The organism is Brucella intermedia LMG 3301, assembly GCF_000182645.1.
GTDB lineage: Bacteria > Pseudomonadota > Alphaproteobacteria > Rhizobiales > Rhizobiaceae > Brucella > Brucella intermedia.
The window spans coordinates 114,073-229,415 of record NZ_ACQA01000001.1; the positions used below are offsets into that span (position 1 = coordinate 114,073).

A 115,343-nucleotide genomic window follows, 5' to 3' on the forward strand; every position below is an offset into this window, starting at 1 on the left:
GCACAGCGCGTCACCCTCGTCCTTCGAGACGGTTCCCTTCGCAGGCTCAGGGCCCTCCTCAGGATGAGGGTAGACGCAACAGGTTCACGACGACGCAAAAATGAAAAAGCCCCGCATGTGCGGGGCTTTTGCTTTTCTTCATTATCAATCAATCCGGCAGTTTCCTCACCGCGCCCTTGGCGGCACTGGTTGCCATGGCGGCGTAAGCCTTCAGCGCGGTCGAGACCTTGCGCTTGCGTTCCTCTGCTGGCTTCCAGCCTGCTGCATCCTGCTCGGCGCGGCGCTGGCTAAGCGTCGCATCGTCCACAGCCAGATGAATCTTGCGGTTTGGAATGTCGATATCGATGATATCGCCTTCGCGCACCAGGCCGATCGTGCCGCCTTCGGCTGCTTCCGGCGAGACGTGACCGATCGAGAGACCCGAAGAGCCGCCCGAGAAGCGTCCGTCGGTGATCAGCGCGCATGCCTTGCCGAGGCCCTTCGACTTCAGATAGCTGGTCGGGTAGAGCATTTCCTGCATGCCGGGGCCGCCGCGCGGGCCTTCATACCGGATCAGCACAATGTCGCCCGGCTTGATCTTGCCGTTCAGAATGCCGAGCACTGCGGAATCCTGGCTTTCAAAGATGCGGGCAGGGCCGGAGAATTTCAGGATGGAATCATCCACGCCCGCAGTCTTCACGATGCAGCCGTCTTCGGCCAGATTGCCGTAAAGCACGGCCAGACCGCCATCCTGACTGAAAGCATGTTCCTTGGAGCGGATGACGCCCTTTTCGCGGTCTGTATCGACGCTGTCGAAACGGCGCTCCTGAGAGAAGGCAACCTGCGTCGGCACGCCGCCGGGTGCAGCCGAATAGAACTTGTGCACCATTTCGCTGTTGGTGCGGGTCACGTCCCAATGATCGAGCGCCTTGCCGACCGTTTCGCTGTGCACGGTCGGCAGATCGGTATTGATCAGGCCTGCCTTGTCCAGTTGGCCGAGAATGCCCATGATGCCGCCTGCGCGGTGCACATCTTCCATGTGAACCGTGTTGTTGGCTGGCGCGACCTTGCAGAGCACCGGCACGCGGCGCGACAGGCGGTCGATATCGGCCATGGTGAAATCGATTTCGGCTTCCTGCGCGGCGGCAAGCAGATGCAGGACCGTATTGGTCGAGCCGCCCATGGCGATGTCGAGCGTCATGGCGTTTTCAAAGGCCGGGAAGCTCGCAATCGAGCGTGGCAGCACGCTTTCGTCGTCCTGTTCGTAATAACGGCGGGCGAGGTCGACAATGAGATGACCGGCTTCCACGAAGAGGCGCTTGCGGTCGGCATGCGTTGCGAGCGTCGAGCCGTTGCCCGGCAGCGACAGGCCGAGCGCTTCGGTGAGGCAGTTCATCGAGTTCGCGGTGAACATGCCCGAGCACGAACCGCAGGTCGGGCAGGCGGAACGTTCAATCGTCTTGACCTGCTCGTCGGTGTAATGATCGTCGGCAGCGGCAACCATCGCATCCACGAGGTCGAGCTTCTTGACCTGATCGTCCCAGACGACCTTGCCTGCTTCCATCGGTCCGCCGGAAACGAACACAACCGGGATATTGAGGCGAAGGGCTGCCATCAGCATGCCGGGGGTGATCTTGTCGCAGTTGGAAATGCAGACCATCGCATCGGCGCAGTGCGCATTGACCATATATTCGACGGAGTCGGCGATGAGTTCGCGCGAGGGCAGCGAATAGAGCATGCCGTCATGGCCCATGGCGATGCCGTCATCCACCGCGATGGTGTTGAATTCCTTGGCGACGCCGCCAGCGCTTTCGATTTCACGCGCGACGAGCTGGCCGAGATCCTTCAGGTGCACGTGGCCGGGCACGAACTGGGTGAACGAGTTCACCACGGCAATAATCGGCTTGCCGAAATCCTCATCCTTCATGCCGGTGGCGCGCCATAGGCCGCGCGCGCCGGCCATGTTGCGACCGTGGGTGGTTGTACGCGAACGATAAGGAGGCATTTTCAAACCTTTTAGGAACTATTCCAATGTGTAACGTCGATATGACAGAACCGCTCCCGCCGAGCAAAGCGCAAATTGCCCCATATCGCCCATTTTGCCCCGGTGTACGGGGAGCAGCGGGACCGTTTGCGGGCTTGCGGACAACGGAAAGGGTTCCAGCGTGCGACAGCTTTCGCAGGCACAGACAAGCCAATCTAGCACGTTATTGTTATAAGGCAAAAGATTTTGCGCGCAAAACGTAAGGAAGTTGCTTTAAGGCATTTCCAGCGAAAGTGCGAAGCGGTTGCGCAGGATAAAGCCTGCAGTCAGGAAGTAGAGCATTTCCAATGGTTCAATTCAAACTGGAAATGCGCTGGCGCGTCAGCGCAAGGCTTCGGCCATGGCCTTGTCCAGCAGGGCATTCGCGGTTTTCATGCGCTGTTCGGCGGCAGGGCGAAATTCTTCCGGCAGGCGGTCGGGGTGGTTCCTCGCGGCAAAGCTGCGGCGGCGGCGCTGCAGTTCGGCGTGCTTCAGGCCCGGTTGAAGGTCAAGCTCGCGGCGAATGGCGTCCGCCGACTGGCTTTGCATGCGCGCGGCAATCTCCTGCCGTTCGTGCTCCGGATCGGGCGCCGCTTCCGGCGGGCTTCCAATGTCGAACAGGCTTTCCAGATCGTCCGGCTGGCGAGGGGAGGCCGGCAGGTCGGACAGGCTGGCGGAAAAAACGGCGGAGGCAAATCCGAATTGCGGGCCGCGAATGTCCTCCGCAGGGCCTTGATCAGCCTCTACTTCCTTCAGCACGGTTGCGAAATCGGGAAATGTCGGCTGCATCCTGCCTCGTCAGGCCATGTGAGAGGCAAGAGCGGAGGCGAGCGTGCGTGTCAGCACGGATGGCGGGATGGGCTTCTGGAAAACCGGCACTTCCGGATAGCGGTCCGCCAGGCGCGCGGGCAGCCCGCCGCCGGTATGGATGACCACGAAGACATCGCGGCTTTTCAGCCGGTCGAGCACGGCTTCCACATCGCCATCGGCGAGATTCACGTCCAGAATGGCAGCGTCGATTTCATTGCGGTTGATGATATCTATCGCCTGCCGCACGGTGCCGACCGGGCCGAGAACGGTTCCGTTCGCGTCCTCGACAGTCGCGGCAACGTCAAGGGCGACGAAAACCTCGTCTTCCACCACCAGCACCCGCCGATGTCCAAGATCGTTCATCACTTGTCTCGCTGCCTCCCTTTTCGAGGTAAGCCCATCACGCAACAAATGCGCGAGCGCAAGCAGAGGTTCCTTTCGCCGGCATGATAATTCGTTAATGGTGAATCAAACCTTTACCGGTTTCCCCGGCTGCCTCTGCCGCCCGCTGGCAGCTTTCAGGAGCGTCAGAAGGCGGTGAAGGTCAGTGTCGTCAGCGAGCGCACGATATTGGGAATGTCGAGAACATTGCTGGCGATGAACTTGCCGATATCCTGATCCTCGGCAATGTAGATCTTGGCCAGAAGGTCGAATTCGCCGCTGGTGGAATAAAGCTCGGAGACGATTTCGCGCTGAAAGAGCGTATCGGCAACTTCGTAGGTCTTGCCGGGGGTGCACTGCAGTTGCAGGAAAACGGGCTTCATGTCTCTACCTTTCGCGACGGGACTGCGTGAAGCGCATGATAGCGCATATGGCAGCACTGTTTGCAGGTTACAAACACGGACGGCCCGATGAAATCAAGAGCGAAAGCACGGCGGGGCAAGACGTCCGGGCTGGCGGCTCAATGCATGTCGGTTCACAAAACGTGTTAATTTACTGAATTGTAATTTTGATGAGAGGACGCAATAAGGATTCTTATTGAAACTGCAAATTGCACATCCGGTTTATATGAAGTTCGTACTCCCCGCCGTCCTTCTATTATTCTCACTCGCTTTTTTCACGGCCTGGCTGTCGGATCGCGGGCGTCGTTTTCTTGTGTCCTGCGGGGCGTGTTTCCTGTTGATCGGCCTTGCCATGCTGGTGCAGCTTGGCAATTTTCCCGCCGACGACCGGTTGAACACGGTGCTTTCGGCCGCATTCTATGTGGGCGGCACGCTGGTCGGCGGCTATGGCATTTTGCAGCGCAGCGGGCTGCGCCTGACCTCCGCCTTCTACATATTGAGCTTCGCGCTCATTGTCGGCGGCGTCTGGTATTTCTGCTATGTCGAGTCCAATCTTCTGGCACGGGTCTATGTGCTCAATCTCGGCATGGCGACGCTGATTCTTTCTTTTGCCTGGCGGGCGCGGCGCCTGTTCAAGGGGCCCCTGGTGGACAAGCTTCTGCTGGTCATGCTCGTTCTGGTGGCGCTGCAACTGGTGCCGCGCACGCTCCTGACCGCCCGTTCCCTGCTCGGCGAAGTCGACGGTGAGAATTTCGCGGCGACGGTCTTCTGGCAATGGACGGTGTTTTCCACGGCCATCGCCGCGGTTCTCACCGGCTTCGCCTTGCTGGCGGCGGCTGGGCATGACCGTATCGGCGAGCTTTCCCATGAACGTGACAGCGACCCGCTGACGGGCCTTCTCAACCGGCGCGGGCTGGAAATGCGCTACAACGCCCTTTCGCATACGAAAAGGGGCGCATCGGGCTGGGTTGCCGTCTGCGATATCGACTATTTCAAGGCTCTGAACGACGACTACGGCCATGCGGCCGGCGACGCCGTGCTGCAGGAATTTGCCGGAATCCTGCGCAAGCTCCTCGGCGAGCGGTCATTGATTGCCCGCACGGGCGGCGAGGAATTCGTTATCTGCCTTCATGATATGCAGGCCGATAACGTCCTGGAACTCATGGAGGGCGTGCGCCGGAACATCGAAACCCATCGTTTCCAGCGCCTGTCGGATGAAACCAGCGTCACATGCAGTATCGGCTGCGTCCGCCTTCAGGAGCAGGGCGACCTGTGGCAGGCGGTCGACAAGGCCGACAAGGTCCTCTATGCCGCCAAGAAGGACGGTCGCAACCGCACCTATGTGGAAGCGGCGGGGCTGAGCCGCGCACCATAACCCGCATTGGAGCATTTCCAGCAAAAGTGCGATGCGGTTTCGCGCAGGTCGGCTTTGCTGTTGGTCACCGGTAACTTTCCGGTGATAATCCAGACAGGGCAGCAAATCATGCTTATTATTGTGACCAACAATATTCGCGCGAGGAGTTCCCGAAAGTCCGATGAAATGCATGTCCCTTGTGTTGCCTGCGTCCGCCCTTGCCGGTTTCCTTTCCTTCGGCCTGGCGGTTTTCCCGTCCTTCGCCATGAATGCTTCCGAAAAGGCCCAGCTTGAAAAGCTCGACCCGGCGACCCGCCTCGAGCAGCGTTGCGACGTGGAAGCCATGGAGCGCATCACGCGGGAACAAGGCAAGTTTTCCGTCGACAAGGTTCTGGCCTATGCCTTTTCCGATCCTGTGACCAAGAAAAATTCCATCAAGGCCGATGGCGCGGCCTTCCGCAGCCGCGAGCACTGGTACAGGCTGTCCTTCGTCTGCAAGACGGATCAGGACCACATCAATATCGTGTCTTTCCGCTACGACATCGGCGATGAAGTGCCGCAGGATCAGTGGGACCGGCATTACCTCGTCCCATAGCGGGAGTTCCTATTCTTCCGCATCGTCCGAGCGGCAGGCCGAAAGCAGCGTCACCTCCTTGGCGGTGTGATCGGCTTCCAGATGGCTCAGCACGGCCTGACCGTCATTGTCGCTCCAGCGATAGCTGTCCTGCTCGTCGAGAGCGACATATTTCTTCAGGCTTTCATGCCATTGCATCGCGATCATCTTGCCCTCGGCGTCGAGGACCGCAAATCCGGGCGCGCTGCCCTTGCGGATATAGGTGACCGGCACGACGACCCCGCGCTCGCAGATGTAATCGACCCGCTCGATCGGATTCGCCTCCTCGGCCTTCAGGGAAAGAGACGACGCCAGCAGCAGTGCCGGGCCTGCGGCAATCACGAAAAGCGTGCCGATAGAGCGTTTGCCAAATGCCATGGTGAAAAATCCTCTGGTCAGCCAATCCATCCGGGAAGAATAACTCTTCGTCTGTACGGTTCAAGAGCGATCCGGCCGCCGAAGGGCCTGCAAATGAAAGCGAAAAAATATTCGCTGCCTGTCGAGATTTCGTGCAACCGAAACGGGTTTCGTCCGTTGTTAGCCTGCCGGTCGCGAGACTGGCCGAGGCCCGGATGAATACTTGCCCCCCGCAACCCCAGTCCGGGCCTCACCCTTTCGGGGCAGGGCGCATCCTGAACAGCGGCTTCTCACAACAAACAGATCGTTATTTCCAAAATTCTTGGGGTTGTTTTCAAGCAACTTGTTCACGTATATCACAAATCCGCCGATTGATGAAATATTATATTGAACGCGGTGATTTTCCATGACGATCAATATCATGCTTTCCTTTGCCGCTGTCGGTTTAATCCTTTTCTGTTTCAAATGGCGCAAGACGGGTACTGTTCTGATTGGCCTTGCGGTCATTTTTTATGGCGCGATTGCTTCAGGCCTGGCCCCGGATTACCTGATGAACCGCCTGCAATCGCCCTATACATCGCAATTGCAGAGGCCGCTTGAAGACAATACCGCCTTCATCATCTTCGGCACGGGAACGCAGGTCGTTGACGAGCGTGGCCAGAAAGCGGTCGAGCCGCTGGCCTTCTCCTATGCTCCGCTTCTGGCGGCAGCCGCCATGAACCGCCAGTGCGTCGACAAGGGGTTCAGCTGCAAGTTCATCGCCAGCGGCGCGGATGTGAGCGGCACCGGCGTTTCCGAGGCCACGGCGATCGCCGTGCAACTTGAAAAGGTCGGGATCGATCCGGCTTCCATCCTGCTGGACGAAAAGAGCCGCAACAGCTGGCAGAATTCCAAAAACACGGCTGCGATCCTGCGCGAGATCAGGCCGGCCAGGGTCGTACTGTTGCAGGCCGCGCCCATGTTGACCCGCGATCTTCTTTATCTGGCGCATTTCGGCGTGAAGCCCGAGCCGGTCGCCGCCGGTTTTCTGACGGGCTCCCATACCAACATGTCTTCAACCGCCCTTTATTTCCTGGTGACGGATGTGGCGCTTCACGAGGAAATCGGTCTCTGGCGCTACACGGTCTACAATTTCATGGGCTGGAACGAGCCGAGGCAGCCCGAGCTTGAACTGGCCACGAGCGGCACGCCGGCGCCTTCCGTCAAACCCGCATCGGCCCAATGAGTTAATGATGCTATCGCCCGCATGTTTCGACCTGCCGGTGAAAAAATTATCCTCGAAATCTCCTCAAAACTGCGCGGATTTTTCGAAGTCGTTTCAAATAACGACCGGCTTGTGGCATCCTGTCGTCAAAGAGCTCTGATACTGTCTTGACCAATGAAACATGGAGGCGGTCATGAAGATATCGAGATTTTCGCTCACTCTGGCGGCATTGGTGGCTGCGGCTTCGCTGGCCGGAACGGTTGGGTCAAGCTTCGCCGACCAGACACTTCTCAACGTGTCCTACGATCCGACGCGTGAACTCTACAAGGATTACAACGCCGCCTTTGCCGCCCACTGGAAGGCGGAAACCGGCGAAACCGTCACCATTCGCGCTTCCCATGGCGGGTCGGGCAAACAGGCGCGTTCGGTGATCGACGGCATCAAGGCCGACGTGGTGACGCTGGCGCTTGAAAGCGATATCGATGCCATTGCCCAGCTGTCGGGCAAGATCGACAAGGACTGGCGCAAGCGCCTGCCCAACAATTCCGCCCCCTATACGTCAACCATCGTCTTCCTCGTGCGCAAGGGCAATCCCAAGGGCATCAAGGACTGGGGCGATCTGGTGAAGGATGGCGTCGAGGTCATCACGCCGAACCCGAAGACCTCCGGTGGCGCGCGCTGGAACTATCTCGCCGCCTGGGCCTGGGCCCACAAGCAGTTTGGCGGCGACGAACAGAAGATCAGGGATTACATCGGCGAGCTGTTCCGCCATGTGCCCGTGCTCGACACCGGCGCGCGCGGCTCGACAACCACTTTCGTGCAGCGCCAGCTGGGCGACGTGCTGCTTGCCTGGGAAAACGAAGCCTATCTCTCGGTCGCGGAATTTGGCGAGGATGCATTCGACATCGTCGTGCCGCCGCAGTCCATTCTGGCCGAACCGCCGGTCGCGGTCGTGGACAAGAATGCCGAGGAGAACGGCACCACCAAGCTGGCGCAGGCCTATCTCGAATATCTCTATTCGCCGGAAGGCCAGGCGCTTGCCGCCAAGCATTTCTACCGTCCGTCGAAGCCCGAAATCATCCCGGCCGACAAGCAGCGCAAGTTTCCCGATTTGACGCTGGTAACGATCGATGATCCGATTTTCGGCGGGTGGGCCAAGGCGCAGCCCTATCATTTTGGCGATGGAGGAACGTTCGACCAGCTCTACAAGCCGGGAAAATAACCCGGAAACCGTGAGCAATCGGTAATATCAAATACTGAAGAGGGAACAAACCAGCGCATGACTTCGCTCCCTGCACGGGCCAGGGCAGGGTCGCACTTCAGAAAGCCGAGCGTCATTCCCGGTTTCGGGCTGACGTTCGGCTTCAGTGTTGCCTATCTGACCCTTCTCATTCTCATTCCGCTTGCGGCCTTGGTGCTGCGTTCCAGCGAAGTCGGGATTTCCGGCTTCTGGCGCCTTGTCACCGACGAGCGCACGTTGAAAGCGCTCGAAACGAGTTTCGGCACCGCTTTCATCGCGGCGCTGGTCAATGTGGTCTTCGGCGTCATCCTCGCCTGGGTTCTCGTGCGTTATCGCTTTCCCGGACGCCGCTTCGTCGATGCTATCGTCGATATTCCCTTCGCCCTTCCGACGGCCGTGGCCGGTATCGCGCTTGCCGCGATCTATGCGCCGAATGGCTGGGTCGGCAGCCTGCTGGCGCCGCTGGGCATTCGCGTCGCGTTCTCGCGGGGGGGCATCGTCATCGCGCTGATCTTCATCGGCCTGCCCTTCGTGGTGCGCACGGTGCAGCCGATCATGGAGGAAATCAGCCGTGAGGTGGAAGAAGCTGCGGCAACGCTTGGCGCTTCCCGGTTCCAGACAATCTGGCGGGTGCTGCTGCCAAGCCTGCAACCGGCCATCCTGACCGGCTTCGCGCTCGCCTTTGCGCGCGGCGTCGGCGAATATGGCTCGGTGATCTTCATTGCGGGCAATACGCCTTATGTTTCGGAAATCGCGCCGCTCCTGATCGTCATCAAGCTTGAGGAATATGATTATGCCGGAGCGACCGCGCTTGCCACGGTGATGCTGGCGCTTTCCTTTGCGATGCTGCTTTTCATCAATCTCATCCAGGCGTGGACACGGAGGAAATATGGTCATGGCGAATGAACCTGCTTCTTCCGCGCCCCGCGAAAGTCGGAGCGCCGTCACCGAAAGCCCGCTAACGCGCATTACGCTGATCGCTCTGGCGCTGGCTTTTCTGGCGCTCTTCCTCATCCTGCCGGTCATCGCGGTCTTCGTTGAAGCCTTCCGCAAGGGAGCGGGCGAATATCTGGCGGCGCTGGTCGAGCCGGATGCGTGGGCTGCGATAAGGCTGACACTCCTTGTTACAGCCATTGCCGTGCCGCTCAATCTGGTCTTCGGCATTGCGGCGGCGTGGGCGATCGCCAAGTTCGAATTCAAGGGCAAGGCGCTGCTGACGACGCTGATCGACCTGCCGTTTTCCGTGTCGCCGGTCATTTCAGGCCTTGTCTTCGTGCTGCTTTTCTCAAGCCACAGCCTGCTCGGGCCGTGGCTGTCGCGGCATGGCATCGAGATATTGTTCGCCGTTCCGGGCATTGTGCTGGCGACGGTGTTCGTCACATTTCCCTTCGTCGCGCGCGAACTGATCCCGTTGATGCAGGAACAGGGAACAGGCGACGAGGAGGCGGCGATTTCGCTCGGCGCCAATGGCTGGCAGACCTTCCGTTATGTGACGCTGCCCAATATCAAATGGGGGCTTCTCTACGGCGTGCTGCTGTGCAATGCCCGGGCTATGGGCGAGTTCGGCGCGGTTTCCGTCGTCTCTGGACATATTCGCGGTCTCACCAATACGATGCCGCTGCATGTGGAAATTCTCTACAACGAATATAACTTCGTCGGTGCGTTCGCGGTGGCGTCGCTGCTGGCTTTTCTGGCGTTGCTGACGCTTGCCATCAAGACGGCGCTCGAATTGCGCTATGGCGATGAACTGTCTGGCAGCGGAAACGGGCATTGAAATTAAATCGACGGTCGCCCGCATGGCGGCAGGGGAAAGGATTGGGAATGGAAGTTCGTGTTGCCGGAGTGCGTAAGGAGTTCGCTCGCTTCCCGGCGTTGCATAATGTCTCGCTGGATATTCGTTCCGGCGAGCTGATCGCTTTGCTGGGGCCTTCCGGTTCGGGCAAGACCACGCTTTTGCGCCTCATTGCCGGGCTGGAAACGCCGACCGAGGGGACGATCTTCTTCGGCGACGAGGACGCATCGCAGAAGAGCGTTCAGGAGCGCAATGTCGGTTTCGTCTTCCAGCATTATGCGCTGTTCCGCCATATGACGGTTGCGGACAATATCGGTTTTGGTCTGAAGGTGCGCCCGAGCGCGACGCGCCCGTCGAGCGACGCCATTCGCAGCCGCGCGCTGGAACTGCTCGATCTCGTCCAGTTGCAGGGGCTGGAGAAGCGCTATCCGGCGCAGCTTTCCGGCGGCCAGCGCCAGCGCGTCGCTCTGGCCCGCGCCATGGCGATCGAACCGAAAGTCCTGCTTCTCGACGAACCGTTTGGCGCGCTCGATGCGCTGGTGCGCAAGGAGTTGCGCCGCTGGCTGCGCGAGATCCACGACAAGACGGGCCACACCACCGTTTTCGTGACCCACGATCAGGACGAGGCGCTGGAACTTGCCGACCGCGTGGTGGTGATGAGCCAGGGCCGTATCGAGCAGGTAGGCACGCCGGACGAAGTCTACGACAATCCGAATTCGCCGGGGGTCTATGGCTTCATCGGAGAATCGAGCACGCTTCCCGTCCGGGTCGAAAAGGGTGAGGTCTGGCTGGTGGACCGCAATATCGGCCTGACCGTCGATGGCGTGGCCGACGGGGATGCGCAGCTCTTCTTCCGTCCGCACGATGTCGAACTGCTGGACGGTTGCGGCGGCTGCATCGCAGGCACGGTGGTGGCGAGCCGCCGTTCCGGCGGCAAGCGGCGCGTCGAACTGGAAGTCGGCGGCGCGCGCGAGCGGGTCGAGATCGAAATCCCGGCCGAACACCCGGCGGCGGAAAAAAGCCGCATCGCTTTCCGCCCACGTTACTGGAAGCTTTTTCCGGCATCCGAACCAGCTTCCTGATCGTCACTTTACGGTGAATGGCCGGCCTGTCGAAACACGAGGCCCGGCGGATGCGCGGTGATTCCCGCGCATCCGCCGGGCTTCCTCCCTATTGGCGGATGCGAGGTGCTGGGCGCCGAAATTTCCCGGCACCTTACCAGGGGTGGTATTATTTTTGTTTTCAATATGTTAGGGTTGCAGGAAACGGGGTGTTTCATAACGCAACATTAATAGGCGGAAAGAATTGTGCGTTGCGATTTAAACGGTTTGAATATCAGCACATTGCGCCGTCGCATTTTAGCCAAATGCAGCCGACATTCAGGGAACCGATCACGGATACTGCCGTTTCCCTGAAATGAAAATTCAGACTAATGTCAGTGTCCACCCGCCGCATATAACTCATTTCCTTCGGAAAGGCTGTTAAGGCAGATGCCGGAATTGTCTTCTTCGCTCTCCAAATCAACCTCTACCGAGAATAAATCGCCGATGCAGCAGCCTTCGATGGAGCCCAAATCCAGCGACCGCGATGCGTCGGGCCAGATTCCCCCCGAACAGCCGTCGCCCATCCGGGCCTTGTATAAAACCGAGGAAGAACTTGGCGCGCTTGCCGCTGCCGTGGCGCGGGGCGAAGACATTCCGCTGCCGGGCTATATTGCCTTCCCGTTCGATCAGCGCCTGTCGGAAAACGGCAAGCTGATCCTGCATGCCTATCGCGCCTCCGATGCCGCCTCGCGCGCGGGTGAAACCATCACCCCTGCCGCGCAATGGCTGCTCGACAACCACTACCAGATCGACAAGAACGTGCAGCAGGCACGCCGCGACCTGCCGCGCCGCTTCATCCGCCAGCTGCCGCTCTACAAGGCGCCGGTTGAAAAATACGAGGGCATGCCGCGCATCTTCGCGCTGGCCTGGCTCTATGTCGCGCATACGGACAGCAATTTCTCGCTGAAGACGCTGACGGCCATCGTCAAGGGTTTCCAGACCGTCGAGCCGCTCAAGATCGGTGAACTGTGGGCGCTGCCGTCTGCGGTGCGCTATTTCCTGATCGAGAATGCGCGACGTCTGGCGCTGCGCGTCGACCGCGCGCGCATCATGCGCAATCTCGCCAATACGGCTGCCGACCGCATCGTGGTCGCTGCCGACGGAGCCGAGCTGGATTCGGTCCTGGCGCAATATGCCGATGCCGCCCGCGACAGCACCTTCGCCACGCATCTCCTTTATCGCCTGCGTTCCTCCTCCACCGACACCACGGCAGCCGCTCACTGGCTGGAACGGATCCTGGAACAGGAAGGCAGCAACCCGGAAGACGCCATCGTCGAGGAACATGCCCGCCAGTCCACCGGCGGCGTCACGATGGGCAACGTCATCCGCAGCCTGAAATCCATCGATGACGTGGACTGGGAAACCTGGTTTGAAACCGTCAACGAGGTCGATGCGATCCTGCGCGACCACAGCGATTTCGAGCTTCTGGACTTCCGCTCCCGCAATGCCTACCGCGTGACCATCGAAAAGCTCGCCCGCTATTCGGACATGAGCGAAATCGACATCACATGGGCGGCGCTCAAGCTGGCGGAAGACGGCCACCGCGCCGAAAAGGCCGGTCATCCGGAAGCCGAGGGCAAGGGCGCCATCGCCTATTACCTGTCGGGCGAAGGCCGCACCGAGCTTGAAAGGGTCTGCGGTTACAAGGCGCCGTTCGGTGTCAGGGCGCTGCGTTTCTATCGCGGCCTTGGCCTCTGGGGCCTGTTCATTCCGACGGCGATCTTCACGATCCTGATTCTCACTCTCGTCAATTACTGCATGATCCGCGCCGGTCTTTCGACCGATCTGCGCACGCTGTTCACGCTGCTCGCGCTCTTCCCGGCGATGGACGCGTCCTATTCGCTGTTCAATGCGCTGGTGCCGTGGTTCGTGCAGCCGACGCGCCTCATCGGTTTTGAATATAAGGAAGGCTTGCCCGAAGAAGCGCGCACGCTGGTCGCGGTGCCGACCTTCATCACCTCGCGCGATTCCATCGACGAGCAGATTCGCAATCTCGAAGTGCATTATCTCACCAATCCGCGTGGCGAAATCTACTTCGCGCTGGTCAGCGACTGGACCGATGCGAAGCATGAGATCACGCCCGCGGATATGGAAATCTACGAATATGCGCGTGAGGAAATCGCCAAGCTCAATGAGCACTATACGGGCGACGACCAGCCGCGCTTTTTCCTTCTGCACCGCCGCCGCCTCTTCAACGAGAAGCAGAACTGCTGGATGGGCTGGGAGCGCAAGCGCGGCAAGCTGCATGAACTGAACCTGTTGCTGCGCGGCGATCAGGATACGAGCTTCTTCCCGCCGGACGAACGCCTGCCGAAGGAAATCAAATATGTGATGACGCTGGACGCCGATACGCGTCTTACGCCGGAATCCGTCACGCATCTGGCTGGCAAGCTCAGCCATCCGCTGAACCGCCCGATCATCGACGAAAAGACCGGCAAGGTCATTCGTGGCTACGGCATTCTCCAGCCGCGCGTCACGCCGTCGCTGACGACCGGCGACGAAGCATCGTTCCTGCAGCGCGTCTTCTCGGTCAATCGCGGCATCGATCCTTATGTCTTTGCCGTGTCCGACACCTATCAGGACCTGCTTGGCGAAGGCACCTTCACCGGCAAGGGCCTTTACGACATCGACGCCTTCGAGGCCGCGCTGAAGGGCCGTGTCCCCGAAAACACGCTTCTCAGCCACGACCTTCTGGAAGGCGGCTATGCCCGTGCCGCGCTGGTCAGCGATGTGGAGGTGGTCGAGGACTATCCGACCGGCTACAATGTCGACGTCTCGCGCCACCATCGCTGGGCACGCGGCGACTGGCAGCTTCTGCCATGGCTGTTCTCGACCAATGCCGGCGTCAGCGCCGTCACGCGCTGGAAGATGGTCGACAACCTGCGCCGCTCGCTCAACCCGATCCTGTGGCTGATTGCAGCCGTCGTCGGCTGGAGCGTGCTGCCGATCGGGCCTGCCGCCGTCTGGCAGGGGTTTCTCATCCTTTCCATGTTCGTGGCGCCGACCTTCGGGATCGTCACCAATCTCATCCCGCGCAACATGGATTATTCGCTGAAAGGCCATGCGCAGTCGGTGCTGACCGACATTGCGCTCGGCACGGCAGATGTGGCGCTGCGGACCACCTTCATTGCCCATTCGGCGTTCCTGATGGCGGACGCTATTGCGCGCACCGTCTATCGTCTGTTCGTTTCGCACCGCAACCTTCTGGAATGGCGCACGGCGGCGCAGGCGAGAACCTCTCCCGATACGCTGCTTTTCTATTTCCAGCTCATGTGGCCCGCCATGGCCATTGCGGGTCTGGCGATCTTCTTTCCCCTTGCCGCTGAAAGCCATGCTGCACTGATCGCCGCACCGTTCGCCGTCATCTGGTTTGCCTCGCCGCTGATCGCCTGGCTCGTCAGCCGTTCGGCCAAGCCGCAGGACACGCTGGAAGTGCTTTCTTCCGACAAGTCGGACCTGCGCCGCTATGCGCGCCGGACCTGGCGCTACTTCGCCGAGTTCACCAATGAGGAAAACCACCATCTGCCGCCGGACAATTTCCAGGAAGACCCGGCGCCCATCGTCGCGCAGCGCACGTCGCCGACCAATATCGGCGTCTATCTGCTGTCGGTCATCGCCGCGCGCGATTTCGGCTGGATCGGCTTCGGCGAAACGCTGGATCGCGTCGCCGCAACCGTCAATACGCTCGAAAAGATGGAGAAGTACCAGGGCCATCTCTACAACTGGTACGAGACCAACACGCTGACGCCGATGCGGCCCCTCTATGTGTCGGCGGTGGACAGCGGCAATCTCGCCGGCCATCTGGTTACGCTGTCGTCCGCGCTGGAAGAATGGGCGGAAGCACCCTCTGTCTACATGCAGGGCGACCTCGACGGCATTCTCGATGTCAACGACATCCTTGAAGAGTCCATCGCCAAAATCCCCGACGACCGCCGGATACTGCGTCCGCTGCGCCGCCGCCTGGAAGAGCGGATCGCCAATTTCCGCCGTGCCGTCCTGTCCATCAAGGACGAGCCGGAGACGGCATCCTTCCGCACCATCAACCTGTCGCTTTTCGCGACCGACATCGTTCGCCTGATGGATGAACTCGATGGCGAAATCGAAACCTCCGCAAGCGCGGAAGCGGTGGAATGGGCGCGCATTCTGGTCGATACCTGCAAGGCGCATACCGACGATTCCATCGGCGAGCATGACACGGACGCGCTGCGCGAGCGCCTGCGCGATCTGGCGACCCGCTCGCGCCAGCTTGCCTTCGACATGCAGTTCGGCTTCCTTGAGCGGAAGGAACGCCGCCTGCTTTCCATCGGTTTCCGCGTGCAGGAAAACGAGCTGGACGAAAGCTGCTACGATCTTCTCGCATCGGAAGCGCGTCTGGCGAGCCTGTTTGCCATCGCCAAGGGCGACGTGCCGGTCGAACACTGGTTCAAGCTTGGCCGTCTTCTGGTCCCGGTGGGCTGGAAGGGCGCTCTGCTGTCCTGGTCGGGCTCGATGTTCGAATATCTGATGCCGCCGCTGGTCATGTCGGAGCCGCTCGGTTCGCTGCTCGACCAGACCAACAAGCTCGTGGTGCAGCGCCAGATCGACTATGCGACCTCGCGCGGCCTGCCCTGGGGTATTTCGGAAGCGGCGTTCAATGCGCGCGACGCGCATATGAACTACCAGTATTCCAACTTCGGCGTGCCGAATCTCGGCCTGCAGCGCGGCCTGTCGCGCAACGCGGTCATCGCGCCTTATGCGAGCCTGCTCGCCGCGCAATACCAGCCTGCCGCCGCCGTCGCCAACCTCAAGCGTCTTGCCAAGCTTGGCGCGCTTGGACGCTACGGCTTCCACGATTCGGTGGACTTCACCCCGTCGCGTGTCCGCGAAGGCGAACTCTGCGCCGTCGTGAAGAACTACTATGCCCACCATCATGGCATGTCGATCATCGCGGTCAACAACGTGATCTTCGAAGGCCGGATGCGCGAGCGTTTCCACTCCGACCCCGTGATCGAGGCTGCCGAACTGCTGCTGCAGGAAAAGGCGCCGCGCGAAATCCCGATGATCTACGCCAAGACGGAAAACCCGATGCGCGTGGATTCCGGCGGTTTCGACGATGCGCCGATGCGGATCGTCGACAAGCCGTTCAAGGCTCCGCGCACCACGCATATGATGTCGAACGGACAATATGCGCTGATGGTGACGGCCAACGGCTCGGGCTACAGCCGCTGGCACAATTGGGACATCACCCGCTTCCACGCCGATGCGTCGGAAGACCTGCAAGGCACTTTCCTGTTCCTGCGCGACATGGAAAGCGGCTATTGGTGGTCGGCAACCGGCGAACCGGTCCGCAACCCGGATGAGGAAACCAAGACGGTCTTCACTGAGGACAAGGCGGAATTCTACAAGACCGCCGGTGATATCAAGACGGTCATGGAAGTCATCGTGTCGTCGGAATCCGATGGTGAGGGCCGCAGGCTCGACATCATCAACACCTCCGCCCGCGACCGCATGATCGAGGTCACCTCCTATGCGGAACTGGTGCTGACCGACAGCGACAGCGACGCCGCCCATCCTGCCTTTGCCAAGATGTTTGTGGAAACCGAAATCTCCGATAACGGTTCGACCATCTATGCCAAGCGCCGCAAGCGCGCGCCGTCCGATCCCGATATTCATGTCGCGCATTTTGTGACCGATCTTTCCGGCTCGATCCGCGAAACGGAAGTCGAAACCGACCGCCGCGCCTTTGTCGGACGTGGCCGTTCCTTGCGCGATGCGGCAGCCTTCGATGCCGGCGCCAAGTTCACCGGCAGCCAGGGTTGCGTGCTCGATCCGATTGCTTCGGTGCGCACGCGCGTCCGCGTTCCGGCGCACAAGAAGGTGAGCCTCGTGTTCTGGACCTTCGCAGGCGGCAGCCGCGATGCGGTGGAACACGCGGTGGCGACCCATCGTCACCCCGAAACCTTCGCCCGCGAATATTCGCTTTCCTGGACCTCGTCGCAGGTGCAGCTCTATCATATCGGCATCAAGCCCGCGGAAGCTGCGGATTACCAGAAGGTCGCCGCCTATCTGCTCTATCCCGAGCGGACGCTGCGCCAGCCGCCTGAAACCATCGCCAGCGGCCTCGGCAAGCAGTCGGACCTGTGGCCGATGTCGATTTCCGGCGACTATCCGATCTTCGCGCTGCGCATCGACAATGAAGCCGATCTCGACGTGTTGCGCGGTGTGCTGCGTGCGCAGGAATACTGGCGCTCGAAGGGCCTCACGGTCGATGTCGTGGCGGTCAATGAGCGCGCCTTCTCCTATGCGCAGGATACGCAGCGCGCCATCGACTGGATCGTCGAAGGATTCCGGGCGCGTGGTGGCGGCCAGCCGCACATCTTCGCGGTGCGCCGCGACCAGATGAGCGACGAAAGCTACAACACGCTGCTCGCTTCGGCGCGTATCGTCATGCACGCACAGAACGGCTCGCTGGCCGAACAGTTGCGCCGCAGCGAGGAAATCACCGTCGATCTCGCCGCGCGCGATGCCAAGACCGCGATTGGCGGACAGGCTTCGAGCCAGGGGCTCGGTGCCGCCGGTCTCGCGCCCATCGCCATCGAACGCGGGACGGAAGAACGCCGCCCGGCTGTCAAGCCAGCGGTGAACCGTCCTGCTCCGGCAGGCGACGACCTCCGCTTCTGGAACGGCTATGGCGGCTTTGCCGAGGATGGCTCTTATGTGGTGCGCATCAACAATCGCACAACCACGCCGCATCCGTGGATCAATGTGATCGCCAATCCGAATTTCGGTTTCCACGTCTCGGCGGAAGGTTCGGCCTTCACCTGGGCAGGCAACAGCCGCGATTACCAGCTCACCCCATGGGCGAACGATCCTGTCACCAACCGTCCGGGCGAGGCGATCTATATCCTCGACCGTGAAACGGGCCGCACCTTTGCGCCGACCGCAAGCGTGCTGCGCGACGAGGCGGTGACTTATGAAGCGCGTCATGGCCACGGTTATTCGAGCTTCGGGGCGCAGCATGGCGAACTGGCGCTTGACCTCACCCATATCGTGGATGCGGACAAGCCGGTGCGTCTCTCGCGCCTCACGATCACCAACAAGGGCCGCTCGAAGCGCAAGCTGCGCGTCTATGGTTATGTCGAATGGGTGCTGGGCAATGCCCGCGCCAAGAATGTGCCTTTCATCGTGCCGTCGCAGGACGAGGAACTGGGCGCGCTCTTTGCGGGCAATCCGTATCATCCTGACAAGTCGGGGCAGGTCGCCTTCTTTGCCGCGACCGAAAAGCCGCAATCCGTCACTGCCGACCGCAGCGAATTCATCGGCACCACCGGTTCGGTGGACAAGCCGGAGATCGTGCTGGCAGGCAAGGCGCTATCGGGCACCGTTGAAGCGGGCCGCGATCCATGTGCCGCGCTCGCCCTCGACATTGAAGTCGGGCCGGGTGAAGCCCGTGAAATCGTCTTCCTGCTCGGCAATGCCGCCGACCAGAAACAGGCAAAGGCGCTGATTACCGAGACGCGCAAGGTTTCGTTCAGCGATATGCTTGCTGCCGCGAGGCAGCAGTGGGAAGGCCTCTTCGACCGCGTTCAGGTCAAGACGCCGGACCCGGCTTTCGATCTTCTGGTCAATGGCTGGCTGCCCTATCAGGCAATCGCCTGCCGTATCTGGGCGCGCGCCGCCTTCTATCAGGCAAGCGGTGCGTTCGGCTTCCGCGATCAGTTGCAGGACACGCTGTCGCTGCTGCTCATCGATCCGACGCTTGCCCGTGCGCAGATCCTCAACGCCGCATCGCGCCAGTTCCCGGAAGGCGATGTCCAGCATTGGTGGCTGCCGGCAACGGGTGCGGGTGTCCGCACGCTCATCTCGGACGATGTCGTCTGGCTCGGCTATGGCACCTCGCTCTACGTCGAGACGACGGGCGACCGCGCCATCCTCGACGAAAAGCTGCCGTTCCTCGAAGGGCGCAAGCTGGAGGAGGGCGAACATGATGCCTTCTATCAGCCGGAAATCTCCGGGCAGACGGCCAGCCTCTACGAGCATTGCGCCCTGGCGCTCGACCTCGCCGTCGCGCGCACCGGGAAGCACGGCCTGCCGCTGATGCTCGGCGGCGACTGGAACGACGGCATGAATCTCGTCGGCGTGAAGGGCGAGGGCGAGAGCGTTTGGCTCGGCTGGTTCCTCGCCTATACGCTCGGCAAGTTCATTCCGATTGCCGAAGCACGCAAGGACGTGAAGCGCGTCGACATATGGAAGGCACATCTGGAAAGCCTGACGGCTGCGCTCGACCGCGACGGTTGGGACGGCGAATGGTATCGCCGCGGCTTCTTCGATAACGGCGCGCCGCTTGGCTCCAAGGACAGCGATGAATGCCAGATCGATGCCATCGCGCAATCGTGGAGTGTGCTGTCCGGCGTGGCCGATCCGAAACGCGCCGAACAGGCGATGGCTTCGCTCGAAAAATACCTGCTGGATGACGAAGGCGAATTGCTGCGTCTGTTCACGCCGCCTTTCGACAAGACCGTGCAGGAGCCGGGCTATATCAAGGGCTATCCGCCGGGTGTCCGCGAGAATGGCGGCCAGTACACCCATGGCGCGACCTGGGCGATCATGGCGCTTGCCCGCATGGGCAGAACGGCGGAAGCCTGGAAGCTCTTCTCGCTCATCAGCCCGGTCAACCATGGCCGCAATCCGGATATCTACCGCGTCGAGCCCTATGTGATCGCAGCCGACATCTATTCCGTCGAGCCGCGTCGCGGGCAGGGCGGCTGGACATGGTATACCGGCTCTGCCGGCTGGTTCTATCGCGTGGCAACCGAGGGTATCCTCGGCGTCACCAAACGCGGCGACCGCCTGCATCTCGATCCGGCCCTGCCGCCGGAATGGGATGGCTATGAAGCGGAACTCCGCTTCGGCGAAGCGCTCTGCCGCGTGAAGGTCGTAGCCGGTGGCAAGGACAAGGCGGTCAAGCTCAATGGTCGCAAGATCGGCAAGCCGGAAGAAGGCGTGCCGATCAAGCCGGACGGCGAACATGAAATCGTCGTAGAGCTTCCCAAACAGAAGTGAACCGATTAAAAAGGCGGGTGAAAACCCGCCTTTCTTTTTGCTGCAATTCCTCTGGGGCGGTTGCAGCACAAGTTCATGCAATGGAGGCCGTCATGGCCAAGACTGATATTGCGCGCCGCGTCTACAATCACGCATGGAAGCTCGATCCCATCGTCCGCAGCCTTCTGGACACGGACTTCTACAAGCTTCTGATGCTGCAGATGATCTGGGGCCTCTACCCCAAGGTGGATGCAACCTTCTCGCTCATCAACCGCACCACTTCCGTGCGCCTTGCCGATGAGATCGACGAGGGCGAATTGCGCGCACAGCTCGACCATGCCCGCACGCTGCGTTTCTCCAAGAAGGAAATGATCTGGCTGGCGGGTAACAGCTTCTATGGCCGCAAGCAGATTTTCCAGCCCGAATTCCTGAACTGGCTTCATGATTTCCAGTTGCCGGAATATGAGCTGCGTCGCAAGGACGGGCAGTACGAGCTGCATTTCCATGGCGCCTGGTCGCACACGACCATGTGGGAAATTCCCGCACTTGCCATCATCAACGAGCTGCGCTCGCGCGCGGCGATGAAAAACCTCGGTCCCTTCTCGCTCGACGTGCTTTATGCGCGCGCCAAGGCCAAGATGTGGAGCAAGGTCGAACGCCTGCGCCAGCTTCCGGGCCTGAAGATTTCCGACTTCGGCACGCGTCGCCGCCATTCCTTCCTGTGGCAGCGCTGGTGCGTCGAGGCGCTGAAGGAAGGCATCGGAGATGCCTTTACCGGCACCAGCAATGTGCTTCTGGCCATGGATACCGACCTCGAAGCACTGGGCACCAATGCACATGAATTGCCGATGGTGCTGGCGGCCCTTGCAAGGAATGACGATGAACTGCGTTCCGCGCCCTATCGCGTCCTGCAGGACTGGAACCGCTACTATGGCGGCAATCTACTGATCGTGCTGCCCGATGCTTTCGGCACGGCTGCCTTCCTGCGCAATGCGCCGGACTGGGTTGCCGACTGGACCGGCTTCCGCCCCGACAGCGCCCCGCCCATCGAAGGCGGCGAGCGCATCATCGAATGGTGGAAGTCACGCGGCAAGGACCCGCGCGAAAAGCTGCTGATCTTTTCCGACGCGCTTGATGTGGATACGATCGAGGAAACCTATCGTCACTTCGAGGGGCGCGTGCGCATGAGCTTCGGCTGGGGCACCAACCTCACCAATGATTTCGCGGGCTGCGCCCCGAAGGAAATCGAGGGGCTGAACGCCATCTCGCTCGTCTGCAAGGTGACGGATGCCAACGGCCATCCGGCGGTCAAGCTTTCCGATAATCCGCAAAAGGCGACGGGCGATCCCAAGGAAGTGGCGCGCTATCTCAAGTTCTTCGGAAATGAGGAACGGGTGGAGCAGCTCGTCCGCGTGTGACGAGCTGCAACGCGCTTAATCCTTTGTTTTGACGCGCATCTTATCCGAAAACCGTTTCACGCTTTTCGGGATGCGCTGCTATTCCATCAGCCGTGCGGTGCCGGAAACGCGGATGGAACCGCCGCGCTCATTGCCGATCTGGGCGCGCAGGTGCGACGGGCTGCCCATATCCTCGCCCTGAAAGACTTCGATCTCACCGCCATGCGGCCAGCCGCTGTCGCGCAGATAAGCGGCAAAGGCAGCGGTCGCGGCACCGGTGGCCGGGTCTTCATAAACGCCGCCCGATGCAAACGGGTTGCGGCTGTGGAAGCGTCTTGGCGTCTCGGAATAGATGAGCAGGATCGTCGTCCAGCCCTGCCGGTTCATCAGGGTGCGCCCGCGCGCCATGTCGTAATGCATCGAGGCGAGCCTCTCGCGGGAACGAAGCGGCAGCACGATATGGTCCGCACCGGCGTGGATCAGCGCGGGAGCAAGACCGGGCGCCAGATCGTCCCTTTCAAAGCTGAACAGCGCCAGCGCCTGCTCCACTTCCGCATCGTTGGCAGCGCGCTGGCGGGTTGGCGGCGATTGCAGGCTGGCGGCGAACAACTCGCCTTCCTTGCGGCCATCGACGCTGATATCGCCATTGTTGAGCTTGAGCGCGAAACGCCCGTCGCCCTCGCGCATGGCCAGCGCAGCGCCGAGCGCAATGGTGGCATGGCCGCAGAACGGAACTTCCATTTCCGGCGCAAAATAACGAACGCGCCAGCTGTCGCCTTCCGGCGCGGCAAAGGCGGTTTCGGAAAAGCCGACATCCTTGGCGATCTTCTGCATGTCTTGCGGGGAGGGCAGGTGATCGGCAATCAGCACTCCAGCGGGATTGCCGCCCTGGTTGCCTTGCGAAAAGGCTGCAATGCGCAACACGTCCATGGTTTCTCCTCGCCAGTCTGATTCGTGTCCCGCCCCTCCCCATAAAGAGCGTGAAATGTGGCTGGTCAAGCTGTCTGTCGGCTAGCGGAAACTATCAACAGCATGGGCCGCTCCATTTCCTCCGACAGCCCCGGCCATGCCTCGATCTGCTCCGCGGAGGGGCGCCATTCCTCCAGGCGATTGATGGCAAATCCTGTATCGATCAGGGCGTTGACCGTGGTGCTGAGACGACGGTGATATTTGATGACGCCTTCCGCCAGCCAGTCGGTCCGCCGCTCTCCCTCCACGGCATAATGATCGACAGGCCAGTGCTTCCCGCCATTCTGGTCTTCGATCCAGCCCGGCGCCAGCGGTGCCATGAAGATCGGATGCTCGATCGTGGATACGAAACGGCCTTCCGTCCGCAAAGCCGCATGGATCGTTTTCAAAAGACGCGGAAAATCGCGAATATAATGAAACGCCAGCGAACTATAGACGAGATCGAAGCTCGCTTCGGGAAGGTCCAGCTCTTCCATGTCCGCCTGAACATAACGGACAGCGTCATCCGGCGTGTCGCGGCGCGCGCGTTCGAGCATGTTTTCCGAAAGGTCGTAACCGATGACAGAGGCCGCGCCCTGTTCGCGGGCGAAGCGGGCGAACCAGCCGAAACCGCAACCGAGATCGGCGACATCGCGGCCTGTCAGGTCTGGCAGAAGGGAACGGACAAAGGGCCATTCCGGTGCGCCGTCCAGCCCGTGTACCGAGCGTGGCAACTGGCTGTAGGCTGTGAAGAAATCGTCGCGGTCATAAATGTTCTGGGCCATGGTCTATCGTTCGGTCAGTGCGAGTTTGGCCCCGAGCGCGACGAAGGCGGCTGCAAAGCTGCGGCGCATCCATGCAAGCACGGCGGGGCGTGAGATGATCTGGTTACGGACGGCAGCGGCAAAGACACCGTAGATCGCAAACACCACGAATGTCATGGCCATGAAGACGAGCGACAGTTCCACCATGCGCGCCACCGTTGCGCCCTGTTGCGTATTCACGAATTGCGGCAGGAAGGCAAAGAAGAATATCGACAGTTTGGGGTTGAGAAGGTTGACGAGGATCGCAGACCGGATGACTTCCCGGTCTGAACGCGGCGCGTCATCGGTCTCGATTTTCAACGTGCCGTGCTCCTTGAGCGTCATCCAGGCCATATAGAGCAGATAGGCGACGCCCGCATATTTGATGAGCTCGAAAGCCAGTGCGCTGGCATGGAGCAGGGCAGCAAGGCCGGTCACGGCAGCCAGCATGTGCGGCACGATGCCAAGCGTGCAGCCAAGCGCGGCAATGACCGATGCGCGTGCGCCACGGGACAGTCCTGCCGCAAGCGTTACCAGCACGCCGGTGCCCGGCGACGCAACTATGATGAAGGATGTCAGCAGAAATTCGATGCTCATGATGCGTCAGCTTTCCTTTGCGCATTGTCCGCGCAAAACCGCTTCGCACTTTTGCTGGAAATGCCCGTACCGGTAATGGCGAACTGGCAATGCTCGTGCGGGCATCATGTCACGGCTTTGCCGTGCGTCAATCCTTCATCTCATGCGCCCATGGCGGGTTTGCCCCTGCGCGGGCGACGGTTACGGCAGCAGCCCGCACCCCTAGCGCGACAGCGGAATGAATCTGGTCTTCGGTAAGGTCCGCGAGCGCATCCTTGTCGAGAAGGCCCTGATTGTGAAGGCTGGCGAGAATGCCCGCATTGACCGTATCGCCTGCGCCAACCGTGTCGACCACGTCCACTTTTACGCCGGGCACGCGCACGGTTGCCCGCGCGGTATAGGCATCGGCCCCATGCGCACCCTTGGTGATGACCACCAGTCTAGGCCCAAGCTTCAGCCATTCGGCGGCGATTTCGTCGTGGCTGCCCTTTTCGCCGAACCAGTCGAGGTCTTCGTCGGAAAGCTTGACGATATCGGCGAGCGCGATCATGCGCTTCATGCGGGCCAGATGCTTTTCGCGGTCAGTGATGAAGCTGGTGCGGATATTCGGATCAAGGAACATGACCCGCTTAGGCGCCTCGCGCGTCATCAGCGCCTCATAGACACTGCCGCACGGCTCGGAAAACAGGCTGATGCAGCCAAACAGCATGGCGTCGACGGCGTCGTCCACATAGGGCATGTCGCTCTCGGCCAGCATGCGGCCGGCCGTGTTCTCGTCGTAGAAGGCGTAGCGGGCCTGCCCATCCACCAGGCGCACGAAAGCCAGTGTCGTCGGACGATCCGAGATGGCGGCGAAGGAATAATCGACATTGGACCGCGCCAGCGTGTCGCGCAGTATCTCGCCGAAAAAATCCGACGAGATACCGGAGAAAAATCCGGTCGGAACATCGAGACGCCCAAGCGCAATGGCCGTATTGAAAACCGAACCGCCTGCAAAGGGCTGAAACGCGGTCTCGCCCGCTGCGGTTTCGCGGGGCAGCATGTCGATCAGGGATTCACCGCAGCAAAGGATCATCGGTCGTTTCTCTGGTTCTAAATCGATTGAATGGAGATAAACAAAAAGCGCGGAGAATTTCAATCTCCGCGCTTTTCATGGTGTCAGACGTGCTGGCCGCCATTGATATGGATTTCCGAGCCGGTCACATAGGATGAGGCTTCGGAGCAAAGGAAGTATATGGTTTCCGCCACTTCCGATGTCTTGCCGAGGCGGCGCATGGGAAGCTGTTCCACCAGCTTGTCCGTTCCCGGCGAAAGGATCGCCGTATCGATCTCGCCCGGTGCGATGGCATTGACGCGAATGCCATAGGGGCCGAAATCGGATGCCATCTCGCGGGTAAGCGCGGCGAGTGCGGCCTTGGATGTCGCATAGGCTGTGCCAGCGAAGGGGTGCACGCGGCTGCCAGCTATAGAGGTCACATTGACGACCGAGCCTTGCGCTGCTTCCAGTTCCTTGAACAGGCCGCGCGCCAGCATGATCGGCGCCATGAAGTTCACCTGAAACACGTCGCGCCAGACTGCCATTGGCGTTTCGATGGAATTCATGCGGCGTCCGCCTTCCGCCTTGGGCGAAATGCCGGCATTGTTGACCAGCGCATGAAGCTTGCTGCCATCGGCTTCGAGACGGCGGCGGATTTCGGCAATTGCCTTGCCGACATCCTCCTGATCGGCGAGGTCCACCTTGATGTGATCTTCCGGGCCGGCCGGCCACGGGCAATTGTCGGAAAAATCCTGTCGCGAGCAGGTGATGACGCGCCATCCGGCGCGCGAAAAGCGCTTCACTGTCGCGTGCCCGATACCACGGCTGGCGCCGGTCAGGACCAGCGTCTTGCGTTCGGCATCTGCCTTGGAAGTATCGGAACCGGCAACGTCTGTTTTGGTGACTGGGGACATGGAAACCTCGCTCTCCGATCTTGAATAGACCAAGCCGCTCAAGATTTCGAGGGGAATCGGAGCACATTCTGAGCTACTGCGCGGTTAACCAGTTCCCGGTGAGAGAAATTCATCGGGAACCGGGGCTCACGGCTTGCTCAGCGCGGAACGTATTGCTCCAGCTCCGGCAACAGGACGACGCTTTCCTGCTCGTTTGGATCGGTTCGCGCTATTATGGCTGTCGCGGGCTTGTCGCTGAGATTGGCGGGAAGATGCGGGACGCCTGCCGGAATGTAGAACATCTCCCCTTCGCGAACGATGACATGCTCCTCGAGCTTTTCGCCGAACCAGCAATGCGTTTCGCCGGAAAGTGCATAGATCGCCGTCTCGTGGGAAGCATGAAGATGGGCCTTGGCGCGGGCACCCGGCGGGATGGTCAGAAGATGCATGCAAATGCCTTCCGAACCGACAGTTTCGGCTGCAATTCCTTCAAAATATTCAAGGCCCTGTTTCCCGGAATAAGTGTTTCCGGGACGGACGATCCGGCAGACCGGTTTCGATGAACTATTCATTCTCTGCCTTCCTTCTAAAATGACTTTTGTTGCTAAGGTTTATTGCGAGTTCCCCATTATGATATCGAGCAGTGTCGTGGATTTTCCCGATTGTTGCGGTTGTCCGCCGCCGACATCGCCCGGGGGCAACGGACGGAAATCGTCATTGGCATTGGCCGGGTAAGCCACAGCACCGGGCTGCTGGACGGTGCCGCGCATCGTGGAATCCGGGGCAGGCGGCCAATAGCCGTCATCGCCATTACCCGCCATCGGCTGGCCGCTATAGGGATCCTGCGGCATCATGCCTGGATCGTAAGGCGCATTCGGGTCGATGCCGTCGCTGCCGCCGGGGACGATGTTCTGGATGTCGTAATGGCCGGGAAGCTCGGCGATCGGCACGCCCTTGTGCGCTTCCTTCATGAAGCTTTTCCAGGCCGCGACCGGCAAGGTCGCGCCGAACACGCGCTTCATGCCCTTGCCATCGTCATTGCCGAACCACACGCCGGTCGTGAGGTTGGCGGTATAGCCGACGAACCATGCATCGCGGAAATTCTGGCTGGTGCCGGTCTTGCCGGCGGCGGGCCAGCCGAAGGCGGCGCGCTTTGCCGTCCCGTCTTCGACGGTGCGCCGCAACATCGCGTTCATCATGCCGACATTACGCTCGTCAATGACGCGTGGGCCGACGCCATCTTCCTTCTGGTAGAGAACCTTGTCCTCGGAATCAGTCACTTTGGTTATGAAATAGACCGGCGCGCGATAGCCGCCATTGGCAAATGGCACATAAGCATCGGTCAGTTCCAGCAATGTCACTTCCGATGTGCCAAGCGCCAGCGAGGCGTTGGCCTCGAGTTTCGACTGAACGCCGAGCCGGTGCGCCGTGTCGATCACGGTCTGCGGACCGACTTCCATGACGAGCTGTGCGGCGACGGAGTTCAGCGAGTGGGAAAGTGCTGTGGCCAGCGTCACCTGCCCCATATATTTGCCGTTGTCATTGCTGGGGGTCCATTTGCCGATGCGGACCGGTGCGTCGTTGCGCACGGAGTCCGGTGTGCGGCCCTGTTCAAGCGCCGTCAGATAGACGAAGGGCTTGAAGGAGGAGGCGGGCTGGCGGCGGGCATCCGTTACACGGTCGAACTGGCTGGTGGCATAATCGACCCCGCCGACCATGGCGCGAACCGCGCCGGTGCTGTCGATGGAAACAAGCGCGCCCTGGCTCGCATTCATCTTTTTGCCGTTCTGGGAAATCTGGTCCTTGATAGCCTCTTCGCCTGCGCGCTGCAGGTTGAGATCGATCGTGGTGTGAACGGTAATGTCGTCCTTCGCCTCACCGATCAGTTCGGGCAGCGCGGCCACCACCTTGTCGGCGACATAGTTTTCCGAACCCTGCCAGTAGGAAGGCGCCCGTGTCGGCGGTTCGCTTTCGGCGATGGCCATCTGGCTGTCGTCGATCATGCCTTCCTCACGCATCGCGCCCAGCACCAGCTTGGCGCGCGCGGCGGCGGCTTCCGGATCGCGGGCAGGCGACAGGCGCGACGGAGCCTTCAGGAGACCGGCCAAGGTCGCCGCTTCCATCAGGTTCACCTCCTTGGCGGACTTGTTGAAATAACGCCGCGAGGCTGCATCGACGCCGAACGCGCCAGAACCGAGATAAACTCGGTTCAGATACATCTCCAGAATCTGGTCCTTGGTGTATTTGTGCTCCAGCCACAGGGCGAGCATGACTTCCTGCACCTTGCGTTCCAGCGTGCGGTCGGGCGAGAGAAACAGGTTCTTGGCAAGCTGCTGCGTGAGCGTCGAGCCGCCCTGAACGGCGCGACCAGAAACGACATTGGTTACAACCGCGCGGGCAAGGCCGATGGGGTCGATGCCGAAATGCGAATAGAAGCGGCGGTCCTCGATGGCGATGACCGCCTTCGGGATGAAAGGAGACATCTCCTGCAGGCTGACCGCCTCGCCGCCGGTCGTGCCGCGATTGGCGATCAGGTTGCCGTTGACGTCGACGATGCGCACATTGGGTGGACGGTCGGGAATGGCCCAGTCGGTCGTCGGCGGCATCTTGGCCGCGAAATAGACCAGCATGCCCGCAAAGGCGATGCCGCCCCACAGGCCGAGCACCAGGCACCAGTAGATCGAGCGGCGCACAAAGCCGAAGAAGCCGCGCGGCTTCTTCTTGCCGAGGCGCGACGCGCGCGGTTCCGGTCCATCCGATTGCCTGCGTCGGCGCTGCTGCGAGCGAGCCATGCGGTCCTCCTCGTCGACGCGAAAAACCTCATCGTCTTTTTTCTCTTCGCCACCGAAGGAAGGTTCGATGCGCCGGTTTTTGTCGTCACGCGATGCCATGTCAGTCTGGAGCCGCCCACCCGATTGCCGGTCCATGCCGTGATGCGGACCGGTCATTTTGAACAATGTCTGCGTGCTTTACGGGGTTTTGCGCCGCAAAAGCAAATAGGGCCTAATGCGGTGCAGGGTAAATGCGGCAGTTTAAAGGGACGTAAATCTTCAATACACAAAAAAAGGCCCCACCGGAGTGGGGCCTTTCACAATCACAAGCTGTCTTGAGCTTAGAACTTGTATGCGACGCCGAGGCGAACTTCGTTGGTCTTGAAGTCCTGATTGATGTTCAGGCCACCGAAGTCGATGTCCTTGTCACCGTAGTCGGTGTAGCGATATTCAAGGCGAACGATCAGGTTGTCGGTCGCGGCGTAATCCACGCCGGCACCTGCGGTCCAGCCGGTGAGCGTCTTGCTTTCAGAGAAGCTGCCGATACCGTCGATGCTGCCGCTGTTCTTGATGTTGCCGAAGGCCACACCACCAGCAAGGTAAGGCATGAAGCGATCAACCGCATAGCCGACGCGGGCGCGAACGGCACCGGACCAGCGAAGCTTGGTTTCGAAATCGCCAACTGCGAGGTCGCCGTCGAATACGTCGATATCCTTGGAGACGTCGTTATAGGTCACGTCACCGTCGATACCGAGAACAATGTTGTTGCCGAGGTCGAAATTATAACCGGCATAAACGCCACCGAGGAAACCATCCGGCTTGACATCGCCATAGCTGAACACATCGCCGTCGAAGTTCGACTTGCCCCAGCCATAGCCGATCTGGCCACCAATATAGGCGCCGGTCCAGGTGAAGGACGGAGCAACTACAACAGGAGCTGGTTCCTGTTCGATGACGGCGTCGGCAGCCTTTGCGCCCGTAGCGGCCACAAGGGCGACAGTCGATGCAAGAAGAAGGGCCTTGAGCTTCATGATAAACCTCCTGAAGGAAAGTCTCAGAACCAATATTTATCCCCAATATAAGCGATTGCTGTCAAAAGTCTGTAGCAAACGGGACACAGCAAGGGGAATGTCGCCCCCGCAGTACACGTTCCCGTGATCCGCTTGTGATGAGTCTCGACCGGAGACAGGCGCAATATGGCGCAGGCAGGCGCAAGTTCTTCGGGATGTGATTATGCCGCCATTCAGGTTATAGAGGGCAGGAAAACTTGCGGGGAACATGGAAATGCATGGCACGACGGGCGTAAGGGAGCGGGTCGACTGGGTCGATATTGCAAAGGGCATCTGCATTATCTTCGTGGTCATGATGCATTCGACGCTCGGCGTGGAGAAGGCCGCCGGTGCGCAAGGCTGGATGCACTATGTTGTGGCCTTCGCCAAGCCCTTCCGCATGCCGGATTTCTTCATGATTTCAGGCCTGTTCCTCGGTCTCGTCATTGACCGGCCCTGGCGGCGCTATCTCGACCGCAAGGTGGTGCACTTCCTCTATTTCTACATTCTTTGGCTGACGATCCAGTTCGCATTCAAGGCACCCGGCATCGCCAGCGAAGCCGGAATTTCGGGCGTGGTGAATGCCTATCTGATGGCTTTCATCGAGCCGTTCGGCACGCTCTGGTTCATCTATATCCTGCCCGTTTTCTTCATTGCGACGCGGCTGTTGAAGCGCGTTCCGGTGGGGGTGACCTTTACGGTGCTGGCATTGCTGGAAATCCTGCCGATCCACACCGGCTGGGTCATGGTGGACGAATTCTGCTCGCGGTTCGTCTATTTCTATGCGGGCTACGCCTTTGCTTCCGCCATTTTCCGGGTTGCAGACTGGCTGCGCCAGCGACCGCTCATCGGCATTGCCGGACTGCTCGTCTGGGGGCTCGTCGAATATATGCTCGTCTTCATGCCGGTGCCGGAAAGTCTCGTCGCGCTGATATCGCCGGCAGGTGATCTTCTGGATGGACGCGGCGCGGTCAGCGATCTGCCGGTCGTCTCACTCCTGCTGGGTCTGGTGGGGGCGCTGGCGATCATCTCCATCTCCTCGCTCCTGAGCCTCCTGCCTGCTGGCAACTGGCTGCATCGGGGCCTGAGCTGGCTCGGCGCGCATTCGATCGTGGTCTATCTGGCTTTCTTCCTGCCGATGGCCATTGCCCGCACGGTGCTGCTGAAACTCGGCGTCGGCGATATCGGCACCGTCTCGCTTCTGACCACGGTGAGCGGCGTCGTCGGTCCGGTCATTCTTTATGGCCTTATCCAGTGGAGCGGCTACGGTCGGTTTCTGTTCCGCCGTCCGGCCTGGGCCTATATCGATGAGGTTCCGCAAAAGAAAACGGCGGCTGCCGCCGCCGTTTGATGGTTGGAGAGCTTTTCACGCAAGCCTCAGCTATGCGCGAAAATATCGTCTTCCGGCCAGCCCATGAGATCGAGTTCCGAGCGTGTCGGCAGGAACTTGAAGCAGGCTTCGGCCTGCTTGGCACGGCCGTCGCGTTCAAGCCGCTGCTCAAGCACGGCTTTCAGGCGATGCAGGTAAAGCACGTCAGAAGCCGCATATTCGAGCTGCGCCGCCGACAGCGTCTCCGCCGCCCAGTCCGACGATTGCTGCTGCTTGGAAATCGAAACGTCGAGAAGCTCGTTGCAAAGCTCCTTCAGGCCGTGACGGTCCGTATAGGTACGGGTCAGCTTCGATGCGATCTTTGTGCAGAACACGGGCTGCGGCATGGTGCCGAATGTGTGCGCCAGCACGGCCAGGTCGAAGCGACCGAAATGAAAGATCTTGGTGATCGAGCGATCTTTCAGAAGCTTGACCAGATTTGGCGCTTTCTTTTGTCCTGCTTCGATCTGGATCACATCCGCCGTACCGTCGCCGGGCGAAATCTGCACCACGCAAAGCCGGTCGCGATGCGGATTCAGGCCCAGCGTTTCGGTGTCGATGGCGACCGCATCGACCTGATAATGATCGAGGTTCGGCAGATCGTTCTTATGAAAACGGATTGTCATTTAGCTGTCCTTATTTGGCGGCGATAGCCGCCATGATGCGGGCCCATGAGCGCTGTCCCTTATGGAAGGAGTTCAACTCGTATTTTTCGTTGGGCGAATGGATGCGGTCATCTTCGAGACCGAAGCCGACCAGCAGCGACTCCATGCCGAGGAACTTGTCGAAATCGCCGACAATCGGGATCGAGCCGCCCATGGCGATCAGCACGGCTGGCTTCGGCCATTCGTCGGAAAGCGCGTCCTTGGCCTTGGAAACGAGCGGTGAATCATAGGGCAGCTGGATGGCTGGCGAGCCGCCATGCGGATGGAACTCCACCGAGCAGTCGGCGGGCACGCGTTCCTTGACGAAGGTGCGGAAGGCTTCGCGAATCTTGACCGGGTCCTGGCTGTGGACGAGGCGGAACGAAACCTTGGCGGAAGCCTGTGCGGCGATGACTGTCTTGAAGCCTTCGCCGGTATAGCCGCCGGTAATGCCGTTGACTTCCGCCGTTGGGCGCGCCCATGTCAGTTCCAGCACGCTGCGGCCTTTCTCGCCGGATGGGATGGAAAGTCCAATCGGACCGAGGAAATTTTCCGCCGTGCGACCGAGGCTTTCCCACGACTTCAGGATCTGCGTCGGGGTTTCTTCCACGCCGTCGTAGAAGTCAGGCACTGTCACGCGCCCGGTTTCGTCGTGCAGGTCAGCCAGAATCCTGGTCAGGATATGGATCGGGTTTGCCGCAGCACCGCCGAAAAAGCCGGAATGCAGATCGCGGTCTGCCGCCTTGATGGCGATTTCTTCGCCCACGAGGCCACGCAGGCCAACGCTGATCGCAGGCGTTTCCGCATCCCACATGGCCGTGTCGCAGACAAGCGCCACATCGGCTTTCAGTTCCTGCTTGTTGGCGTCGAGGAAAGGCTTGAGCGATGGAGAGCCGGATTCTTCCTCGCCTTCAAACAGCAGCGTTACCTTGACTGGCAGATTGCCATTCACTGCCTTATAGGCCCGGCAGGCTTCCACAAAGGTCATGAGCTGGCCCTTGTCGTCGGATGTGCCGCGTCCGGTCAGAATCTTGCGGCCGTTTCCCACATCCTTGATCGCAGGCTCGAACGGGTCGTTTTCCCAAAGATTGAGCGGGTCGACCGGCTGCACGTCATAATGGCCGTAGAACAGCACATGGGGGGCATCGGGTGTCGCGCCTTCATGATGGGCAACCACCATCGGATGTCCGGGCGTATCGCGCACGCTCGCATCGAAGCCGATCGTCTTCAAATCTTCGACCAGCCATTCGGCGGCCTTGCGGCAATCGGCCTTGTAAGCCGGATCGGTGGAAATCGACTTGATCCGCAGGAGATCGAACAAGCGATCGAGGCTCTTGTCGAGATTGTTGTCGAGATGGGCGAGGACTTTGTCGAGCGATGGCGCAGACGATTGCTGGGACATGAAGATTTCCTGACGAGTCGTAACGTAAACTGGCGGCACACTACAACCAGCGTCGTCAAGAAGAAACCCAATTTGAAGGAAAGCCGTTCTCCGAAAAATGAATTGGCCGTTACGGTGAGGGGGTTACCGTAACGGCCATATCACTACACTCAAAGCGGCAGCCCGGAGAGGGGAAATGAGGCTGCCGCTAACATCCGGCATCCAACGGGGGACGGGTCAGAAAACCGGCGACCGACGAACTGTCGATGACCTGGATTTGGCCTTTCAACTGTGGCTATTCAAGGGCGTGGAAGATTACAAATCTGTAACAAACCCGTTATCGCGACGTGATCGGTTTCTTTCACGTGGACGGTTGTTTCTCCTGACAAGGGAGCGGTTTCCTTTGGCGCCGCTTTCCTCTAATTCTACCGTATGAAAAAAGGCGATCATCTCTTTCTCGTTGACGGCTCGGGTTACATTTTCCGCGCCTATCATGCCCTGCCACCGCTGACCCGCAAGACGGACGGTCTGCCGGTCGGCGCCGTCTCGGGCTTCTGCAACATGTTGTGGAAGCTCCTGAAGGATGCGCGCAACACGGATGTGGGCGTGGTGCCGACCCATTTCGCGGTCATATTCGACTATTCGTCGAAGACCTTCCGCAACGAGCTTTATCCCGATTACAAGGCCAACCGTACCGCGCCGCCGGAAGACCTGATCCCGCAGTTCGGCCTCATCCGACAGGCGACGCGCGCCTTCAACCTGCCCTGCATCGAGAAGGAAGGTTTCGAGGCCGACGACCTGATCGCGACATACGCCCGCATCGCGGCGGAAGCGGGCGGCGATGTCACCATCGTCTCGTCCGACAAGGATCTCATGCAGCTCGTGACGCCAAGCGTGTCGATGTATGACAGCATGAAGGACAAGCAGATTTCGATCCCGGAAGTGATCGAGAAATGGGGCGTTCCGCCGGAAAAGATGATCGACCTGCAATCGCTGACCGGCGACAGCACCGACAATGTGCCGGGCATTCCCGGCATCGGCCCAAAGACCGCGGCGCAGTTGCTGGAGGAATTCGGCGATCTCGACACGCTTCTGGCCCGCGCCTCGGAGATCAAGCAGAACAAGCGCCGCGAGAATATTCTGGCCTTTGCCGACCAGACCAAGATTGCGCGCGAACTGGTGACGCTCAAGAACGACGTGCCGCTGGATGTCGATCTGGACGGGCTTGTGCTGGAGCCGCAGAACGGGCCGAAACTGATCGGTTTCCTCAAGGCCATGGAATTCACCTCGCTAACGCGCCGTGTTGCCGAGGCGACCGATACGGATGCTTCCTCGGTGGAGCCGAGCCATGTGGAGACCGGCTGGGGCGCCGATGCGTCCACTGCCGACCTTCACGGGCCGGACATGGATATTCCGCCAAAGGCGGATGGCGAAGTGACGGTCGTGGCCGTGACGGCAACGGTGACCGTTTCCACAACAGAAGCCGGCTACACACCGACAGCGCTTGCCGACAGACGCGCGGAAGCGGCGCGTGCGCAAAAGGTCGATACCAGCGCCTATACCTGTATCCGCGATATCGCGACATTGAAGCTGTGGCTCGCCGAAGCAGTGGAAACCGGCCTCCTGGCTTTCGACACGGAAACCACTTCCGTTGATCCGATGCAGGCGGAACTGGTCGGCTTTTCGCTGGCGCTTGCGCCGGGCAGAGCCGCTTACATTCCGCTTCAGCACAAATCCGGCGCGGGCGATCTTCTGGGCGGCGGCACGGTGGAGGGACAGATTCCGCTGGGCGAGGCGCTGGCCGCCTTGAAGACGGTGCTTGAAGACGCTTCGGTCCTCAAGATCGCGCAGAACATGAAATATGACTGGCTGATCATGCGGCGCTATGGGATCAACACCGTGTCGTTCGACGATACGATGCTGATTTCCTATGTGCTGGATGCAGGCACCGGCAGCCACGGCATGGACCCGCTGTCCGAACGCTGGCTCGGTCACACGCCGATTGCCTACAAGGACGTGGCGGGCAGCGGCAAGAGTTCGGTCACGTTCGATATGGTCGATATCGACCGGGCGACGGCCTATGCGGCGGAAGATGCCGATGTCACACTGCGCCTCTGGCAGGTGTTGAAACCGCGCCTCGCCGCAGAAGGGCTGATGTCGGTTTATGAACGTCTCGAGCGTCCGCTGGTCGATGTGCTGGCGCGCATGGAAGAGCGCGGCATCGCCGTCGACCGTCAGGTGCTTTCGCGTCTTTCCGGCGATCTGGCGCAGGCTGCTGCGGCCTATGAAGACGAGATTTACGAACTGGCAGGCGAGAGGTTTACCATCGGTTCGCCCAAGCAGCTTGGTGATATTCTGTTCGGCAAGATGGGCCTGCCCGGCGCATCCAAGACCAAGACCGGCCAATGGTCCACCTCCGCGCAGGTGCTGGAAGACCTTGCCGCCGAGGGCCACCCGCTGCCCCGCAAGATCGTGGACTGGCGACAGCTCACCAAGCTCAAATCCACCTATACCGATGCGTTGCCGGGGTTCATAAACCCTGCAACCAGACGCGTTCATACATGCTATGCGATGGCGTCCACCTCGACCGGTCGCCTGTCGTCATCCGATCCCAACCTGCAGAATATTCCGGTGCGCACCGCAGAAGGCCGCAAGATCAGGACGGCCTTCATCGCCGAACCCGGCAACAAGCTGATCTCGGCCGACTACAGCCAGATCGAGCTGCGTGTGCTGGCGCATGTCGCAGACATCGCGCAACTGAAGCAGGCCTTTGCAGACGGCATCGACATTCACGCCATGACCGCATCCGAGATGTTCGGTGTGCCGGTGGAGGGCATGCCTTCGGAAGTGCGCCGCCGCGCCAAGGCGATCAATTTCGGCATCATCTACGGCATTTCAGCCTTCGGTCTGGCGAACCAGTTGTCGATCCCGCGCGAAGAAGCCGGACAATATATCCGCACCTATTTCGAGCGCTTCCCCGGCATCAAGGATTACATGGAAGCAACCAAGGCCTTTGCGCGCGAGCATGGCTATGTCGAAACCATTTTCGGCCGCCGTGCGCACTACCCGGATATCAGGGCCTCGAATCCGCAGATACGCGCCTTCAACGAGCGCGCCGCCATCAATGCGCCGATCCAGGGTTCTGCGGCCGACATCATCCGCCGTGCCATGATCCGCATGGAAGATGCCTTGGCGAAGGAAAAGCTTGCCGCCCGCATGCTTTTGCAGGTGCATGACGAACTGATCTTCGAAGTTCCGGAAAATGAAGTCGAAAAGACCGTTTCCGTGGTTCGTCATGTCATGGAAAATGCGGCCATGCCTGCCGTCTCGCTTGCAGTGCCGCTGCATGTCGATGCGCGTGCAGCGCATAACTGGGATGAGGCGCATTGAGGTTTGGCCGGTTGACCTGAGCGGCCCAACCCTATAGGGAAGCATTAATTCTGTTGCTTCGGTGGTCGTCAGGGGAGTCGTGGACATGTGGTTCGCGACCAATGGGTATACGGCTTGAGAAGCTTTTTTCGTGAAAGTGGTTCATGTCTTTGCCCGAAACCATCGCTCCGGCTCTGTCCGGAGCATTAGCCGCTCGCGGTTATAATACGCTCACCGCCGTTCAAAATGCCGTTCTGGCATCCGAAACGCTCGATGCCGATCTTCTCGTTTCCGCACAGACCGGATCGGGCAAGACGGTCGCCTTTGGCCTTGCAATGGCCAACACCATCCTCGAAGACGAACTGCGTTTCGGCGATGCCGGTGCGCCGCTTGCCATGATCATCGCGCCGACGCGCGAACTGGCGCTTCAGGTGCGCCGCGAGCTGGAATGGCTCTATGCCGATACCGGCGCGCGCATCGCATCCTGCGTCGGCGGCATGGATATCCGCACCGAACGCCGTGCGCTTGAACGTGGCGCCCACATCGTCGTCGGCACGCCGGGACGCCTGCGCGACCATATTACCCGCGATGCCCTCGATATGTCGGAACTGCGCGCGGTTGTTCTCGATGAAGCCGACGAAATGCTCGACATGGGCTTTCGCGAGGACCTCGAATTCATCCTCGGCGAAGCGCCGGAAAATCGCCGCACGCTGATGTTCTCGGCAACCGTGCCGAAGCCGATTGCCCAGCTTGCCAAGCGCTTCCAGAACGACGCGCTTCGTCTCACGGTCCAGAGCGAAACCAGCCAGCACGCCGACATCGACTATGTCGCCATGCCGGTGCCGCCGCATGAGCGCGACCACGCGATCATCAACACGCTGCTCTATTACGACAGCCAGAACTCGATCATTTTCTGCTCGACCCGCGAAGCGGTGAAGCACATGGCAAGCCGGCTTTCCAATCGTGGCTTTGCGGTTGTGGCGCTGTCGGGCGAATTGAGCCAGGCCGAACGCAACAATGCGCTTCAGGCAATGCGCGATGGCCGCGCCCGCGTCTGCGTGGCAACCGACGTTGCCGCGCGCGGTATCGATTTGCCCAATCTCGACCTCGTCATCCACGCCGATCTGCCGAACAATCCTGAAACGATGCTGCACCGTTCGGGCCGCACCGGCCGCGCCGGTCGCAAGGGCACCTGCGTGCTGGTCGTGCCGTTCTCGCGCCGCCGCACGGCCGAGCGCCTTCTGCACATGGCGAAGCTCGATGCGCAGACGGTTCCCGCACCAAGCATTGCTGCGGTTCAGGGCAAGACCAATGAGCGCATCCTTAATGCCGAAGTCTTCAACCAGTCGGTCGAAGAAGAATATCAGGATCTCCTGAAGGCGCTGACCGAGCGTTATACCCCCGAACAGATTGCAAGCGCTTTCCTCAACCGCGAAGTGGCTTCCTACCCGGCGGCCGAAGAAGTTTCCGACGCGCCGGTGCATCCGGTTGGCGGCAAGAAGCCCCGGGATCGTTTTGAAAAAGGCGAGCGTTCTGACCGTGGCGACCGCTTCGAGCGTCGTGATCGTGGCGAACCGGGCGAACGTTTCGACCGCAATGCACAGTTTGACGGCGTGTGGTTCTCGGTGTCCGCAGGCCGCAAGCATCGCGCCGATCCGAAATGGCTGCTGCCGCTGATCTGCAAGGCGGGCGATGTTTCCAAGCGCGATGTCGGATCGATCAAGATTTTCGACAATGAAACCCGCTTCGAAATCACAGCCTCCAAGGCTGACGAGTTCCGCCGTTCGGTCGAAGAGCGCGGCACTGGCGAAAAGGGTCTCGTGATCCGCACCGCTGTTGCAGGTGCAGGCGGCGACGCTGCCCCGCGCGAAGGCAAGGGCGGTTTCAAGCCGCGCGGCGACAAGTTCAAGGAAGGCGGCTTCCGCGACGGCTACAAGAGCGACGGCTACAAAGGCGACCGCTCGAAGGGCGACAAGTGGGACAAGCCGCGTGATTTCTCCCGTGGAGACGACTTCAAGAAAGACGGCTTCAAAAAGGGCGGTAAAAAGCCCGAAGGCGGCGGTTACAGCAAGAAGCGCCGCGGCGAGTGATTTGACCGGATGGAGCGTTTCTCAATCAGAAACGCTCCAGTCGTTTTGGCTGGTATCAGGGCGAGGTCAACCGCCAGTCCATTGGAAGCCCGAGAAGAGCCGAATTTATAGGCGGCTACTTCACATAATAGCCAGCACTCCTCTTTCCGATTAAAATAATATTTCCTTGATTTTTCCCGACGACCGCACAGCCAATGGAGCGGTGCATGTATGGCCATTTTGCTGCGGGTTTCTGGAATTCCATGTGTTCATTCCGATGCACACTGGATGCGCGGCGCTTTAAGTGAAAGCGCGGCTGATGCGCAAGATCGCACTCCTTGCTTTTGCCCTCAACCCCATTCTATGGGCGTCGTTCTACACTGTAGCCAAACCGGCGATCATCGAAATCGATCCGCTCCTGTTCTCAACTCTCGAGCTGCTCTGGACTGTTCCGGTGGGAGTCCTCATCCTCGCCTGCCTGATCCACCATATCACGCTGCGTGATTTGCTTCGGGGCGTGATCGCGGGCACGAGCCTTTATGCGGTGGTGTTGCTGAGCGCAGGCGCTCTCTACCTGACCACCGCGACGGAAACCGCAATGTTTCCAGCCCTGAACGGCCTTCTGGCGGTTGCGTTTGCATGGCTTTTCCTGGGGCGTGGGGCGGCGAGGAAGACGTGGATTGCCGGTATCGTTGCAGCAATTGGTGTCTTGTTCGTCCTGCCCGCCTTTGGAAACCGATTCGTCGGCAATCTCGTCGCTCTGCTGGGTGCCGTGGCCTATACCGGCTATATCTATGTTGCCGAACGGGTAACGCGGGATGATGAAGCGGACGTATGGGTCATCTTTGCATCCGAACTGCTGACCATGGCTGCTTATGGCAGCATTCACGTGCTGGTGATGGGCAGCGGAAGGCTCCTGTTGAACCGGGAGCCGTCATTGTACTGGAGCGCCTGCTATGTCGGGATCGCGACCACGGTGGTCCCCACGGCGATCTCGATCATATTCCAGCGCTATGTGCCGCCGGTCACCACGGCCTTTCTCTACACCCTCGAGCCGATCTGGAGCGCAGTTTTCGCCGCCGGCATCCTCGGCGAGCACCTGTCCGCCCGCGGCTATCTCGGCGGACTGGCAATCCTGCTCGGCGCGGCCCTGCACAGTTTACCGCTCTCCTGCTTTCCATTCGTGCCGGGCAGGAAAGACAGGCAATAGAAAGCAACGGTGCCCGATACACCGTTGCTTTCCTTATCAAACGTCCAGATTGGCGACGCTCAGCGCGTTTTCCTGGATGAACTCGCGGCGCGGCTCCACTTCGTCGCCCATCAGGCGCGAGAACAAGGAATCCGCGTCGGTCGCATCCGTCACCTTGACCTGCAGCAGCGAACGCACATTCGGGTCAAGCGTGGTTTCCCAAAGCTGTTCGGCGTTCATTTCGCCCAGGCCTTTGTAGCGCTGCAAGGTCAGGCCCTTGCGGCCTGTCGCGAAGATCGCATCAAGCAGGGCCATCGGACCGGAAAGCGTTTCCACCTTGTCCTTGCGGCGCAGCACCGGCGGTTCGGCGAAGACTTCCGAAAGGCGTGCAGCCACACGGTCGATCTGGCGGGCATCGGCAGAACCGAGCAGCGCCATGTCGAGAACGGCAATGTCCTTCACGCCGCGCACCATGCGCTCGAAGCGGTAGCCACCATCTTCCGTCACATAGGCTGTCCAGCCACGCTCGGTTTCTTCCGAGATCATGTCGAGACGCTTTGCAACAATATCGGCGGAAGCTTGCGCGGTTGCATTGTCTTTCGAGGCATCCGGATTGAGCAGCCCGGCAATGGCCGCCTGTTCCACCACACGGCGGTCATAGCGCGTGTGAAGGCCGCCCAGAAGCTGACGCATGGTGCGCGCATCTTCCACCACCGAACGCAGGTCCGGCCCGGCGCGAACTTCGCCGCTTGCCATTTCCAGCGTGGCTTCTTCAAGCCCTGTCTCGATGAGGAAATCTTCGAAAGCCGCTTCGTTCTTGATGTATTGCGAGGACTTGCCGCGCGACACCTTATAGAGCGGAGGCTGCGCGATATAGATATGGCCGCGCTCGATCAGTTCCGGCATCTGGCGGAAGAAGAAGGTCAACAGCAATGTGCGGATATGCGCGCCGTCGACGTCAGCATCGGTCATGATGATGATCTTGTGATAGCGCAGCTTGTCCGGGTTGAAGCCGTGCGTTTCATCCTTGCCGATCGAGGTGCCAAGCGCGGTAATCAGCGTGCCGACCTGATCGGACGAGATCATGCGGTCGAAGCGGACGCGTTCCACGTTGAGGATCTTGCCGCGCAGCGGCAGGATGGCCTGGTTCTGGCGCGAACGGCCGCTCTTGGCGGAACCGCCTGCCGAGTCACCCTCGACGATGAAGATTTCAGACTTGGCCGGATCGCGTTCCTGACAGTCGGCAAGCTTGCCCGGAAGCGATGTCACGCTGAGATTGCTCTTGCGGGTGATGTCGCGGGCCTTGCGGGCGGCTTCACGGGCAGCGGCTGCCTGGATGACCTTCTCAACCACGGCCTTGCCGCCTGCCGGATGTTCTTCCAGCCATGTCGAAAGCGCTTCGTTGACGAGGCTTTCCACGACGGGGCGAACTTCCGAGGAAACCAGCTTGTCCTTGGTCTGCGACGAGAATTTCGGATCGGGAACCTTGACGGAAAGAACGGCGGTCAGGCCTTCGCGGCAATCATCGCCGGTAAGCGTGACCTTTTCCTTCTTGGTCATGCCCGAAGCATCGGCATAGCCCGTCACCTGACGGGTCAGCGCGCCGCGGAAACCGGCCAGATGCGTGCCGCCATCGCGCTGCGGAATGTTGTTGGTGAAGCACAGCACCTTCTCATGGTAGGAATCGTTCCACCACATGGCGACTTCGACCGTCATGCCGTCTTTTTCGCTGCGGATATAGATCGGCTCTTCCAGAAGCGGCTTCTTGCTCTGGTCGATATATTTCACGAATTCGACAAGCCCGCCATCATAGTGCAGCTCGTGTTCCACCAGATCGGCGTGGCGGCGGTCGGCAAGCTTGATGCGCACGCCGGAATTGAGGAAGGCGAGTTCGCGCAGGCGACGCTCCAGCGTATCGAAATCGAATTCGACCATCGAGAAGGTTTCCGGCGAAGGCAGGAAGCTGACCTCCGTGCCGGTTTCACCGCCCGCATCACCCGTCACGACAAGCGGTGCATCGGCAACGCCATGCGTAAAGCTCATCTCGTGGATCTTGCCGGCGCGACGGATCTTCAGTTTCAGCCAGATCGACAGCGCGTTCACCACAGACACGCCGACACCGTGCAGACCACCGGAAACCTTGTAGGAATTCTGGTCGAACTTGCCGCCGGCGTGAAGCTGGGTCATGATGACCTCGGCTGCCGAAACGCCTTCTTCCTTATGGATATCGGTCGGGATGCCGCGGCCATTGTCGGTCACGGTGCAGGACCCGTCCGGGTTGAGAGTGACGGTCACAAGCGTGGCATGTCCTGCCAGCGCTTCGTCGATCGCATTGTCCACGACCTCGTAGACCATATGATGCAGGCCGGAGCCGTCATCCGTGTCGCCGATATACATGCCGGGGCGCTTGCGAACGGCATCCAGACCTTTCAGAACACGAATGGAATCCGCGCCGTATTCGGCGGGGGCTTCGGAATTCATCTCGGGCATCTCGCTCATGAAAATCTTTCGAAAAACGCGCTGCGAATGCAGCTTCAAAGATATGTCGAATCACGCGACAAACATGGCTTTAATATAGGTGCTAACGGCCATTTTTCCAAATTCTGGCGGTAAATTTGCCGGGGATTCCGGCAGTCTGTCCATATAAGGGCGATCCGGCTGCCGTCCGGCTTCTGGAACCGCCACAATTGACGCTTATATCTGGTCTGACGGGGGCGTTCTCGACCTGTTTAAAGCATGATCCGACCGGATTATGCTTAAATGAAGCTGGGGCGGCGATCTGATCCAATCAGATAGAAACGCGCTCCATGACGAAAGGAACGCTTGATGGAAATTGCGAATGTGAGCGACCGATCGGGACCATTCGTGCCGCCTGCACCGCGTCCGCGGGAAAAGCCCGTGGGGCGTTTCGAGATGATGCGGGTCGTCTACAAGAACCCGCTCGAGCTTTGGGGCGAGCCTTCCTATAACGAGCGCTGGATTTCCGTCAGCTGGTTCGGCATGAAGACCATCATTGCCAACGATCCGGGGCTGATCCGTCATGTGCTGGTCGACAATGCCGCCAATTATCCCATGTCCGCCATCCGCCAGCGCGTGCTGCGTCCGCTGCTGCGCGACGGTCTGCTGACAGCCGAGGGGCAGGTGTGGAAGCGGTCGCGAAAGGCCATGGCTCCCGTTTTCACGCCGCGCCATATCGGCGGTTTTGCCGAGACCATGCGTGACCGGTCGCTTCGGTTCGCCGAGCGATACAAGACGCCCGGCACGATTACCGATGTCGCCCATGACATGACGCTCCTGACCTACGACATTCTCGCCGAAACCCTGTTTTCGGGCGAGATCGCGGGCGATCCCAATGATTTCGCCCATCAGATCGACAGGCTGTTCGAAACCATGGGCCGGGTTGATCCGTTCGATCTTCTGGGGCTGCCCGACTGGCTGCCGCGCTTCACGCGCCTGCGCGGACAGCAATCGCTGGGCTTTTTCCGCGAGCTGGTTTCAAACACCATCGCGCTACGCAAAGCCCGCATGGACAGGGGCGAGGACGTGCCGAGCGACTTTCTTACCCTGCTTTTGCGCGCCGAAGGACCAGATGGCTTGAGCCGCTCCGAGATCGAGGACAACATCATCACCTTCATTGGCGCTGGCCATGAGACCACTGCCCGCGCACTGGGGTGGACGCTCTATCTGCTCGCCAAGGCGCCACGCGAGCGCGAACGCATCGAGACGGAAATCGACGGCTTTTTTGCACGGGGCGGGCGTGATCTGCCGCCGCAGGACTGGCTGACGTCTCTGCCTTTCACGCGCGCGGCGTTCGAGGAGGCGATGCGGCTTTATCCGCCCGCACCCTCGATCAATCGCGAAGCCGCGACCGACGATACATATGACGATCTGAAAATCCCGAAGGGCGCAACCGTGCTGGTCATGCCATGGGTCATTCACCGCCACAGGCTCTATTGGGATCAGCCGGATGCCTTCATGCCGGAACGCTTCTGGCCCGAAAACCGCGAGAGGCTTGATCGCTTTCAATATCTGCCGTTCGGGGCGGGCCCGCGCGTCTGCATCGGCGCGAGCTTTGCCTTGCAGGAGGCCGTGATTGCACTTGCCGTCCTGCTCGACGGCCGTCGCTTCGACGTGCTCGAAACGACAAGGCCTTGGCCGGTGCAAAAGCTCACCACCCAGCCGCAAGGCGGCCTGCCGATGAAGGTTTTGAAACGCTGATCAGCGCTTCAGACGCTCCGCGTGCCAGCGCAGGTGATCGCCCATGAAGGTGGAGATGAAGAAATAGGAATGGTCATAGCCTTCACGCATGTTGAGCGTGAGGGGAATGTCGGCTTTCCTGCAGGCTTCTTCCAGAAGCCATGGACGCAAGCCTTCATCGAGAAAGCCGTCGGCTGTACCCTGGTCGACCAGAAATTCCGGGAAGCGGTAACCATCCTCGATAAGCAGCGTGGCGTCATAGCTACGCCAGGCCCGCTCTTCTGAGCCGAGATATTTTTCCAGCGCCGGTCTGGACCAGCCCGCCGTCGAAGGCTGAACGATGGGCGCGAAGGCCGAGGCTGACTTGAAGCGGTCCGGGTTTTTAAGTGCGATGGTCAGCGCGCCATGGCCGCCCATGGAATGACCGGTGATCGCCTGCCGCGCCATGTCGAGTGGAAATTCGCGCGCCACCAGATCGGTCAGCTCTTGCGTGATGTAGCTGTACATCTGATAGTTTTTGGCAAAAGGCTCCTGCGTCGCATCGACGTAGAACCCGGCTCCTTTGCCGAATTGCCAGTTGTCCGGTTCATCGGGAACGTCGTCTCCGCGCGGGCTCGTATCGGGGCAAATGACGGCAATTCCCAATTCTGCTGCCATTTGCCGATATTCACCCTTGTCCATCACATTCTGATGCGTGCAGGTGAGGCCAGACAGATACCATAGGATGGGCACCGGTCCATCCTTGGCTTGCGGCGGCAAAAAAACGGCAAAGGTCATGTCGCACTGGTTTGTTGCGCTCTTGTGGCGATAAACGCCCTGCGTTCCACCAAAGCTCTTTGCGGTTGAAATGGTTTCCATGGAAAATTCCCGGTATTGTTCAGCTTCCGAGCGCCACCGCAACATTGACGGAAGCGGCGACCAGAACGGTGTTGAAGAAGAAGGAGACGATGCTGTGCAGCAGTGTGATCCTGCGCATGGCAGGCGTCGTCACGCTGGTGTCGGACGTTTGCGCCGTCATGCCGATCACATAGGCAAAATAGGCAAAATCCCAGCCGGAAGGTTCCGGTGTGCCGGGAAACTCGAAGCCGCCGCGATGGCGGCTGGCATGGCTGCTGTCGTTGCCGGCAGGTTCGCCGGGTTGCCAGTAAGCATGCGCGTAATGCAGTGCCGCCATCATGTGGATGGTAAACCAGCCGAGCGGCACCGAGGCCAGCGTCATCACCAGCGAGAAGGCATCGGCCTGTGGCTGCCGGTTGATCAGGATGAATAGCGAGACGACCGCGACGAGCACGGTCGCGAAGGTCACAAGAAAGATGATCCAGACCGGTTCATCGGCGCTGGCGGCGTGTTTTTTCAGCTGTGCTGCGGTGAGTTTTGGCAGCGCAAAGAGCGTCAGTGCGAGATAGAACACGAAGAAGCAGTTGGCCCCGATGACGGGGGCTAGTTCCCTGTCGACAAGCCACGCAATGATGAAGGCTGCAACGCCGCCCAGGGCAGCAAGATAGAACGACATATGGCGGCGCAGCAGAAACATCAGGCAAGCGTTTCCCTTGGTTCTAAACGCATATCGACATGTGGAATGCCGTCTTCGAGATATTCGTCGGAAATCGCCTCGAAGCCGAACGAGCCATAGAATTTCTGCAAATGGCTTTGTCCGCCAAGCTCGATCGCCGTACCCGGAAAACGGGCCTGCGCAAATTCGATGGCCTCTTTCATCAAACGCTGGCCGAGCTTGTAGCCCCGGTAATCCGGCGCCACGACGACGCGTCCGATCTTCACCGGCTTGCCATCCTGTTCCGGCGGCAGAACCCGCAGCGACGCTGCAAGCTCTTCCCCGTCGAGAATGCGCAGGTGAAACGCCTCGAAATCCTTGCCGTCGATCTCCGGATAGGGACATTTCTGTTCGACCACGAAGACATCCACGCGCAGCTTCAGCATCGCATAAAGTGCGCGCGGGGTCAGGTTATCGATTTGGTCCCACCGGGAAACGAGAAGCTTTTCAGCCATCAGTAGACAACCACCGAACGGATGGACTTGCCTTCATGCATGAGATCGAAGGCAGCGTTGATTTCATCGAGCGGCATGGTGTGGGTGATAAGATCGTCGATATTGATCTTGCCCTCCATGTACCAGTCGACGATCTTCGGCACGTCGGTGCGACCGCGCGCGCCGCCGAAGGCGGTGCCTTTCCAGACGCGTCCCGTCACAAGCTGGAACGGACGCGTGGCGATTTCCTTGCCCGCTTCGGCCACGCCGATGATGATCGATTCACCCCAGCCGCGATGGCAGCATTCCAGCGCCTGACGCATGACATCCGTATTGCCGGTTGCGTCGAAGGAATAGTCAGCGCCGCCGTCGGTCAGGTCCTGGATGGCCTGCACCACCTTGTCATTGCCGATCTCACGCGGGTTGATAAAGTCGGTCATGCCGAACTTCTTCGCCATCTCGACCTTGGCCGGATTGATGTCGACGCCGATGATCTTGTCGGCGCCCACCATGCGGGCACCCTGGATGACATTGAGGCCGATGCCGCCGAGACCGAACACGACGACATTGGAACCCGGGCGAACCTTTGCGGCATAGATCACCGCGCCAATGCCGGTGGTCACGCCGCAGCCGATATAGCAGATCTTGTCGAAAGGCGCGTCTTCACGCACCTTCGCAACCGCGATCTCCGGCAGAACGGTGAAATTGGAGAAGGTGGAGCAGCCCATATAATGGAACACTTCGCCGCCATCGCAGGAAAAGCGCGTGGTCCTGTCGGGCATGAGGCCCTGGCCTTGCGTGGCGCGGATAGACGTGCAGAGGTTCGAGCGCTGCGACAGGCAGGTCTTGCACTGGCGGCATTCCGGCGTGTAGAGCGGAATGACGTGATCGCCCGGCTTGACCGAGGTCACGCCCGCGCCTACTTCGCGCACGATGCCCGCGCCTTCATGGCCAAGAATGGCGGGGAATTTGCCCTCGGAATCGAGGCCCGACAGCGTGTAGGCATCGGTATGGCAAACGCCTGTCGCCATGATTTCGACCAGCACTTCGCCAGCCCGTGGACCACCGATTTCGACTGTTTCGATAGTGAGCGGCTTCTTCGCTTCCCAGGCGACGGCTGCGCGTGATTTCATGGCGATGTTTCCCTTCCAGTTGTGTGTTGCGCGCCTATTTCAGATAGGTGCGCAAAATCCGCATGATTTCGTCGATTGCGTATCGGGATCGGCATTGGCTTCATGGCCGAACGTCTCGCGGAAATGACTTTCCAGCACTTCCGCCATCAACCCGTTGGCCGCGCCTCGCAACGCCGCGATCTGCTGCAGCAGCGCCGCGCATTCCGTGCCAGCCTCCACCGCGCGCTCCAGCGCTTCGGCCTGTCCGCGAATGCGGCGCAGACGCGTCAGGGCGCGCTTCTTGTCTTCCGGTGAATGCGGCATGGAATCTCCCGATTTCAACGAAATCTATATACTCGGGGGGAGTACGTCAATCGCTGTTCGCCAGCTGCAGGTGCAGAAGCGGATAAGGGCGTCCCTGATCGTCTGTTTCGGAACGCCCGGTTTCGACAAATCCCATATGCCGGTAAAAGCCGACGCCTTGCAGGTTCTGCTCGTTCACATCGACGGTCAGAGGATTACCGACAGCTTTTGCATGGGCGATCATAAGTTTGCCGATGCCTTTGCCGCGCTGGTCGGGGGCGATGAACAGGCTGTCGATATGATGATCGCTCATGCCCATGAAGCCGACCGGCTTGCCGGCATCTTCAACAAGCCAGACTTCGACATTCGGCAGATATTGCTCGGCCACGAGCTTTTCGATTTCCAGGAAATCATCGCGGCTAAGGAAGTCATGCGTGGCGAGCACGCTGGCGCGCCAGATTTCGGTCAGCGCAGGCGCGTCGCTGCTGTTCGATTTTCGAATATGGATCATGTGCGCTCCTTGTGTGATAAGCACGAAAGCGAAAGCCTTATCTGACGGAAACTAATTTGACGAGCCTGCCCGATCTTCCTGTGACACAGATTCTGCCTCGACTGGATGAGGCATTGGCGCATCATGCGAGTGCAGTCCTTGTCGCGCCGCCCGGTGCGGGCAAGACGACACTGGTGCCGGTTCACATGCTGAACGCCGCCTGGCGCAAGGACGGCATGATCGTGCTGCTTGAGCCGCGCCGTCTGGCGGCACGCGCCGCCGCGCGCCGCATGGCGCAGCTTCTCGGCGAGGAGCCGGGCGAAACCGTTGGCTACCGGATGCGCCTTGAAAGCAAGGTGTCGGACAAAACCAGAATTCTCGTCGTCACCGAGGGCGTCTTCGCCCGCATGATTCTTGATGATCCGGATTTGACGGGCGTTGCAGCGGTTCTGTTTGATGAATTCCACGAGCGCAGCCTCGATGCGGATTTTGGTCTGGCGCTGGCGCTCGATGTGCAGGCGGCGCTTCGCGACGATCTCAAAATCCTCGTCATGTCGGCGACGCTCGATGGCGCTCGTGTGGCATCGCTTCTTGGCGATGCACCGGTGATCGAGAGCGAAGGCCGCGCTTTTCCGGTCGATATCCGCTATCGCGACCGCAAGGCCGATGAACGGATCGAAGACGTGATGGCGCGGGCGATCCGCGATGCGCTGGCCGAAGAGACAGGCAGCATTCTGGCTTTCCTGCCGGGGCAGGGCGAGATTGAACGCACCGCACGGCTTCTGGATGACCGGCTTCCGGCCAACGTGCTGCTTGCGCCGCTTTATGGCGCCATGGAAGGCGGCGCACAGGATGCGGCGATCAAACCCGCACCGGCTGGTCATCGCAAGGTCGTTCTGGCGACCTCGATTGCCGAAACTTCCATCACGATCGATGGGGTGCGCGTGGTGATCGATAGCGGCCTTGCCCGCCTGCCGAAATATGAACCGGCCACGGGCCTGACGCGCCTTGAAACCGTGCGCACGTCTCGCGCAAGCGCCGATCAGCGGGCAGGGCGCGCCGGGCGTACCGAACCCGGCATCGCCATCCGTCTCTGGCATCAGGGACAGACGGCAGCGCTCCCCCCTTTCTCTCCGCCGGAAATCCTGGAAGCTGATTTGTCCGGGCTGGTGCTTGATGCGGCCGCATGGGGTGTGACCGATCCGGCGACGCTCAGTTTTCTCGATGTTCCGCCGGGGCCCGCGCTGAAAGAGGCTAAGGCTCTGCTGTTGCGGCTGGGCGCGCTGGATGAAGCGGGGCGCTTGACGCCGGATGGCGAAGCAATGCGTTCTCTGGCGCTGCCCGTGCGTCTGGCGCATATGGTTGCGGAGGCGGCCAAGCGTGGCGAGGCACAGAAAGCGGCTGAGCTTGCCGTATTGCTGACCGAACGCGGTCTTGGCGGCAATGAAACCGACCTGGACACCCGTATGTCGCGTTTTCGCAATGACCGCTCGGACCGGGCGCAGCGTGCAAAAGGACTGGCAAGGCGGCTCGCCGCGAATGTCCCGAACAACGGCGAAGCCGCAGGCTCAAGCATTGGGCGAATGCTCATCGATGCTTATCCGGATCGCATCGCGAAGGCGCGTGGGGCGGCGGGGCAGTTTCTGCTCGCGAATGGACGCGGCGGAGAGGTTGATCCCGCCATCAGCCTTAGCCGCGCGCCGTGGCTGGTGGTTGCCGATATGTCGGGCAAGGCAGGCCGGGCGCGTGTTCTTTCTGCTGCGGAAGTCAGCGAAACGGAAATCCGCGCTGCCTTGGGCGGCAAAATCGAGAGTGGACGACAAGTTGTCTACGACCCGGAAAAGAATGCCTTGCGGGCGCGCGAAGCCGTGCGTATCGGCGCTATCGCTCTTTCCGAGAAGCCGCTCGCCGGTCCTTCAGGAAGTACCGCCGACGAAGGCGTGATTGCCGCCGTGCGTGAACATGGCCTCGATATCCTGCCGTGGAGCAAGGAGGCCGACATCCTGCGCCGACGGCTTGGCTGGCTTCACCGTGGTCTCGGCGATCCGTGGCCCGCCATGGATGATGAACATCTTGTCGAAAGGCTGGAAGACTGGCTGCTGCCTTTCCTGACAGGTGAAGCACAGCTCGACCGCATTCCGGGGCATGTGCTGAAAAACGGCCTGATGAGCCTCGTGCCATTCGATTTGCAGCGCAGCGTGGAGCAGCTAGCGCCGACGCATTTCGAAGTGCCGACCGGATCGAATATTCCGATCCGTTACGATGCGGAGGAACCCGTCATAGCGGTTCGCGTGCAGGAACTGTTCGGTCTTGGCGTGCATCCGGCCATCGCCAACGGCAAGGTTCCGCTCCTGCTTGAACTGCTTTCTCCGGCTCACCGCCCGATCCAGATCACCCGTGATCTTCCCGGCTTCTGGAAGGGGTCATGGGCGGATGTGCGCTCCGACATGCGCGGGCGTTATCCGAAACATGTCTGGCCGGAAGACCCTGCCAATGCGGAAGCGACCCGTCGCGCCAAGCCGCGCGGAACCTGAATCCGGCCTGCGACCGGATAACGCAGTTTCGCTTGCTTTCTGGTCCGGGCTTGCCTCATAAGGGCCTGACGAGGGACCCCATGCACGCAGAATTCGAGAATCGCGCTTCCAATCTTTCGCGCCGCCCGCGCCTCACCACGTTGGTTCGCGTTCGCTGGCTGGCAATTGCCGGACAGACCGCCGCAGTCATGTTCGTGGCGCTTTATCTGCAATTTGCGTTTGCCGTCGGCATCTGTTTTGCGCTGATCGCCTGTTCGGCTTGGCTCAACCTTTATCTTGCCTTCCGCTTTCCGACCAACCACCGGCTCAATCCGGCGGCGGCAAGTCTGGTTCTGGCATTCGACATTCTGCAACTGGCAGGCCTTCTCTATCTTACCGGCGGCCTGCAAAATCCGTTCGTCATCCTGATGATCGTGCCGGTCATCATCTCGGCGACCTCGCTTTCTGCCCGCCACACGCTCGTGCTTGGCTTGCTGGTGGTTGCCTGTACATCGGTGCTCACCATCAGGCACGAACCGCTGCCCTGGTATCCGGGTGAAACGTTGAACCTGCCGTTCCTGTTCGTAATCGGCATCTGGTGCGCCATCATTTCCGCGCTCGGGTTCACCGCGGTCTATGCCTATCGCATCGCCGAGGAAGCGCGCCAGCTGGGCGACGCATTGAGCGCCGCGGAACTTATTCTCCAGCGCGAACAGCATCTGTCGGCGCTGGATGGGCTGGCTGCTGCAGCGGCCCATGAACTGGGCACGCCGCTTGCAACCATTGCATTGGTGGTGAAGGAAATGCAGCGCGCCCACACCACCGATCCGGGCCTTGCCGAAGATATCGCGTTGCTGCATTCGCAGACCCAGCGCTGCCGGGAAATTCTCAGGCGCCTGACCAGTCTTTCCTCCGAAGGCGAAGAACACATGTCGCGCCTGCCGCTCTCATCGCTCATCGAGGAGGTCATCGCGCCGCACCGCAACTTCGGTATCACCATTGACGTGCAAAAGATGGAAGGTCCGAAGCCGGAACCCGTCACCCGGCGCAACCCCGGCCTGCTCTATGGCCTGGGCAACCTGGTGGAGAATGCCGTCGATTTTGCGCGCGGGACGGTCAATGTCACCTGGGGCTGGACTGACGGCAATGTGAGCGTAACCATCCAGGATGACGGCGAGGGGTTCAAACCCGAAATCCTCGACCGGATCGGCGAGCCCTACATGACAAGCCGCGACAATACCCGAAATGGCGGTGGTTTGGGCCTCGGCCTCTTCATCGCCAAAACCCTGCTGGAACGCTCGGGCGCGCACATCACCTTCCGCAATCGCAACAATCCGGGGCAGGGCGCGGAGGTAAAGGTGGTCTGGCCGCGTTCCGCATTTACGTCTGTCTGAAGCACGCTTGCGGGCAGGTATTGGATTTTCCTATCAAATCCTCGTGTCCGTGTTTCAAAATAGCATTTGAATACAAGGGCTTGCATTGTCCCAGCGCTGGACCTCCTGCTGAAATTGCTTCAACAATTCAGTGGCTATTTGACTTTTTGACGCAGGGGTATCAATAAGGAAAGAAAAATACAGGCAGGAAGCACCCGATGGACGACTTGAAGCAGGAAGACACCGAAGCCATAGGCAACGATCCGACCCTCCTTCTGGTTGATGACGACAAGCCCTTCTTGCAGCGCCTTGCCCGCGCCATGGAGAGCCGGGGTTTCCAGGTGACGACTGCGGAATCGGTTGAGGAAGGCATCGCCGCCGCCAAGGCAGCGGCACCGGCCTATGCGGTCGTGGACATGCGGCTCGGCGATGGCAATGGTCTCGACATCATCGAGGCGATTCGCTCGCGCCGCGCTGACACGCGCGCTATCGTTCTTACCGGCTACGGAAATATCGCAACCGCTGTGAATGCCGTTAAGCTTGGCGCCATCGATTATCTGTCGAAGCCCGCCGATGCCGATGAGGTCTTTGCAGCATTGACCCGCCGCCCCGGCGAAAAGGTTGCGCCGCCGGAAAATCCCATGTCCGCTGACCGGGTTCGCTGGGAGCACATCCAGCGGGTTTACGAAATGTGCGAGCGCAATGTCTCCGAAACCGCACGTCGTCTCAACATGCACCGCCGCACTTTGCAGCGCATTCTGGCCAAGCGCGCACCGCGTTAGAGCATAAAATAGAAGAACCTGGAGCGCCGATCTGATCCAATCAGATCGAAACGCGCTCTAATTCGGACTGCCAGATCAATCGATTTCCGTCTCGGGTACGTCGAGACCAGCCAATTCGGCGATCGTCAGGCGGGAGGCGCCCGCCCGCGCAAAGCGAAGCATCAGCGCTTTTCGCGTCGCACCGGGTAATTTGTGCTCCGGCGCATCGCGCATAATTTCCGCTCCATAGCCATCAGAGAGAATGAAGCCGCATTCCTGCGGAAAGATTTCGCTCGGCACTGCCGGGTGGGTGGCGAAGAACAGCCGGTCGCAATAGGCGCGATATTCGGGCCATTTGCGATCGGTCTTCCAGTCCTCGATGGATGATTTGATCTCCACGATCCAGATTTCGCCTTTGCGGCTGAGCGCAATCAGATCGGCGCGCCGGCCCGACGCCAGCGGCAGTTCGGGCAAAGTGGCAAGTCCCATTTCCAGAAAAAGGCGCTGGACGCCGCGCCGCACAAGCATGGCGTTCTCAGACTGCCTGCCGTCGGAAAGTGGATGGGTCTGGTTGGGAATCACAATGGGCATGGGCGCATTTTGTGCCCGGTTTTAGAGCGAAACAATCGGAAATCAGCGGCATGCCGGACGAAAACTGCGGCGGCTGCGCAAAACATGGCCAAAAAATGTCTTAATCAAGGAATTTTCAATTTACGGTTAACGTCTGGTTAACAATACTGCCCCATCTTCAACGACAACGAACGATTCGCATCTATCTCCGGCCCATCGCGGTCCCATTGACGGAATGAACCAATCTGGGGGAATGCATGAATTCTCGCGTCCTAAATCTGACGGCGGCTCTCTTTCTGGGCAGTGTGTTGGCTGGCTGCTCGACCGTAGGCGGCACATTTTATACCGCTTCCTATTCTTCGGTCACTGATGCCGGCTATGTCGTCCCGGCGATCCCGAGCGAAAAGATTCAACCGCAATATCGTCGCCAGATCGTCAAATATCCGACGGACGAAAAGCCGGGCACGATCATCGTCGATACGCGGGAAAAGTTCCTTTACCTCATCATGCCGGAAGGCAAGGCCATGCGCTATGGCATTGGCGTCGGGCGTGAAGGTTTTGAATGGTCCGGCACGGCGCGGGTCGCCATGAAGCGCGAATGGCCGACCTGGACACCGCCTTCCGCCATGATCAAGCGGCAGCCGGAACTTGCAAAGTATCGGAACGGCATGGACCCCGGCCTGCGTAATCCGCTCGGCGCGCGCGCCCTTTATCTTTACAACAAGGGTGGCGACACGGGCTATCGTCTTCACGGAACGCCGGAATGGTGGTCCATCGGCAAGGCAATGTCTTCCGGCTGCATCCGTCTCATGAATCAGGATATCATGGATCTTTACGACCGCACCGAACAGGGCGCGAAGGTCATCGTAAAGCAATAAGCTGGGCCATCCGGATATGAAAAAGGCCGCTTCAGGCGGCCTTTTTCACTTGCAATTTCAAACAGATCAAATCTGTTCGACCTGCTGCACTTCCGGCACGAAATGGCGCAGGAGGTTTTGAATGCCGTGCTTCAGCGTTGCCGTCGATGACGGGCAACCCGAGCAGGCGCCCTTCATGTTGAGGAATACGGTGCCGTTTTCAAAGCCACGGAACGTGATGTCGCCGCCGTCCTGCGCAACGGCTGGACGAACGCGGGTTTCGATCAGTTCCTTGATGATTTCGACGGTTTCCGCATCGGCTTCATCGAAGAATTCTTCGTCGCCATGGGCAGCGGCGGCATCCGCATTGCTGTTGCCTGCCATTGCAGGCGCACCGGACATGAAATGTTCCATGATCGTGCCGAGAATGGCAGGCTTCAAGTGCTGCCACTCGCCATCATCCTTCGTTACGGTGATGAAATCATAGCCGAAGAAAACACCGGTTACGCCTGGAACCGAAAAAAGCTTGGCTGCGAGCGGCGACGTGTTGCCAGCGGTGGAAGGGTCGCGGAAATCGGCGGTGCCTTCCGGCATGACGACCTTGCCGGGAAGAAACTTCAGGGTCGCCGGGTTGGGCGTGGTTTCAGTCTGGATGAACATGCCAGTTGTCCCGCTTTCAGATTTTGGAACGATTCTCGTAAGCGCAGATCCATATGGACGCAAGTGCTGTCCCGATGCTGCGCGTGTCAGTTGCCATCAATATAGGGTGATCACGTCACCGCATCAATGTCGTCGTCGCTCATACCTGCCGGAATGACCGTGACCGGGATCGGGAACTGCGAGCGGCTGGCAAGCGATTGCACCAGGGGGCCGGGGCCTTCCTTGCCCGAACCGGCAGCCAGAACCAGAATGGCGATATCCTGATCTTCCTCGATGAGGCTGATCAGCTCTGCGGCGGTTTCGCCCTCGCGAATGCTGATTTCCGGCTCGATCCCTTGATCCGTGCGCACGGTTGCCGCGAATTTTTCCAGCGCCGCCTGCGCGCGATCCTGTGCTTCTGCGCGCATGATTTCTCCAACGCCCAGAATTTGCTGGAAATCGGAGTCATCGATCACGAAAAGCAGGATGAGCGAGCCGCCCGTGTTTTTTGCACGGCGTGCGGCATAGGCAACGGCGCGCCCGCACTCGGGCGTCTCGTCGATGACGGCAAGAAACTTGCGGCGGTGACCGGCTTCCCGGCTAAGTCGTTTTGATACCATGGCCGCAATTTGCCATCGGGACCGGCCATCTGCAAGCTGACATTTGCAGGAGCTTGAGGATCGAAAGTCGATCTTCGAACGGAGAGGACGGCAGCAAAAAAGCTGCCGCCCGCTGGTCAATCGGGATTTAGTTCTGCAGCCAGCCGACGATGTCGCGGACATGACGCATGGTCTGTTCGGCGATCACGCCGGCCCGTTCGCCGCCATCGCGCAGAACGCTGTCGATGTAGGCCGGGTCAGCCACCAGCCGACGCATCTCATGGGTGATCGGCGAAAGCTTCGCGACCGCCAGATCGGCAAGCGATGCCTTGAATTCGGAGAACTGGCGTCCGCCGAATTCGTTGAGCACGTCTTCCTTCGATCGAGCGGAAAGTGCTGCATAGATGCCAACCAGATTATCCGCTTCCGGACGTCCGTCGAGGCCGTCGAGTTCCGTCGGCAGGCCATCCGAGTCGGTCTTTGCCTTGCGGATCTTCTTGGTGATGGTCTCTTCGTCGTCGATCAGGTTGATGCGCGACAGATCCGACGGATCGGACTTCGACATCTTCTTGGTGCCGTCGCGCAGCGACATGATCCGCATGGCCGGGCCGGAAATAACCGGCTCGGTGAGCGGGAAGAAGCCAGAGACCCGCTCGTCACCGACCTTCATATCCACACCGACCCCAAGCGAGGCGATACGGTCGGAATAGTCGTTGTTGAACTTCTGCGCGATATCGCGGGTCAGTTCCAGATGCTGCTTCTGGTCCTCGCCAACAGGGACGGCAGTGGCGCGGTAAAGCAGGATGTCGGCGGCCATCAGGCTCGGATAGGCGAACAGTCCGAGGGAAGCATTTTCGCGGTCCTTGCCTGCCTTGTCCTTGAACTGGGTCATGCGGCTCATCCAGCCGATGCGCGCGACGCAGTTGAACACCCATGCCAGCTCCGCATGCTGCATGACGCGGCTCTGGTTGAAGACGATGCTCTTCTTCGGATCGACGCCAGCGGCGAGATAGGCAGCGGTCACTTCCCGGGTCGAGTTCGTCAACTCGGCTGGATCGGGTGAAATGGTCAGCGCATGCATATCAACGACGCAATAAATGCAGTCGTTGGTGTCCTGCATGTCCACCCACCGCTTGATTGCCCCGAGATAATTGCCGAGGTGAAGATTTCCGGTCGGTTGGGCGCCGGAGAAAACAAGCGGTTTGAACGTGCTCATGATCGTTTCCTAAAAAAGTTAGCCCCGCCGGTGGAGAGCGGGGATTTTGAATGCTGGTCTTTTCGCAGAGACGCAGTCGCCTTTCAAGCGCGAATTATTGCTCGCTTTCAGGCGCTTTCTTTGCCGCACCGCGCTTTATGTTGCGGCGGATCATCCCGGTATTGGCGCCGCCGAGACCAAAGGCAAAGCCGAAATAAACGACCATTGCGGCAATGACGATTGCGGTCACGGTTCCCGCCCGTACAACAAGCGGCGCAGCCGAGGAAAGCTCGTGGGCGAAGTAGCCGATGGCAAAATGGATGCCGACAGCCATGATCGCGGCAGCCACGAGAAGACGCGGGATGCGGGTGAGGAGTGGAATATCCTGTCCCCAATGGCCCCGCTTCACCAGTGTCGCAAAAAGCAGCACAGCATTGACCCACCCAGCGACGATTTCGGCGGTGGCGATGCCCGTCGGCCCGAAATGGGGGAAAAGCGAGATGGCAAGCGAGACATTCACCGCCACCGAAATGGCAGCGAAGATCATCGGTGTGCGGGTATCCTCGCGGGCAAAGAAGCCCGGAATGAACGCCTTTATCAGCACGAAAGCAGGAAGACCGAGGCCATAGATCGCCAGAATATTGGAGACGACGAGCGTGGAATCCGGGCTGAACTTGCCGCGTTCGAACAGGAGCCGCACGATTGGCTCCGACATGACGAGGAGGGCGGCCGCGGCTGGCAGCGTGAGGAACAAGGTGAACTCGACCGAACGGTTTTGCAGGTTCGACGCTTCCTTCATGTGACCGCCACGCAATGCGCGTGACAGTTCCGGCAGAAGCACGGTCGCGACCGCGATGCCGACGACACCGAGTGGAAGCTGATAGATGCGGTCCGCATAAACGAGCGAGGAAACCGCGCCTTCCATGCCCGACGCGATATTGGTGTTGATGAGCAGGTTGATTTGCGTGATGCCCCCGGTGATGGCGGCAGGAAGCGCCAGCACCAGAAGCCGCCTGACATTGGGCGTGAGGCGCGGACGGCGGAAGCCGATCTTGATGCCTGCATTGCGCACGGCAATCCAGACGATGGCAAGCTGCACCAGGCCCGCAGCCATGACGCCCCAGGAAAGGCCATATCCCACGGCCAGCGCATCATAGCCGCGCCACCAGGCCACGGCCAGGACGCCGATCAGGATGATGTTGAGAAAGACCGGGGCTATTGCCGCCGCGAAATAACGGTGCAGCGAATTCAGCATCCCGCCCATCATCGCGGCAAGCGACATGCAGGCAAGGTAGGGGAACATGATGACGGCGAGGCGCACCGTGTTCTCGAACTTCACCGGATCGTCGGTGAAGCCCGGTGCGATCACGGTCCGCACGATGAAGGGCATCGAAAGTTCCATCACGATGGTCAGGAACAGGAGCACGGTAAAGAGCACGCCGAACACTTCTTCGGAAAAGCGACGCGCGCCGTCCATGCCGTTCTTTTCGATCTCCTTGGCAAAAAGCGGCACGAAAGCGGAGTTGAAGGCGCCTTCGGCAAAGAGTCGTCGAAAGGTGTTCGGGAAACGGAAAGCGGCATTGAAGGCATCGGCCACCGGTCCGGTGCCGAGTGCCGCCGCCATGAACATCTCGCGGGTGAAGCCGAAAATGCGGCTCATCAGCGTTCCGGACGCGACCGTGGCGAACTTTTTGACCAAACTCATTTACTGAAAAACCTATGCTGCGGCCTGCGACGAGCGGCCGTTTGTCTTGCTGCCATTTTCCGCGCCCAGCACACCAAGCAGCTTGCGCCTGATATTGCCCTGACGGGTGGCATTTGAAATCTTGTGGCCCACTAGGTCGGTTACGTAAAAACTGTCAATCACCTTCTCGCCAAACGTGGTGATATGGGCAGAAGCAATATCCAGCGAAAGGTCGGAAATAAGGCCGGTCAGTTCCGAAAGCAGGCCCGGGCGGTCCAGGCCTTCCACCTCGATGACTGTGAACTTGTTGGAGAACGTGTTGTTGATCTCGACACGCGGCTCCACCTTGAAAGCCTTGGCGGCCTTCTTCGGCTTGGTACGCTTGGCCAGAACGTCGGGCAAATGCGCCTTGCCGGACAGGACGTCCTCAATGACCTTGCCGACGCGTTCGGCACGGCGGCGCTCGTCGTCGTCGGTATCGAATTCACGGCTGATGAGAATGGTATCGAGCGCCCGCCCGTCGCCGGTGGTGAAAATCTGCGCGTCGACGATGTTGGCCCCTGCCGCCGCGCAGGCGCCCGTTATGATCGACAGGAGGCGGGGATGGTCGGGCGCCAGCACCGTGATTTCGGTCACGGCCTCGAAGGTGTGTGGCTTCGCCATGGTGGCCAGCGCCCGCTCGTTGCGGTCGGCTTCGCGGATGAAATGGGCGTGCCGGACCTGATCCTCGAGGCTGACGGTCAGGAAATAGTTGGTGTAGTGGAGGGCCAGATAGGCATCGCGCTTGTCCTTGGGCCAGTCGGAAAGCCGTTCTGCCAGCGCCTCTCGCGCCTGATAGTCACGGTCGGCGCGGGACAGTTCCGAGAAACCGCCGGTCAGGACCAGCTCGGTTTCGTAGAAGAGCGTGCGCAGAAGCTGGCCCTTCCAGCCGTTCCATACACCGGGGCCGACCGCCTTGATGTCGCAGACGGTGAGGATCAGGAGAAGCTTCAACCGCTCCATCGTCTGCACTGTATCGGCGAAGTCGATGATGGTCTTGCGATCATTGAGGTCGCGCGATTGCGCCACCATGCTCATGGTCAGATGTTCCCGCACAAGCCATTCGACGGTTTCGGTTTCGGCGGGGCTGAGACCGAAGCGGGGACCGAGCTTGCGGGCAATGCGCGCACCGGCAACCGAGTGGTCTTCCGGTCGCCCCTTGGCGATGTCGTGCAAGAGCAGGGCCACATAAAGCAGGTTGCGGTCGCGCTTCACCGTCGTGATGAGGTGGTTTGAAAGCGGATGTTCGTTTTCAAGCTCGCCATGCTCGATTTCCGACAGCACAGCGATGCAGCGCAGCAGATGCTCGTCCACCGTATAATGGTGGTACATGTTGAACTGCATCATGGCGACGATCTTGCCGAAATCCGGAATGAACTTTCCGAGTACGCCGGATTCGTTCATGCGGCGCAGAATGAGTTCGGGATTGCGCGGCGAGGTCAGGATTTCGAGAAAAAGCCGGTTGGCTTCGGGATTCTCGCGCAGATCGGCGTTGATAAGTTTCAAGGAGCGGGTGAGGCTTTGCATCGCTTCGGGATGAAATTCCAGCCCGTGCTTGTCTGCCAGATGGAAGAGACGGATGATGTTGACCGGGTCCTCCTTGAAAACATCGGGCCGCGCGATGTTGATGCGGTGATTTTCCGAAACGAAATCGCCGTCTGCGGAAAGCTTGCGCTTGCGCCGTGAAAAGGTGAGGAAGATGCGGTTGAAGCCCGGCACATGCTTGGCCTGCTGCTCCTCCAGCGCTGCGCTGATGATGCGGGTGAGATCGCCCACATCCTTCGCCACGAGGAAGTAATGCTTCATGAACCGTTCGACATAGTTCTGGCCGGGATGCGCCGTATAGCCAAGGCGCTGGGCGATTTCCGGCTGGATGTCGAAGGAAAGCCGCTCTTCTGCCTTCAGCGTTGCGAAGTGCATGTGGCACCGCACCGCCCAGAGAAAATCTTCCGCCTTGTTGAACAGTTTCAGTTCGGCCCGCGACAGAACACCGAGCTTGACCAGCTCTTCCTTCGTCTTGACGCGGTAAAAATACTTGGTGATCCAGAACAGCGTATGCAGGTCGCGCTGCCCGCCCTTGCCTTCCTTGACGTTCGGCTCGACCAGATAGCGGGTTTCGCCTGCCTTGCGGTGGCGCTGATCGCGTTCGGCAAGCTTGGCCTGAATGAATTCAGGTCCCGTATCCTTGACGATTTCCTCGTCGAAGCGGCCAACAAGCGATTTGAAGAGTTCGCGATTGCCGGTGAGAAACCGCGCATCGAGAACTGCCGTGCGGATCGTCATGTCCTCGCGCGCCAGACGGATGCACTCATCGATGTTGCGCGTGGAGTGTCCGACTTTCAGTCCCATGTCCCACAGCATGTAGAGCATGTATTCGACCACCTGCTCGCCCCACGGAGTCTGCTTGTAGGGCAGCAGAAACAGAAGATCGATATCCGACCCTGGCGCCAGCCCGCCGCGCCCGTAGCCGCCCACCGCGACGATGGCCATGTTTTCCGCCTTCGACGGATTGATCATCGGATAGGCTTTGGTGGTGGCGAATTCGAACAGCGTCTCAATCAGCGTGTCCATCAGAAAGGAAAGGCGTTTGGCGCAGAGCGTGCCGCCGCCGTCCTTCATCAACATGCCTTCCGCGTTGGCGCGGCCGCGCACCAGCGCGTCCTTCAATGCCTGAAGCACCACTTTGCGCACGGTAGGGCTGGTGTAGTTTTCGTCCGTGGAATCCGCCAGTTCGTTGAGCTTGCGGCGCAGCGTCTCGGGATTGACGATCTCTTCCAGCTTAAGGTCGTGTGCGCTCATGCGGCATGTAGATCCGGTTTGCGGGGAAAGGATAGTGGACGATGGCCATCCTAGAGCATTTCCAGCAAAAGTGCGAAGCGGTTTTGCGTGTGGCAAATGCGACAAAACAAATACTTAGCGCGGTTCCGACGATTCCGTTTTAACCGGAACCGCTCAATAGCCGCTTTTATGCAAAGGCCGGGGAGACCCCGGCCTTCGTATTACTATTCGCTGATCTTTCAGTTCGTCGCATTGTAGGCGGTGATTGCCGCCATGTTGACGATGTCGGAATCCTTCGCACCGATGGTGACGATCTGAGCAGGCTTGTCGAGGCCGACGAGCAGCGGGCCGATGATGGTTGCGCCACCCAGCTCCTGCAGCATGTCGGCGGCAATCGACGCAGAGTGATTGTCGGGTGTGACGATCACATTGGCCGGACCCGACAGGCGGATGAACGGATATTGTTCCATCAGCTTGGGGTTCAGCGCCACATCGGCACTCATTTCGCCGTCGAATTCGAAATCCACATGGCGCGTTGCAAGAATGCGGACGGCTTCCTGAATGCGGGCGGAACGTTCGCCGCCCATATGGCCGAAGGTCGAGAAGGCGGTGAGCGCCACGCGCGGTACATAACCCATGCGGCGCGCCATGCCCGCAGCCTCTACTGCGATATCGGCAAGCTCGGCTGCGGTCGGCATTTCATGGACGGCAGTATCGGCGATAAACACGGTGCGCCCACGGCAGAGCGCGATGGAAACGCCAACCACGCGATGGCCGGGCTTGGAATCGATGACGCGACGCACGTCGTCGAGACCCGTCGCATAATTGCGGGTCACGCCCGTCACCATGCCATCCGCATCACCCAGCGCCACCATGCATGCCGCAAAATGATTGCGGTCATTGTTGATGAGGCGGTGGCAATCGCGCGTCAGGTAGCCCTTGCGCTGTAACTTCTCGTAGAGATAGTCGGCGTAGGCCGCATTGCGGCTCGACAGGCGCGCATTGATGATTTCGATGCCCGGACGGTCGAGGTCGAGACCGGCAGCCTTCGCCGTATCCTGCACCCGTTCCTCGCGGCCCACCAGAATAGCGGTGCCGAGCCCCTGATTGACGTAGGAAACGGCAGCACGCATCACCTGTTCTTCCTCGCCTTCGGCAAAGACGATGCGCTTCGGCTGGCGGCGCACGCGTTCATAGATGCCGCGAAGGGTCGAGGCGATCGGATCGCGACGGGCCGACAGTTCGCGCTTGTAGCCTTCGATGTCGGCAATGGCGCGTCCGGCAACGCCGGTTTCCATCGCGGCCTTGGCGACGGCAGCCGAGACGGATGCAAGCAGGCGCGGGTCGAACGGCACCGGGATGATGTAGTTCGGGCCGAAGCGCGGGCGGCTCCCCTGATAGGCAGCGACAACATCGTCGGGCACGTCCTCACGGGCAAGTTCGGCCAGCGCGTTGACGGCGGCGATTTTCATCGCATCGTTGATGGTGGTCGCACGCACGTCGAGCGCGCCGCGGAAGATGTAGGGGAAGCCAAGCACGTTGTTGACCTGGTTCGGATAATCCGAACGGCCAGTCGCAACGATGGCGTCGTCGCGGATGCGCGCCACTTCTTCAGGCGTCACTTCCGGGTCGGGATTGGCCATGGCGAAGATGATCGGGTTCGGCGCCATGGAGCGCACCATGTCTTCCGTGAACGCGCCTTTGGCCGAAAGGCCGAACACCACATCCGCGCCATTCATGGCATCCGCCAGCGACCGCTTGTCGGTCTTTACCGCATGCGCCGATTTCCACTGGTTCATGCCCTCTTCGCGACCCTGCCAGACGACGCCCTTGGTGTCGCACAAGATGACGTTTTCTGAAGCAAAGCCCATGGCCTTGATGAGTTCTATACAGGCGATGCCGGCTGATCCCGCGCCATTGCAGACGAGCTTCGTCGTCTTCATGTCGCGACCCGTCAGATGCAGCGCATTGATGAGGCCGGCGGCGGCGATGATGGCCGTTCCATGCTGGTCATCGTGGAAAACGGGAATGTCCATCAGTTCGCGCAGGCGACTCTCGATGATGAAGCAGTCGGGCGCCTTGATATCTTCCAGATTGATGCCGCCGAAGGACGGGCCGAGATAGCGCACCGCATTGATGAAAGCGTCGATATCGGTGGTGTCGACTTCAAGATCGATGGAGTCGACATCGGCAAAGCGCTTGAACAGCACGGCCTTGCCTTCCATGACGGGCTTGGATGCGAGCGCACCCAGATTGCCGAGGCCCAGAATGGCGGTGCCGTTCGAAATGACGGCGACCAGATTGCCCTTCGCCGTATAGTCGTAGGCGCGGGCGGCGTCTTCGGCGATTGCCTTTACGGGCACGGCAACGCCCGGAGAATAGGCGAGCGACAGATCGCGCTGCGTGGTCATGGGCTTGGTGGGGTTGATCTCCAGCTTGCCCGGGCGACCCTGCGCGTGAAAGTCTAGCGCTTCCTTCTCACTGGCTGTGGGTGCGCGTTCTGATGTGTTGCCCTTCGGCGTCGAGGCTGGCATGTTCCCTCCGGTTTCATCTGCGGGAGAACCTCGATAGCGCCAGTCACGCATTGTGTAAACAGCGCTTGCGGGAATAGATATTCATCCAAAAACGATGGAATACGAAATTTTATGACCCTGGCATTGTTTGCCAGGCAATAAATGAAGGTTTACCGATGGAATCGAAGGCGAGCGAAAATATGTTGGAAGCGGAAGAAGATGCCGCCGAGGCAGCGCCCGTTCGCCTGACGCCCATGATGGAGCAATATATCGAGATCAAGGCCGCGAATGTCGATTCGCTGCTCTTTTATCGCATGGGCGATTTCTACGAATTGTTCTTCGATGACGCCGTGGAGGCATCTGGGGCGCTGGGCATTACGCTTACCAAGCGCGGCAAACATCTGGGCGAGGATATTCCGATGTGCGGCGTGCCTGTCCATGCCGCCGACGATTATCTGCAAAAGCTGATCGCCAAGGGCTACCGGGTTGCAGTCTGCGAGCAGGTTGAAGACCCGGCGGAAGCGAAGAAGCGCGGCTCCAAATCCGTGGTGAAGCGCGATGTGATCCGCCTCGTCACGCCCGGCACGCTGACTGAGGAAAAGCTGCTGGACCCAGCGCAAGCCAATTTCCTGATGGCGATGGGGCGCACGCGCGGCGATGGCGCACTGGCGCTTGCCTGGATCGATATTTCTACCGGCACCTTCCGCGTGGCGGAAACAACGCCCGATCGGCTTTTCGCCGATGTGATGCGGGTGGATCCGCGTGAGCTGGTGGTAGCCGACAGCGCCTTCCACGATGAGGAATTGCGCCCCGTCTTCGATCTGGTCGGCAAGGCGGTGACGCCGCAACCGGCGACACTTTTCGACAGCGCGGCTGCGGAAGCGCGTATCCAGCGCTATTTCAACGTCGCGACGCTGGATGGCTTCGGCCAGTTCAGCCGCTCCGAGCTGTCGGCGATTTCCGGCGCGATTGCCTATATCGAAAAGACGCAGATTTCCGAGCGTCCGCCCCTGATGCGACCGGAACGCGAGCATGAGGGCGGTACGCTTTTCATCGACCCGGCCACACGCGCCAGCCTGGAGCTTGCCCGCACCATGTCGGGCAACCGCGACGGCAGCCTGTTGAAGGCAGTTGATCGCACGGTGACTGGCGGTGGGGCGCGGCTTCTCGCCGAGCGCCTGACCGCGCCGCTCACCAATCCGAAGGAAATTGCGCTGCGGCTTGATTCCGTTTCCTGGTTCCTGAGCGAGCCGTCGCTCTGCGAAGCCATGCGTGCGGAACTGAAAGGTGTGGCGGATATGCCGCGCGCGCTTTCGCGCCTTGCGGTCGGACGCGGCGGGCCGCGCGATCTGGGCAGCCTCGCGCGGGGTTTCGAGGCTGCGCACACGATTGCAAACCTGTTGGAAAGTGCGTTGCTGCCGGACGAACTGGCACATGCCCGCGATGCCGTCAGCGCCATGCCCGCCATCTTTACCGCGCATCTTGACCGGGCCCTGGCCGACGAATTGCCGCTTCTCAAACGCGAAGGCGGTTTCGTGCGGGCAGGCTATAATGCCGAGCTTGATGAAATGCGGGCCTTGCGCGATCAGTCACGCCGCGTAATCGCCGGTCTCCAGGCTGATTATATAGAAGAGACCGGCATCAAGTCGCTCAAGATCAAGCACAACAATGTGCTTGGCTATTTCATCGAGGTGACTGCCAACAACGCCGGGGCGATGACGGATACGGATGAAGCCAAGGGCCGTTTCATCCACCGGCAGACCATGGCCAATGCGATGCGCTTTACCACGACCGAGCTGGCGGAACTGGAAAGCAAGATCGCCAATGCCGCAGACCGCGCCTTGTCCATCGAGCTTGCCGTGTTCGAGGAACTGACGGCGGAGGCCGTCTCCCATGCCGACAGCATCCGAGCGGCTGCATCGGCGCTCGCGGTTTTCGACGTTTCGGCAGCGCTCGCCGTGCTGGCGGATGAGCAGGGCTATTGCCGCCCGCAGGTCGATGACAGCCTGTCCTTCAATATCGTGGCAGGCCGTCATCCGGTGGTCGAACAGGCCCTGCGACGTCAGGCGGCCAATCCGTTCGTCGCCAATGATTGCGATCTCTCCCCACAGAAGGATGGAGGCAACGGTGCGATCTGGCTTCTGACCGGCCCGAACATGGGCGGTAAATCGACATTCCTGCGCCAGAACGCTTTGATTGCCATTCTCGCACAGATGGGTTCCTTCGTCCCTGCCGGTTCCGCGCAGATTGGTGTCGTGGATCGCCTGTTCAGCCGTGTCGGCGCTTCCGACGATCTGGCGCGCGGGCGTTCAACCTTCATGGTCGAAATGGTGGAAACGGCAGCGATCCTCAATCAGGCAGGCGAGCGTTCGCTGGTGATTCTTGACGAGATCGGGCGCGGTACGGCGACTTTCGACGGGCTTTCCATTGCCTGGGCTGCGGTCGAATATCTGCATGAGAAGAACCGCTGCCGTGCGCTGTTTGCCACGCATTTCCACGAAATGACGGCACTTTCGGAAAAGCTGGAGCGGCTTTCCAACGTCACCATGCGGGTGAAGGAATGGGACAATGATGTCGTCTTCCTGCATGAAGTGGCAAAGGGGGCTGCCGACCGTTCCTACGGCGTGCAGGTCGCGCGTCTTGCCGGTCTGCCCGAGGCGGTCGTCAATCGTGCGCGCGATGTGCTGCACCAGCTGGAAGCCGGTGAAACTTCCGGCAAGGCGGACAAGCTGATCGATGATCTGCCGCTGTTCTCCGTCGTCTTGCAGCAGGAAAAGCCGAAGCCGCAGGTGCAAATGAAGGACAGCGAACTGGCGAAAGCCGTCTCTGCCATCAGCCCTGACGAACTGACGCCCCGTGAAGCGCTCGACCTGATTTATAAGTTGAAGGAACTGGCCGGAAAGGCGTGAGATTCTGGACCCTCGCCCTTCGAGGCTTCGCTATGCTCCGCACCTCAGGGTGAGGGCGTCGAGTTTTCCGGCGAGGGGTATCCAGATGATTTCCCCTCATCCTGAGGAGGCCCGTAGGGCCGTCTCGAAGGGCCAGGGGAAATATCTACAGACTAAACAAACCTGTTCGCTTCAGCGCCGTAATAAGTAATGTAGCGGCTGGAGATGCGCTCAATTGGCAGGATGATGAACACATCGGTAGTGCCGAATGCTTCGTCGATCACGGCACCATCCCCAATCATCGCGCCAAGGCGCAGATAGCCTTTCACCAGCGGCGGCATCGAGAAGAGTGCAACCTTGTTGTTGATGGCTTCCTTCGGCATCAGGTCCATGGCCTGATAGCGGTGCGGCAGGGCGCGCACGTCCCAGTCCGGGGTGGCCCGGCAGTTGTGATGCAGGAACGACAGACCGAGCGCATGCGCGGCAGGCACGGCCCCGTGGAAGGAGGCGCAGCCGAACATCACATCGATGGAGTGGCGTCGGCAGTAGGCCCAGGCACCTTGCCACAGCAGCTCGACGGTGCGCTTGGAGCGATATTCCGCCTTCACGCAGGAGCGACCCAGTTCGAGCAGACGAAGATTTGGGCGCGAAAGGGCCAGACGCTGCACGTCATATTCATCGGCGGAGTAGAAGCCGAGCGCTTTGTCGGCCTGATCGCTCCGCATCAGACGATAGGTGCCGACAATCTGCTGGTGTTCCGGCACGGGCAGGGCGGTATCGTAAACAAGCAGATGATCGCAAATAGCGTCGAAGCGGTCGGCATCGCGAAGCTCCACAGCCTCGATGCTTTCGCGGCGCGCACCCATTTCGTCGAAGAAGACACGAAAGCGCAATTCCTGCGCGGCTTCCACGGCCTCAGGTGAATTGGCAAGCCGTACTTCCAGCGATCCGATGCGTCCCAGAACGATGGGATCGCCGCCGGACGCGAACAGCGCCTGTTGTGCTTCTAAGCCTGACATGACGGTATCATCAATGATTTGCTGGTCCATTCCAAGCAGTACTGTCATGATGATGGCTCCTGATTTGTCTATTCACGTATTCCTGAACGGCTTTCCCACCGATATTTCAGCAGGAACCATTCCAATCCATGTTCGGACAAGATTGCGTGGACACGACGTCCAGTTCCGCCGAAGCATTACAGATTCAGTGCTACGCGAGGATGACAGAAGCATGTCACCAATGTGTCAATTCAAGTGGATGGACCGTATCCTCTTCAAAAATCTTATAATTTCACGAGATTAAATTATGCGAAAGGCTGAAACCGATCAAGCTGCCTTGTCAGCGGGCGGCCCGCTCGCGACGCCAGCCGAGAAATTCTTCCAGAATGATGAGCCCAGCGCCGATGGTTATGAACGTGTCGGCGAGATTGAACACGGCGAATGACCATGTCGGCAGGTGGAACAGAATATAGTCCACGACATAGCCGTGCATCACCCGGTCGATCAGATTGCCGATAGCCCCCCCGACGACAAGCGCAAAACCGTAACGCGCGAAAATGCGGTCCGGAGCGTTGGTCCACCACAGATAAAGCACGAACAGGATAACTGCGGCAGTGATCGCGACCAGTCCCCAGTCGTGCAGCCAGGCCAGCATGGAAAAGGCGATGCCTTCATTGTGCGTGCGGAACAATGCGAGAAACGGCAGAAGGTCGATCTGCTGGCCGTAGCCCATCCGTGTTTCCACCAGATGCTTGACGCCCTGATCGATCAGTATGGTGAGAATGACGACAAAAAGTGAGGACCAGACAGCGTGCCGCTTCATCCGGAAGCCCTTTCATCAAGCGTGAGCGCGTCGCGACGGATTTCGTAGAGCATCACGCCGGTGGCAATGGCAAGATTGAGAGAATCGGCACGTCCCGCCTGCGGGATGCGGGCAAGCTTGTCGCAGGCACCGGCAAGGCTGTCCGGCAGGCCCTGCTGCTCATTGCCCATCATCAGCACGACCGGCTTGTTGGCATAGGGAATGGTGCGATAGTCGACCGCGCCTTTCAGGTGCGTGCCGACGACGAGACCGGACACGCCTTTGCGCCAGTTGAGGAAATCGGCTTCGCTCACCTTATAGAGCGGCATGGAAAAGACCGAGCCCATGGTGGCCCGCACGGTTTCCAGCGAATAGGGATCGGTCGTGTCGCCGATCAGAATAACGCCCTTGGCGCTGACCGCATCCGCGGTGCGGATGACAGTGCCAAGATTGCCCGGGTCACGCACGCGGTCGAGCGCGATATAGACGTCGTTGCCCTTTGGCTTGAGGCTTGCAAGCGGGCGGTACTGCTGCTCGAAGACGCCGACCACCATCTGCGGATTATCGCGGCGGGTAATGGCGGCCATGATCTTTTCGGTCACTTCCAGCACCAGTCCGCCCTTGGCGAAGGTGCGGGCGGCGACCTGCTCAACCATTTTGTTGCCCTTGCCGGATTTCGCAAAGACAAGCGTCTTGATGCGCCAGTCCTGTTCCAGCGCGTCGATGACAAGCTTCAGCCCTTCGGCCAGAAACACGCCCTGCTGGTCGCGGAATTTTTTCAGCGCCAGCGAGCGCAGGTCCTTCACAATGGGATTGGTAAGGCTGGTGACTTCCTTGACCTGTCCGACTTTCGAATATTCGGCCCGTTGGCCTTTTGAGAAATCGTCGTCACGGCTCATTTTGCTACCCAGCGGCTGAACATGGATGTGGAAAGCGCGCGCCCTTTCGACTGGTCGGCGGAACGTTCACGCAGAATAAGTTCGCCCGATTCGACCGTGCCGCCAAGACCGGTGAAACGGGTCGCGCATCAACTCATGAATGGCGAAGAAGGAAGCCCGGATCGAATAGGCGGTCAGGATGACTGCAAGCGGCTTCGGCGTCAGGATAGACCGGCATGTATCGACCATTGCGGGCAGATGCTCGAACAATTGCCAGACCTCGCCGCTCGGTCCGCGCCCATAGGCAGGCGGATCAAGCAGGATGATGTCGTAGAAGCTGCCGCGCCGTTCCTCGCGAGCCACGAATTTCATCGCGTCTTCGCAGATCCAGCGGATCGGTTTATCGGAAAGCCCGGCCATTTCCTGGTTTTCACGCGCCCACAGGATCGCTTTCTTGGATGCGTCCACATGGGTCACTTCCGCACCGGCCCGTGCCGCTACCAGCGAGGCGACGCCCGTATAGCCAAAAAGATTGAGCACTTTCACGCTGCGCCCGGATTTTACGCCGTCCCGGATAAGCCCATCCATATATGACCAGTGCGCGGCCTGTTCGGGGAACACGCCGACATGGCGGAATGAGGTGAAACGGCCATGAAAGGAAATGCCGTCGTGCTGCATCGGCCATGTTTCACCGAGCGGCAGTTTCGGAAATGCCCAGCGGCCCATGCCTTCCTCATCGGTATTGCCGGTGAAGACGGCATCCGCCTGATCCCACTCTTTCTGAGGCAGGTTCGGCAGCCAGATAGCCTGACCTTCCGGGCGGACAATCCGATAGGGGCCGTATTGCTCGAGCTTCAACCCATTGCCGCTGTCGAGAAGCGCATAATCGGGTGACGGTTCCGTTTCGAGGATGAGCGGGAGCTTTTCAGCCGGGCGGGTGCCGGCATAGGGCTTGATTTCGCGAAGCGGAGCGGCGGGTTTGTCGTCCGCAGGTCGGGGGGCAGCCTTGGCGAACTGGGGACGAGGCTTTTTGAAGGACGAGCCCTTATCGGACTTGCCTTCAAATCTGCTCTCAAGCTTGTTTTCCGGACGTGGCGCATCGTGTCTTGTGCGCTCAAAACCACGCTCCTGCTTGCCGCCCGACGGCTTTTTGCCTTTTCCCTTTGGCGCTTTCACCCGAAACTCCAATCATCATGATTGGGGTCTAGGTAGGATAAACAGGGCCGGTGTGGAAGGGGAAAACGACGTTCAACCGCGCACAAAGGATATTTCAGCGGTCGAAAACCCGGAAGTTTGCTTCCGGGTTCGAGAATAAAGGCCGTTTCAGGAATTCGCGACCGATATGTTGCGCTTTTCGGCGGCTGTGCTGCGTTCAAGCAGGCGGGCCGCCTCCTGCTTGTACAACCGTTCCTTGCGCCGATGCGTGCCCTGCGTGAACCAGGTCACCAGGGAGCCGATGACGACACCGAGGAGAAGTGCTCCAAACAGCCACAGGAACAGCGGTGCTTGATAGGAGAGGGCCGGATTGCCCGGATTGAACGGATCGATCGTGAATTGCACCGACGCGCGATTGGCAACCGACAACGCAATCAGAACCACGGCGAGCGGTACAAGAACGATGATGGCGATGATGCGTTTTGCCGCCATAGCGTCTATCAGACTGCGCCGTTCAGACGGTCGCGCAGTTCCTTGCCGGTCTTGAAGAAGGGAACCCACTTTTCTTCCACGTCCACCGTTTCGCCGGTACGCGGATTGCGCCCGCTGCGAGCAGGGCGGTTTTTCACGGAAAATGCGCCAAAGCCGCGCAACTCCACACGATTGCCTTCGGCAAGCGCGTTTGTGATCTCGTCGAATACCGCGCCGACGATGTTTTCGACATCGCGCTGGAAGAGATGCGGATTGCGGCTGGCGATAATCTGAACGAGTTCCGATTTGATCACGGCTTTAAACCCCTGTTCTTCTGTTTGTTTCGTCCGGTATCTGCCGGATATTGTGTGCGTTTGCCCGGACGGCGTCAATTCGCTTCAGGCGTACCGTCAACGTGCCAAACCGAAAGAAGTCCGTCAAGAAAGATGCGTTCCTTGGCAATCTGCTTCAACACGCCATCGGCTTCCTGCGGCACGCCGATGAGGCGGGCACCGGCATGAATGATCAGGTCGCGCAGCGAAAATCCGGTATCGTCGTTGACCGGCTTCCATTCCAGGCGAGGCAAATCCTTCGAGAGCCCCTTGCCTGCAAGCCAGGCAACGGCTTCCTCTTCACCGCCCAGCCCGTCGATCAGCTTCTTGTCGAGTGCCTGCCGTCCGGTGAAAACGGCGCCATTGGCGAGCGCCAGCGCCTGTTCATGCGTAAATGAACGGCGTTTTTCGACAATATCCACGAACCAGGCGTAGGAATCCATGATCATATTGCTGATCATTCCCTTGGCTTCGTCGCTGGCCGGGCTGAAATAGTTGGGTTCGGCCTTGAGCGGCGAAGACTTGATGGTTTCGACTTTCACGCCGATCGTATCGAGAAGCTTCGAGAGGTCGGGATATTGAAACAGAACCCCGATGGAGCCGACGATGGATGTCTGCCGCGCGATGATATGATCGGATGCGCTGGCAATCATGTAGCCCGCGGACGCGGCGAGCGTGCCCACCTGGGTCACGACCGGCTTCTTCGCGGCAATCTTGCGCACGGCTTCAAAAATGGCTTCCCCGCCAACCGTCGTTCCGCCCGGCGAATCGAGGACCAGAATCACACCCTTGACGGCATCGTCCCTGGCGATCTTGTCGAGGCGCTTCAGCAATTCCTCATTCTCGAAGATGGTGCCTTCGATACGAACCTTGGCGATGTGCGGCTGGCTGAAATTGGTGCCGCGCATGGACCACGAAGCGAAACCGGCGATCAGGGCTGCGATTAGAAGCAGGAACGCTCCGCGCCAGACTGTCAGCTTTCTGCGCAATTTCCGGCGTTCGATGATTGCTTCGGCGTCTTGAGCCATTCCCGTCCATCCGTTCGTTCAAATAGCGTGGTTCGCGCTTGCAGTTCACCTTTTGCCTTGAATGAAGGCATGCGGCAAGTCTCTTCGAAAAATAGGACTGGCCGGATATCGTTCCTGTTTCGCGAAATGCTTCCCTACCGGGTATATATAGTCATGACGACGCGCGCGATTCCCGGTTTGTTGCCGGTTCAGCTTTCATGGTGATGCCACACCCGACTGTAATTTGGGCCAGATTTGTGATATCAAAGAGTTGATTAGCATTCTACCAATCCTGGTAGAGCGCAAATTGGGATGAATTATCAAGCACATAAACCGTTCCTGCTGCCCTGTTGGGAGGCGGGTGCGGTGTTTTGTGCGGTGTGAAGCTATTGAGCGACCGTCTATTTCACCCCAAATAAACCTTATTGAAATGAAAAAGCGCGACATAGGCGCGCCGATTATTGAATTCCAGGAAAGCATTGAGGAACTGAACGCAACATGACCGCCGACACGACACCTAGCCATGCGCCGCAGAACGTGACCTCCCAGGGTCGCGGCAAGGGCGGCATGCGCTTTGGGGCGTCGGAGAAGGCAGAGGCGCTCTTCCATGCGGCACAGCGCCATTCGGTCCGTGTTCGTGTCTTGAAGACCGCGCTGCCGGTGGCCGCTGTTATCGTGGCGGCCGTGTTCTCATGGTACACGTTTCTTGCGACGCCGAACACGCCCATAAAAGTGGAAGTGAATAATGGCGGCGAAAGCGGCAAGCTTGTCATGACGAGCCCGCACCTCAATGGATACACCAAGGACAACCGCCCCTATTCGATGACCGCTGCCAAAGCGACGCAGGATGCGAAGAACAGCGGCGCGATTTCACTGGAAGGCATTTCCGCCGAATTGCCGGTTGGTGAAAAGGGCATGGCCAAGGTCGAGGCGACGTCCGGTGTTTACGACAATGCCAATGGGCGTTTGCAACTTGATAAGGACTTTACTGTTACCACGGATGATGGTTTGCGTGCGGTGATGCATTCTGCGGACGTAAATCTGAAGAGCGGGCAGATCACGACCGACAAGCCCGTCGACATCCGCAGCGGCAGCACGCATATTCTGGCGGACAGCATGCAGGTCAAGGACAACGGCAAGGTTCTGATTTTCGAGAACAAGGTTCGAATGACCGTTGACGGCAGCGTTGTTTCGCCCAACAAGGCTCCCTGAAAAGGAAGCCTGATTTGAGGACAGGCGAAGCGTTCGGACCGATTCATATCTGTGCGGGCGCTTGAGTACGTTGCGAAGCCGGTTTTCGGATTGAAATGTGCTCGAAAACAAATTGTTAGAGCGTGATTCTGATGCAATCGGAATGCCACAGGCTCTAAACCGCTTTTTTGATCGCATTTTGCGATGCCGAATGTTCCCATTTGGACGCAAAGTGCTTAATGTTGCGTCTGACCGCATGTCGGCCCAGGAATGGTCGAATGCTTCGGGGAGCTGGTGATATATGGAACGCGAGACGGGCAAGATGAACAAGGGTACGATGGCCCGCACTTTGCGGATGGGATTTGCAGTTCTGGCGCTCGGCATGGTCGCGGCCCCGACAGCCTCTCTGGCGCAGGAAGGCGCGGCTGTGAACGGCCTGAAGCTTTCCAACAGCAAGGCTCCCGTAAAGATCGATGCCGACAAGCTTGAAATGCGCGACAAGGAAGGCGTTGCCGTCTTCACCGGCAATGTTGCCGTTTCGCAGGGCGATGCACTGCTGAAGGCCGGCCAGATGACGGTCTATTACAACAAGGCCAAGAAGGACGGTGACGCTCAGGCGCCGGAACCGGCAAGTGCCGGCGTGGGTGGCCTCGATTCATCGAGCATCGATCACATCGACATCTCTGGAAAAGTCTATCTCAAGTCTGGCACCCAGGTCGCAACCGGCGATACGGGCCGCTATGATGCCAAGAACCAGGTGATGGTTCTCCAGGGCCAGAAGGTGGTGCTGACCGATGGCGACAATGTCGTGACCGGCTGCAAGCTGACCGCGCATCTCGATACGGGACGCGCCAATGTCGAAAGCTGCAAGGGGCAGTCCAAGGGTCGCGTATCGATCATTATGGCTCCGAAAGATCAACAGCAGGGCGGTGCTGCGCCCAAGCAGAACTGACCGGAGCAGGCGTGGGATTGTTCTGGAACAAGAAGGCCGACGGGTCGCAAGACGCATCGCAAAATGTGAACGCACCATCCGATGTTGCCGGAGCCATGCCCGGCCAGCCGGGTAAGTCGGCGCGTCTCAAGGGTACGCTGGTGGCACGCGGTCTCTGCAAGAGCTATCGCGGCCGTCAGGTCGTCAACGGCGTGTCGTTCGGCGTGCGGGCGGGTGAAGCCGTCGGTATTCTGGGGCCGAACGGTGCCGGCAAGACTACCTGTTTCTACATGGTGACCGGTCTCGTCCCGGCTGATGCGGGCTCCATCGAGATCGATGGTTTTGATGTCACATCGATGCCGATGTATCGCCGTTCGCGTCTTGGCATTGGCTATCTGCCGCAGGAAGCGTCCATTTTCCGTGGTCTTTCGGTGGAAAACAACATCAAGGCCGTGCTTGAAGTGGTGGAGAAGGATCGCTCCAAGCGCGCATCCGAACTGGACGCACTTCTGGAAGAATTTCACATCGCGCATTTGCGCAAGGCACCCGCCATTTCGCTTTCCGGCGGTGAACGCCGCCGTCTCGAAATTGCCCGTGCGCTTGCCTCGCGCCCGAATTTCATGCTGCTGGACGAGCCTTTTGCGGGCGTCGATCCGATTGCCGTTTCGGATATTCAGCAGCTTGTCCGCCATCTGACGAGCCGCGGCATCGGCGTCCTGATCACCGATCATAATGTGCGCGAAACGCTCGGCCTTATCGATCGCGCTTACATTATTCACGCCGGTCAGGTGCTGACGCATGGACGCCCTGCGGAAATCGTTGCCAACCCGGACGTGCGCAGGCTTTATCTCGGCGACCAGTTCACTCTCTAGAGCGCCCATCGGTCTGAACGAATTCAGGCTGGCGCTCCAAATTCCCATGTTGACGCATCGTGATCTGGGAGCGCGCGAAACAGCGCGCCTCCACATTTGCCCACGCTTCCGCGACTAATTTCCCCTTTTGCTTGAAAAACGCGCATTCTGAATTGACAAGCAAGGTTCATACCAGTTTTCATTCCGTTCGGCCTGAACATGCGGTCCGTGGAGGTCGGCAGGGGTAAACCGGGGAGAAAACACGTCGCATGGCTTTGTCGCCCAAGCTCGATTTCCGTCAGTCGCAATCGCTGGTGATGACTCCCCAGTTGATGCAGTCGATAAGACTGCTGCAAATGACGCATGTGGAGCTGGAGCAGTTTCTCGACGCCGAAATCGAAAAAAATCCGCTTCTGGACCGAATCGAGGCAGCAAATGATGATTTTGCAGGCTCGGATTCCGTCCGCGACGATGGAGAAGCCGGTGAGGGGGAAATAGAGTCCCAAGCCTCGGAGGACGACTGGTTCAAGACGGAAGTCTCTGGCGATGCGGAGAGCCTTTCTTCCACCTTTGACAGTTCGCTTGAGAACATCTTTCCCGACGATCCGGGGCGTTCCGATGAGATCGGGCCGGACCTTGTCGCGCAATGGAAATCCGCCGGCGGCGACGGATATGTTTCAGCCAGCGCTTATGACATCGACCAGGTCACGGCGAGCCGGGTTTCGCTGGGCGAGCATGTGGCGGAACAGATCGCGCTGACTTTTTCCGCGACGATGGACCGGTTCATCGCAACCGCGCTTGCCGACGCACTGGACGAGAGCGGCTATCTGCGTGTTGATATTGTGGGGCTCGCCCAGAACCTGGGCGTGGAAACGGTCGAAATCGAGCGCGTGCTCGGTGTAATGCAAACCTTTGATCCCCATGGCCTTTTCGCTCGTGACCTGCGGGAGTGCCTGGCGATACAGTTGCGTCTCAAGGACCGGTTCGATCCGGCGATGGAAGCTTTGATCGACAATCTCGATCTTCTGGCGCGGCGCGACTTCGCGACGCTCAAGAAACTTTGCGGCGTCGATCAGGCCGACATTCTCGATATGCTGACCGAAATCCGCATGCTCGATCCAAAACCGGGCGCATTGTTCGAGATTTCGGTCGCCGATGCCATCGTGCCGGACGTGCTGGTGACGCCGTCGCGCGATGACGGCTGGGCCATCGAGTTGAATGCCGCGGCCATGCCGCGCCTCATCGTTAACAATGAATATTATGCTGAGGTGAACGCCTCGGTGAAAGCCGAGGAAAAGGCGTTTCTCTCGGACTGCATGCAGACGGCGAACTGGCTTGTGCGCAGCCTTGACCAACGCGCCCGCACCATCCTGAAGGTCACGCAGGAAATCGTGCGGCAGCAGGACGGTTTTCTGCGCCACGGAGTGACCCATTTGAAGCCGCTCAACCTCCGCATTGTCGCGGATGCGGTCGGCATGCATGAATCCACCATCAGCCGGGTGACCGCGAACAAGTTCATGGCGACGCCACGCGGCGTGTTTGAATTGCGCTATTTCTTCAATGCTTCCATCGCCTCCTCCGAGGGGGGCGACGCGCATTCATCCGAAAGTGTGCGTCATCGCATCCGCCAGATGATTGACGCCGAAAAGCCTGACGACGTGCTTTCCGATGACGCCATCGTGGATGCCCTCAAGAAGGACGGTGTGGATATTGCGCGAAGAACGGTCGCAAAATACCGGGAATCGATGAATATTGCCTCATCGGTACAACGCAGGCGGGAAAAGAAGGCGAGATTGTCGGCTTCCTGATTGTCCGCCAAGACGGTCCCGAAAATGTATTTCAAGCTTCGTTCTCCTGTGAAAACAGGGGAGGAACGCTCTAAAATTTTTGACTTGGCGCGCTGTTCATTCAGAAAAATTCGATCTCGATTTGTGAAAAGATCGACATTGCAGGGCGATCAACTGGCAAGAGGGCCAATTGACAAGCGCCATTTCAACCAATAGAAGCCCGGCTCGCGCTGCGGCCCGTAATTAAAGCCTCGGTTTTCCGGCTTTCACGACAGGCGGTCAGCGTGAACTGGGGCGCTGGTCCGTAATACGGCTCGTTACACGGAAGCCGCGTCAAAGCAGAATTGAAGCATGTCTTCCGGATTGGCCGGTTTTCGGGAGAAAGCATGAGATTGACGTTTCCAGCATATGTTTCTGCGGGAAATGTCCGGGAATGCGTAATTTCTGGAAGAAATTGCGATTGTGCATATGTTTGAAGGAAGGACAATGTGGCGTTCCAAGGCATGTCATCCAAACGGGTGACGCTAACCGGGCGTTACGTAAGAGAAATGTGTGGCAACCACCCCGTCAAGGGGCTTTTCCGGGAGCAGCCAGGACTTCAAAGGCTTTTCGGAAGGTGTTTCAACACCTCTGCGGAGAGTGCGCCTTAGAAGCTTGTCGGCATCATGGATCTGGTTGGAAAACGCACTGGATGAAAAGCATCTTTGATGCTGGTTCGCTTTGCGCTTCGCTCGCCTTGTGATTAGACTGGGTTCTGTGGTGTAACGCAAATGAGGTGTGCCAAATGACTCTGCGTGTATCTGGAAAGCATATGGACGTCGGTGAAGCTTTCACGACCCGGATCATTGATCGGGTTAACGAAGCGGTCGGCAAATATTTCGATCATGGCTTTTCCGGACAGGTTACGGTCACCAAGTCCGGTTCGCGTTTCAGTGCCGATTGCACCCTGCACCTCGATAGCGGTGCGACTCTGCAAAGCACTGGCGAGGCGCAGGATCCGCAACTGGCTTTCGAAGCGGCTGCGGACAAGATCGAAACCCGCCTTCGCCGCTACAAGCGCCGTCTGAAATCGCGTCCTGCCACGCAGCCGGATGCGATCTATGATGACGTTGCATATCGTGTTATGGCACCCCTGCCGGAGGAAGAGGAGGATCTTCCGGCGGATTACGCGCCGACAATCGTTGCGGAATCGTCCGTCGCCCTGCGCACCATGTCGGTGGCGTCGGCGGTCGTGGAACTGGATCTCATCGAGAATCCGGTTCTGGTATTCCGCAATGCCGGCAATGATGAAGTTAATATCGTCTACCGTCGGGCGGACGGCAATATCGGCTGGGTCGATCCATCGATGGTCACCCGCCAGGCCGCGCCCCGCGCCTGACGGCAAACCTGAAGCGCACGCAGCGGACCGCGATCGGCGGCCGCGTGCGCTTCCCAAAACCGGGCTGAAAAGGCCTGATTGAAGAAGGAACGGAGAGAATGGATCTTAGTGATCTGATTCAGCCAGGGGCGATTATCCCTGCGCTGAAAGCCAGCTCCAAAAAGCAGCTTTTGCAGATTCTGTCTGAGAAGGCTGCGGAACTGACCGGTCTCCCTGAGCGCGAAGTTTTCGAAACAATTCTCCAGCGTGAACGCCTCGGTTCCACCGGGGTGGGCAATGGCGTTGCCATTCCGCACGGTAAGCTGGCGAACATCAACAAAATAGCCGGAATCTTCGCTCGTCTGGAAACCCCGGTCGATTTCGAGGCGCTGGACGATCAGCCTGTCGATCTTGTTTTTCTGCTTCTGGCGCCGGAAAATGCCGGCGCGGATCATCTGAAGGCTCTCTCGCGCATCGCCCGTATGCTGCGCGACGCCGATACTGTTGCGAAGTTGCGCGGCACGCATGACGCGCAGGCGCTATATTCATTCCTGACCGCTCAGCCAGCGTCCAACGCGGCCTGAGTTCAAATAGTTTCTCGTAAACAAAACCGCCGTTCAGCTTGAACGGCGGTTTTGTTTGTCCGCTCGCAGAAACGATGTGCGGGGAAGGCAGATGCCGCCAGCGACGCGATACCGGCGATGGCCGTTATCGCACCAAAGATCAGTGCAGCATCACGGTGCGCAGTTCGTGCTCCTGTGCGCCCTGCAGCGCGGTGGCGCGAACATCGGAAAGCACGATTGGCTCACCGCTGGCGCCAAACAGCGCCCAGAGTTCCAGGCCCGGCTCGATCGGTGGGAGGGCAGGGAAGCTGCGGGCAAGGTCATCAGAACGGATCTTGCGCACATAGGCAACTTCACCTTCGCCGAGATGGGCGAATTCGTTTTCGGTGAATATCTGTCTGTTCATGGTCGTAGCCTCCATTTCGTCGGCATGTCATTTGCGACCATGCCGCTTCAGAGCTTCACATTTTCAATATAGCGGACTTGTGCTGAACAAAAACTGAACAGTTTCAGTCTTTCACCGCTATGTTGATTCGTTTGATCAGCCGCTCCGGTTCCGGGCGGTCGAGATCGATGGCCAAAAGGCCGTTTTTCAGATCGCAACCGAGAACCCGCATGCCGTCTGCCAGAACGAAAACGCGCTGGAACTGCCGGGCAGCGATGCCGCGATGCAGAAATTCCCGTTCGGTATCGTCGGTCTGGCGTCCGCGGATGACGAGCTGATTGTCTTCCGTCATGACTTCGAGGTCGTCGCTGGAAAACCCGGCCACCGCCAGGGTGATGCGCAGACGTTCGGAGCCAGTCTCGCCACGCAGGCGTTCAATATTATAGGGCGGATAACCATCGCCGGATTTAGCGATCCGTTCCAGCGTCTTTTCCATCGTGTCGAATCCGAGCAGCAGAGGGCTCGAAAACGGTGTCATTCTTGTCATTGCATCAGTCCTTGATGAGAAGCGACCGTTATGAAGAGAACCCATACGGCGTACTCTTCGCTAACTGATATGGCTTGTGAAAAGCCTGACTTCAAGGGCCAATCCGGATTCCTTCACTCCATCGTAGGGTGAAGTTCAGGCGCAAGATACCCGGGAACTTTAGGAGCGCTTACCGACGCGCTTCGGCGAGTGCCGCGCCGAAGGCCGTGGCGAAGCTTTCCCGATCATCGGGATTGAGGAATTTGCCGACCGCGACGCTCGCTTCGCGGCTCTCGACGCTCATGCCGGTGATGCCAATGTCAGGCTTTCGCGCAACCTTGAACCGTGTCCAGAACGGATTGAAGCGATGCGCGGTCACCTTGCCGGATGCCGCATATTTGCGAATATGCAGGGCGGAGCGCGATATGGAGATTTCCTCCCGCGCCCGGGCGGCACGATAATTCCAGCGGAAGGCCAGATAGATGAGCAGGACATCAAGGCCGAAAAACCCGAAGATGGGCCAGGCCCCGATGGACCAGAACAGAATGCCTACGAACATCCAGCAACCGATCAGGGCTCCCATCAGCACGGCAAAGCCCGTCCGCCCCAGGGAACGATAGGGCGTGAGCAGGGCCTCGAAAATGGGTTTGTCGAACCGGTCGGGTTCCGCGCCGTCTGGGTGGTGCATCGTTTTCAGATCATCTCGCAATGCCGCATCGGGCCTGCGTCAAGCTGCTGATTGTTTTGTCGATAGGGAAACCATTATAGAGGCGGAATGGAAAAGGCCAAAATCAAATCGCCCGTGAACGCATCTCCCGCCCGTTCCCAGCGCCGGGTGCGGGGCACGCTTTATACGGCGGATGAAATTCATGAGATATTCCGCCGTTTCTCCATCCAGAGACCCGAACCGAAGGGCGAGCTTGAGCATGTGAATGCATTCACGCTTCTTGTCGCCGTCGTTCTTTCGGCGCAGGCCACCGACGCAGGTGTCAACAAGGCGACGCGGGGGCTCTTTGCCGTTGCCGATACACCGCAGAAAATGCTGGCGCTCGGCGAGGAGAAGGTCGGCGACTATATCCGCACCATCGGTCTTTGGCGCAACAAGGCGAAAAACGTCATCCTCCTGTCCGAAGCCCTGATCCGCGATCATGGCGGCAAGGTTCCCGGCGACCGGGATGAACTGGTGAAATTGCCGGGCGTTGGCCGCAAGACGGCCAATGTGGTGCTGAACATGGCTTTCGGCCAGCCGACCATGGCGGTGGACACGCATATCCTGCGCATCGGCAACCGGATCGGTCTTGCGCCCGGCAAGACGCCGGAGGCCGTGGAAGCCATCCTCGTCCGGGTCATTCCAGCCGAATACATGCTTCACGCACACCACTGGCTCATCCTGCATGGCCGTTATGTGTGCAAGGCGCGCAAGCCCGAATGCGAGAAATGCGTGATTGCGGATATCTGCAAATATCCGGCGAAAACCTGCGACGTGCCCGCGCCGCTTATCCCCTTGCCGCCGCAGGCGTGAGCTTGCTTTCGCGCTGCGAGATCGCCTTGTGCAGATGGACCATCATCGTTGCCGCAAACAGCGGGGTGAGAAGGTTGACGATGGGGATCGCCATGAAGCCTGCAATCAGCAGCCCGGCCAGAAAGACCGTCACGCCATAATGTGACCGTAGCGCCTTCGCCTCAGCTTCGGACCGATAGCGCATGGCCGCAAACTCGAAAAATTCCCGCCCGAGCAGATAGGCATTGATGACGAAGAAGGCGATCAGGTTGATGCCGGGTATGAACAGCATCAGCAGGGCGGCGATATTGCCGATGATGACGATGCCGAGAAATTTCAGCGAAACGACGATGGAACGGCCGGTCGGCAACGGCGTGCCGCGAGGATCGTTGGGATAGTCCTCGCGTTCGACTACTTCGGCGACATCATCGAGAAACAGGCCTGCAACGAGCGCTGTAACAGGTGCAATCATCAATGCGAGCACAAGCGCCAGGCCAAGTCCCGCAACGATGGCGGCAACGATGCCGAGCCAGCCTGCCCAATCCGGCATGCCGGGCAATATCTGCTCCATCCATGGCCAGGCAAAAGTAAAAAAGATTTGACGGACTGCGGCCCAAAGACCGATTAGCAGCAACAGCGTCAAACCGAGGGTCTTCCAGAAAACTGCGCGCAATTCCGGTGTGGTCAGGCGCTTCAGAGCCTTCAAGGCAGCATCCAGGATCATTTTGGCCCCAATTCCGACTGTGGACAAAGATGGAAATAGGTATGCCTCCATTCCGAAGCAAGCCGCACGATCACGGTAGGGAAGCCTGCAGGGTAGCCAAAGGGATTGCAAACGGCTAAACCGGCACCCACGTGACCGATCTGCTTCTGGCGGACAGGAGACCAATCAAAAGGGGAGCTTCTCGCGCTCATGGCCACATTCGACGTCCTTTGCATCGGCAATGCCATTGTCGACATTATATCGCGCACTGATGAGTCTTTTCTGGAAACAAACGGTATCGTCAAAGGCGCGATGAACCTGATCGACGCGGATCGTGCCGAATTGCTTTATGGTCGCATTGCGGGCCCAGTGAGGGAAATGTCCGGCGGCAGCGCCGGAAATACCGCAGCAGGCGTTGCAAGTCTCGGCGGACGATCGGCCTATTTCGGCAAGGTCGCGACCGATCATCTGGGCCGTGTTTTCGCGCATGACATCCGCGCGCAGGGCGTTGCCTTCGATACGCGCCCGTTGGAAAATGGCTCGCCGACCGCCCGTTCCATGATTTTCGTGACGCCGGACGGCGAACGCTCGATGAATACCTTTCTTGGCGCCTGTGTGGAACTTGGCCCGGAGGATGTCGAAACGTCCAAGGTGTCCGATGCGAAAGTGACCTATTTCGAAGGCTATCTGTGGGACCCCGCCGCGCGCCAAGGAAGCCATCGTCCTTGCATCGAAGATCGCGCATGAGAAAAACCGCCAGATGGCGATGACGCTTTCCGATCCGTTCTGCGTGGACCGGTATCGCGAGGAATTTCTGGAGCTTATGCGCTCGCGCAGGGTCGATATCGTCTTCGCCAATGAGGACGAGGCCAAGTCGCTCTATAAGACGAAATCGCTCGAAACGGCGATTGCCTCCATGCGCATGGATTGCGCGCTTTCAATCATCACCCGTTCGGAAAAAGGCGCGGTCGTGGTCACGCCCGACCAGACCCTGACCGTTCCCGCCATCGAAATCGATGCGCTGGTCGATACGACGGGGGCAGGCGACCTTTACGCCGCCGGTTTCCTGTACGGCTATACGAACGACCGTTCGCTTGAAGATTGCGCGCGTCTCGGTTCGCTGACGGCAGGCCTGATCATCCAGCAGATGGGCCCGCGCCCGCAACTCAGCCTGCAGGCAGCCGCAAGCCAGGCCGGGCTGCTATAAGGCCTATTCCGGCCTGATTATCCGGTCGCGCTGAAGCTCTTCTTCGGTGCGCCCGGGACGGCTTTTATAGACGGGCAATGTCCAGCCGAAATAAAGGGCGCCCCCGCGAATGACGAAGGCGGTCAAAGCCGCCGCCACTGCGCATATGGCTGGTTCGACATGCAGCCAGGCAAGCAGGACGTAAAGGCACGCACCGGCAAGCGAAGCCGTGACGTAAATCTCGCGGCGCATCAGCACTGAAGGCTCGCCCGCCACCATGTCGCGCAATATGCCGCCAAGTGTGGCCGTGGAAATGCCGGTCACAATGGCGACGGACGGCCCGAAACCGAGCCCCAGCCCCTTGGCGGCGCCCAATACCGTATAGGCGGCCATACCGATGGCATCGAGCCAGAGCAGGACGCGATAGCGCGACTCCACCATGTGCGCGGTGAAATAGACGACGATCGCGGCCAGCGTGCCGGCCAGCAGATAGGCGGGCTCGACGACCCAGAAAACCGGCGCACCGAGCACCAGATCGCGAAAGGTCCCGCCGCCAATACCGGTGATATTGGCAAGGAACAGAAAGCCGATAATGTCGAGCTGGCGGCGCGAGGCGGCAAGAGCACCGGTCGCAGCGAAAACGAAAACGCCTGCGAAATTCAAAAACTCAGGAATCGTCACGCTGTTGCTCTCCTCCGCACATGCCGGAGCATGTCCCGTTTAAACGAAACGCCGGAATCCCCCGAAACCGGTGCCCACTTTCGGGAAGCATGCTCTGTGACAACTTTTCACCGGTGTGTCCCAATAGCAATATGCATGTTATCGGAAACCAGACCGCAGATATGAAAAGAGCGGCAGACAAAGCCGCCGCTCCAATTCTCGTCGGTTTTTGTTCGGATCAGGAATTGCCTTCGGGAGCGGCAGCGCCATTGTCGGCAGTTGCCTTCGGGCCACCCTTGGAGACGCCGACCATGGCCGGGCGCAGAACGCGGTCGCCAATGGCGTAACCATCCTGCACGACCTGCACGACGGTGTTGTTCGGCAAATCCGCATTCGGCACTTCGAACATGGCCTGATGGAAATTCGGGTCGAATTTCTGGCCTTCCGGTTCCAGCTTCTTGACGCCGTGGCGTTCCAGAGCGTGGAGCATGGCGCGTTCGGTCATTTCGACGCCATCGGCGAGCGACTTGAGGCTGGCATCGGTTGCCATGGCTTCGGCAGGGATAGCCTCGAGTGCACGGCGCAGATTGTCGGAAACCGACAGCATGTCGCGGGCAAAATTGGTCACCGCATAGGTGCGCGCGTCCTGTACGTCGCGCTGGGTGCGCTTGCGCAGGTTCTCCATTTCGGCGGCAGCACGCAGCAACTGGTCTTTCAGTTCGCCGTTATCTGCTTCCAGCATGGCAATCCGGTTCGCGGTATCGTCCACTTCCGCTTCGGCTTCGTCCTCGGCAGCTTCTGCACGGGCTTCGGCCTTGCGCGCCTTCAGAAATTCGTCGGCAGCACGGTTGAGCGCCTCACGATCCCGGGGATTGTTGATATCGCGCTGCTCAAGATCGGGGTTCTGGGATTTGTTTTTTTCGTCAGCCATGATGCTACTTCCGTCTTGAATAGAGCATTTCCAGCAAAACTGCATGAGCCTTTGCGTCGGATAATGCGAAAAACAAACTATCGTCTGGGGCGGATATCGAGTTTCATGCCAATAAAATCAAGGTCTATTTTCAGTGCCTTGGTTTGCCCCGGCAAGTCTCACAGTTAACGCAGGAGCCGGGACACGATCTGTGCGGTATAGTCCACCATCGGGACGATCCGCGCATAATTGAGCCGTGTCGGCCCGATGACCCCCAGGGCACCAATAACCCTTTGCTCGCTGTCGCGATAGGGGGCCACCACCAGCGACGAGCCGGAAAGGGAGAAAAGCTTGTTCTCCGAACCGATGAAGATGCGGACGCCCGAACCGGCCTCGGCAAGATCGAGAAGCTGGACCATGCCATCCTTGGTTTCAAGGTCATCGAAGAGATGGCGCAGCCGCTCGATATCTTCCTGCGCATGGATGTTTTCCAGAAGATTGGCGCGTCCGCGCACGATCAGCCGCGCCGGCTGATCCGTCCCGGCTCCGCTCCAGACTGCCAGTCCCTGGGCAACCAGTTCCTGCGACAGCTGGTCGAGTTCCTGCCGCGTTTCTTCCGTCAGTTTTTTCAGCTCCGCCTTGGCTTCGGAAAGCGTGTGGCCATGAATATGCGCGTTGAGGAAATTCGATGCCTCGACCAGTTGCGAATTGCTGATGCCGACGGGCAGGTTGACAACGCGGTTTTCGACGTCGCCATTCTGCATGACCAGAACGGCTAGTGCCCGGGTCGGCTCCAGACGAACGAATTCGATATGTTTGAGCGCGCCTTCCGCCTTGGTGGCCAGCACGAGGCCAGCGCCGCGCGACAGGCCGGAAAGAACCTGACTTGCTTCTGTCAGGACGCTTTCGACCGAATTGTTTGTGCCGGCGGAACGAACCTGCGCTTCAATGGAGGAGCGTTCCTCCGGCGGCAGGTCGCCCACTTCCAGAAATGCGTCGACAAAGAAGCGCAGTCCGATCTGCGTCGGCAGGCGTCCGGCCGAGACATGCGGCGCATAGATCAGGCCCAGGTGCTCCAGGTCGCTCATGACATTGCGGATCGTCGCGGGCGAAAGCGTGTGCGGCAGCAATCGCGACAGGTTGCGTGAACCGAGCGGATCGCCATCGTTCAGATAGGTTTCCACAATCAGCCTGAAAATATCGCGCGAACGCTGGTCGAGCGAACTCAGAAGCTGGTGTTCCGGCGTTTTCATCATATTATGGTCGCGAAGTTTACGAATGACATAGGCCAAATATAAGGGCACAAGCCAAAGCGTCAAAGGCTTTAGGCTATAGTGACAGGGCTCTCAACATCTCTGTCGGTTTTTCGGACAGAGCGCCTTTCTATTTGTGTGTGGGAAGCCTAAAAAGCCGCACAGGTAAATGAATCGAGGAATTCTCAATGCGTCCATCCAAGCGTGCGGCTGACGAAATGCGCGCCGTCTCATTCGAACGCGGCATCTCCAAACATGCCGAGGGCTCCTGCCTCGTCAAGTTTGGCGATACGCATGTCCTGTGCACCGCGAGCCTTGAGGAAAAGGTGCCGGGCTGGATGCGCAACACGGGCAAGGGCTGGGTCACGGCGGAATACGGCATGCTGCCGCGCTCGACCGGCGACCGCATGCGCCGCGAAGCCGCCGCTGGAAAGCAGGGTGGCCGCACGCAGGAAATCCAGCGCCTGATCGGACGAAGCCTCCGCGCCGTTGTCGACATGCAGGCGCTCGGCGAAGTGCAGATCACCGTGGACTGCGACGTCATTCAGGCCGACGGCGGCACCCGCACGGCGGCTATCACCGGCGGCTGGGTGGCGCTTCATGAATGCTTGCGCTGGATGGAAGCACGCCAGATGGTGCGCGTCGAGAAGGTTCTGAAAGACCATATCGCCGCGATTTCCTGCGGCATCTATGAAGGCGAGCCGGTGCTCGATCTGGACTATGCGGAAGATTCTGTCGCCGAAACCGACAGCAATTTCGTGATGACCGGCAAGGGCGGGATCGTTGAAATTCAGGGAACGGCGGAAGGTGCGCCTTTCTCGGAAGAAGAATTCGCCAGCCTGATGAAGCTTGCTCGCGGCGGCATTGATCGTCTTGTGTCCTTGCAGAAAATGGCTGTCGCCTGATAGGAACGAGGTCTGCTCCATATATCGAGGAGACCTCATCCATGCGCGCAGCACGCATTCTTGAAACCGCTCTCTATGTCCGCGATGTCGCCGAGGCGATAGAGTTCTATCAGGGAACGATGGGACTGGAGCCGGTTGGCAAAGTCAGCGAGCGCAATGCATTTTTCCGCTGCGGAGAGGGGATATTGCTTCTCTTCAAGGCGGAAGAAACGTTGAAGCCGCCGCCCGCCGGACATTTGCCCGTGCCGGCCCACGGCACCAGCGGGCCCGGTCATGTCTGTTTCGCCGCAAGCCGCGAGGAGATGGAAGGCTGGCGCAGCCATCTGGCAAGACATGGCGTGGCGATAGAGGCCGAGTTCGATTGGCCGAATGGCGCGCATTCAATTTACTTCCGTGATCCGTCCGGCAATTCGCTGGAGATTGCCGAACCCAAACTATGGAACTGACAATGAGAAAACTGGAACAGGGCAAGCTGATCGTTGCTTCGCACAATGCGGGCAAGCTGAAGGAATTCGACGGCCTGATCGGCCCGTTCGGTTTCGAGGTCAGTTCGGTAGCTGCCCTTGGCCTGCCGGAGCCGGATGAAACTGGAACGACCTTCGAGGAAAACGCCTATATCAAGGCGCTCGCGGCTGCCGAAGCAACGGGACTGCCCGCCCTTTCGGACGATTCCGGCATGATGGTCGATGCGCTTGACGGTGATCCGGGGGTCTACACGGCAAACTGGGCCGAGACGGAGGACGGTACGCGCGATTTCGACATGGCGATGCAGAAGGTGGAGAACCTGCTGCAGGAGAAAGGCGCCCTCGAACCGCAGCAGCGCAAGGCACGGTTTGTGTCGGTCATCTGCCTTGCCTGGCCGGATGGCGAGGCGGAATATTTCCGTGGCGAGGTTGAAGGCACGATTGTCTGGCCACCGCGGGGCAATACCGGTTTCGGTTTCGACCCGATTTTCCTGCCTGACGGCTATGAAAAGACTTTCGGCGAAATGACCGCCGACGAGAAGCATGGCTGGAAACCGGGCGACGCTTCCGCCCTGTCGCACCGTGCGCGTGCCTTCAAGCTTTTTGCCGAAAAAGCGCTCAATGTGGAAGCGGCGCCCGCGAAATGAACAAGCTGTTTCCCCCTTTGCAGGCAATGGACGCTGCCCGCGCAAATACCGCCGGGGCGATACCGATCGCGCGTGCAAACGGGGAAGATGCGTTCGGCGTATATTTGCACTGGCCGTTCTGCCTGGCCAAATGTCCCTACTGCGACTTCAACAGCCATGTTCGGCACAAGCCGGTCGATCAGGCCCGCTTTTCCGAGGCGTTTCTTCGCGAGATGGAATGCCTGCGCGAACGCACGGGCCCGCGCACGATCACCAGCATATTTCTGGGCGGCGGCACGCCGTCGCTGATGCAGCCCGAAACGGTTGGCGCGCTTCTCGATGGTATTGCGTCCCATTGGTCCGTTGCACCGGATATCGAGGTGACGCTGGAGGCAAATCCCACCAGCGTGGAGGCGGATCGCTTTCGCGGCTATCGCGCAGCGGGCGTCAATCGCGTGTCGCTCGGCATTCAGGCGCTCAACGATCCCGATCTGCGCCGCCTTGGGCGCATGCATTCGGTCGAGGAAGCCAAGGCGGCAATCCGGCTGGCGCGTGAGATTTTCCCGCGCCTGTCGTTCGATCTGATCTATGCGCGCCCCAACCAGACCATAGAGGCGTGGCGCGAGGAACTGAAGGAAGCCATCGGCCTTGCTGCCGATCACCTGTCGCTCTATCAGCTGACCATCGAGGAAGGCACGCAGTTCTATAATCTCTGGAAGGCGGGCAAGCTGACGACGCCCGATCCGGATCACGCCGCAGCCCTTTATGAGGAAACGCAAAGGGTGACGGCTGAGCACGGGCTTCCGGCCTATGAAATTTCCAACCACGCCGTGCCCGGGCGCGAGTCGCAGCACAATCTCGTCTATTGGCGTTACGGGCAATATGTCGGCATCGGTCCCGGCGCCCATGGGCGTTTCGTGGAAAACGATGTGCGCACCGTCACCATGACCGAAAAACACCCGGAAACCTGGCTGGACAAGGTCGAGCGCAACGGCCACGGCATTATCGAGGAAGAATATCTCGATGGCGAGCAGGAAGGCGACGAGTTCCTGATGATGGGCCTGCGCTTGCGTGAAGGCATCGACCTTGCCCGTTACGAGCGGCTTTCGGGCCATGCCGTCGACGAAAAGCGATTGGCGAAACTGATCGCGGAAGGCATGATCGAACCGATGGATGGCAGCTTCATCCGCGCAACGCCGGATGGCGCGCTGGTGCTGGATGCGTTGGTTGCCGATCTGGCCGCTTGATTCAGACACTGAAGGACGCATGATGACGGATGAAACGAGCGGTGAGCGGCGGGAATATGTGGTAGGCGGCACGGTGATGCGTGCCCGGCCGCTGGAGCCTGCGCTTTATATCGTCTCGACCCCTATCGGCAATCTCGGCGATATGTCGCTGCGCGGCATCGAAACGCTGGCTTCCGTCGATATTCTGGCTTGCGAGGATACCCGCGTCACCCGCGTCCTGCTCGACCGCTATGGCATAGCGCGCCGTCCGATCAGCTATCACGAGCACAATGCCGCAGAGGCCGGTGAAAAGCTGATTGCTGCGCTGACGGCGGGCAAAAGCGTCGCGCTGGTGTCTGACGCCGGAACACCCCTTGTTTCCGATCCCGGTTTCCGGCTGGTGGGGGAGGCGCGCGAGGCGGGCATCCGTGTCGTGCCTGTTCCGGGTGCTTCCGCCGTTCTGGCCGCACTTGCCGCTTCCGGCCTGCCGACCGATGCCTTCATGTTCTGCGGCTTCCTGCCGTCCAAGCACGGACAGCGATTGTCGAAGCTTGAGAGCCTCAAAAATATCGACGCAACGCTGGTGTTCTACGAGTCGCCCAACCGCACGGCCGCGACACTGGGCGACATGGCTGCCGCTTTCGGAGCGGAACGCGCGGGCGCGCTTTGCCGCGAATTGACCAAGGCCTATGAAACCGTAGTCACGGCATCGCTGGGTGAACTTGCGGAAAAGTTCGATGGCGAGGATCGTATTCGCGGCGAGGTCGTACTGCTGGTTGGCCCGCCTGTCGGCGATGCTGTTGCCCAAAGCGAAGAAGATATCGACAGGCTGCTTCTGTCGCTTGCCGCCGAACTGCCGCCGTCCAAGGCCGCAGGCGAGGCGGCGCGTATGACCGGCGGGCAGAAATCGGTTCTCTATCAGCGCCTCATGCAACTGAAATCGGATCAGCCATGACGGACCTCCGCGAGAAAAAGCGAACGGCTTTCTTTCGCGGACACAGCGCCGAACGCTTTGCTTCGATGGTGCTTCTCCTCAAGGGTTTTCGGGTCGTCGCGCGGCGTTATCGCACAAGGCTTGGCGAGATCGACCTGATCGCCCGGCGCGGCGATCTGGTGCTCATCGTCGAGGTCAAGGCGCGGAACAGCCTCGAAGCGGCCCAACTGGCCGTCACGCCGCAGGCCATGCACCGTATCGAAGCCGCAGCCGATCTCTGGCTGCAACGCCAGCCCGATCATGCCCGCCTGTCGCTGCGTTTCGACCTGATCGCCGTGCTGCCGAGGCGGTGGCCGAAGCACGTCCCTGCATTCTTCACCAGCGGCAATTACTTATAAGCCTATCGAAATCCTATAAAAATTGTAGAGTATAATTGCCCCGCTTCCGGGAATGAAAATCCTGCAATTGCCTGATTTGAGAAAAAGTGATGCGCGGCGAGATTTTCGCGCGCAAGGGCGTTTCTTATAAAGCAAGGCCCTTCCATGAATAATAGCACCGTCTTGTTGCCTGATGCTTTTCCAGACACGAAACCGGTATCCGCTTTCGCTGGAAATGCTTCAAAGGATGGTGCTCATGTCTTTTTCGCAGAAGCGTCTGCTGGCTGATTTCCCTGCTTTCTTCCGGGTTTCGGAAGAGGTGGTTGTCGTCGTTGGCGGCGGCGAGGAAGCCTTGAACAAGGCGCGCCTCGTGGCGCAGACCTCCGCCCGCATTCGCATCGTCGCCGAGGAAACGGAACGCCATCTGGCCGATTTCATCGCCGCGCATGATGTGGAGCATGTCGCAGCTCCCTTTGCCAGCGAGCACCTGGAAGGCGCAAAGCTCGTCTTCGTCGCGACCGGCGATGAAGCACAGGATCGCGCCGTCGCGGCATTGGCCAGAACGCAGAAGGTTCCGGTGAATGTGGTGGACCGGCCTGCGCTTTGCGATTTTCTGACGCCAGCCATTGTCAACCGCGCCCCCATCGCAATCGCCATCGGCACCGAAGGTTCGGCCCCGGTACTGGCGCAGATGGTGCGTGCGCGGATCGATGCCGCCTTTTCGCCGCGCCTTGGCGAGCTTGCGCATTTTGCCGAAAGCTGGCGTCCGCTGGTCGAGCGCGTGCTGCCGAAAGGGCTGGCGCGTCGCAGCTTCTGGCGCGGTTTCTTTTCGGGTAGCGTTTCGCGCGCAATTGAAGATGGCGACCGTGAAGGGGCTTATCGCGCTGCCAATGATCTCATCGAGCGGCCACTGGACGCATCCGGCTATGTCTGGCTGGTGGGTGCCGGTCCCGGCGCTGAGGACCTTTTGACCTTGCGGGCGCATCGCGCTTTGATGGAAGCCGATGTGATCGTGCATGATGCCCTGGTGCCGGAGGGTGTCATTGCCATGGGCCGCCGTGACGCGGAACGCCTTGCCGTCGGCAAGCGCAAGGGCTGCCATTCCAAGAGTCAGGAAGAGATCAACCGCCTGCTGGTAACGCTCGGCCGGGAAGGCAAGCGTGTCGTGAGACTGAAATCCGGCGATCCGCTGGTGTTTGGACGCGCAGGCGAGGAAATGGCGGCATTGCGTGCTGCCGGTATCGGCTTCGAGATCGTGCCCGGCATTACTTCGGCCTTCGCCGCCGCAGCCGATATGGAACTGCCGCTGACGCTGCGCGGCGTCGCGTCGTCGCTGGTGTTTACGACCGGCCACGACATGACAGGCGATGTGCTGCCGGGCTGGGCAAAGCTTGCCGTCTCCGGCGCAACCATCGCCGTCTATATGGGCTCGACGGTCGCGGCTTCCGTTGCCGCGCGCCTGATTGCAGCGGGCCTGCATGAAGATACTGCCGTGGCAGTCGTGGAAAACGCAAGCCGTCAGGACAAGCGTCTGTTCCACGGAACGTTGAAGGATTTGCCGGATCTCGAAAGCCGCAAGGAGCTTTCCGGCCCGGTCATGGTGATCATTGGCGATGCGGTCGCCGGTGCAGCAATCGACAAGGCCGAAGCGCTGGCGCTCAAGCCGGTTTCCGTCGCAGCCTAAGAGCGCATCCCGAAAAGTGTGCAGCGGTTTTCGGACAAGATGCGCTCAAAAACAAAAAGTTAGAGCGCAGGATGCGCGGTTAACAAAAGTTTGGAGTTTGGAAATGGTCGTAAAAGTTCTCACTGCAAACCGCCTCATCGACGGGCAGGCTGTGTGGCTTGGTGCCGATGGCTCCTGGCAGGAAACCATCGACGGCGCGCTGGTCGCCCGTCATGCGGAGGCCGTCGAGGCGCTGGAAGACGCGGGAAAGATTGCCGCGAAAGCCAATCTGGTCGTGGATGTGAACGTGATCGATGTCGAGGAGCGCGAGGAGGGGCTTTACCCGATCCGCTTGCGCGAACGCATCCGTCTCTCCGGCCCGACCATCGTGACCTTCGGCGATTTGCCTCTCGACAAGCCTGAATTGAAGCGCGCTTCCTGATTGCGGATTTGGACCTAGCCTATGTATCGTTATGATGAATTCGACCGCGATTTCGTTGCGGCCCGTGTTGCCCAGTTCAAGGATCAGGTCGAGCGCCGTCTGGCGGGCGAGTTGACTGAGGATCAGTTCAAGCCGTTGCGCCTGATGAATGGCCTTTATCTGCAATTGCATGCCTATATGCTGCGCGTGGCCATTCCCTATGGCACGCTGTCGAGCCGCCAGTTGCGCAAGCTCGGCCACATCGCGCGCGTCTACGATCGTGGGTTCGGCCATTTCACCACGCGCCAGAATATCCAGTACAACTGGCCTGCATTGAAGGACGTGCCCCGCATTCTGGAAGAACTGGCGGAAGTCGAGATGCACGCCATCCAGACCTCCGGCAATTGCATTCGCAACGTGACCGCCGATCATTTCGCAGGCGCTGCCGCCGACGAAGTGGCCGATCCGCGCCCGTTTGCGGAAATTCTGCGCCAGTGGTCGTCGCTGCATCCGGAGTTTTCCTATCTGCCGCGCAAGTTCAAGATCGCCATTGTCGGCTCGGAGCATGACCGCGCCGCCATCCAGGTGCATGATATCGGCTTGCAGCTGAAGAAGAACGAGGCAGGCGATCTGGGGCTGGCCGTCTATATTGGCGGCGGTCAGGGCCGCACGCCGATGGTGGCGAAGAAAATCCGCGACTTCCTGCCTATCGAGGACATGCTGACCTATGTGACGGCAATCGTCCGCGTCTATAATCTGCATGGTCGCCGCGATAACAAGTACAAGGCGCGCATCAAGATTCTCGTCCATGAAACGGGCGTGGAAGAACTCACCCGCGAGATCGATGCCGAATGGGAAGACATCCGTTACGGTGAGTTGAAGCTGCCGCAACGCGATATTGACGCCATCGAAAGCTATTTCCGTATGCCGAACCTGCCGCAGCGGCCGGAAGGCTGGGAGATACTGGCCGTCACGCAAAGGGCCGATCCGGCTTTCGCGAGCTGGGTTGCCCGCAATGTCACGCCGCACAAGCACCCGGATTACGCGGTCGTCACCATTTCGCTGAAGCCAATCGGCGGCATTCCGGGCGATGCAAGCGCTGAACAGATGGAACTGGTCGCGGATATTGCTGCAACCTATTCCTTCGATGAAATCCGCGTGAGTCACGAGCAGAATCTGGTTCTGCCGCATGTCGCCAAGGCCGATCTCGCCGCCGTCTACGATCTGTTGCAATCGGATGGTCTGGTGACGCCCAATGCCGGTCTCATCACCGACATTATCGCCTGCCCGGGTCTCGACTATTGCGCGCTTGCCAATGCGCGTTCCATCCCGGTGGCGCAGCGCATTTCCGAGCGCTTCGGCGACCAGCAGCGCCAGCTTGAAATCGGCGATCTGAAGATCAAGATTTCGGGCTGCATCAATGCCTGCGGCCATCATCATGTCGGCCATATCGGCATTCTGGGCGTCGAGAAGAAGGGTGAGGAACTCTATCAGATCACGCTTGGCGGTTCGGCGGACGAGCATTCGGCCATCGGTGAGATCACCGGTCGCGGTTTCTCCTCGGAAGACGTGGTGGATGCCATCGAGACGGTGGTGGACACCTATCTCGCCTTGCGTGAGAGCGCGGACGAGACCTTCCTTGCCGCCTATCGCCGTGTCGGCATGGAGCCGTTCAAACGCGCGCTTTATGGAGAAATCAGCCGTGCAGCTTGATGCCGAAGAAAGTGCTGCCGCCGAAGCCCGCCTTCTGGAGGCTAGCCACGGCGCATCTTCCCCGCAGGAAGTGATCGCGCTCGCCACGCGTGAACACTATGGGGGGCAGATCGCGGTCGTGTCTTCCTTCGGCGCGGAATCGGCGGTGCTTCTGCACATGATTTCGGAAATCGACCCGGCAACCCCGGTTCTGTTTCTGGATACAGGAAAGCATTTCCGGGCGACGCTCGATTATCGGCACGATCTGGTGGACAGGCTTGGCCTGACCGATGTGCAGGACATTCTTCCCGTCGAGGAAAGTCTCAAAAGCGAAGACCCGTTCGGCGCCCTGTCGATGACCGACAAGGACCGCTGCTGCTTCATCCGCAAGGTCGAGCCGATGGCGCGGGCTGTCGCGCCCTATCGGGCCTGGATGACAGGCCGCAAGCAGTTTCAGGCATCGACCCGTGAAAGTTTGCCGGTATTTGAATCGGTCGGCCCGCGCATCCGCATCAATCCGCTGGCGCGCTGGCAGGCGGCGGACCTGAAAGCCTATGCCGAAAAGCACGATCTGCCGCCGCATCCGCTCACCGCGCAGGGCTATCGCTCCATCGGCTGCATGCCATGCACGCGCCCCGTGAGCGATGGCGAGGATCAACGTGCCGGACGCTGGGCGGGATCGGAAAAGACAGAATGCGGCATCCATCTGACGGGTCTTGCCGACAGCCTTAAAACATTGGGAGCCACGGACCGCAAATGAGCGAAATCAACGAAACAAAACTCTGGTCTGCCGATGGCTTTCGCGAGGACGACTATGTCTTTGCCGACGATCTGGACGCAGCGGGCGATGCTTCGGCTGTCATCATTCCGCTGACCATCTGGCTCGGACTGGATGAGGAGCGCCGCCGCGCCTCCAACCGCCGGATCGGCGTTACGGTTGCGCCGGGCGAAGCAATCGATCCGCTTCTGGACGATCTTGGCAGCATACCATTGATCGCCTTGCAGTTTCCGGCTTTCAATGACGGACGCTCCTATTCCAAGGCCGAGATTTTGCGCCGTGAAGGCTTTGCGGGCGAATTGCGCGCCGTTGGTGACGTGCTGATCGATCAGGCGAGCCTGATGCTGCGCACGGGCTTCGACACATTGCAGGTGACAAACAAGGTCGCGCAGAAGCGGCTTGATGAAAACCGGCTTGTCGATACCCCCGGCTATTATCAGCCGGGTCGCGGTTCCATTCCGGAAGAGGGCGGGTTTGCCTGGCGTCGCGTCAAGGCAAGTTAGGCGCATCGCTCAAATTTGCCATTTTTCTGCACGCCTTGATGCGCTAGACACGCCTCAGCAATTTCAGGGAGTCGCGGCGTGATCCGGCACATTGTTTTCTTCAGCGTCAGGCAAGATCAGGATATCGAGACTGTCAAAAGGGGATTGGAGCAACTTGCCACCATTCCCCACGCTGACCTTTTTGAAGTCCTGCCGAATTCCAAGGTCGACCCGATGTGCGACCGCATCGATCTGGTTGTCTATGCCGAGTTCAAGGATGAAGAAGCGCTTCTCGCTTTCAAGAAGCATCCAACTTACGACGCCACGACACAGCTTGTGCGTCCCATGCGCGAATTGCGTTTTTCCGCAGATGTGGTGACGGACAAGGGCTGAAGCATCTTCGAGCCAAGTGTGAAACGGTTTTGCGTTCGCAAATCATAACTACCAGTCGGACTGCGGCCTTTCCTGCAATGGCAGGCCGCCAAAAAGATCGGGCTCGCTGGACGTTCTCGCCCGCTCGATATTGAGAAGCTTCAGTTTCGTCGCCGTGCCACCCGCCGCCGAAAAGCCGCCGACCTTGCCATTGGAGCCGAGCACCCGGTGACAGGGCACGATGATCGGAAACGGATTCTTGCCCAGCGCATAGCCGACAGCCTGTGAGAGACTCACATCACCCATCCGTCGTGCAATTGCGCCGTAGGTCGTGGTCTCGCCCGTTTTCAGTTCGAGGATGATTTCATAAACCTGCCGGTTGAGATCGGGTTGGGCATCGAGCGCCAGCGGCGTGCCCGAAAAATCAACATCGGCTCCGGCCAGAAGCGCACGCACACCCTCGACTGCCCGGGTAACGAAAGCTGGCGCCTCGTTATCGTCTGCCCCGGGAAACCGCTCGCGGAGCCGATACCGGGTTTCCTTTTCGTCGGCATCCCCGATTTCGACGCCAACGATTTTCCGGCCGCGCCACGCTATGCCGCACGGTCCGATTTCTGTTTCGAAAATGGTGACGCCTGACGATTCCATGGCTGTGATGTTAGCACGGTTTTGATCACGACAATGCCGTTTATCGGGCCGCTTATCGGGCCGCTACAGGAACGTTCACGTGAAAAGTCGCAACAATTGCCAAAAATGGCGCAGCGAAATGGTTGAAGAACGACACGAATAATGATTGTGTGAAAGCGACCGGCCAATGCCCTTAAATGGCCAAATGGATTGACGAAAGTTTCCGGCACCTGTCACGGCGGGAGCGGAACCGAGGAATTTAAATGGACGATTACGAGCGATATGCCACAGGGTTGATGATCGTTTTTGGCGCGCTGATCATCGGCGGTCTCATGGCGGCCAACCTGTACCACGGCGACAAGCCGGGCTTCTTATTCGCGCTTGGCGCGGCGGTCGTCGGCTGGTTTTCAGCTTTCGCCGTTCTTTTCGACAAGCCGCGCGTCTATGGCGTGATGATTGCGGTCGCAATCGGCCTCGTCGCGGCTTCCATCGGTGCTTATGTTACCTGATTTTTGAGCCAGTTCATTTAGAAAAAGCCCCGGGAAACCGGGGCTTGTTCGTTTTAGAGATATGGCGAATAGCACTGGCGCCGCGGCCCGTAATTGGGCTGGAATGTGTTATCATAGGCTCGATAGGAGCGATAACGATTGTAGCACCAGCGCACATGCGGGTTGCCGCCGCGATAGACCGGCGCTGCACGGTAGCGGTAGGCAGGCGGCGGTCCCCAATAGCGTCGGTCATAGCGATGGTGTGGGCGGTAACGCGGGTAGTCATGCCGCCAGTGGCGGCGATGTTCGCGCCAGTAGCGACGATCGCCCCGGTAATCGTAATACTGGACCTGATGCACATTCGGCGCCGAAGTCTGTGCGGACGGCGTTGCCATTAGAGATGGTTGCGCCGCATTCGCAGTCCCGGAAGCTGCGGATAGTCCCAGGCCGAGTGACAGGCAGGCGGCAAACAGGGAATAAGCAAACTTTTTCATTGGTCTCTCCTCACAGCGCATCCCGAAAATGCGATACCGCCTTCGGTGAGGATGCGCGCAAAAATAAACAACACATATCGTCCCTGCGCCCATTTACGCCCGACATTATGGCAGAGCGGTGGCCCTCCGCAGTCACAATTTCTTGGATCCGGCAACAGATCGTTGATGTCCCGGCAACGCGATTGGAGAACGGCTTCCGAATTGACATAAAGATATGTTTATGTCATTAAGCGACCTTCGTAAGATGCGTATGGCAGGCAATTCCGGTTTGACGTCGCGAACCGGCCCCGTTGCCTGGTAACAGACAGAATACAGGCGGTGTTTTATGGCCTCTTCCCTCGAAGGTCTTTTTGGTGCAACGGCAGCGCAGCCGGATGGCTCCGAAGTACTGGCAGCTCTCACCAAGGCGGCGCGTGAGCGCATCCTGATCCTCGATGGCGCGATGGGAACCCAGATCCAGGGGCTCGGTTTTCATGAAGAGCATTTTCGCGGTGAGCGTTTCGGTGCCTGCGATTGCCAGCTTCAGGGCAACAACGACCTTCTGACGCTGACGCAGCCCAAGGCTATCGAGGAAATCCACTACGCCTACGCGATTGCGGGCGCGGATATTCTCGAAACCAACACCTTCTCCTCCACGAGGATTGCCCAGGCCGATTACGGCATGGAAGATCAGGTTTATGAGCTGAACCGCGATGGCGCGCGCCTTGCCCGCCGCGCCGCCCTGCGTGCCGAGCAGAAGGATGGTCGCCGCCGCTTCGTTGCCGGTGCTCTCGGGCCGACAAACCGCACCGCGAGCCTGTCGCCGGATGTCAACAATCCCGGTTTTCGCGCTGTCACCTTCGACGACCTGCGCATTGCCTATGCCGAGCAGATCAGGGGGCTGATCGACGGCGGCTCCGACATCATCCTGATCGAAACCATCTTCGATACGCTCAATGCCAAGGCGGCTGTCTTTGCTTGTGAGGAAGTGTTTGCGGAAAAAGGCATTTTTCTTCCGGTAATGATTTCCGGCACGATCACCGATCTTTCCGGCCGCACGCTGTCGGGCCAGACGCCGACCGCATTCTGGCATTCGCTGCGTCATGCCAAGCCATTCACTATCGGTCTCAACTGTGCGCTGGGTGCCAATGCCATGCGTGCGCATCTCGACGAATTGTCGTCGATTGCCGATACCTTTGTCTGCGCCTATCCGAATGCCGGTCTGCCGAACGAGTTCGGCCAGTATGATGAAACGCCGGAAGCAATGGCCGCACAGATCGAGGGCTTTGCCCGTGACGGTCTGGTCAATGTGGTTGGCGGTTGCTGCGGTTCGACGCCGGAACACATCCGCGCCATCGCCGAGGCTGTCGCAAAACATCCGCCACGCAAGCCCGTCAAAGTTGCGCCGCTGATGCGTCTGTCCGGCCTTGAGCCATTCACGCTGACTAAGGACATTCCCTTCGTCAATGTGGGCGAGCGCACCAACGTGACCGGTTCCGCGCGTTTCCGCAAGCTGATCAAGGCCGGTGATTTCTCTGCAGCCCTCGATGTCGCGCGGGATCAGGTCGCCAATGGCGCGCAGATCATCGACATCAATATGGATGAGGGCCTGATCGATTCCGAAAAGGCGATGGTCGAATTCCTCAATCTGATTGCCGCCGAGCCGGATATTGCCCGCGTGCCGATCATGATCGACAGCTCCAAATGGGAGGTGATCGAGGCTGGCCTGAAATGCGTTCAGGGCAAGGCGGTGGTCAATTCCATCTCGATGAAGGAAGGCGAGGAAGCCTTCATTCATCACGCCAGGCTTGTCCGCGCCTATGGCGCGGCGGTGGTCGTGATGGCTTTCGATGAAACCGGGCAGGCCGATACGGAAGCCCGCAAGGTCGAAATCTGTACCCGCGCTTACAAGATCCTGACGGAACAGGTCGGTTTTGCACCGGAAGACATCATCTTCGATCCGAATATCTTTGCCGTCGCGACCGGTATTGAGGAACACAATAATTACGGCGTCGACTTTATCGAGGCGACCCGGCAGATCATCGCCACCCTGCCGCATGTGCATGTGTCGGGCGGGGTGTCGAACCTGTCCTTCTCGTTCCGAGGCAATGAGCCGGTCCGTGAGGCGATGCATGCCGTGTTCCTCTATCATGCCATTCAGGCGGGCATGGATATGGGCATCGTCAATGCCGGGCAGCTGGCGGTCTACGACACGATCGATCCCGAGCTGCGAGAGGCTTGCGAGGATGTGGTGCTCAATCGCCGCTCCGATTCAACCGAGCGCCTGCTGGAAATCGCCGAGCGGTTCCGCGACTCAGGCTCGAAGGAAGCCAAGGCGCAGGATCTGACGTGGCGCGAATGGCCGGTTGAAAAGCGTCTTGAACATGCGCTGGTCAACGGCATTACCGAATATATCGAAGCCGATACGGAAGAAGCGCGCCAGTCTGCCGAACGCCCTCTTCATGTCATCGAAGGCCCACTGATGGCCGGCATGAATGTGGTTGGCGATCTGTTCGGCGCGGGCAAGATGTTCTTGCCGCAGGTGGTGAAGTCCGCCCGCGTGATGAAGCAGGCCGTGGCCGTGCTCCTGCCTTACATGGAGGAGGAAAAACGCCTTAACGCCGAAAATGGCATCGGCGGCGGTGAACGTCAGAGCGCCGGCAAGGTGCTGATGGCAACCGTCAAGGGCGATGTGCACGATATCGGCAAGAATATCGTTGGCGTCGTGCTCGCCTGCAATAATTATGAAATCATCGATCTCGGCGTCATGGTGCCTTCGCAGAAGATTTTGCAGGTGGCGCGTGATGAAAAAGTGGATGTGATCGGCCTTTCGGGCCTCATCACGCCGTCGCTTGACGAAATGGTGCATGTCGCTGCGGAAATGGAACGGGAAGGTTTCGACATTCCGCTGCTGATCGGCGGCGCCACCACCAGCCGTGTTCATACGGCGGTGAAAATCCATCCGCGCTATGAACGTGGGCAGGCCGTTTATGTCATCGATGCCAGCCGCGCCGTCGGCGTGGTATCCAGCCTGCTGTCGCCGGAAGGCAAGAAAGCCTATATCGATGGCCTGCGGGGGGAATATGCCAAGGTAGCAGCCGCCCATGCACGCAACGAAGCGGAAAAGCAGCGCCTGCCGCTTGCCCGCGCTCGCGCCAATGCACACAAGCTCGACTGGGAGAGCTTTGTACCGACAAAGCCGACCTTCACCGGCACCAGAACCTTCGATGATTACGATTTGACGGAGATCGCCCGCTATATCGACTGGACGCCTTTCTTCCAGACATGGGAACTGAAGGGCCGCTATCCGGCGATTCTGGAGGATGAAAAGCAGGGTGAGGCCGCTCGCCAGCTCTGGGCCGACGCGCAGGCCATGCTGAAAAAGATCATCGACGAAAAATGGTTCACGCCCAAAGCTGTCGTCGGCTTCTGGCCAGCCAATGCGGCAGGGGACGATATTCGTCTTTTCACCGATGAAAGCCGGAAGCAGGAACTTGCCACCTTCTTCACGCTGCGCCAGCAATTGAGCAAGCGCGATGGTCGTCCAAACGTGGCCATGTCCGATTTCGTGGCCCCGGTCGAGAGCGGAAAGCAGGATTATGTCGGCGGCTTCGTCGTGACTGCGGGCATTGGCGAAGTGGCGATAGCCGAACGTTTTGAGCGCGCCAACGATGATTACTCGGCCATTCTGGTGAAGGCACTGGCTGACCGCTTCGCGGAAGCCTTTGCCGAATTGATGCATGAGCGGGTGCGCAAGGAGTTCTGGGCCTATGCTTCCGACGAAACCTATACGCCGGAAGAGCTGATCGGAGAGCCGTATAAGGGCATTCGTCCGGCTCCGGGTTATCCGGCTCAGCCGGACCATACCGAAAAGACGACACTTTTCCGCCTTTTGGACGCGACTGCGAATACGGGCGTGGAACTGACCGAAAGCTACGCCATGTGGCCTGGCTCCTCGGTATCGGGTCTCTATATCGGCCATCCGGAAAGCTACTATTTCGGCGTGGCCAAGGTGGAGCGCGATCAGGTCGAGGATTATGCTGCGCGCAAGGGAATGGCGGTCGAGGAAGTGGAGCGCTGGCTCGGTCCTATCCTCAATTATCTGCCGGGTGCTGGAAAAGACGAGGATGCGGCGGCCTGACCGGCCGTCCCGGACCTCTCGCTCACCGGCGTTTATTAATCATATCTCAAATACTAGTCATTCTGACAGGTTTGCCGAACCTGTCAGAGGGCTCTACTGTTCCTCAATGCAAATCGGTTTCAGGTTCGGCGGTGCAGGAGCATTTCCAGCGGAGTATGAAACGGGTTCCATTCGGAAGTGCTTACAAGAAACAGTTGGAGGTTTTTGGCTATTCCGGCAGCGGAAGCGCAGACCTGCTCGCGGCCGTATGGGAAGTCAAAGTATTTCATTTAGTGCTAATTTAGTAACTGACTGTTGTGATAAAAATATTCACAATTTATCGCTTTGAGTTCATATGAGACTATTTTGCTATATAGTCAGAAACCGATGGTTGTGATAGCCATCCACCGCGCAACTGTTTTGTGTAAGGGCGCTACATTTTAATAAATTCAAAATTAGTCTTTAATTGGGATGTCTGCAATGAAATGGGAACAAATTTATGAATCCATGCAATCTGCTGACGATGCCGGACAGCTCCTTGAATACATAAACACCTATGCCAGACAGTGCGGATTTGCACACACGGCCTATCTCATGCGCATTCCACTGCTGAACGGCGTGGTCAAATGGCTTAGTTTTGGCTCGTTGCCCCAGGAATGGACCGATCATTATGCCGACAAAAAATATGCGGACATAGACCCGTTGGTTCGCAAGGCGTTGAACAGCATCGAACCGCTGGTCTGGTCATCGAAGCTGTTTGCGGAGGCTCCGCAGATATGGACAGATGCCCAGCGCTTCGGCATCAGGGTCGGCATTTCGCAACCGTGCTGGGCCGCGCAAGGCGTGTTTGGAATGCTGTCCTTTCTCAGAAGCGGTCCGGCGCTGTCGTCCGGCGAGATTTCAATGTTGCGGCGTCAATTGCAGACCGTAGCCAATATGCTGCATCTGGCCATGTATGAACATCTCGATGTTCCAACCATGAACTGCGTGTCGGAAGTGAACCTGACGATGCGTGAGCGGGAGATCCTGCGCTGGACGAGTGAAGGAAAGACTGCCGAAATCATCGGCACGATCCTCAATATATCCACGCGCACGGTGAATTTTCACATCAGCAACGTGCTTACAAAGCTGGTAGCGGTCAACAAGGTTCAGGCAGTCGCCAAGGCGCGCACATTCGGACTTCTCTAAATATTTCCCAAGTCCCTCGGCGGTTTGTTCCGAAGGGCATTTTTCAGCAGCTTCCGGTTTGCGCTTTTTCTGAAACGGGCTACAAATTCATTATCTTTCCGGAGGATCAATGAATGACTGCTCAGCCAAACTCTCTCGAAGCCCGCGATATCCGTTATCATCTGCATTCCTACACCGATGCTGTCCGACTTGAGGCGGAGGGCCCGCTTGTCATCGAGCGCGGCGACGGCATTTATGTCGAGGATGTAACGGGCAAGCGCTACATCGAGGCGATGTCCGGGCTTTGGAGTGTCGGCGTCGGCTTTTCGGAGCCGCGTCTGGCGGAAGCGGCTGCGCGGCAGATGAAGAAGCTGCCCTTCTATCATACCTTCTCCTATCGTTCGCATGGTCCCGTCATCGATCTGGCAGAAAAGCTCGTTTCGATGGCTCCCGTGCCGATGAGCAAGGCTTATTTCACCAATTCAGGTTCCGAAGCCAACGATACCGTCATCAAGCTGATCTGGTATCGCTCCAACGCGTTGGGCGAACCGGAGCGCAAGAAAATCATCTCGCGCAAACGCGGTTATCACGGCGTGACGATTGCCTCAGCCAGCCTGACAGGCCTGCCCAACAATCACCGCTCCTTCGACCTGCCGATCGACCGGATATTGCATGCGGGCTGTCCGCATCATTATCGCGAAGGGCAGGCGGGAGAGACCGAGGAGCAGTTCGCAACGCGGCTGGCCGATGAACTGGAACAGCTGATTCTCGCGGAAGGTCCGCACACCATTGCCGCTTTCATCGGCGAACCGGTGATGGGCGCTGGGGGCGTGGTCGTGCCGCCCAGAACCTACTGGGAAAAGGTGCAGGCTGTTCTCAAGCGCTACGACATTCTGCTGGTCGCCGACGAAGTCATCTGCGGTTTCGGACGGACAGGCAACCTGTTCGGCAGCCAGACATTTGACATCAAGCCGGACATCCTGGTCATGTCGAAGCAGCTTTCGTCATCCTATCTGCCAATCTCCGCATTCCTCATCAACGAGCGCGTCTACGCGCCGATTGCCGAAGAGAGCCACAAGATCGGCACGCTTGGCACCGGCTTCACCGCATCGGGCCATCCGGTGGCGGCGGCTGTGGCATTGGAAAACCTTGCGATCATCGAAGAGCGCCAACTGGTTGCCAATGCGCGGGACCGCGGCGCCTATATGCAGAAGCGCCTTCGTGATTTGAAGGATCACCCGCTGGTCGGCGAAGTGCGCGGCGTCGGTCTTATTGCCGGTGTCGAGCTTGTCACAGACAAGCAGGCCAAGACAGGCCTTGAACAAGCCGGCGCGCTGGGCGCACAGGCAAATGCAGCCCTGCAGGACCGCGGCGTGATTTCGCGCGCAATGGGCGACACGCTCGCCTTCTGCCCGCCGCTCATCATCAACGATCAGCAGATCGATACGATGGTGTCCGCACTGGAGGCGGCACTGAACGATGTTCAGGCAAGCCTCGCCAGGTAATAATTTGCTCCGGAGCCGTCCGGCGGACGGGCGGCTCCGGAACGGAAAATTTGTTTAATAGCACAAAAATTGTAGGATTTTCCGTAACTTGGCGGAAAATCGGCTTTTGCCGGCACGCGCAAGTTTGTTCCGGCCCCGCTTGTAAATACGGTAAGTTTTTCGCGCAAGCCAGTTGCAATACGCGATAGGTTTCTTTCACTTTCCCGCATCATTTCACGACAATGCGCGCACTGTGGCTTTTGCCGCATCTGCGCCGGATGAAAGCCCGTTTTCTGACCTTGGGCATCCCTCCCGCGTTCGAGCATTTCCAGCCAAAAGCGCAAAGCGGTTTTGCGTTGGATAATGCGAAAAAACAAAGAGATAGAGCGGTTCCAAACTCCGTTTGGATGGAACTGCTCTGGACCCCATCCGGTTTCCGGGAGTAAGTAGTCGTGCATCATGCATCCCTGACCAAGAACCTGACGCATCTGCAGCGCCTCGAAGCGGAGGCGATCCATATTTTTCGTGAGGTTGCGGCAACATTTTCCAACCCCGTGATGCTTTACTCGGTCGGCAAGGATTCGTCGGTGATGCTGCATCTGGCGATGAAGGCATTCTATCCGGCGCCACCGCCTTTTCCCTTTCTGCATGTCGATACGACCTGGAAGTTCCGCGAAATGATCGAGTTTCGCGATGCGCAGGCCCGCGAAAAGGGTTTTGAACTGCTCGTGCATATCAACGAGGATGGCGTGCGCGAGGGCATCGGACCTTTCAGCCACGGGTCGAATGTCCATACCCATGTGATGAAGACGGTCGCCTTGCGGCAGGCGTTAGCCAAGTACAAGTTCGATGCTGCTTTCGGCGGCGCCCGCCGCGACGAAGAAAAATCACGCGCCAAGGAGCGTATCTTTTCCTTCCGTAACGCACAGCACGGTTGGGACCCGAAGAATCAGCGGCCTGAAATGTGGAAGATTTACAATACGCGCGTTTCCGCTGGAGAATCGATCCGCGTCTTTCCGCTCTCGAACTGGACCGAACTCGATATCTGGCAATATATCCTGCAAGAGAATATCCCCATCGTCCCGCTTTATTTTGCAGCGCATCGCCCGGTGGTCGAACGCGATGGCATGCTGATCATGGTCGATGACGAGCGCATGAAGCTGCGTCCGGGCGAACAGGTGGAAAACCGTCTGGTGCGATTCCGCACGCTTGGCTGCTATCCGCTGACCGGCGCAATTGAATCCAGTGCGGCGGACCTCTCCGGGATTGTCGAGGAAATGTTGATCGCCCGTACATCCGAGCGACAAGGTCGCGCTATTGATCGCGACGAGGCCGGGTCGATGGAGAAGAAGAAGCGCGAGGGCTATTTCTGATGAATGCTATAATCAAGCCTGTTGCGACCAATGCCGCAGTCAGCGATTTTCTGGCCGATCAGGAACGCAAGACACTGCTGCGCTTCCTCACCTGCGGCTCGGTGGATGATGGAAAATCAACGCTCATCGGGCGTCTGCTTTACGACACGAAACTGATCTTCGAGGATCAGCTAGCGTCATTGAAGAACGACAGCCGCAAGTTCGGCACCACGGATGACGATTTCGACTTCGCGCTTCTGGTCGATGGTCTGGAGGCCGAGCGGGAGCAGGGCATCACCATCGACGTCGCCTATCGCTTCTTTTCGACGCCCCGCCGCAAGTTCATCGTCGCTGACACGCCGGGTCATGCGCAATATACGCGCAACATGGCGACCGGCGCATCGACAGCCGATCTTGCCATCGTGCTGGTCGACGCCCGTCAGGGTGTGCTGACCCAGACACGCCGCCATTCCTTCATTGCGTCGGCGCTCGGTATTCGCCACATCGTTCTGGCGGTGAACAAGATCGATCTCGTCGATTTCTCGAAAGAGGCCTTTGAGCGCATCGTTGCCGACTATATGGGCTTCGCAAAGGAGCTTGGCTTTGCCAGCATCCAGCCAATCCCGCTTTCGGCACGCTTTGGCGACAATGTCACCCTGCCATCCGCCCGCATGGGCTGGTATGACGGGCCGCATCTGCTCGAACATCTGGAAACCGTGCGCATCGAGACGGAAGTGGCGGCAAAACCCTTTCGGTTCCCGGTGCAATATGTGAACCGGCCCAATCTCGATTTTCGCGGTTTCTCCGGCACTGTCGCATCCGGTTCGATCAGCGCCGGTGATGCCGTCGTGGTAGCCAAATCAGGCAAGACTTCCCGCGTGAAGCGCATTGCCACCTATGACGGCGATCTGACACGGGCTTCCGAAGGACAGGCTGTCACTTTGGTGCTCGAGGATGAGATCGAGGTCTCGCGCGGCAATATGCTGGTGGGGACGGAATCGCGGCCCGAAGTGGCGGATCGTTTCTCCGCCAATATAGTCTGGTTCGGTGAGGATGCCTTGCATCCCGGCCGCTCCTATCTGCTGCGCACCGAGACCGATCAGACGCCGGTAACGATCAATGAGATCGTGTACAGGACTGACGTTGACAGCTTCACCCGGAAGGATGCATCCCGCCTCGACCTCAACGAGATCGGGCTTTGCCATCTCCAGACCGTGGATCAGATTGCCTTCGACCCATACGTCGACAATCGCGTAACGGGCGCATTCGTCCTGATCGACCGGCTTACCAATGCGACCGTCGGGGCTGGAATGATCGACAGCGCGCTTCGTCAGGCGACGAATGTGCACCTGCAGTCCTTCGATCTCGACAAGCAGGCCCGCGCTGCGCAGAAATTCCAGAAACCGGCTGTGCTGTGGTTTACGGGCCTGTCCGGCTCCGGTAAATCCACCATCGCCAACCGGCTGGAACAGCGGCTGCACGCGCTCGGCAAGCACACCTATCTGCTCGACGGCGACAATGTTCGCCACGGCCTCAACAGCGATCTGGGTTTTTCCGAGGAAGACAGGGCAGAAAATATCCGCCGTGTCGGTGAAGTCGCCCGTTTGATGACCGATGCAGGTCTGGTGGTGCTCGTCTCCTTCATCTCGCCTTTTCGGGCCGAGCGGGATCGCATTCGGTCCCGGTTGCCTGAAGGTGAATTTGTCGAAATCTTCGTTGATACGCCGATAGAGGAATGCATTGCCCGCGATCCGAAAGGGCTTTATGCGCAGGCCCTGCGCGGCGAGATAAAGGCTTTTACGGGCATCGATTCTCCGTATGAGCCGCCGGTATCGCCCGAGCTTCGGCTGAACACGACGGGCCGGGACGTTGACGAAATCGTCGCGGAAGTAGAAAAGTATCTTGCCGAACGTGGTATCATCGGCAGTTATGGCAGCGATACCTGGTCAATCTGAGCAAATGAAGATTTCAGCCTCCCCGAAAGCCGATCCGAGCGGCGAAGCAATGCTTGCCGTGCTGCTGGAAGCCGCATTGGAGGCAGGCCGCACGATCATGAAGCACTATGCCAATGGTTGCGCGGTTCACAGCAAGAAAGATTCTTCTCCGGTCACGGAAGCAGATCGTGACGCGGAGGCCATCATCCTTTCCGCACTGGCTTCGGTCGCCCCGGATATTCCGGTTGTGGCTGAAGAGGAAGTGGCGGCGGGACGCCTGCCCGCGCAACTGGGACGGCGATTTCTACTGGTCGATCCTCTGGATGGAACCCGTGAATTCCTGCTGCGAAACGGCGATTTCACGGTGAATATCGGCCTGATCGAGGATGGCGCTCCGGTTATGGGCATCGTTTATGCACCCGTTCGCAATCGCTTGTTTGTCGGAACCGGCAGCGGTGCTGAAGAAATAACCACGACCAAGGATCACGCGCTGGGAACACGGCGGGGGATAGGGGTGCGCGTGCATGGGGCCGAGCAGGTGGCGGTCTGCAGTCGGTCCCATAAAAACCCGGAAACGGAAAAATTCTTGAACGACAACCGGATTACCAACTGCGTTTCCATCGGTTCGTCGCTGAAGTTCTGCCTTGTTGCCAGCGGCGAAGCCGATATTTATCCGCGTTTCGGTCCCACCATGGAGTGGGATACGGCGGCCGGCGATGCCGTGCTGCGCGCCGCAGGCGGTCTAACGACCACTTTCGAGGGGATACCGCTCTCCTATGGCCAGCGCGCAAGCGAAGGTGTCGCCGGTTTTGCCAACCCCAATTTTGTGGCGTTTGGCGGCGGGACGCTGCCGGTTTTCGAGACCGTTTGAAGCTCTTTCCAGCTTTTCGGGTTCGGCATTCAAAAAAACGACAAGATGCTCTTGCGGCTTGAAATCTGGAGCGTTATAAGCCGCCTCAATGGTCAAGGCCACATGGTCACGGAGTGTAGCGCAGCCTGGTAGCGCACCTCGTTCGGGACGAGGGGGTCGGAGGTTCGAATCCTCTCACTCCGACCATCTTTCAAGTCGCTGAGAAACTTGGATATTCCCCGATTTATTGATTTCGGCTTCGTGATCTTCTCCCATTGAAATGCAAGATGGCGCCCTACGGGGCGATTTTTCTATGCTGCGGCGAAAAGCTACACCATTCTGCAATCTGAAATATGCTTCATTCCCGAAAAATAGGGGGGAGGCATGGACGAGTTATCAAACCCAGCGGTCCATACACGCAAGAAGCGAGTAATTGTAGTCGATACGGAAACGACTGGACTGTTGCCATACGACCGGATCGTGACCATAGGGGCGGTCAAAATCGAAGGTGATGACTTTCTTCACCAGTCTCTACATCTGATATTCGATCCAAGGAAAGACAGCCATCCGCAGGCGGAAGCCGTGCATGGCTACGATAATTGGATGACACGATATCAGGACTTGTTTTCTGATCTTGCCGCTCCAATCCGTAAGTGGTTCGATTGGGCGGATGAAATCGTGGCACATAACGCAGATTTCGATATGCGCTATGTGCAACGGGAGTTTCGGAAGGCGGAAGTGGATATGCTGCCCCATCCGGTGTTCTGCACCATGGAGCGGTCGCGAGAAATATGGTCTGGCCAGTCCGCCAAGCTCGATGACTGCTTGGCCCGAATAGGTTTATCACGTATCGGAAAGCGGCACGGAGCGCTTGAGGACGCGTACTTGACAGCAGGTCTTTACCTTCATCAGCGAGGCATCAAAAAGTCGCTACCGAAGGTCAACTCATGGTCACCGCCTAAGAACTTGAAGCCATATCCGCCTCGGCCAGAGGGTGAACTGCCCAGAAGAGCGCCAAAGCGGAAATAAAGCGGGAAACAGCACCTACCATTAATGTGGGGTCTGTGGGATCGAGTACTTACATCGGTTGTCATTCTTCTTTCCCAAAAACCGACATCCGCATGAACTCTCCGTCGTACTGGGCAAGGGCGGCTACGCGCTTCCGGTCCAGAATTTCCACCCGGTTTGAGCGGAACAGGATCAGCCCTTCTTCCCGCAAGTCGCGCAGCATCCGGTTGAGATGAATTGGCGTCAGCCCCAGTGCATCGGCAAGCTGATATTGTGTCAGCGGGCAATAGAAGGAATTCGCATCGCCCATCCCCGAGGATTGCACGCGGTCGGAAAGTTCGAGAAACAGATGCGCGGTGCGGACGAAGGCAGCGCGGCACCCGATATTGGTAAGATGCTCGATCAGCAGGGATCGCTGGCGCGCGAGAAGCTCTATGAAGATCAGGCTGAGGCGCGGCGCGTATTCGATGGAGGCCTCGAGAGAGACGAGCGGAATTTCGAACACCGACATGGGCGTGATTGCCGTGATGGTGTTATAGCTGTAACCGTCCGCCGTTCGCAGCCCCAGAAAATCGCTCCGCATGGGAAAGTCGATGATCTGCCTCTCTCCGCTGGCCAGATCGCGATAGACACATCCCCAGCCGGAACGCACGAGATGGAGGCTTCTGATTTGTTCTCCCTGCCTGATGATCGCGGCATCGGCGGCAAAGTCGCCTTCGATAATGGTGAGAGAAGAAAGCGCGTCTATCTCCCGCGCTCCGAGCTTGGCGAAAATTGGAGAGGCCTCCAATAAACCAATGAGCGCTTCAGTCGATGGGTCTGTGGTCTGCCTGCCACTGTGCATTTTTAACCCGTTGGAGCATATTTTGATATGTGTGAAACGGCCTTTCGGCAAGAATGCGCATTAAGACGAACAGTTAGGGCGCTGATCTCATCTAAGCAAATCGAAATGCGCTCCAAACATTTTCTGAAAACTACAGGGCGATCTTCCGCTTGGAAGAACACATGAATAATCGAGGGATATTTCTGCCAGTGAGCATGAATATCCTTGAGCAAGAGTTACTCAAATTCCGTCTTGAGCTTCTCAAATTTCAGTAAAGTCGGAAATCAACTAAACCAAAGATATAGAGGCTATATCTCCTGCCGTTCAAGTCTTTCTTACAAGTGGTCATAAATTTTATGCATTGCTAACATAAGTTAATGACACGATTATTTCCCGATAGCAATATTCACGCTGGTCATGGTTAGGGCTCTATCCATGTAAGCATTGGAAAACACTCGTCTCTGACGAAAGTAATAGTAGGATGCATAAACATAGAGCAACTTGAGTATGCCGGGAGCATCACATGTTGGAAGTAAGAGGGGATAGCATTTGGACTGCTCCGGAGCACGGGGATGACAGGGGGGGTGCTTCGGGTATTGAGGCCGTACGGGAACGGCGCCTGTTGCTGGTATGCAAGAGCAATCTTGAACGGCAATGTCTTTATAACGGGCTTGTGCTGAACGGGCTCAAGCTTCCCGTGGAAACCCAAGCGACGATCGAACTGGCAGATCCAACCGAGGATATTGCTGTTGTTCTGATCAATATAGGTTCGAAGCGACTGGCGGACCCATTTTTCTCAGAAAAGCTGCAGGCTGTGATTGAGCTCTGGCGTCCGGTGCCGGTCGTGTTTCTCGCTGAACGCGAGGAGTGGGCTCAGGTCGTACGTGCCATGGAAATCGGCGCTCGCGGCTATATTCCGACTTCAGTCGATATAAAAGTCTGCGTCGAGGCCATTCATCTTGCCACCGCCGGCGGCATGTATGTGCCCGCTTCCATGGTTTTTCAGACCGCGCCGGCCGATATCGACGACGACGTTCTGGGAGAACTGCTCACCGCACGCGAGATCGAGGTTGTCCATGCGATCCGGATTGGCAAGTCGAACAAGATCATCGCCTTCGAGCTTGGCATGAGCGAGGGTACAGTGAAGGCGCATGTCCATAACATCATGAAGAAGATCGGCGCCGCAAACCGTACGGAAGTGGCTTGCAAGCTGCACCGGATGTATGGCGAAAAATTCGATCTCGATTAAATCATCATTTCTCGTTTGGTCCGGTGTCGTTGCTCCACATTGGGAGCGCCGGCACTCGGTCCCGCTTGCCTGACGTGCAGGTTTTTCCTGCGTTTCCGCGCCGGGCAAAACGGCCATTCTGCTTCAGCGGCTGAAGAAAGGCGGCCTATGTCGAAAATTGTTCCGGCTGAAGTGGTTGCTTTCTATTGAAAAACCGCGAAATTATCCGGACGCGATCAGAATAATGCCAGCCTCAGGACAACAATGCAGCTCACTCCCCGTCACAACGCAATTCTAGAGCTCGCTCGCAAACAGGGGCAGGTTCTGGTGGACGATCTTGCCGCGGCATTCGAGGTGACGCCGCAAACGGTGCGCAAGGACCTGAACGACCTCTGCCGGGCTCGGATGCTGCGCCGCATCCATGGTGGGGCGCTCTATCCATCCGGCGTCGAGAACATGGAATATGAGGCGCGGCGTCGCATCGCGGCGCATGAGAAGGAAGCGATCGGGCGCGCTGCCGCGGAGATCATTCCCGATGGTGCTTCTTTGTTCATCAATATCGGCACCACGACAGAAGCCGTCAGCCAGGCACTGGTCGACCATGACAATCTGATGGTCATCACCAATAATATCAATGTTGCCAATACATTGCGGGTTCACGCCTCGATCGAGGTGGTGGTCGCGGGCGGTGTCGTGCGTCCGTCGGACGGGGGGATCGTCGGCGAAGCCGCCGTTGATTTCATCCGGCAGTTCAAGGTCGATTACGCGATCATCGGAGCCTCGGCCATGGACGAAGACGGAGCGCTGCTCGATTTCGATTTCCGCGAAGTGAAGGTGGCGCAGGCCATCATTGCCAATGCCCGGCATGTCATCCTCGTGACCGACGCCACAAAGCTGGAGCGAACCGCGCCGGTGCGCATCGGCCATATATCGCAGATCGACACATTCATTACCGATCACTGCCCGTCGGACCAGTTGCGGAGCCTGTGCCGGGAAAACGAGGTCGAACTGATTGAAACCCTTGGCGAAAGCCCGATAGGGGAAAAAGAGTCCTAGTTTCGTTTATTTTCGATTTGCTTTCGTATTAAATGAATTATATTCGCTTTGGTTTTCGGAGAGCGGTCTTCGGGGTTCGCCATGGCGCAAGAGAAACTATTCGACATTTTTGTAATCGGCGGCGGCATCAATGGATGCGGTATCGCGCGCGACGCGATTGGCCGGGGATTTTCGGTTGGCCTGGCCGAGATGAACGACCTGGCCAGCGGCACATCCTCGCGGGCCACCAAGCTCATCCATGGCGGATTGCGCTATCTCGAGCATTATGAATTTCGTCTGGTGCGCGAGGCGTTGATGGAGCGGGAAGTGCTGTGGGCCAATGCACCGCACATCATTCACCCGATGCGGTTCGTGCTGCCTTATCACAAGGGCGGAGTGCGCCCTGCATGGCTGCTGAGACTGGGGCTGTTCCTCTACGACCATCTGGGCGGACGCAAAAAGCTTGCCGCCACGCGGACGCTCGACATGCGCTCCGATCCCGCGGCCGCGCCCTTGAAGCCGTTTTTTACCAAGGCATTTGAATATTCGGACTGCTGGGTCGACGATGCGCGCTTCGTTGCCCTGACCGCCCGGGATGCGGCGGATCGCGGCGCGATGATCCGCACCCGGACCAGGGTCGTGGCGGCCCGCCGTGACCGGGAATGCTGGACTATCACATTGGAAGATACCGACACGCACGAGCGCGAGGAAGTTCGCGCCCGCCTGCTGGTCAATGCCGCCGGTCCGTGGGCCGACAAGGTGCTGCAGGGCGTGGAGGGAGATCGCCAGCTTCACAATGTCCGCCTCGTTCAGGGCAGCCATATCGTGGTGCGCAGGAAATTTTCCGATCCGCGCTCCTATTTCTTCCAGAACAATGACGGGCGCATCATCTTCGCCATTCCTTATGAAGATGATTTTACCCTGATCGGCACGACCGATCAGGATTATGAGGGCGATCCGGCCAAGGTCGCGATCACCGACAGGGAGACCGACTATCTCTGTGCGGCCGCCAGCGAATATTTCAAGGAACCCGTCAGTCGCGCGGATATCGTGTGGACCTATTCCGGTGTGCGTCCGCTTTATGATGACGGCGCGAGCAAGGCGCAGGAAGCGACCCGCGATTACGTGCTGAAAGAGGATGCGCCCGATGGGCTTGCTCCCCTGATCAATGTGTTCGGCGGCAAGCTGACCACGGCGCGCCGGCTTGCCGAACATATGCTGGAGAAGATCGAGCAGCGGCTGGGGCAGAAGGGAGCGCCATGGACCCATGCCGCCCCGTTGCCCGGCGGCGATTTCGTGGATGTCGAGTTCGAGCGTGAGTTGCAGAAGGTAAACGCCGCTTATTCCTTCCTCGCCCCGGCCCATGCGCGACGGCTGTTCCGGCAATATGGAACGCGCATCCACAGCCTGCTCAAGGGTGCCGCTTCCCTGACCGACCTCGGACAATATTTCGGCGCCGACCTTTACGAAGCCGAAGTGCGGTATCTTCAGGAAAATGAGTGGGCAGTCAGCGCCGAGGATATCTTGTGGCGGCGCACGAAACTGGGTCTTCGCCTCAATGCGGCGGATGTTTCCTCGCTTGAGGAATATCTGAAGCCAGCGCGCGTCGCCTGACCCTCTCGATCTTTAGAGCATTTCCAGCAAAAGTGTGAAACGGTTTTGCGTTGGATAATGCGATAGAACAAATAGTTAGAGCGGTTCCGGCGATTCTGTTAGAACAGGAACCGCTCTAGCCGCACTTGCCAGTTGTGTTTTGAGCAGTCATTATTCTCCCATACAGCGGGTTCCAGCCTTCCTGGGAGGAAAAGATGGGCACACCGCAAGACCGGACACATGCTGACCGCATCCAATCCGCGATCACGACGGCGGGTGGGGCTGCACGGTCTGCTCTCGTCGCCTCGTGGCGGCGCTCGGCGGAACTGCACGGGCTCGACCCTGCCGAACCGGGATCGGTGCGCACACTTTCCGATGGCGAGTTCCGAACCGCCCATCAACGGATCGAACGCCTCGTCAGCATAGCGCAAGCCAGTATGGACCGCCTTTATCTGGCCGTCGGCGGCGTTGGCTGCTGTGTGCTGCTGGCCGACAGCGAAGGCGTGCCGGTCGAACGGCGCGGCGCACCAGGCGATGACGACACCTTCTACCGTTGGGGGCTTTGGACCGGTGCTGTCTGGAGCGAACAGAGCGAAGGCACCAACGGCATCGGCACCTGCATCGTTGAACAGCGCCCGCTGACGATCCATCGCGACCAGCATTTCCACACGCGCAATATCGGGCTTTCCTGCACGGTCGCCCCCATCCATGACCATCAGGGGCGCCTGATGGCAGCACTTGATGTTTCCTCCTGCCGCGCCGACCTGACAGAGGCTTTCGCGCAGCTTATATCGGTGGCCGTTATCGACGCTGCGCGCCGCATCGAGGCTGAAAATTTCCGTCAGGCTTTTCCTGATGCGCGCATCATGCTGGCGCCAAGCCCGGACCGGACCGGCGGCGCGCTGATCGCCGTCGACAAGGACGACCTCGTCGTCGGCGCGACGCGCGCGGCGCGCCTTGCGCTGGAGCTTGACGATGATGCACTGGCAAGCCCCTTGCCTGCCGCCGATCTTCTGGGGACGCCCGCCGACCCGCGCGAGGACATGGCGGAATCGGAGCGCGGGGTGATCCTGCGGGCACTGGCCCGCGCGGAAGGCAACATTTCTTTTGCGGCGCAGCTTCTGGGTATCAGCCGGGCGACGCTGCACCGCAAGCTGAACCGTCTGAAGATCATTCGCGCCCATTGATGAAGCCACGCTGAAATAGGCGGGCGAAACTGTCTCAATATTGCGACACATGATCTTGCGAGCTTGAATGCGTGGGATGACTCTTCCCCGCTCCCGCGCGATCCTCACCATGAAGCGCTGTAGGAGCAGCGTTGTTTCTGGGAGGATGTCATGAACAAGGTTGAATTCAGCCGGACCGTGAAGCCGGCTTTTGCAAAGCGTTACGGAAACTTCATCGGCGGCAAATGGGTCGAGCCCAAATCGGGGCGCTATTTCGACAACACGTCGCCCGTCAACGGACAGGTGCTTTGCGAAATAGCCCGTTCGGATGCCGCTGAC

General features: G+C 59.2%; 96 protein-coding genes, 1 tRNA gene and 3 pseudogenes (1 of these 100 running past the window's edge). 53 read left to right on the forward strand and 47 right to left on the reverse strand.

From position 1 onward, the window contains the following. Nucleotides 1-148 precede the first annotated feature (148 nt). From ilvD to OINT_RS00575, 4 genes are all read right to left on the reverse strand, one after another. Complete coding sequence (gene ilvD, locus OINT_RS00560) at nucleotides 149-1,984, reverse strand: dihydroxy-acid dehydratase (RefSeq protein WP_006472937.1); 1,836 nt, start codon at nucleotides 1,982-1,984, stop codon at nucleotides 149-151. A gap of 360 nt (nucleotides 1,985-2,344) precedes the next feature. After that, nucleotides 2,345-2,791 carry a hypothetical protein gene (locus OINT_RS00565; protein WP_006465829.1) on the reverse strand — a complete coding sequence of 149 codons (447 nt, stop codon included), beginning with the start codon at nucleotides 2,789-2,791 and terminating at the stop codon, nucleotides 2,345-2,347. A 9-nt stretch (nucleotides 2,792-2,800) separates the two neighbouring features. Beyond that, nucleotides 2,801-3,175 carry a response regulator gene (locus tag OINT_RS00570; protein ID WP_021586420.1) on the reverse strand — a complete coding sequence of 125 codons (375 nt, stop codon included), beginning with the start codon at nucleotides 3,173-3,175 and terminating at the stop codon, nucleotides 2,801-2,803. A 164-nt stretch (nucleotides 3,176-3,339) separates the two neighbouring features. Further along, nucleotides 3,340-3,576: an Lrp/AsnC ligand binding domain-containing protein gene (locus OINT_RS00575; RefSeq protein WP_006472935.1), complete on the reverse strand. Its 237-nt coding sequence runs from the start codon at nucleotides 3,574-3,576 to the stop codon at nucleotides 3,340-3,342. A gap of 244 nt (nucleotides 3,577-3,820) precedes the next feature. Between OINT_RS00575 and OINT_RS00580 the strand changes: the two genes are divergently transcribed. Both OINT_RS00580 and OINT_RS00585 read left to right on the forward strand, forming a co-directional pair. After that, a complete protein-coding gene (locus tag OINT_RS00580; protein WP_036565840.1) occupies nucleotides 3,821-4,969 on the forward strand; it encodes a GGDEF domain-containing protein in 1,149 nt (382 codons plus the stop codon). Between the two features lie 244 nt (nucleotides 4,970-5,213). Then, entirely contained in the window at nucleotides 5,214-5,543 is a 330-nt protein-coding gene (locus tag OINT_RS00585) for a DUF930 domain-containing protein (protein ID WP_230350314.1), read from the forward strand. 9 nt (nucleotides 5,544-5,552) lie between these two features. On the opposite strand, the gene OINT_RS00590 is transcribed toward OINT_RS00585, so the two are convergent. Beyond that, nucleotides 5,553-5,939: a hypothetical protein gene (locus OINT_RS00590; protein ID WP_025089812.1), complete on the reverse strand. Its 387-nt coding sequence runs from the start codon at nucleotides 5,937-5,939 to the stop codon at nucleotides 5,553-5,555. Nucleotides 5,940-6,324: 385 nt separating this feature from the next. Between OINT_RS00590 and OINT_RS00595 the strand changes: the two genes are divergently transcribed. The 7 genes from OINT_RS00595 (at nucleotide 6,325) to pncB (ending at nucleotide 21,696) form a co-directional block, all read left to right on the forward strand. After that, nucleotides 6,325-7,143 (forward strand): YdcF family protein, encoded by an 819-nt coding sequence (locus OINT_RS00595; protein ID WP_006465835.1) that lies wholly within the window; start codon nucleotides 6,325-6,327, stop codon nucleotides 7,141-7,143. Between the two features lie 172 nt (nucleotides 7,144-7,315). Further along, nucleotides 7,316-8,344 carry a sulfate ABC transporter substrate-binding protein gene (locus tag OINT_RS00600; RefSeq protein WP_006472933.1) on the forward strand — a complete coding sequence of 343 codons (1,029 nt, stop codon included), beginning with the start codon at nucleotides 7,316-7,318 and terminating at the stop codon, nucleotides 8,342-8,344. Nucleotides 8,345-8,401: 57 nt separating this feature from the next. Beyond that, the gene (gene cysT, locus OINT_RS00605) at nucleotides 8,402-9,268 is read left to right on the forward strand and encodes a sulfate ABC transporter permease subunit CysT (protein ID WP_006465837.1); all 867 of its coding nucleotides are present in this window, start codon (nucleotides 8,402-8,404) and stop codon (nucleotides 9,266-9,268) included. Next, a complete protein-coding gene (gene cysW / locus OINT_RS00610; protein ID WP_006465838.1) occupies nucleotides 9,252-10,136 on the forward strand; it encodes a sulfate ABC transporter permease subunit CysW in 885 nt (294 codons plus the stop codon). Before cysT ends, cysW begins: the two co-directional genes overlap by 17 nt. 47 nt (nucleotides 10,137-10,183) lie before the next feature. After that, entirely contained in the window at nucleotides 10,184-11,236 is a 1,053-nt protein-coding gene (locus tag OINT_RS00615; protein ID WP_006472931.1) for a sulfate/molybdate ABC transporter ATP-binding protein, read from the forward strand. Between the two features lie 408 nt (nucleotides 11,237-11,644). Next, on the forward strand, nucleotides 11,645-20,299 hold the full coding sequence (locus tag OINT_RS00620) for a GH36-type glycosyl hydrolase domain-containing protein (protein WP_006465840.1): 8,655 nt from the start codon (nucleotides 11,645-11,647) through the stop codon (nucleotides 20,297-20,299). Between the two features lie 92 nt (nucleotides 20,300-20,391). After that, the gene (pncB, locus tag OINT_RS00625; protein WP_006470929.1) at nucleotides 20,392-21,696 is read left to right on the forward strand and encodes a nicotinate phosphoribosyltransferase; all 1,305 of its coding nucleotides are present in this window, start codon (nucleotides 20,392-20,394) and stop codon (nucleotides 21,694-21,696) included. Nucleotides 21,697-21,774: 78 nt separating this feature from the next. On the opposite strand, the gene OINT_RS00630 is transcribed toward pncB, so the two are convergent. The 8 genes from OINT_RS00630 to OINT_RS00665 form a co-directional block, all read right to left on the reverse strand. Further along, nucleotides 21,775-22,605: a PhzF family phenazine biosynthesis protein gene (locus OINT_RS00630; protein WP_006470928.1), complete on the reverse strand. Its 831-nt coding sequence runs from the start codon at nucleotides 22,603-22,605 to the stop codon at nucleotides 21,775-21,777. Nucleotides 22,606-22,670: 65 nt separating this feature from the next. Then, nucleotides 22,671-23,408 carry a class I SAM-dependent methyltransferase gene (locus OINT_RS00635; RefSeq protein ID WP_006465843.1) on the reverse strand — a complete coding sequence of 246 codons (738 nt, stop codon included), beginning with the start codon at nucleotides 23,406-23,408 and terminating at the stop codon, nucleotides 22,671-22,673. Nucleotides 23,409-23,411: 3 nt separating this feature from the next. After that, entirely contained in the window at nucleotides 23,412-24,023 is a 612-nt protein-coding gene (locus tag OINT_RS00640; protein ID WP_006465844.1) for a LysE family translocator, read from the reverse strand. A gap of 127 nt (nucleotides 24,024-24,150) precedes the next feature. Further along, the gene (locus OINT_RS00645) at nucleotides 24,151-25,077 is read right to left on the reverse strand and encodes a carbohydrate kinase family protein (protein WP_006470926.1); all 927 of its coding nucleotides are present in this window, start codon (nucleotides 25,075-25,077) and stop codon (nucleotides 24,151-24,153) included. A gap of 83 nt (nucleotides 25,078-25,160) precedes the next feature. Next, nucleotides 25,161-25,952 (reverse strand): SDR family NAD(P)-dependent oxidoreductase, encoded by a 792-nt coding sequence (locus OINT_RS00650; protein ID WP_006470925.1) that lies wholly within the window; start codon nucleotides 25,950-25,952, stop codon nucleotides 25,161-25,163. 137 nt (nucleotides 25,953-26,089) lie between these two features. Beyond that, nucleotides 26,090-26,503, reverse strand: coding sequence for a cupin domain-containing protein (locus OINT_RS00655; protein ID WP_006465847.1), 414 nt, complete (start codon nucleotides 26,501-26,503; stop codon nucleotides 26,090-26,092). Between the two features lie 39 nt (nucleotides 26,504-26,542). Then, a complete protein-coding gene (locus OINT_RS00660) occupies nucleotides 26,543-28,822 on the reverse strand; it encodes a transglycosylase domain-containing protein (protein ID WP_006470923.1) in 2,280 nt (759 codons plus the stop codon). A gap of 221 nt (nucleotides 28,823-29,043) precedes the next feature. Beyond that, entirely contained in the window at nucleotides 29,044-29,733 is a 690-nt protein-coding gene (locus OINT_RS00665; RefSeq protein WP_006470922.1) for an outer membrane protein, read from the reverse strand. A 247-nt stretch (nucleotides 29,734-29,980) separates the two neighbouring features. Between OINT_RS00665 and OINT_RS00670 the strand changes: the two genes are divergently transcribed. Continuing rightward, the gene (locus tag OINT_RS00670) at nucleotides 29,981-31,102 is read left to right on the forward strand and encodes an acyltransferase family protein (protein WP_006465850.1); all 1,122 of its coding nucleotides are present in this window, start codon (nucleotides 29,981-29,983) and stop codon (nucleotides 31,100-31,102) included. A gap of 26 nt (nucleotides 31,103-31,128) precedes the next feature. Here the strand turns inward: OINT_RS00670 and OINT_RS00675 are convergent, their stop codons facing one another. Both OINT_RS00675 and OINT_RS00680 read right to left on the reverse strand, forming a co-directional pair. After that, on the reverse strand, nucleotides 31,129-31,746 hold the full coding sequence (locus OINT_RS00675; RefSeq protein ID WP_006465851.1) for a ribonuclease D: 618 nt from the start codon (nucleotides 31,744-31,746) through the stop codon (nucleotides 31,129-31,131). Between the two features lie 10 nt (nucleotides 31,747-31,756). Further along, complete coding sequence (locus OINT_RS00680; RefSeq protein WP_006465852.1) at nucleotides 31,757-33,166, reverse strand: dipeptidase; 1,410 nt, start codon at nucleotides 33,164-33,166, stop codon at nucleotides 31,757-31,759. 411 nt (nucleotides 33,167-33,577) lie between these two features. Here OINT_RS00680 and polA point away from each other — a divergent pair, with 411 nt between their 5' ends. The 3 genes from polA to OINT_RS00695 all read left to right on the forward strand — a co-directional run bounded on the left by polA (nucleotide 33,578) and on the right by OINT_RS00695 (nucleotide 39,793). Continuing rightward, the gene (gene polA, locus OINT_RS00685; RefSeq protein WP_006465853.1) at nucleotides 33,578-36,535 is read left to right on the forward strand and encodes a DNA polymerase I; all 2,958 of its coding nucleotides are present in this window, start codon (nucleotides 33,578-33,580) and stop codon (nucleotides 36,533-36,535) included. Nucleotides 36,536-36,678: 143 nt separating this feature from the next. After that, nucleotides 36,679-38,604 carry a DEAD/DEAH box helicase gene (locus OINT_RS00690; protein WP_006465854.1) on the forward strand — a complete coding sequence of 642 codons (1,926 nt, stop codon included), beginning with the start codon at nucleotides 36,679-36,681 and terminating at the stop codon, nucleotides 38,602-38,604. 298 nt (nucleotides 38,605-38,902) lie between these two features. Next, nucleotides 38,903-39,793 carry a DMT family transporter gene (locus OINT_RS00695; protein ID WP_006470921.1) on the forward strand — a complete coding sequence of 297 codons (891 nt, stop codon included), beginning with the start codon at nucleotides 38,903-38,905 and terminating at the stop codon, nucleotides 39,791-39,793. A gap of 36 nt (nucleotides 39,794-39,829) precedes the next feature. Here OINT_RS00695 and gyrB read toward each other — a convergent pair whose 3' ends face one another. Next, on the reverse strand, nucleotides 39,830-42,271 hold the full coding sequence (gene gyrB, locus OINT_RS00700; protein WP_006470920.1) for a DNA topoisomerase (ATP-hydrolyzing) subunit B: 2,442 nt from the start codon (nucleotides 42,269-42,271) through the stop codon (nucleotides 39,830-39,832). Between the two features lie 327 nt (nucleotides 42,272-42,598). Between gyrB and OINT_RS00705 the strand changes: the two genes are divergently transcribed. After that, nucleotides 42,599-43,990 carry a cytochrome P450 gene (locus tag OINT_RS00705; RefSeq protein ID WP_006470919.1) on the forward strand — a complete coding sequence of 464 codons (1,392 nt, stop codon included), beginning with the start codon at nucleotides 42,599-42,601 and terminating at the stop codon, nucleotides 43,988-43,990. Here the strand turns inward: OINT_RS00705 and fghA are convergent, their stop codons facing one another. From fghA to OINT_RS00735, 6 genes and pseudogenes are all read right to left on the reverse strand, one after another. Further along, nucleotides 43,991-44,827 carry an S-formylglutathione hydrolase gene (fghA, locus tag OINT_RS00710; protein ID WP_006470918.1) on the reverse strand — a complete coding sequence of 279 codons (837 nt, stop codon included), beginning with the start codon at nucleotides 44,825-44,827 and terminating at the stop codon, nucleotides 43,991-43,993. 19 nt (nucleotides 44,828-44,846) lie between these two features. Continuing rightward, on the reverse strand, nucleotides 44,847-45,503 hold the full coding sequence (locus OINT_RS00715) for a DUF1345 domain-containing protein (RefSeq protein WP_006465859.1): 657 nt from the start codon (nucleotides 45,501-45,503) through the stop codon (nucleotides 44,847-44,849). Continuing rightward, nucleotides 45,503-45,976, reverse strand: a complete 474-nt coding sequence (locus OINT_RS00720) for a GNAT family N-acetyltransferase (RefSeq protein ID WP_006465860.1) — start codon at nucleotides 45,974-45,976, stop codon at nucleotides 45,503-45,505. Before OINT_RS00720 ends, OINT_RS00715 begins: the two co-directional genes overlap by 1 nt. Then, nucleotides 45,976-47,088 (reverse strand): S-(hydroxymethyl)glutathione dehydrogenase/class III alcohol dehydrogenase, encoded by a 1,113-nt coding sequence (locus OINT_RS00725; RefSeq protein ID WP_006465861.1) that lies wholly within the window; start codon nucleotides 47,086-47,088, stop codon nucleotides 45,976-45,978. The genes OINT_RS00720 and OINT_RS00725 overlap by 1 nt, the downstream gene beginning before the upstream one ends. 34 nt (nucleotides 47,089-47,122) lie before the next feature. Then, nucleotides 47,123-47,391 (reverse strand): annotated as a pseudogene (locus OINT_RS00730) (metal/formaldehyde-sensitive transcriptional repressor). A gap of 46 nt (nucleotides 47,392-47,437) precedes the next feature. Next, on the reverse strand, nucleotides 47,438-47,881 hold the full coding sequence (locus OINT_RS00735) for an acetyltransferase (RefSeq protein ID WP_006470916.1): 444 nt from the start codon (nucleotides 47,879-47,881) through the stop codon (nucleotides 47,438-47,440). A 56-nt stretch (nucleotides 47,882-47,937) separates the two neighbouring features. On the opposite strand from OINT_RS00735, the gene hrpB reads away from it, so the two are divergent. From hrpB to regA, 3 genes are all read left to right on the forward strand, one after another. Beyond that, nucleotides 47,938-50,394, forward strand: a complete 2,457-nt coding sequence (hrpB, locus tag OINT_RS00740) for an ATP-dependent helicase HrpB (RefSeq protein ID WP_006465864.1) — start codon at nucleotides 47,938-47,940, stop codon at nucleotides 50,392-50,394. Nucleotides 50,395-50,474: 80 nt separating this feature from the next. Next, on the forward strand, nucleotides 50,475-51,767 hold the full coding sequence (locus OINT_RS00745) for an ActS/PrrB/RegB family redox-sensitive histidine kinase (protein WP_006470914.1): 1,293 nt from the start codon (nucleotides 50,475-50,477) through the stop codon (nucleotides 51,765-51,767). A gap of 197 nt (nucleotides 51,768-51,964) precedes the next feature. Beyond that, nucleotides 51,965-52,528 carry a global response regulator transcription factor RegA gene (gene regA / locus OINT_RS00750; RefSeq protein WP_006465866.1) on the forward strand — a complete coding sequence of 188 codons (564 nt, stop codon included), beginning with the start codon at nucleotides 51,965-51,967 and terminating at the stop codon, nucleotides 52,526-52,528. 75 nt (nucleotides 52,529-52,603) lie between these two features. Here the strand turns inward: regA and OINT_RS00755 are convergent, their stop codons facing one another. Then, nucleotides 52,604-53,098 (reverse strand): MmcB family DNA repair protein, encoded by a 495-nt coding sequence (locus OINT_RS00755; RefSeq protein WP_006465867.1) that lies wholly within the window; start codon nucleotides 53,096-53,098, stop codon nucleotides 52,604-52,606. Between the two features lie 236 nt (nucleotides 53,099-53,334). On the opposite strand from OINT_RS00755, the gene OINT_RS00760 reads away from it, so the two are divergent. Beyond that, nucleotides 53,335-53,955, forward strand: a complete 621-nt coding sequence (locus OINT_RS00760) for a L,D-transpeptidase (RefSeq protein WP_006465868.1) — start codon at nucleotides 53,335-53,337, stop codon at nucleotides 53,953-53,955. Between the two features lie 66 nt (nucleotides 53,956-54,021). On the opposite strand, the gene OINT_RS00765 is transcribed toward OINT_RS00760, so the two are convergent. The 6 genes from OINT_RS00765 to OINT_RS00790 all read right to left on the reverse strand — a co-directional run bounded on the left by OINT_RS00765 (nucleotide 54,022) and on the right by OINT_RS00790 (nucleotide 63,402). Continuing rightward, a complete protein-coding gene (locus tag OINT_RS00765; protein ID WP_006470913.1) occupies nucleotides 54,022-54,594 on the reverse strand; it encodes a NifU family protein in 573 nt (190 codons plus the stop codon). Nucleotides 54,595-54,704: 110 nt separating this feature from the next. After that, nucleotides 54,705-55,193 (reverse strand): universal stress protein, encoded by a 489-nt coding sequence (locus OINT_RS00770; RefSeq protein WP_006470912.1) that lies wholly within the window; start codon nucleotides 55,191-55,193, stop codon nucleotides 54,705-54,707. 127 nt (nucleotides 55,194-55,320) lie between these two features. Then, the gene (gene trpS / locus OINT_RS00775; protein ID WP_006465871.1) at nucleotides 55,321-56,388 is read right to left on the reverse strand and encodes a tryptophan--tRNA ligase; all 1,068 of its coding nucleotides are present in this window, start codon (nucleotides 56,386-56,388) and stop codon (nucleotides 55,321-55,323) included. Nucleotides 56,389-56,482: 94 nt separating this feature from the next. Continuing rightward, a complete protein-coding gene (gene murJ, locus OINT_RS00780) occupies nucleotides 56,483-58,072 on the reverse strand; it encodes a murein biosynthesis integral membrane protein MurJ (RefSeq protein WP_006465872.1) in 1,590 nt (529 codons plus the stop codon). 12 nt (nucleotides 58,073-58,084) lie between these two features. Then, nucleotides 58,085-60,889 (reverse strand): [protein-PII] uridylyltransferase, encoded by a 2,805-nt coding sequence (locus tag OINT_RS00785; protein WP_039852237.1) that lies wholly within the window; start codon nucleotides 60,887-60,889, stop codon nucleotides 58,085-58,087. Nucleotides 60,890-61,107: 218 nt separating this feature from the next. After that, nucleotides 61,108-63,402 (reverse strand): NADP-dependent malic enzyme, encoded by a 2,295-nt coding sequence (locus OINT_RS00790; RefSeq protein ID WP_006470910.1) that lies wholly within the window; start codon nucleotides 63,400-63,402, stop codon nucleotides 61,108-61,110. Between the two features lie 155 nt (nucleotides 63,403-63,557). Here OINT_RS00790 and mutS point away from each other — a divergent pair, with 155 nt between their 5' ends. Then, nucleotides 63,558-66,290, forward strand: coding sequence for a DNA mismatch repair protein MutS (gene mutS / locus OINT_RS00795; protein ID WP_006465875.1), 2,733 nt, complete (start codon nucleotides 63,558-63,560; stop codon nucleotides 66,288-66,290). A 152-nt stretch (nucleotides 66,291-66,442) separates the two neighbouring features. Here the strand turns inward: mutS and olsB are convergent, their stop codons facing one another. The 7 genes and pseudogenes from olsB to sppA form a co-directional block, all read right to left on the reverse strand. Further along, nucleotides 66,443-67,336, reverse strand: a complete 894-nt coding sequence (gene olsB / locus OINT_RS00800; RefSeq protein WP_006465876.1) for a l-ornithine N(alpha)-acyltransferase — start codon at nucleotides 67,334-67,336, stop codon at nucleotides 66,443-66,445. Nucleotides 67,337-67,607: 271 nt separating this feature from the next. Continuing rightward, a complete protein-coding gene (gene lspA / locus OINT_RS00805) occupies nucleotides 67,608-68,090 on the reverse strand; it encodes a signal peptidase II (protein WP_006465877.1) in 483 nt (160 codons plus the stop codon). Continuing rightward, the gene (locus OINT_RS00810; protein WP_006465878.1) at nucleotides 68,087-68,968 is read right to left on the reverse strand and encodes a TrmH family RNA methyltransferase; all 882 of its coding nucleotides are present in this window, start codon (nucleotides 68,966-68,968) and stop codon (nucleotides 68,087-68,089) included. The genes lspA and OINT_RS00810 overlap by 4 nt, the downstream gene beginning before the upstream one ends. After that, nucleotides 68,965-70,123 (reverse strand): annotated as a pseudogene (locus OINT_RS00815) (class I SAM-dependent methyltransferase). Before OINT_RS00815 ends, OINT_RS00810 begins: the two are co-directional and overlap by 4 nt. A 147-nt stretch (nucleotides 70,124-70,270) precedes the next feature. Next, complete coding sequence (locus OINT_RS00820) at nucleotides 70,271-70,594, reverse strand: lipopolysaccharide assembly protein LapA domain-containing protein (protein ID WP_006465880.1); 324 nt, start codon at nucleotides 70,592-70,594, stop codon at nucleotides 70,271-70,273. An 8-nt stretch (nucleotides 70,595-70,602) separates the two neighbouring features. After that, the gene (locus tag OINT_RS00825; protein WP_004687882.1) at nucleotides 70,603-70,887 is read right to left on the reverse strand and encodes an integration host factor subunit beta; all 285 of its coding nucleotides are present in this window, start codon (nucleotides 70,885-70,887) and stop codon (nucleotides 70,603-70,605) included. Nucleotides 70,888-70,961: 74 nt separating this feature from the next. Beyond that, complete coding sequence (gene sppA / locus OINT_RS00830; protein WP_006465882.1) at nucleotides 70,962-71,933, reverse strand: signal peptide peptidase SppA; 972 nt, start codon at nucleotides 71,931-71,933, stop codon at nucleotides 70,962-70,964. A gap of 477 nt (nucleotides 71,934-72,410) precedes the next feature. Between sppA and lptC the strand changes: the two genes are divergently transcribed. The 6 genes from lptC to ptsN all read left to right on the forward strand — a co-directional run bounded on the left by lptC (nucleotide 72,411) and on the right by ptsN (nucleotide 78,613). Further along, a complete protein-coding gene (gene lptC, locus OINT_RS00835) occupies nucleotides 72,411-73,124 on the forward strand; it encodes an LPS export ABC transporter periplasmic protein LptC (protein ID WP_006465883.1) in 714 nt (237 codons plus the stop codon). Nucleotides 73,125-73,404: 280 nt separating this feature from the next. Further along, nucleotides 73,405-74,055 carry an LptA/OstA family protein gene (locus tag OINT_RS00840; RefSeq protein ID WP_006465884.1) on the forward strand — a complete coding sequence of 217 codons (651 nt, stop codon included), beginning with the start codon at nucleotides 73,405-73,407 and terminating at the stop codon, nucleotides 74,053-74,055. Between the two features lie 11 nt (nucleotides 74,056-74,066). After that, a complete protein-coding gene (gene lptB, locus OINT_RS00845; RefSeq protein WP_006465885.1) occupies nucleotides 74,067-74,906 on the forward strand; it encodes an LPS export ABC transporter ATP-binding protein in 840 nt (279 codons plus the stop codon). A 248-nt stretch (nucleotides 74,907-75,154) separates the two neighbouring features. Then, a complete protein-coding gene (gene rpoN, locus OINT_RS00850; RefSeq protein ID WP_006465886.1) occupies nucleotides 75,155-76,693 on the forward strand; it encodes an RNA polymerase factor sigma-54 in 1,539 nt (512 codons plus the stop codon). A 763-nt stretch (nucleotides 76,694-77,456) separates the two neighbouring features. Then, complete coding sequence (gene hpf / locus OINT_RS00855) at nucleotides 77,457-78,050, forward strand: ribosome hibernation-promoting factor, HPF/YfiA family (RefSeq protein ID WP_006470905.1); 594 nt, start codon at nucleotides 77,457-77,459, stop codon at nucleotides 78,048-78,050. Nucleotides 78,051-78,148: 98 nt separating this feature from the next. Continuing rightward, complete coding sequence (gene ptsN / locus OINT_RS00860; RefSeq protein WP_006465889.1) at nucleotides 78,149-78,613, forward strand: PTS IIA-like nitrogen regulatory protein PtsN; 465 nt, start codon at nucleotides 78,149-78,151, stop codon at nucleotides 78,611-78,613. 139 nt (nucleotides 78,614-78,752) lie between these two features. Here ptsN and OINT_RS00865 read toward each other — a convergent pair whose 3' ends face one another. The 3 genes from OINT_RS00865 to OINT_RS00875 all read right to left on the reverse strand — a co-directional run bounded on the left by OINT_RS00865 (nucleotide 78,753) and on the right by OINT_RS00875 (nucleotide 80,191). Then, nucleotides 78,753-78,998, reverse strand: coding sequence for a BQ00720 family protein (locus OINT_RS00865; RefSeq protein WP_006470904.1), 246 nt, complete (start codon nucleotides 78,996-78,998; stop codon nucleotides 78,753-78,755). Nucleotides 78,999-79,101: 103 nt separating this feature from the next. Then, nucleotides 79,102-79,524: an Hsp20 family protein gene (locus OINT_RS00870; protein ID WP_006470903.1), complete on the reverse strand. Its 423-nt coding sequence runs from the start codon at nucleotides 79,522-79,524 to the stop codon at nucleotides 79,102-79,104. Nucleotides 79,525-79,693: 169 nt separating this feature from the next. Further along, nucleotides 79,694-80,191: a DUF2244 domain-containing protein gene (locus OINT_RS00875; protein ID WP_006470902.1), complete on the reverse strand. Its 498-nt coding sequence runs from the start codon at nucleotides 80,189-80,191 to the stop codon at nucleotides 79,694-79,696. A gap of 87 nt (nucleotides 80,192-80,278) precedes the next feature. On the opposite strand from OINT_RS00875, the gene nth reads away from it, so the two are divergent. Beyond that, on the forward strand, nucleotides 80,279-81,025 hold the full coding sequence (gene nth, locus OINT_RS00880; RefSeq protein WP_006465893.1) for an endonuclease III: 747 nt from the start codon (nucleotides 80,279-80,281) through the stop codon (nucleotides 81,023-81,025). On the opposite strand, the gene OINT_RS00885 is transcribed toward nth, so the two are convergent. Further along, entirely contained in the window at nucleotides 81,000-81,728 is a 729-nt protein-coding gene (locus OINT_RS00885; RefSeq protein ID WP_006470901.1) for a sulfate transporter family protein, read from the reverse strand. The genes nth and OINT_RS00885 overlap by 26 nt on opposite strands. A 189-nt stretch (nucleotides 81,729-81,917) precedes the next feature. Here OINT_RS00885 and OINT_RS00890 point away from each other — a divergent pair. Continuing rightward, nucleotides 81,918-82,914, forward strand: a pseudogene (locus OINT_RS00890) (adenosine kinase). A 3-nt stretch (nucleotides 82,915-82,917) separates the two neighbouring features. Here the strand turns inward: OINT_RS00890 and OINT_RS00895 are convergent. The 3 genes from OINT_RS00895 to hrcA form a co-directional block, all read right to left on the reverse strand. Beyond that, nucleotides 82,918-83,574, reverse strand: coding sequence for a trimeric intracellular cation channel family protein (locus tag OINT_RS00895; RefSeq protein WP_006465895.1), 657 nt, complete (start codon nucleotides 83,572-83,574; stop codon nucleotides 82,918-82,920). Between the two features lie 217 nt (nucleotides 83,575-83,791). Continuing rightward, nucleotides 83,792-84,484: a nucleotide exchange factor GrpE gene (gene grpE / locus OINT_RS00900; RefSeq protein ID WP_006470898.1), complete on the reverse strand. Its 693-nt coding sequence runs from the start codon at nucleotides 84,482-84,484 to the stop codon at nucleotides 83,792-83,794. A gap of 164 nt (nucleotides 84,485-84,648) precedes the next feature. Continuing rightward, a complete protein-coding gene (gene hrcA / locus OINT_RS00905) occupies nucleotides 84,649-85,719 on the reverse strand; it encodes a heat-inducible transcriptional repressor HrcA (RefSeq protein ID WP_006470897.1) in 1,071 nt (356 codons plus the stop codon). A gap of 185 nt (nucleotides 85,720-85,904) precedes the next feature. On the opposite strand from hrcA, the gene rph reads away from it, so the two are divergent. The 12 genes from rph to OINT_RS00965 all read left to right on the forward strand — a co-directional run bounded on the left by rph (nucleotide 85,905) and on the right by OINT_RS00965 (nucleotide 95,677). Then, nucleotides 85,905-86,621, forward strand: a complete 717-nt coding sequence (rph, locus tag OINT_RS00910) for a ribonuclease PH (protein ID WP_006465898.1) — start codon at nucleotides 85,905-85,907, stop codon at nucleotides 86,619-86,621. A gap of 41 nt (nucleotides 86,622-86,662) precedes the next feature. After that, the gene (locus OINT_RS00915; protein WP_006465899.1) at nucleotides 86,663-87,067 is read left to right on the forward strand and encodes a VOC family protein; all 405 of its coding nucleotides are present in this window, start codon (nucleotides 86,663-86,665) and stop codon (nucleotides 87,065-87,067) included. A 2-nt stretch (nucleotides 87,068-87,069) separates the two neighbouring features. Continuing rightward, nucleotides 87,070-87,732: an RdgB/HAM1 family non-canonical purine NTP pyrophosphatase gene (rdgB, locus tag OINT_RS00920; protein ID WP_006470896.1), complete on the forward strand. Its 663-nt coding sequence runs from the start codon at nucleotides 87,070-87,072 to the stop codon at nucleotides 87,730-87,732. Next, the gene (hemW, locus tag OINT_RS00925; RefSeq protein WP_006465901.1) at nucleotides 87,729-88,958 is read left to right on the forward strand and encodes a radical SAM family heme chaperone HemW; all 1,230 of its coding nucleotides are present in this window, start codon (nucleotides 87,729-87,731) and stop codon (nucleotides 88,956-88,958) included. Before rdgB ends, hemW begins: the two co-directional genes overlap by 4 nt. A 22-nt stretch (nucleotides 88,959-88,980) precedes the next feature. Further along, complete coding sequence (rsmI, locus tag OINT_RS00930) at nucleotides 88,981-89,892, forward strand: 16S rRNA (cytidine(1402)-2'-O)-methyltransferase (RefSeq protein ID WP_006470895.1); 912 nt, start codon at nucleotides 88,981-88,983, stop codon at nucleotides 89,890-89,892. After that, on the forward strand, nucleotides 89,889-90,269 hold the full coding sequence (locus OINT_RS00935; RefSeq protein WP_006465903.1) for a YraN family protein: 381 nt from the start codon (nucleotides 89,889-89,891) through the stop codon (nucleotides 90,267-90,269). Before rsmI ends, OINT_RS00935 begins: the two co-directional genes overlap by 4 nt. 226 nt (nucleotides 90,270-90,495) lie before the next feature. Then, nucleotides 90,496-91,932, forward strand: a complete 1,437-nt coding sequence (gene cysG, locus OINT_RS00940) for a siroheme synthase CysG (RefSeq protein WP_077684245.1) — start codon at nucleotides 90,496-90,498, stop codon at nucleotides 91,930-91,932. A gap of 103 nt (nucleotides 91,933-92,035) precedes the next feature. After that, nucleotides 92,036-92,353 carry a DUF2849 domain-containing protein gene (locus OINT_RS00945; RefSeq protein ID WP_006470893.1) on the forward strand — a complete coding sequence of 106 codons (318 nt, stop codon included), beginning with the start codon at nucleotides 92,036-92,038 and terminating at the stop codon, nucleotides 92,351-92,353. A 21-nt stretch (nucleotides 92,354-92,374) separates the two neighbouring features. Beyond that, nucleotides 92,375-94,045 (forward strand): nitrite/sulfite reductase, encoded by a 1,671-nt coding sequence (locus tag OINT_RS00950; RefSeq protein ID WP_006465906.1) that lies wholly within the window; start codon nucleotides 92,375-92,377, stop codon nucleotides 94,043-94,045. Further along, nucleotides 94,020-94,784: a phosphoadenylyl-sulfate reductase gene (locus OINT_RS00955; protein ID WP_036564826.1), complete on the forward strand. Its 765-nt coding sequence runs from the start codon at nucleotides 94,020-94,022 to the stop codon at nucleotides 94,782-94,784. Before OINT_RS00950 ends, OINT_RS00955 begins: the two co-directional genes overlap by 26 nt. After that, the gene (locus OINT_RS00960) at nucleotides 94,781-95,305 is read left to right on the forward strand and encodes a DUF934 domain-containing protein (RefSeq protein ID WP_006465908.1); all 525 of its coding nucleotides are present in this window, start codon (nucleotides 94,781-94,783) and stop codon (nucleotides 95,303-95,305) included. The genes OINT_RS00955 and OINT_RS00960 overlap by 4 nt, the downstream gene beginning before the upstream one ends. Before the next feature lie 78 nt (nucleotides 95,306-95,383). Continuing rightward, a complete protein-coding gene (locus OINT_RS00965) occupies nucleotides 95,384-95,677 on the forward strand; it encodes a Dabb family protein (protein WP_006465909.1) in 294 nt (97 codons plus the stop codon). A gap of 48 nt (nucleotides 95,678-95,725) precedes the next feature. On the opposite strand, the gene OINT_RS00970 is transcribed toward OINT_RS00965, so the two are convergent. After that, nucleotides 95,726-96,304, reverse strand: coding sequence for a methylated-DNA--[protein]-cysteine S-methyltransferase (locus OINT_RS00970; RefSeq protein WP_006465910.1), 579 nt, complete (start codon nucleotides 96,302-96,304; stop codon nucleotides 95,726-95,728). Between the two features lie 242 nt (nucleotides 96,305-96,546). Here OINT_RS00970 and OINT_RS00975 point away from each other — a divergent pair, with 242 nt between their 5' ends. Beyond that, a complete protein-coding gene (locus OINT_RS00975; protein ID WP_006465911.1) occupies nucleotides 96,547-96,792 on the forward strand; it encodes a hypothetical protein in 246 nt (81 codons plus the stop codon). A gap of 53 nt (nucleotides 96,793-96,845) precedes the next feature. Here the strand turns inward: OINT_RS00975 and OINT_RS00980 are convergent, their stop codons facing one another. Then, entirely contained in the window at nucleotides 96,846-97,265 is a 420-nt protein-coding gene (locus OINT_RS00980; protein ID WP_006470891.1) for a BA14K family protein, read from the reverse strand. A gap of 325 nt (nucleotides 97,266-97,590) precedes the next feature. Between OINT_RS00980 and metH the strand changes: the two genes are divergently transcribed. From metH to OINT_RS00995, 3 genes are all read left to right on the forward strand, one after another. Continuing rightward, nucleotides 97,591-101,385, forward strand: coding sequence for a methionine synthase (metH, locus tag OINT_RS00985; protein ID WP_006465913.1), 3,795 nt, complete (start codon nucleotides 97,591-97,593; stop codon nucleotides 101,383-101,385). Nucleotides 101,386-101,844: 459 nt separating this feature from the next. After that, nucleotides 101,845-102,552 carry a LuxR family transcriptional regulator gene (locus OINT_RS00990; protein ID WP_006470890.1) on the forward strand — a complete coding sequence of 236 codons (708 nt, stop codon included), beginning with the start codon at nucleotides 101,845-101,847 and terminating at the stop codon, nucleotides 102,550-102,552. 113 nt (nucleotides 102,553-102,665) lie between these two features. Beyond that, nucleotides 102,666-104,036 carry an aspartate aminotransferase family protein gene (locus OINT_RS00995; RefSeq protein WP_006465915.1) on the forward strand — a complete coding sequence of 457 codons (1,371 nt, stop codon included), beginning with the start codon at nucleotides 102,666-102,668 and terminating at the stop codon, nucleotides 104,034-104,036. Here OINT_RS00995 and OINT_RS23730 read toward each other — a convergent pair. After that, nucleotides 104,015-104,503, reverse strand: a complete 489-nt coding sequence (locus tag OINT_RS23730; protein ID WP_172491090.1) for a hypothetical protein — start codon at nucleotides 104,501-104,503, stop codon at nucleotides 104,015-104,017. The genes OINT_RS00995 and OINT_RS23730 overlap by 22 nt on opposite strands. Here OINT_RS23730 and cysD point away from each other — a divergent pair. The 5 genes from cysD to OINT_RS01020 all read left to right on the forward strand — a co-directional run bounded on the left by cysD (nucleotide 104,468) and on the right by OINT_RS01020 (nucleotide 109,180). After that, nucleotides 104,468-105,388: a sulfate adenylyltransferase subunit CysD gene (cysD, locus tag OINT_RS01000; RefSeq protein WP_006465917.1), complete on the forward strand. Its 921-nt coding sequence runs from the start codon at nucleotides 104,468-104,470 to the stop codon at nucleotides 105,386-105,388. The two genes, OINT_RS23730 and cysD, sit on opposite strands and share 36 nt — an antisense overlap. Beyond that, nucleotides 105,388-107,322, forward strand: a complete 1,935-nt coding sequence (gene cysN / locus OINT_RS01005; protein WP_006465920.1) for a sulfate adenylyltransferase subunit CysN — start codon at nucleotides 105,388-105,390, stop codon at nucleotides 107,320-107,322. The genes cysD and cysN overlap by 1 nt, the downstream gene beginning before the upstream one ends. A gap of 4 nt (nucleotides 107,323-107,326) precedes the next feature. Then, nucleotides 107,327-108,172: a 3'(2'),5'-bisphosphate nucleotidase CysQ gene (gene cysQ / locus OINT_RS01010; protein WP_006470889.1), complete on the forward strand. Its 846-nt coding sequence runs from the start codon at nucleotides 107,327-107,329 to the stop codon at nucleotides 108,170-108,172. Between the two features lie 109 nt (nucleotides 108,173-108,281). Further along, a tRNA-Pro gene (locus OINT_RS01015) sits at nucleotides 108,282-108,358 on the forward strand. A 177-nt stretch (nucleotides 108,359-108,535) separates the two neighbouring features. Then, entirely contained in the window at nucleotides 108,536-109,180 is a 645-nt protein-coding gene (locus OINT_RS01020) for a 3'-5' exonuclease (RefSeq protein ID WP_006465922.1), read from the forward strand. 61 nt (nucleotides 109,181-109,241) lie between these two features. Here OINT_RS01020 and OINT_RS01025 read toward each other — a convergent pair whose 3' ends face one another. Continuing rightward, nucleotides 109,242-110,003: a Crp/Fnr family transcriptional regulator gene (locus OINT_RS01025; protein WP_006470823.1), complete on the reverse strand. Its 762-nt coding sequence runs from the start codon at nucleotides 110,001-110,003 to the stop codon at nucleotides 109,242-109,244. A 502-nt stretch (nucleotides 110,004-110,505) separates the two neighbouring features. Between OINT_RS01025 and OINT_RS01030 the strand changes: the two genes are divergently transcribed. From OINT_RS01030 to adh, 5 genes are all read left to right on the forward strand, one after another. Further along, nucleotides 110,506-111,231: a response regulator transcription factor gene (locus tag OINT_RS01030; protein WP_006465924.1), complete on the forward strand. Its 726-nt coding sequence runs from the start codon at nucleotides 110,506-110,508 to the stop codon at nucleotides 111,229-111,231. Between the two features lie 243 nt (nucleotides 111,232-111,474). Continuing rightward, a complete protein-coding gene (locus OINT_RS01035; protein WP_006465925.1) occupies nucleotides 111,475-112,266 on the forward strand; it encodes a DeoR/GlpR family DNA-binding transcription regulator in 792 nt (263 codons plus the stop codon). Nucleotides 112,267-112,347: 81 nt separating this feature from the next. Next, on the forward strand, nucleotides 112,348-113,859 hold the full coding sequence (glpD, locus tag OINT_RS01040; protein WP_006470821.1) for a glycerol-3-phosphate dehydrogenase: 1,512 nt from the start codon (nucleotides 112,348-112,350) through the stop codon (nucleotides 113,857-113,859). A 194-nt stretch (nucleotides 113,860-114,053) separates the two neighbouring features. Continuing rightward, nucleotides 114,054-115,025 carry a GAF domain-containing protein gene (locus OINT_RS01045; protein ID WP_006465927.1) on the forward strand — a complete coding sequence of 324 codons (972 nt, stop codon included), beginning with the start codon at nucleotides 114,054-114,056 and terminating at the stop codon, nucleotides 115,023-115,025. A 150-nt stretch (nucleotides 115,026-115,175) separates the two neighbouring features. After that, nucleotides 115,176-115,343: the 5' portion of an aldehyde dehydrogenase gene (gene adh / locus OINT_RS01050; protein ID WP_006465928.1), read on the forward strand. The gene runs 1,350 nt beyond the window's last position; 168 of the gene's 1,518 nt are visible here — the first part of the coding sequence; its start codon is at nucleotides 115,176-115,178; its stop codon lies beyond the right edge, outside the window.

Excerpts from the sequence above, each read along its gene's own strand:
- OINT_RS00720 (WP_006465860.1), bottom strand. The coding sequence starts at position 45,976 with ATGGCTGAAAAGCTTCTCGTTTCCCGGTGGGACCAAATCGATAACCTG.
- OINT_RS00665 (WP_006470922.1), bottom strand. The coding sequence starts at position 29,733 with ATGAAGCTCAAGGCCCTTCTTCTTGCATCGACTGTCGCCCTTGTGGCC.
- sppA (WP_006465882.1), bottom strand. The coding sequence starts at position 71,933 with ATGGCTCAAGACGCCGAAGCAATCATCGAACGCCGGAAATTGCGCAGA.
- OINT_RS00580 (WP_036565840.1), top strand. The coding sequence starts at position 3,821 with ATGAAGTTCGTACTCCCCGCCGTCCTTCTATTATTCTCACTCGCTTTT.
- rdgB (WP_006470896.1), top strand. The coding sequence starts at position 87,070 with ATGAGAAAACTGGAACAGGGCAAGCTGATCGTTGCTTCGCACAATGCG.
- OINT_RS00915 (WP_006465899.1), top strand. The coding sequence starts at position 86,663 with ATGCGCGCAGCACGCATTCTTGAAACCGCTCTCTATGTCCGCGATGTC.
- OINT_RS01045 (WP_006465927.1), top strand. The coding sequence starts at position 114,054 with ATGGGCACACCGCAAGACCGGACACATGCTGACCGCATCCAATCCGCG.
- OINT_RS00990 (WP_006470890.1), top strand. The coding sequence starts at position 101,845 with ATGAAATGGGAACAAATTTATGAATCCATGCAATCTGCTGACGATGCC.
- OINT_RS00650 (WP_006470925.1), bottom strand. The coding sequence starts at position 25,952 with ATGTCCCCAGTCACCAAAACAGACGTTGCCGGTTCCGATACTTCCAAG.
- mutS (WP_006465875.1), top strand. The coding sequence starts at position 63,558 with ATGGAATCGAAGGCGAGCGAAAATATGTTGGAAGCGGAAGAAGATGCC.
- lspA (WP_006465877.1), bottom strand. The coding sequence starts at position 68,090 with ATGAAGCGGCACGCTGTCTGGTCCTCACTTTTTGTCGTCATTCTCACC.
- OINT_RS00565 (WP_006465829.1), bottom strand. The coding sequence starts at position 2,791 with ATGCAGCCGACATTTCCCGATTTCGCAACCGTGCTGAAGGAAGTAGAG.
- OINT_RS00790 (WP_006470910.1), bottom strand. The coding sequence starts at position 63,402 with ATGCCAGCCTCGACGCCGAAGGGCAACACATCAGAACGCGCACCCACA.
- OINT_RS00885 (WP_006470901.1), bottom strand. The coding sequence starts at position 81,728 with ATGATCCTGGATGCTGCCTTGAAGGCTCTGAAGCGCCTGACCACACCG.
- OINT_RS00595 (WP_006465835.1), top strand. The coding sequence starts at position 6,325 with ATGACGATCAATATCATGCTTTCCTTTGCCGCTGTCGGTTTAATCCTT.
- OINT_RS00810 (WP_006465878.1), bottom strand. The coding sequence starts at position 68,968 with ATGAGCCGTGACGACGATTTCTCAAAAGGCCAACGGGCCGAATATTCG.
- metH (WP_006465913.1), top strand. The coding sequence starts at position 97,591 with ATGGCCTCTTCCCTCGAAGGTCTTTTTGGTGCAACGGCAGCGCAGCCG.
- OINT_RS00975 (WP_006465911.1), top strand. The coding sequence starts at position 96,547 with ATGGACGATTACGAGCGATATGCCACAGGGTTGATGATCGTTTTTGGC.
- OINT_RS00635 (WP_006465843.1), bottom strand. The coding sequence starts at position 23,408 with ATGGCCCAGAACATTTATGACCGCGACGATTTCTTCACAGCCTACAGC.
- OINT_RS00645 (WP_006470926.1), bottom strand. The coding sequence starts at position 25,077 with ATGATCCTTTGCTGCGGTGAATCCCTGATCGACATGCTGCCCCGCGAA.
- OINT_RS00745 (WP_006470914.1), top strand. The coding sequence starts at position 50,475 with ATGCACGCAGAATTCGAGAATCGCGCTTCCAATCTTTCGCGCCGCCCG.
- OINT_RS01030 (WP_006465924.1), top strand. The coding sequence starts at position 110,506 with ATGTTGGAAGTAAGAGGGGATAGCATTTGGACTGCTCCGGAGCACGGG.
- OINT_RS01025 (WP_006470823.1), bottom strand. The coding sequence starts at position 110,003 with ATGCACAGTGGCAGGCAGACCACAGACCCATCGACTGAAGCGCTCATT.
- gyrB (WP_006470920.1), bottom strand. The coding sequence starts at position 42,271 with ATGAGCGAGATGCCCGAGATGAATTCCGAAGCCCCCGCCGAATACGGC.
- regA (WP_006465866.1), top strand. The coding sequence starts at position 51,965 with ATGGACGACTTGAAGCAGGAAGACACCGAAGCCATAGGCAACGATCCG.
- cysT (WP_006465837.1), top strand. The coding sequence starts at position 8,402 with ATGACTTCGCTCCCTGCACGGGCCAGGGCAGGGTCGCACTTCAGAAAG.
- cysW (WP_006465838.1), top strand. The coding sequence starts at position 9,252 with ATGGTCATGGCGAATGAACCTGCTTCTTCCGCGCCCCGCGAAAGTCGG.
- OINT_RS00960 (WP_006465908.1), top strand. The coding sequence starts at position 94,781 with ATGAGCGAAATCAACGAAACAAAACTCTGGTCTGCCGATGGCTTTCGC.
- hpf (WP_006470905.1), top strand. The coding sequence starts at position 77,457 with ATGACTCTGCGTGTATCTGGAAAGCATATGGACGTCGGTGAAGCTTTC.
- grpE (WP_006470898.1), bottom strand. The coding sequence starts at position 84,484 with ATGGCTGACGAAAAAAACAAATCCCAGAACCCCGATCTTGAGCAGCGC.
- OINT_RS00615 (WP_006472931.1), top strand. The coding sequence starts at position 10,184 with ATGGAAGTTCGTGTTGCCGGAGTGCGTAAGGAGTTCGCTCGCTTCCCG.
- OINT_RS00980 (WP_006470891.1), bottom strand. The coding sequence starts at position 97,265 with ATGAAAAAGTTTGCTTATTCCCTGTTTGCCGCCTGCCTGTCACTCGGC.
- OINT_RS00640 (WP_006465844.1), bottom strand. The coding sequence starts at position 24,023 with ATGAGCATCGAATTTCTGCTGACATCCTTCATCATAGTTGCGTCGCCG.
- OINT_RS00950 (WP_006465906.1), top strand. The coding sequence starts at position 92,375 with ATGTATCGTTATGATGAATTCGACCGCGATTTCGTTGCGGCCCGTGTT.
- OINT_RS00600 (WP_006472933.1), top strand. The coding sequence starts at position 7,316 with ATGAAGATATCGAGATTTTCGCTCACTCTGGCGGCATTGGTGGCTGCG.
- cysQ (WP_006470889.1), top strand. The coding sequence starts at position 107,327 with ATGAAGATTTCAGCCTCCCCGAAAGCCGATCCGAGCGGCGAAGCAATG.
- OINT_RS00760 (WP_006465868.1), top strand. The coding sequence starts at position 53,335 with ATGAATTCTCGCGTCCTAAATCTGACGGCGGCTCTCTTTCTGGGCAGT.
- hrcA (WP_006470897.1), bottom strand. The coding sequence starts at position 85,719 with ATGATGAAAACGCCGGAACACCAGCTTCTGAGTTCGCTCGACCAGCGT.
- OINT_RS00875 (WP_006470902.1), bottom strand. The coding sequence starts at position 80,191 with ATGCACCACCCAGACGGCGCGGAACCCGACCGGTTCGACAAACCCATT.
- OINT_RS00570 (WP_021586420.1), bottom strand. The coding sequence starts at position 3,175 with ATGAACGATCTTGGACATCGGCGGGTGCTGGTGGTGGAAGACGAGGTT.
- trpS (WP_006465871.1), bottom strand. The coding sequence starts at position 56,388 with ATGAGCACGTTCAAACCGCTTGTTTTCTCCGGCGCCCAACCGACCGGA.
- OINT_RS00770 (WP_006470912.1), bottom strand. The coding sequence starts at position 55,193 with ATGGTATCAAAACGACTTAGCCGGGAAGCCGGTCACCGCCGCAAGTTT.
- cysN (WP_006465920.1), top strand. The coding sequence starts at position 105,388 with ATGAATGCTATAATCAAGCCTGTTGCGACCAATGCCGCAGTCAGCGAT.
- OINT_RS00620 (WP_006465840.1), top strand. The coding sequence starts at position 11,645 with ATGCCGGAATTGTCTTCTTCGCTCTCCAAATCAACCTCTACCGAGAAT.
- OINT_RS00630 (WP_006470928.1), bottom strand. The coding sequence starts at position 22,605 with ATGGACGTGTTGCGCATTGCAGCCTTTTCGCAAGGCAACCAGGGCGGC.
- OINT_RS00955 (WP_036564826.1), top strand. The coding sequence starts at position 94,020 with ATGGAGAAATCAGCCGTGCAGCTTGATGCCGAAGAAAGTGCTGCCGCC.
- OINT_RS00945 (WP_006470893.1), top strand. The coding sequence starts at position 92,036 with ATGGTCGTAAAAGTTCTCACTGCAAACCGCCTCATCGACGGGCAGGCT.
- cysG (WP_077684245.1), top strand. The coding sequence starts at position 90,496 with ATGGTGCTCATGTCTTTTTCGCAGAAGCGTCTGCTGGCTGATTTCCCT.
- fghA (WP_006470918.1), bottom strand. The coding sequence starts at position 44,827 with ATGGAAACCATTTCAACCGCAAAGAGCTTTGGTGGAACGCAGGGCGTT.
- ptsN (WP_006465889.1), top strand. The coding sequence starts at position 78,149 with ATGGATCTTAGTGATCTGATTCAGCCAGGGGCGATTATCCCTGCGCTG.
- OINT_RS00935 (WP_006465903.1), top strand. The coding sequence starts at position 89,889 with ATGACGGACCTCCGCGAGAAAAAGCGAACGGCTTTCTTTCGCGGACAC.
- OINT_RS00785 (WP_039852237.1), bottom strand. The coding sequence starts at position 60,889 with ATGAGCGCACACGACCTTAAGCTGGAAGAGATCGTCAATCCCGAGACG.
- OINT_RS00690 (WP_006465854.1), top strand. The coding sequence starts at position 36,679 with ATGTCTTTGCCCGAAACCATCGCTCCGGCTCTGTCCGGAGCATTAGCC.
- olsB (WP_006465876.1), bottom strand. The coding sequence starts at position 67,336 with ATGACAGTACTGCTTGGAATGGACCAGCAAATCATTGATGATACCGTC.
- hemW (WP_006465901.1), top strand. The coding sequence starts at position 87,729 with ATGAACAAGCTGTTTCCCCCTTTGCAGGCAATGGACGCTGCCCGCGCA.
- OINT_RS01035 (WP_006465925.1), top strand. The coding sequence starts at position 111,475 with ATGCAGCTCACTCCCCGTCACAACGCAATTCTAGAGCTCGCTCGCAAA.
- nth (WP_006465893.1), top strand. The coding sequence starts at position 80,279 with ATGGAAAAGGCCAAAATCAAATCGCCCGTGAACGCATCTCCCGCCCGT.
- OINT_RS00575 (WP_006472935.1), bottom strand. The coding sequence starts at position 3,576 with ATGAAGCCCGTTTTCCTGCAACTGCAGTGCACCCCCGGCAAGACCTAC.
- OINT_RS01020 (WP_006465922.1), top strand. The coding sequence starts at position 108,536 with ATGGACGAGTTATCAAACCCAGCGGTCCATACACGCAAGAAGCGAGTA.
- polA (WP_006465853.1), top strand. The coding sequence starts at position 33,578 with ATGAAAAAAGGCGATCATCTCTTTCTCGTTGACGGCTCGGGTTACATT.
- OINT_RS00675 (WP_006465851.1), bottom strand. The coding sequence starts at position 31,746 with ATGACAATCCGTTTTCATAAGAACGATCTGCCGAACCTCGATCATTAT.
- pncB (WP_006470929.1), top strand. The coding sequence starts at position 20,392 with ATGGCCAAGACTGATATTGCGCGCCGCGTCTACAATCACGCATGGAAG.
- OINT_RS00995 (WP_006465915.1), top strand. The coding sequence starts at position 102,666 with ATGACTGCTCAGCCAAACTCTCTCGAAGCCCGCGATATCCGTTATCAT.
- OINT_RS00865 (WP_006470904.1), bottom strand. The coding sequence starts at position 78,998 with ATGAACAGACAGATATTCACCGAAAACGAATTCGCCCATCTCGGCGAA.
- OINT_RS00655 (WP_006465847.1), bottom strand. The coding sequence starts at position 26,503 with ATGAATAGTTCATCGAAACCGGTCTGCCGGATCGTCCGTCCCGGAAAC.
- OINT_RS00670 (WP_006465850.1), top strand. The coding sequence starts at position 29,981 with ATGGAAATGCATGGCACGACGGGCGTAAGGGAGCGGGTCGACTGGGTC.
- OINT_RS00970 (WP_006465910.1), bottom strand. The coding sequence starts at position 96,304 with ATGGAATCGTCAGGCGTCACCATTTTCGAAACAGAAATCGGACCGTGC.
- OINT_RS00590 (WP_025089812.1), bottom strand. The coding sequence starts at position 5,939 with ATGGCATTTGGCAAACGCTCTATCGGCACGCTTTTCGTGATTGCCGCA.
- rpoN (WP_006465886.1), top strand. The coding sequence starts at position 75,155 with ATGGCTTTGTCGCCCAAGCTCGATTTCCGTCAGTCGCAATCGCTGGTG.
- murJ (WP_006465872.1), bottom strand. The coding sequence starts at position 58,072 with ATGAGTTTGGTCAAAAAGTTCGCCACGGTCGCGTCCGGAACGCTGATG.
- OINT_RS00765 (WP_006470913.1), bottom strand. The coding sequence starts at position 54,594 with ATGTTCATCCAGACTGAAACCACGCCCAACCCGGCGACCCTGAAGTTT.
- ilvD (WP_006472937.1), bottom strand. The coding sequence starts at position 1,984 with ATGCCTCCTTATCGTTCGCGTACAACCACCCACGGTCGCAACATGGCC.
- OINT_RS00735 (WP_006470916.1), bottom strand. The coding sequence starts at position 47,881 with ATGATCCATATTCGAAAATCGAACAGCAGCGACGCGCCTGCGCTGACC.
- OINT_RS00585 (WP_230350314.1), top strand. The coding sequence starts at position 5,214 with ATGAATGCTTCCGAAAAGGCCCAGCTTGAAAAGCTCGACCCGGCGACC.
- OINT_RS00705 (WP_006470919.1), top strand. The coding sequence starts at position 42,599 with ATGGAAATTGCGAATGTGAGCGACCGATCGGGACCATTCGTGCCGCCT.
- rph (WP_006465898.1), top strand. The coding sequence starts at position 85,905 with ATGCGTCCATCCAAGCGTGCGGCTGACGAAATGCGCGCCGTCTCATTC.
- OINT_RS00715 (WP_006465859.1), bottom strand. The coding sequence starts at position 45,503 with ATGTTTCTGCTGCGCCGCCATATGTCGTTCTATCTTGCTGCCCTGGGC.
- OINT_RS00755 (WP_006465867.1), bottom strand. The coding sequence starts at position 53,098 with ATGCCCATTGTGATTCCCAACCAGACCCATCCACTTTCCGACGGCAGG.
- glpD (WP_006470821.1), top strand. The coding sequence starts at position 112,348 with ATGGCGCAAGAGAAACTATTCGACATTTTTGTAATCGGCGGCGGCATC.
- OINT_RS00820 (WP_006465880.1), bottom strand. The coding sequence starts at position 70,594 with ATGGCGGCAAAACGCATCATCGCCATCATCGTTCTTGTACCGCTCGCC.
- OINT_RS23730 (WP_172491090.1), bottom strand. The coding sequence starts at position 104,503 with ATGCGTCAGGTTCTTGGTCAGGGATGCATGATGCACGACTACTTACTC.
- OINT_RS00680 (WP_006465852.1), bottom strand. The coding sequence starts at position 33,166 with ATGTCCCAGCAATCGTCTGCGCCATCGCTCGACAAAGTCCTCGCCCAT.
- OINT_RS00695 (WP_006470921.1), top strand. The coding sequence starts at position 38,903 with ATGCGCAAGATCGCACTCCTTGCTTTTGCCCTCAACCCCATTCTATGG.
- OINT_RS00840 (WP_006465884.1), top strand. The coding sequence starts at position 73,405 with ATGGAACGCGAGACGGGCAAGATGAACAAGGGTACGATGGCCCGCACT.
- OINT_RS00725 (WP_006465861.1), bottom strand. The coding sequence starts at position 47,088 with ATGAAATCACGCGCAGCCGTCGCCTGGGAAGCGAAGAAGCCGCTCACT.
- OINT_RS00870 (WP_006470903.1), bottom strand. The coding sequence starts at position 79,524 with ATGACAAGAATGACACCGTTTTCGAGCCCTCTGCTGCTCGGATTCGAC.
- rsmI (WP_006470895.1), top strand. The coding sequence starts at position 88,981 with ATGACGGATGAAACGAGCGGTGAGCGGCGGGAATATGTGGTAGGCGGC.
- lptC (WP_006465883.1), top strand. The coding sequence starts at position 72,411 with ATGACCGCCGACACGACACCTAGCCATGCGCCGCAGAACGTGACCTCC.
- OINT_RS00660 (WP_006470923.1), bottom strand. The coding sequence starts at position 28,822 with ATGGCATCGCGTGACGACAAAAACCGGCGCATCGAACCTTCCTTCGGT.